This window comes from Sphingomonas sp. PL-96 (assembly GCF_020707215.1).
Lineage (GTDB): Bacteria > Pseudomonadota > Alphaproteobacteria > Sphingomonadales > Sphingomonadaceae > Sphingomonas.
This window is the reverse complement of sequence record NZ_JAJFET010000002.1, coordinates 320,257-422,910: the sequence shown is the minus strand read 5'-3', so window position 1 is coordinate 422,910 and position 102,654 is coordinate 320,257. Positions and strand designations below refer to the sequence as shown.

The 102,654-nt window shown below is 68.3% G+C and carries 93 protein-coding genes, 2 tRNA genes and 1 pseudogene; 48 read left to right on the top strand and 48 right to left on the bottom strand.

Features of this window, described 5'->3' with window-relative positions; all coding sequences use genetic code 11:
• Window positions 1-480: 480 nt before the first annotated feature.
• Window positions 481-1,737, top strand: coding sequence for a 3-phosphoshikimate 1-carboxyvinyltransferase (gene aroA, locus LK533_RS07505; protein WP_229362155.1), 1,257 nt, complete (start codon window positions 481-483; stop codon window positions 1,735-1,737).
• Here aroA and LK533_RS07500 read toward each other — a convergent pair.
• Genes LK533_RS07500 through LK533_RS07490 form a run of 3 tightly spaced genes read right to left on the bottom strand, consistent with a single transcriptional unit; the run spans window position 1,692 to window position 4,905 of the window.
• Entirely contained in the window at window positions 1,692-2,567 is an 876-nt protein-coding gene (locus LK533_RS07500) for an HpcH/HpaI aldolase/citrate lyase family protein (RefSeq protein ID WP_229362154.1), read from the bottom strand. The genes aroA and LK533_RS07500 overlap by 46 nt on opposite strands.
• Window positions 2,564-3,016 (bottom strand): MaoC family dehydratase, encoded by a 453-nt coding sequence (locus tag LK533_RS07495; RefSeq protein ID WP_229362153.1) that lies wholly within the window; start codon window positions 3,014-3,016, stop codon window positions 2,564-2,566. Before LK533_RS07495 ends, LK533_RS07500 begins: the two co-directional genes overlap by 4 nt.
• Window positions 3,016-4,905, bottom strand: a complete 1,890-nt coding sequence (locus LK533_RS07490; RefSeq protein ID WP_229362152.1) for an acetyl/propionyl/methylcrotonyl-CoA carboxylase subunit alpha — start codon at window positions 4,903-4,905, stop codon at window positions 3,016-3,018. The genes LK533_RS07495 and LK533_RS07490 overlap by 1 nt, the downstream gene beginning before the upstream one ends.
• A gap of 71 nt (window positions 4,906-4,976) precedes the next feature.
• Here LK533_RS07490 and LK533_RS07485 point away from each other — a divergent pair, with 71 nt between their 5' ends.
• Complete coding sequence (locus LK533_RS07485) at window positions 4,977-5,306, top strand: GIY-YIG nuclease family protein (protein WP_229362173.1); 330 nt, start codon at window positions 4,977-4,979, stop codon at window positions 5,304-5,306.
• Window positions 5,307-5,338: 32 nt separating this feature from the next.
• Here LK533_RS07485 and LK533_RS07480 read toward each other — a convergent pair whose 3' ends face one another.
• Together LK533_RS07480 and LK533_RS07475 are read right to left on the bottom strand one after the other, a co-directional pair.
• Window positions 5,339-6,940 (bottom strand): carboxyl transferase domain-containing protein, encoded by a 1,602-nt coding sequence (locus LK533_RS07480; RefSeq protein WP_229362151.1) that lies wholly within the window; start codon window positions 6,938-6,940, stop codon window positions 5,339-5,341.
• A gap of 28 nt (window positions 6,941-6,968) precedes the next feature.
• A complete protein-coding gene (locus LK533_RS07475; RefSeq protein WP_324255269.1) occupies window positions 6,969-8,102 on the bottom strand; it encodes an isovaleryl-CoA dehydrogenase in 1,134 nt (377 codons plus the stop codon).
• Between the two features lie 158 nt (window positions 8,103-8,260).
• Here LK533_RS07475 and LK533_RS07470 point away from each other — a divergent pair, with 158 nt between their 5' ends.
• On the top strand, window positions 8,261-9,238 hold the full coding sequence (locus LK533_RS07470; protein WP_229362149.1) for a rhodanese-related sulfurtransferase: 978 nt from the start codon (window positions 8,261-8,263) through the stop codon (window positions 9,236-9,238).
• 49 nt (window positions 9,239-9,287) lie between these two features.
• On the opposite strand, the gene LK533_RS07465 is transcribed toward LK533_RS07470, so the two are convergent.
• The 7 genes from LK533_RS07465 to LK533_RS07435 all read right to left on the bottom strand — a co-directional run bounded on the left by LK533_RS07465 (window position 9,288) and on the right by LK533_RS07435 (window position 16,095).
• On the bottom strand, window positions 9,288-9,974 hold the full coding sequence (locus LK533_RS07465; RefSeq protein ID WP_229362148.1) for an HPP family protein: 687 nt from the start codon (window positions 9,972-9,974) through the stop codon (window positions 9,288-9,290).
• 101 nt (window positions 9,975-10,075) lie between these two features.
• On the bottom strand, window positions 10,076-10,960 hold the full coding sequence (mmsB, locus tag LK533_RS07460) for a 3-hydroxyisobutyrate dehydrogenase (protein WP_229362147.1): 885 nt from the start codon (window positions 10,958-10,960) through the stop codon (window positions 10,076-10,078).
• Between the two features lie 181 nt (window positions 10,961-11,141).
• On the bottom strand, window positions 11,142-11,918 hold the full coding sequence (locus tag LK533_RS07455; RefSeq protein WP_229362146.1) for an enoyl-CoA hydratase: 777 nt from the start codon (window positions 11,916-11,918) through the stop codon (window positions 11,142-11,144).
• Window positions 11,919-11,929: 11 nt separating this feature from the next.
• On the bottom strand, window positions 11,930-12,973 hold the full coding sequence (locus tag LK533_RS07450) for an enoyl-CoA hydratase/isomerase family protein (RefSeq protein WP_229362145.1): 1,044 nt from the start codon (window positions 12,971-12,973) through the stop codon (window positions 11,930-11,932).
• Window positions 12,970-14,112, bottom strand: a complete 1,143-nt coding sequence (locus LK533_RS07445; RefSeq protein WP_229362144.1) for an acyl-CoA dehydrogenase family protein — start codon at window positions 14,110-14,112, stop codon at window positions 12,970-12,972. Before LK533_RS07445 ends, LK533_RS07450 begins: the two co-directional genes overlap by 4 nt.
• 2 nt (window positions 14,113-14,114) lie before the next feature.
• Window positions 14,115-14,555, bottom strand: a complete 441-nt coding sequence (locus tag LK533_RS07440) for a hypothetical protein (RefSeq protein ID WP_229362143.1) — start codon at window positions 14,553-14,555, stop codon at window positions 14,115-14,117.
• Between the two features lie 4 nt (window positions 14,556-14,559).
• Window positions 14,560-16,095, bottom strand: coding sequence for a CoA-acylating methylmalonate-semialdehyde dehydrogenase (locus LK533_RS07435; protein ID WP_229362142.1), 1,536 nt, complete (start codon window positions 16,093-16,095; stop codon window positions 14,560-14,562).
• Between the two features lie 149 nt (window positions 16,096-16,244).
• Here LK533_RS07435 and LK533_RS07430 point away from each other — a divergent pair, with 149 nt between their 5' ends.
• On the top strand, window positions 16,245-16,652 hold the full coding sequence (locus LK533_RS07430) for a hypothetical protein (protein ID WP_229362141.1): 408 nt from the start codon (window positions 16,245-16,247) through the stop codon (window positions 16,650-16,652).
• 51 nt (window positions 16,653-16,703) lie between these two features.
• On the opposite strand, the gene LK533_RS07425 is transcribed toward LK533_RS07430, so the two are convergent.
• The 3 genes from LK533_RS07425 to LK533_RS07415 form a co-directional block, all read right to left on the bottom strand.
• A complete protein-coding gene (locus LK533_RS07425; protein ID WP_229362140.1) occupies window positions 16,704-18,149 on the bottom strand; it encodes a glucoamylase family protein in 1,446 nt (481 codons plus the stop codon).
• A gap of 74 nt (window positions 18,150-18,223) precedes the next feature.
• A complete protein-coding gene (locus tag LK533_RS07420; protein ID WP_229362139.1) occupies window positions 18,224-21,298 on the bottom strand; it encodes a TonB-dependent receptor in 3,075 nt (1,024 codons plus the stop codon).
• On the bottom strand, window positions 21,295-22,338 hold the full coding sequence (locus LK533_RS07415) for a LacI family DNA-binding transcriptional regulator (RefSeq protein WP_229362138.1): 1,044 nt from the start codon (window positions 22,336-22,338) through the stop codon (window positions 21,295-21,297). Before LK533_RS07415 ends, LK533_RS07420 begins: the two co-directional genes overlap by 4 nt.
• A gap of 181 nt (window positions 22,339-22,519) precedes the next feature.
• Here LK533_RS07415 and LK533_RS07410 point away from each other — a divergent pair, with 181 nt between their 5' ends.
• A complete protein-coding gene (locus tag LK533_RS07410; protein ID WP_229362137.1) occupies window positions 22,520-24,817 on the top strand; it encodes a glycoside hydrolase family 3 N-terminal domain-containing protein in 2,298 nt (765 codons plus the stop codon).
• A gap of 45 nt (window positions 24,818-24,862) precedes the next feature.
• Here the strand turns inward: LK533_RS07410 and LK533_RS07405 are convergent, their stop codons facing one another.
• Window positions 24,863-26,239, bottom strand: coding sequence for an MFS transporter (locus tag LK533_RS07405; protein ID WP_229362136.1), 1,377 nt, complete (start codon window positions 26,237-26,239; stop codon window positions 24,863-24,865).
• Between the two features lie 101 nt (window positions 26,240-26,340).
• Here LK533_RS07405 and LK533_RS07400 point away from each other — a divergent pair, with 101 nt between their 5' ends.
• On the top strand, window positions 26,341-26,661 hold the full coding sequence (locus tag LK533_RS07400) for a hypothetical protein (protein ID WP_229362135.1): 321 nt from the start codon (window positions 26,341-26,343) through the stop codon (window positions 26,659-26,661).
• A gap of 233 nt (window positions 26,662-26,894) precedes the next feature.
• Here the strand turns inward: LK533_RS07400 and LK533_RS07395 are convergent, their stop codons facing one another.
• The 3 genes from LK533_RS07395 to LK533_RS07385 are packed head-to-tail and all read right to left on the bottom strand — an operon-like array spanning window position 26,895 to window position 29,465.
• A complete protein-coding gene (locus LK533_RS07395) occupies window positions 26,895-27,668 on the bottom strand; it encodes an SDR family NAD(P)-dependent oxidoreductase (RefSeq protein ID WP_229362134.1) in 774 nt (257 codons plus the stop codon).
• A 27-nt stretch (window positions 27,669-27,695) separates the two neighbouring features.
• Window positions 27,696-28,880, bottom strand: coding sequence for a zinc-dependent alcohol dehydrogenase (locus LK533_RS07390; RefSeq protein WP_229362133.1), 1,185 nt, complete (start codon window positions 28,878-28,880; stop codon window positions 27,696-27,698).
• A gap of 27 nt (window positions 28,881-28,907) precedes the next feature.
• Window positions 28,908-29,465 (bottom strand): SRPBCC family protein, encoded by a 558-nt coding sequence (locus LK533_RS07385; RefSeq protein ID WP_229362132.1) that lies wholly within the window; start codon window positions 29,463-29,465, stop codon window positions 28,908-28,910.
• Window positions 29,466-29,616: 151 nt separating this feature from the next.
• Here LK533_RS07385 and cysS point away from each other — a divergent pair, with 151 nt between their 5' ends.
• From cysS to LK533_RS07365, 4 genes are all read left to right on the top strand, one after another.
• Complete coding sequence (gene cysS / locus LK533_RS07380; protein ID WP_229362131.1) at window positions 29,617-31,074, top strand: cysteine--tRNA ligase; 1,458 nt, start codon at window positions 29,617-29,619, stop codon at window positions 31,072-31,074.
• 121 nt (window positions 31,075-31,195) lie between these two features.
• On the top strand, window positions 31,196-32,059 hold the full coding sequence (locus LK533_RS07375) for a hypothetical protein (RefSeq protein ID WP_229362130.1): 864 nt from the start codon (window positions 31,196-31,198) through the stop codon (window positions 32,057-32,059).
• 307 nt (window positions 32,060-32,366) lie between these two features.
• The gene (locus LK533_RS07370) at window positions 32,367-33,740 is read left to right on the top strand and encodes a class II 3-deoxy-7-phosphoheptulonate synthase (RefSeq protein WP_229362172.1); all 1,374 of its coding nucleotides are present in this window, start codon (window positions 32,367-32,369) and stop codon (window positions 33,738-33,740) included.
• A gap of 149 nt (window positions 33,741-33,889) precedes the next feature.
• Window positions 33,890-34,381, top strand: coding sequence for a hypothetical protein (locus tag LK533_RS07365; RefSeq protein ID WP_229362129.1), 492 nt, complete (start codon window positions 33,890-33,892; stop codon window positions 34,379-34,381).
• A gap of 11 nt (window positions 34,382-34,392) precedes the next feature.
• Here LK533_RS07365 and LK533_RS07360 read toward each other — a convergent pair whose 3' ends face one another.
• Together LK533_RS07360 and mutL are read right to left on the bottom strand one after the other, a co-directional pair.
• On the bottom strand, window positions 34,393-35,136 hold the full coding sequence (locus LK533_RS07360) for a dienelactone hydrolase family protein (protein WP_229362128.1): 744 nt from the start codon (window positions 35,134-35,136) through the stop codon (window positions 34,393-34,395).
• A gap of 84 nt (window positions 35,137-35,220) precedes the next feature.
• Window positions 35,221-37,014 (bottom strand): DNA mismatch repair endonuclease MutL, encoded by a 1,794-nt coding sequence (mutL, locus tag LK533_RS07355; protein WP_229362127.1) that lies wholly within the window; start codon window positions 37,012-37,014, stop codon window positions 35,221-35,223.
• Between the two features lie 140 nt (window positions 37,015-37,154).
• Here mutL and LK533_RS07350 point away from each other — a divergent pair, with 140 nt between their 5' ends.
• The 9 genes from LK533_RS07350 to LK533_RS07310 all read left to right on the top strand — a co-directional run bounded on the left by LK533_RS07350 (window position 37,155) and on the right by LK533_RS07310 (window position 46,724).
• Window positions 37,155-38,198, top strand: a complete 1,044-nt coding sequence (locus LK533_RS07350; RefSeq protein ID WP_229362126.1) for a rod shape-determining protein — start codon at window positions 37,155-37,157, stop codon at window positions 38,196-38,198.
• Window positions 38,199-38,215: 17 nt separating this feature from the next.
• On the top strand, window positions 38,216-39,127 hold the full coding sequence (gene mreC, locus LK533_RS07345; RefSeq protein WP_229362125.1) for a rod shape-determining protein MreC: 912 nt from the start codon (window positions 38,216-38,218) through the stop codon (window positions 39,125-39,127).
• Complete coding sequence (mreD, locus tag LK533_RS07340) at window positions 39,124-39,636, top strand: rod shape-determining protein MreD (RefSeq protein ID WP_229362124.1); 513 nt, start codon at window positions 39,124-39,126, stop codon at window positions 39,634-39,636. The genes mreC and mreD overlap by 4 nt, the downstream gene beginning before the upstream one ends.
• The gene (gene mrdA, locus LK533_RS07335; RefSeq protein WP_229362123.1) at window positions 39,633-41,684 is read left to right on the top strand and encodes a penicillin-binding protein 2; all 2,052 of its coding nucleotides are present in this window, start codon (window positions 39,633-39,635) and stop codon (window positions 41,682-41,684) included. The genes mreD and mrdA overlap by 4 nt, the downstream gene beginning before the upstream one ends.
• 10 nt (window positions 41,685-41,694) lie before the next feature.
• A complete protein-coding gene (gene rodA / locus LK533_RS07330) occupies window positions 41,695-42,828 on the top strand; it encodes a rod shape-determining protein RodA (RefSeq protein WP_229362122.1) in 1,134 nt (377 codons plus the stop codon).
• 108 nt (window positions 42,829-42,936) lie between these two features.
• Window positions 42,937-43,012, top strand: a tRNA-Lys gene (locus LK533_RS07325).
• Between the two features lie 265 nt (window positions 43,013-43,277).
• Window positions 43,278-44,279 carry a ferritin-like domain-containing protein gene (locus tag LK533_RS07320; protein ID WP_229362121.1) on the top strand — a complete coding sequence of 334 codons (1,002 nt, stop codon included), beginning with the start codon at window positions 43,278-43,280 and terminating at the stop codon, window positions 44,277-44,279.
• A 25-nt stretch (window positions 44,280-44,304) separates the two neighbouring features.
• Entirely contained in the window at window positions 44,305-45,330 is a 1,026-nt protein-coding gene (locus LK533_RS07315) for a ferritin-like domain-containing protein (RefSeq protein ID WP_229362120.1), read from the top strand.
• 41 nt (window positions 45,331-45,371) lie between these two features.
• Window positions 45,372-46,724 carry an Nramp family divalent metal transporter gene (locus tag LK533_RS07310; RefSeq protein ID WP_229362119.1) on the top strand — a complete coding sequence of 451 codons (1,353 nt, stop codon included), beginning with the start codon at window positions 45,372-45,374 and terminating at the stop codon, window positions 46,722-46,724.
• Window positions 46,725-46,731: 7 nt separating this feature from the next.
• On the opposite strand, the gene LK533_RS07305 is transcribed toward LK533_RS07310, so the two are convergent.
• Window positions 46,732-47,184, bottom strand: coding sequence for a DUF1465 family protein (locus tag LK533_RS07305; protein ID WP_229362118.1), 453 nt, complete (start codon window positions 47,182-47,184; stop codon window positions 46,732-46,734).
• A 75-nt stretch (window positions 47,185-47,259) separates the two neighbouring features.
• Complete coding sequence (locus LK533_RS07300; protein ID WP_229362117.1) at window positions 47,260-47,457, bottom strand: YdcH family protein; 198 nt, start codon at window positions 47,455-47,457, stop codon at window positions 47,260-47,262.
• A gap of 150 nt (window positions 47,458-47,607) precedes the next feature.
• Here LK533_RS07300 and LK533_RS07295 point away from each other — a divergent pair, with 150 nt between their 5' ends.
• Entirely contained in the window at window positions 47,608-47,763 is a 156-nt protein-coding gene (locus tag LK533_RS07295) for a YdcH family protein (RefSeq protein ID WP_229362116.1), read from the top strand.
• Window positions 47,764-47,862: 99 nt separating this feature from the next.
• On the opposite strand, the gene LK533_RS07290 is transcribed toward LK533_RS07295, so the two are convergent.
• The 4 genes from LK533_RS07290 to LK533_RS07275 all read right to left on the bottom strand — a co-directional run bounded on the left by LK533_RS07290 (window position 47,863) and on the right by LK533_RS07275 (window position 50,645).
• Window positions 47,863-48,183: a PilZ domain-containing protein gene (locus LK533_RS07290; protein WP_229362115.1), complete on the bottom strand. Its 321-nt coding sequence runs from the start codon at window positions 48,181-48,183 to the stop codon at window positions 47,863-47,865.
• Between the two features lie 109 nt (window positions 48,184-48,292).
• Window positions 48,293-48,760, bottom strand: a complete 468-nt coding sequence (gene dksA / locus LK533_RS07285; protein ID WP_229362114.1) for an RNA polymerase-binding protein DksA — start codon at window positions 48,758-48,760, stop codon at window positions 48,293-48,295.
• A 659-nt stretch (window positions 48,761-49,419) separates the two neighbouring features.
• Window positions 49,420-49,926 carry a hypothetical protein gene (locus tag LK533_RS07280; protein ID WP_229362113.1) on the bottom strand — a complete coding sequence of 169 codons (507 nt, stop codon included), beginning with the start codon at window positions 49,924-49,926 and terminating at the stop codon, window positions 49,420-49,422.
• 209 nt (window positions 49,927-50,135) lie between these two features.
• Window positions 50,136-50,645, bottom strand: a complete 510-nt coding sequence (locus tag LK533_RS07275; RefSeq protein WP_229362112.1) for a host attachment family protein — start codon at window positions 50,643-50,645, stop codon at window positions 50,136-50,138.
• 111 nt (window positions 50,646-50,756) lie between these two features.
• Between LK533_RS07275 and serS the strand changes: the two genes are divergently transcribed.
• From serS to rimO, 5 genes are all read left to right on the top strand, one after another.
• Complete coding sequence (serS, locus tag LK533_RS07270; protein ID WP_229362111.1) at window positions 50,757-52,037, top strand: serine--tRNA ligase; 1,281 nt, start codon at window positions 50,757-50,759, stop codon at window positions 52,035-52,037.
• 40 nt (window positions 52,038-52,077) lie between these two features.
• Window positions 52,078-53,151 (top strand): peptidoglycan DD-metalloendopeptidase family protein, encoded by a 1,074-nt coding sequence (locus LK533_RS07265; protein WP_229362110.1) that lies wholly within the window; start codon window positions 52,078-52,080, stop codon window positions 53,149-53,151.
• Window positions 53,148-54,194, top strand: coding sequence for a potassium channel family protein (locus tag LK533_RS07260; protein WP_229362109.1), 1,047 nt, complete (start codon window positions 53,148-53,150; stop codon window positions 54,192-54,194). Before LK533_RS07265 ends, LK533_RS07260 begins: the two co-directional genes overlap by 4 nt.
• The gene (locus LK533_RS07255; protein WP_229362108.1) at window positions 54,194-54,550 is read left to right on the top strand and encodes a DMT family protein; all 357 of its coding nucleotides are present in this window, start codon (window positions 54,194-54,196) and stop codon (window positions 54,548-54,550) included. Before LK533_RS07260 ends, LK533_RS07255 begins: the two co-directional genes overlap by 1 nt.
• A gap of 63 nt (window positions 54,551-54,613) precedes the next feature.
• Entirely contained in the window at window positions 54,614-55,963 is a 1,350-nt protein-coding gene (gene rimO, locus LK533_RS07250; protein ID WP_229362107.1) for a 30S ribosomal protein S12 methylthiotransferase RimO, read from the top strand.
• Between the two features lie 763 nt (window positions 55,964-56,726).
• On the opposite strand, the gene LK533_RS07245 is transcribed toward rimO, so the two are convergent.
• From LK533_RS07245 to LK533_RS07235, 3 genes are read right to left on the bottom strand one after another with little or no spacing between them, the layout of a single operon-like run.
• Complete coding sequence (locus LK533_RS07245) at window positions 56,727-57,104, bottom strand: c-type cytochrome (RefSeq protein ID WP_229362106.1); 378 nt, start codon at window positions 57,102-57,104, stop codon at window positions 56,727-56,729.
• On the bottom strand, window positions 57,101-57,451 hold the full coding sequence (locus LK533_RS07240) for a hypothetical protein (RefSeq protein WP_229362105.1): 351 nt from the start codon (window positions 57,449-57,451) through the stop codon (window positions 57,101-57,103). Before LK533_RS07240 ends, LK533_RS07245 begins: the two co-directional genes overlap by 4 nt.
• Window positions 57,448-58,920: a GMC oxidoreductase gene (locus tag LK533_RS07235; RefSeq protein WP_229362104.1), complete on the bottom strand. Its 1,473-nt coding sequence runs from the start codon at window positions 58,918-58,920 to the stop codon at window positions 57,448-57,450. The genes LK533_RS07240 and LK533_RS07235 overlap by 4 nt, the downstream gene beginning before the upstream one ends.
• Before the next feature lie 267 nt (window positions 58,921-59,187).
• On the opposite strand from LK533_RS07235, the gene LK533_RS07230 reads away from it, so the two are divergent.
• The 3 genes from LK533_RS07230 to LK533_RS07220 all read left to right on the top strand — a co-directional run bounded on the left by LK533_RS07230 (window position 59,188) and on the right by LK533_RS07220 (window position 63,358).
• A complete protein-coding gene (locus LK533_RS07230) occupies window positions 59,188-60,582 on the top strand; it encodes a leucyl aminopeptidase family protein (protein ID WP_229362103.1) in 1,395 nt (464 codons plus the stop codon).
• Window positions 60,583-60,662: 80 nt separating this feature from the next.
• Window positions 60,663-61,694 carry a choice-of-anchor A family protein gene (locus LK533_RS07225; protein ID WP_229362102.1) on the top strand — a complete coding sequence of 344 codons (1,032 nt, stop codon included), beginning with the start codon at window positions 60,663-60,665 and terminating at the stop codon, window positions 61,692-61,694.
• Window positions 61,695-61,834: 140 nt separating this feature from the next.
• The gene (locus tag LK533_RS07220; RefSeq protein WP_229362101.1) at window positions 61,835-63,358 is read left to right on the top strand and encodes an aminotransferase class I/II-fold pyridoxal phosphate-dependent enzyme; all 1,524 of its coding nucleotides are present in this window, start codon (window positions 61,835-61,837) and stop codon (window positions 63,356-63,358) included.
• Window positions 63,359-63,403: 45 nt separating this feature from the next.
• On the opposite strand, the gene tpiA is transcribed toward LK533_RS07220, so the two are convergent.
• A complete protein-coding gene (gene tpiA, locus LK533_RS07215) occupies window positions 63,404-64,150 on the bottom strand; it encodes a triose-phosphate isomerase (RefSeq protein WP_229362100.1) in 747 nt (248 codons plus the stop codon).
• A 123-nt stretch (window positions 64,151-64,273) separates the two neighbouring features.
• On the opposite strand from tpiA, the gene LK533_RS07210 reads away from it, so the two are divergent.
• Both LK533_RS07210 and LK533_RS07205 read left to right on the top strand, forming a co-directional pair.
• Complete coding sequence (locus LK533_RS07210; protein ID WP_229362099.1) at window positions 64,274-66,220, top strand: peptidylprolyl isomerase; 1,947 nt, start codon at window positions 64,274-64,276, stop codon at window positions 66,218-66,220.
• Between the two features lie 5 nt (window positions 66,221-66,225).
• Window positions 66,226-67,740 (top strand): anthranilate synthase component I family protein, encoded by a 1,515-nt coding sequence (locus LK533_RS07205; RefSeq protein WP_229362098.1) that lies wholly within the window; start codon window positions 66,226-66,228, stop codon window positions 67,738-67,740.
• Window positions 67,741-67,961: 221 nt separating this feature from the next.
• Here the strand turns inward: LK533_RS07205 and LK533_RS07200 are convergent, their stop codons facing one another.
• Complete coding sequence (locus LK533_RS07200; protein ID WP_229362097.1) at window positions 67,962-68,375, bottom strand: hypothetical protein; 414 nt, start codon at window positions 68,373-68,375, stop codon at window positions 67,962-67,964.
• Window positions 68,376-68,464: 89 nt separating this feature from the next.
• On the opposite strand from LK533_RS07200, the gene LK533_RS07195 reads away from it, so the two are divergent.
• From LK533_RS07195 to lexA, 6 genes are read left to right on the top strand one after another with little or no spacing between them, the layout of a single operon-like run.
• The gene (locus LK533_RS07195; protein ID WP_229362096.1) at window positions 68,465-69,052 is read left to right on the top strand and encodes an anthranilate synthase component II; all 588 of its coding nucleotides are present in this window, start codon (window positions 68,465-68,467) and stop codon (window positions 69,050-69,052) included.
• The gene (trpD, locus tag LK533_RS07190) at window positions 69,049-70,044 is read left to right on the top strand and encodes an anthranilate phosphoribosyltransferase (protein ID WP_229362095.1); all 996 of its coding nucleotides are present in this window, start codon (window positions 69,049-69,051) and stop codon (window positions 70,042-70,044) included. The genes LK533_RS07195 and trpD overlap by 4 nt, the downstream gene beginning before the upstream one ends.
• A complete protein-coding gene (gene trpC, locus LK533_RS07185; protein WP_229362094.1) occupies window positions 70,041-70,820 on the top strand; it encodes an indole-3-glycerol phosphate synthase TrpC in 780 nt (259 codons plus the stop codon). The genes trpD and trpC overlap by 4 nt, the downstream gene beginning before the upstream one ends.
• Window positions 70,817-71,284 (top strand): cyclic pyranopterin monophosphate synthase MoaC, encoded by a 468-nt coding sequence (moaC, locus tag LK533_RS07180; protein WP_229362093.1) that lies wholly within the window; start codon window positions 70,817-70,819, stop codon window positions 71,282-71,284. The genes trpC and moaC overlap by 4 nt, the downstream gene beginning before the upstream one ends.
• Window positions 71,281-72,459 (top strand): molybdopterin molybdotransferase MoeA, encoded by a 1,179-nt coding sequence (locus tag LK533_RS07175; protein ID WP_229362092.1) that lies wholly within the window; start codon window positions 71,281-71,283, stop codon window positions 72,457-72,459. Before moaC ends, LK533_RS07175 begins: the two co-directional genes overlap by 4 nt.
• Window positions 72,460-72,513: 54 nt before the next feature.
• Entirely contained in the window at window positions 72,514-73,191 is a 678-nt protein-coding gene (gene lexA, locus LK533_RS07170) for a transcriptional repressor LexA (RefSeq protein ID WP_229362091.1), read from the top strand.
• A 226-nt stretch (window positions 73,192-73,417) separates the two neighbouring features.
• On the opposite strand, the gene LK533_RS07165 is transcribed toward lexA, so the two are convergent.
• The gene (locus tag LK533_RS07165; protein WP_229362090.1) at window positions 73,418-75,562 is read right to left on the bottom strand and encodes a ComEC/Rec2 family competence protein; all 2,145 of its coding nucleotides are present in this window, start codon (window positions 75,560-75,562) and stop codon (window positions 73,418-73,420) included.
• A gap of 103 nt (window positions 75,563-75,665) precedes the next feature.
• On the opposite strand from LK533_RS07165, the gene gltX reads away from it, so the two are divergent.
• The 4 genes from gltX (at window position 75,666) to LK533_RS07145 (ending at window position 80,012) form a co-directional block, all read left to right on the top strand.
• Window positions 75,666-77,111, top strand: coding sequence for a glutamate--tRNA ligase (gene gltX / locus LK533_RS07160; protein WP_229362089.1), 1,446 nt, complete (start codon window positions 75,666-75,668; stop codon window positions 77,109-77,111).
• An 18-nt stretch (window positions 77,112-77,129) separates the two neighbouring features.
• The gene (locus LK533_RS07155; RefSeq protein WP_229362088.1) at window positions 77,130-78,413 is read left to right on the top strand and encodes a citrate synthase; all 1,284 of its coding nucleotides are present in this window, start codon (window positions 77,130-77,132) and stop codon (window positions 78,411-78,413) included.
• Window positions 78,413-78,616 (top strand): hypothetical protein, encoded by a 204-nt coding sequence (locus tag LK533_RS07150; RefSeq protein ID WP_229362087.1) that lies wholly within the window; start codon window positions 78,413-78,415, stop codon window positions 78,614-78,616. The genes LK533_RS07155 and LK533_RS07150 overlap by 1 nt, the downstream gene beginning before the upstream one ends.
• Window positions 78,617-78,755: 139 nt before the next feature.
• The gene (locus LK533_RS07145; protein WP_229362086.1) at window positions 78,756-80,012 is read left to right on the top strand and encodes a PQQ-dependent sugar dehydrogenase; all 1,257 of its coding nucleotides are present in this window, start codon (window positions 78,756-78,758) and stop codon (window positions 80,010-80,012) included.
• Window positions 80,013-80,096: 84 nt separating this feature from the next.
• Here LK533_RS07145 and LK533_RS07140 read toward each other — a convergent pair whose 3' ends face one another.
• The 3 genes from LK533_RS07140 to LK533_RS07130 are packed head-to-tail and all read right to left on the bottom strand — an operon-like array spanning window position 80,097 to window position 83,702.
• The gene (locus tag LK533_RS07140) at window positions 80,097-81,455 is read right to left on the bottom strand and encodes a PAS domain-containing sensor histidine kinase (RefSeq protein ID WP_229362085.1); all 1,359 of its coding nucleotides are present in this window, start codon (window positions 81,453-81,455) and stop codon (window positions 80,097-80,099) included.
• Window positions 81,452-82,492 carry a DUF2336 domain-containing protein gene (locus tag LK533_RS07135; RefSeq protein ID WP_229362084.1) on the bottom strand — a complete coding sequence of 347 codons (1,041 nt, stop codon included), beginning with the start codon at window positions 82,490-82,492 and terminating at the stop codon, window positions 81,452-81,454. Before LK533_RS07135 ends, LK533_RS07140 begins: the two co-directional genes overlap by 4 nt.
• Window positions 82,493-82,526: 34 nt before the next feature.
• Window positions 82,527-83,702 carry a hypothetical protein gene (locus LK533_RS07130; protein WP_229362083.1) on the bottom strand — a complete coding sequence of 392 codons (1,176 nt, stop codon included), beginning with the start codon at window positions 83,700-83,702 and terminating at the stop codon, window positions 82,527-82,529.
• 134 nt (window positions 83,703-83,836) lie between these two features.
• Between LK533_RS07130 and tyrS the strand changes: the two genes are divergently transcribed.
• Together tyrS and LK533_RS07120 are read left to right on the top strand one after the other, a co-directional pair.
• Window positions 83,837-85,066, top strand: a complete 1,230-nt coding sequence (gene tyrS, locus LK533_RS07125) for a tyrosine--tRNA ligase (protein WP_229362082.1) — start codon at window positions 83,837-83,839, stop codon at window positions 85,064-85,066.
• An 87-nt stretch (window positions 85,067-85,153) separates the two neighbouring features.
• On the top strand, window positions 85,154-85,540 hold the full coding sequence (locus tag LK533_RS07120) for a PilZ domain-containing protein (protein WP_229362081.1): 387 nt from the start codon (window positions 85,154-85,156) through the stop codon (window positions 85,538-85,540).
• Here the strand turns inward: LK533_RS07120 and recG are convergent.
• Entirely contained in the window at window positions 85,492-87,552 is a 2,061-nt protein-coding gene (gene recG / locus LK533_RS07115) for an ATP-dependent DNA helicase RecG (protein WP_229362080.1), read from the bottom strand. The two genes, LK533_RS07120 and recG, sit on opposite strands and share 49 nt — an antisense overlap.
• A 106-nt stretch (window positions 87,553-87,658) precedes the next feature.
• On the opposite strand from recG, the gene LK533_RS07110 reads away from it, so the two are divergent.
• A complete protein-coding gene (locus LK533_RS07110) occupies window positions 87,659-87,925 on the top strand; it encodes a succinate dehydrogenase assembly factor 2 (RefSeq protein WP_229362079.1) in 267 nt (88 codons plus the stop codon).
• 52 nt (window positions 87,926-87,977) lie between these two features.
• Window positions 87,978-91,436, top strand: a complete 3,459-nt coding sequence (gene mfd / locus LK533_RS07105; protein WP_229362078.1) for a transcription-repair coupling factor — start codon at window positions 87,978-87,980, stop codon at window positions 91,434-91,436.
• Window positions 91,437-91,459: 23 nt separating this feature from the next.
• Here the strand turns inward: mfd and LK533_RS07100 are convergent, their stop codons facing one another.
• Window positions 91,460-92,239, bottom strand: a complete 780-nt coding sequence (locus LK533_RS07100) for a class I SAM-dependent methyltransferase (RefSeq protein WP_229362077.1) — start codon at window positions 92,237-92,239, stop codon at window positions 91,460-91,462.
• 79 nt (window positions 92,240-92,318) lie between these two features.
• Between LK533_RS07100 and LK533_RS07095 the strand changes: the two genes are divergently transcribed.
• A complete protein-coding gene (locus tag LK533_RS07095; RefSeq protein ID WP_229362076.1) occupies window positions 92,319-93,089 on the top strand; it encodes a helix-turn-helix transcriptional regulator in 771 nt (256 codons plus the stop codon).
• Window positions 93,090-93,311: 222 nt separating this feature from the next.
• Window positions 93,312-93,614, top strand: a pseudogene (locus tag LK533_RS07090) (TRCF domain-containing protein); the annotation flags it as partial.
• Between the two features lie 36 nt (window positions 93,615-93,650).
• Here LK533_RS07090 and chrA read toward each other — a convergent pair.
• From chrA to LK533_RS07050, 8 genes are all read right to left on the bottom strand, one after another.
• Window positions 93,651-94,844, bottom strand: a complete 1,194-nt coding sequence (chrA, locus tag LK533_RS07085) for a chromate efflux transporter (RefSeq protein ID WP_267495229.1) — start codon at window positions 94,842-94,844, stop codon at window positions 93,651-93,653.
• 169 nt (window positions 94,845-95,013) lie between these two features.
• Entirely contained in the window at window positions 95,014-95,505 is a 492-nt protein-coding gene (locus LK533_RS07080; RefSeq protein ID WP_229362073.1) for a DUF2141 domain-containing protein, read from the bottom strand.
• Between the two features lie 113 nt (window positions 95,506-95,618).
• On the bottom strand, window positions 95,619-96,884 hold the full coding sequence (gene clpX, locus LK533_RS07075; protein ID WP_125960446.1) for an ATP-dependent Clp protease ATP-binding subunit ClpX: 1,266 nt from the start codon (window positions 96,882-96,884) through the stop codon (window positions 95,619-95,621).
• A gap of 144 nt (window positions 96,885-97,028) precedes the next feature.
• Window positions 97,029-97,655 (bottom strand): ATP-dependent Clp protease proteolytic subunit, encoded by a 627-nt coding sequence (locus tag LK533_RS07070; RefSeq protein ID WP_229362072.1) that lies wholly within the window; start codon window positions 97,653-97,655, stop codon window positions 97,029-97,031.
• An 89-nt stretch (window positions 97,656-97,744) separates the two neighbouring features.
• Window positions 97,745-98,662, bottom strand: coding sequence for a glycosyltransferase family 2 protein (locus LK533_RS07065; protein WP_229362071.1), 918 nt, complete (start codon window positions 98,660-98,662; stop codon window positions 97,745-97,747).
• A gap of 173 nt (window positions 98,663-98,835) precedes the next feature.
• Window positions 98,836-99,249: a hypothetical protein gene (locus LK533_RS07060; protein WP_229362070.1), complete on the bottom strand. Its 414-nt coding sequence runs from the start codon at window positions 99,247-99,249 to the stop codon at window positions 98,836-98,838.
• 115 nt (window positions 99,250-99,364) lie between these two features.
• Entirely contained in the window at window positions 99,365-101,038 is a 1,674-nt protein-coding gene (tig, locus tag LK533_RS07055; RefSeq protein WP_229362069.1) for a trigger factor, read from the bottom strand.
• Between the two features lie 69 nt (window positions 101,039-101,107).
• A tRNA-Leu gene (locus tag LK533_RS07050) sits at window positions 101,108-101,192 on the bottom strand.
• A gap of 113 nt (window positions 101,193-101,305) precedes the next feature.
• Between LK533_RS07050 and LK533_RS07045 the strand changes: the two genes are divergently transcribed.
• Complete coding sequence (locus LK533_RS07045) at window positions 101,306-101,536, top strand: hypothetical protein (RefSeq protein ID WP_229362068.1); 231 nt, start codon at window positions 101,306-101,308, stop codon at window positions 101,534-101,536.
• Window positions 101,537-101,548: 12 nt separating this feature from the next.
• Window positions 101,549-101,767, top strand: coding sequence for a hypothetical protein (locus tag LK533_RS07040; RefSeq protein ID WP_229362067.1), 219 nt, complete (start codon window positions 101,549-101,551; stop codon window positions 101,765-101,767).
• 23 nt (window positions 101,768-101,790) lie between these two features.
• Here LK533_RS07040 and LK533_RS07035 read toward each other — a convergent pair whose 3' ends face one another.
• Complete coding sequence (locus LK533_RS07035; protein WP_229362066.1) at window positions 101,791-102,522, bottom strand: peptidylprolyl isomerase; 732 nt, start codon at window positions 102,520-102,522, stop codon at window positions 101,791-101,793.
• Window positions 102,523-102,535: 13 nt separating this feature from the next.
• Window positions 102,536-102,654, bottom strand: a 119-nt coding sequence (locus LK533_RS18040; RefSeq protein ID WP_420705833.1) for a hypothetical protein, incomplete at its 5' end; no start/stop codon positions are given.

Genomic DNA, 102,654 nt, shown 5'->3' with positions numbered 1-102,654 from the left:
ATAGGACATATGAACTGGCTTAAGCTTTAACCGAATACCCGACGCCTTGAAAACGCCAGAACCCGGAGCCGCCGCCCACATGTCCCTTCATCTAAACCAACAATGTCAAAGAACAAAACGCCGGCGCTCCAGCAAACCCCTCTTTCAAGAGGCGCTCAGCACCACGTTTTTTGCGACCTCAGCAAGCGCTCCAGTTCGGTGCGCCGCTGCGGTGAAAAGGCCTCTAGACCCACTCCCCACACCCGTCAAACCCATTTTTCACAAATCTGACAGAAAAGCTCAAAAGTCTCGCATTTCTGCGGTTTTTCTGGTGTGTCGCCCCTGTCCCGCATACCCCTGATCCATGGAAACACCGCTCCAGGCGCCGAATCAGCCAGGCGAATCGCTGCCGCATAGGGGCCTGGGGGCTATCTCCCCTTGCCTATCCGCCTCTCCCGCGTGATTTGCCCGGGATATCCCTGACGTACCCGAAGGCGAACCATGACCGAGCCCGCTTCCGCACTGACGATCGTTCCACCCGCAGCGCCGCTGGTCGGCCGCGTGGTGCTGCCGGGCTCCAAGTCGATCACCAATCGGATGCTGCTGATCGCGGCACTCGCGCGCGGCACCAGCCGGCTTACCGGTGCGCTCAAGAGCGACGACACCATCCATATGGCGGCCGCCCTGCGCCAGCTGGGCGTGACGGTGGAGGAGCCGGACGCCACCAGCTTCGTGGTCACGGCATCGGGAACGCTGCATCCCTCCGCCGAGCCGCTGTTCCTGGGCAATGCCGGGACGGCGATGCGCTTCCTGACTGCAGCGGCCGCGACGATCCGCGGGACGACGGTGCTCGACGGCGACGCACACATGCGCAAGCGCCCGATCGCTCCCTTGGTGGCAGCACTCAAGACCATGGGCGTCGCCGCCGAGGCGCCGACAGGGTGTCCGCCGGTGCGCATCGTTGGCACTGGGATTGCAGGCGGACGCGTGGTGGTCGATGCCGGTCTCTCCAGCCAATATGTCTCTGCGCTGCTGATTGCGGCCGCCTGCGCGAATGAGGCCGTGGAGATTGCGCTGGCGGGCGGCAACATCGGCGCGCGCGGCTATATCGATCTGACCCTGACCGCGATGGCGACTTTCGGCAGCACGGTTGCCCCGACGGGGGACAGCGGATGGCGGGTCGCCCCGACCGGCTACCGTGCGGCGGACGCGATGGTCGAGCCCGACGCCTCGGCGGCCACCTATCTCTGGGCTGCCGAGGTTCTTACGGGCGGCGCCATCGACATCGGTCTTTCGCCGGAACGCTTCAGTCAGCCCGACGCCAAGGCCCAGGCGCTGATCGCCGCCTTCCCCAACATGCCGGCAGTGATCGACGGGGCGCAGATGCAGGACGCGATCCCGACGCTGGCCGTGCTCGCGGCGTTCAACAATCAGCCGGTGCGCTTCACGGGCATTGCGAACCTGCGCGTGAAGGAGTGCGACCGCACGCGCGCGCTGTGCACCGAACTCAACCGTATCCGCAGCGGCCTGGCCGAGGAACAGGGTGACGACCTGCTGGTGCATGGGGATCCGGCGCTTGCCGGGCAGACGCTCGCGACCTCGATCGAGACCTATTCCGATCACCGGATCGCGATGGCATTTGCGCTTGCCGGACTGAAGATCAGCGGCATCCGCATCCTCGATCCGGGCTGCGTCGCGAAAACCTATCCGGGCTATTGGGATGCGCTGCGATCCCTGGGGGTCGCGCTGCTGGCCTGAGGCTCCGCGCGCGCGAGCAGGTGCTGCGCCTGTTTCAGGTGCGGGGCGTCGAGCATCCGCCCCTCGTGGCGGAGCACGCCGGTACCGGGCGAGGCAGCGAAGGCAGCGACCACGCCCTGCGCATGCGCCACCTGCTCCGGTGTCGGCGTGAAGGCAGCGTTGATGACCGGCACCTGCGCCGGGTGGAGCGCGAGCATGCCGGTAAAACCGTCGCGTGCCGCCCGCGCCGCATACCGCGCCAGCCCGTCGCCATCCGCGAGCGCGGGATAAACGGTGTCGATCGCCGCCACTCCAGCCGCATGCGCGCCAAACAGCGTCAGCGAGCGCAGCATCTCATAAGGCGGCGTGTAGCGGCCATCCTCTTCGCGCGAGGTCGCAGCGCCGATCGCGGCGGGGAGATCCTCGGCGCCCCAGCTGATCCCCAGCAACCGGTCGGCTACCTCCGCATAGCTGCCGAGCGCAAACACCGCCGCGGGCGTTTCGGTGGCAATCGGCAGGATCGGCGGGCCGCGCTCCTCCAGTCGTTCGATCAACTGACGGATGCTCGCCGCTCCCTCCGCCTTGGGCAGCACGATACCGTCCGCCGACCGCGCCGCCGCGAGATCGGCGTCGAGCCGCCCGGCATCGAGCGGGTTGATGCGCACCAGCCGAAGCACCGCGCCGCCGGGCTGCGCCAGGAACGTCGCCACGTTGCCAGCGGCGGCATCCTTCGCCTCCGGACGCACCGAATCCTCCAGGTCTAGGATGATTGCATCGGCACCACTTGCGGCTGCCTTGGCGAAGCGGTCCGGCCGGTCGCCGGGCACGAACAGCAACGAGCGCAGCCTCATGCGGCACCCCGCCGCAGCAGCGCGGTGCGCAGGCAATCGCAGACCAGCTCGTCACGCTGGTTGAAGAGCTGATGGCGGAAGGTGACGATGCCCGCGTCTGGGCGCGAGCGGCTGTCGCGCAGCCCGACCACCTCAGTCTCCGCGCGCAGCGTGTCACCCAGGAACACCGGCTTGGGATGCACGAGCTTGTCATAGCCAAGGTTCGCGACCAGCGTGCCGAGCGTCGTATCGCCCACCGACAGCCCGACCATCAGCGCGAAGGTGAAGGTGCCGTTGACCAGGATCTGCCCGAACTCCGACGCGCGCGCCGCCTCCGCATCCAGGTGCAGCGGCTGCGGGTTGTGGGTCATGGTCGAGAACAGCAGATTGTCGGTTTCGGTCACGGTGCGGCGGATGTCGTGCGCGATGCGGTCGCCCACCTGCCACTGGTCGTAGGTGCGCCCCGCCATCAGCCTTCCCTCTCCACCCGCACCAGCAGCGTGCCTTCTCGCACCTGCGCACCGGCGCTCGCCCGCAGTTCGGCCACTACGCCGTCAAACGGCGCGACCAGTCCGTGCTCCATCTTCATCGCCTCCAGCGTCAGCAGCCGTTGGCCCTTCTCGACCCCCTGCCCTTCCACGACGTCGACCGCAGTGACGCGGCCGGGCATCGGCGCCAGCAGGCTGCCGTCGGCAGCGCCGCCGCTCGCTGCACCCTCGGCACGAAAGCGGCGGAACCGTCGCAGCTCGCCCTCGTGCTGCACCACCCGCCCTTCGTCGGTGTCGAAGCCGCCGAACGCCTGCATGATCGGCTCGGCGAGATCGACCGCGTAGCGGCCGCCGCGATCGTCGACCAGCGCGACCTCGCGCCGCGGGGCGGCGTTGAGGCGGAAGCCGCTGCCCCGCTCCCACGGTCCCTCGCCTTCCGGCGCGACCAGATCCTCGGCGGCCCAGCGCGCCATCGCGTCGAGCGGCAGCGTCGGTTCGGTCAGCGCAGTCAGGTGCCGTTCGATGAAGCCGGTGTTGACCGCGCCGGAGCGGAACTCCGAATGGCTGAGACAGCGGGCGGCGAAGCCCAGGTTGGTGCGCACCGGCCAGACTTGCGTCCGTCGGCAGGCGGTGGCGAGCGCCTGCGCGGCGGCCTCGCGGGTATCGCCACGCGCAATCAGCTTGCCCAGCATCGGGTCGTACTGGTCGGAGACGCGGTCGCCCTCCTCGACGCCCATGTCATAGCGCAGGTCTGCCAGGCCAGCCGCCGGGGTCGGCAGTCGCAGCACGTCGAGCTGCCCGGTCGACGGCAGGAATCCAGTTGCCGGATCCTCGGCATAGAACCGAGCCTCGATCGCATGCCCTTGAATAGCCAGCTGGTCCTGGCGCAGCGGCAGCGGCTCGCCACTCGCGACGCGTAGCTGCCATTCGACGAGGTCGACGCCGGTGATCTCCTCGGTCACCGGATGCTCGACCTGCAGCCGCGTGTTCATCTCCATGAACCAGATGCGGTCGGCGCGCAGGCCTTCCGATCCGTCGGCGATGAACTCGATGGTGCCGGCGCCCACATAATCGACCGCCGTGGCCGCGCGCGCCGCAGCGGCGCAGATCGCCTCGCGCGTGTCGACGTTCATGCCGGGGGCGGGCGCTTCCTCGATCACCTTCTGGTGCCGCCGCTGAAGCGAGCAGTCGCGCTCGAACAGGTGGACGACGTTGCCGTGGCGATCGCCGAACACCTGCACCTCGATGTGGCGGGGCGAGAGGATGTATTTCTCCAGCAGCACCCGGTCATCGCCGAACGACGAGGCGGCTTCGCGCTGACAGGATTGCAGCAGATCGGCGAATTGCGCGGGATCGTCGACGCGGCGCATCCCCTTGCCCCCCCCGCCGGCCACCGCCTTGATGAGCACCGGATAGCCAATCGCCTGCGCTTCCGCCGCCAGACGTTCGAGGCCCTGGTCATCGCCCAGATAGCCCGGCGTCACCGGCACCCCGGCGTCGATCATCCGCTGCTTGGCGGCGTCCTTGAGCCCCATCGCGCGGATGCTCGCCGCGTCCGGGCCGACCCACACCAGCCCGGCCGCGGTCACCGCCTCGGCGAAGTCGGCGTTCTCGGAAAGGAATCCATAGCCCGGATGGATCGCCTCCGCTCCGCTTGCGCGCGCGGCGGCCAGGATGCGTTCGCCGACAAGATAGCTCTCGCGCGCCGCCGCCGGGCCGATCGCCTCCGCCGCGTCCGCCAGCCGCACGTGCCGCGCGTTTGCATCGGCCTCGGAATAGACGGCGACGGTCCGGATGCCCAGCCGCCGCGCCGTACCGATAATCCGACACGCGATCTCGCCCCGGTTGGCGATGAGGAGGGAGGCGATCATGCCTTCCCCCCGTCATGCTGAACTTGTTTCAGCATCCATTCCCCCCCACGCGCCATGCTATGATGTTGGCGATGCCTAAGCAGCCCTGCGTCTACATCCTTGCCAGCCAGCCACTGGGCACGCTGTACATCGGCGTAACCAGCGATCTGGTGCGGCGCCTCCATGAGCATCGCAGCGGAAGCCATGCGGGGTTCACCTCCGCCTACGCCGTCCACCGTTTCGTGCGATACGAGCAGTTTGCGGACATGTTGGCCGCCATCGCGCGTGATAAGCAGCTGAAGCGGTGGCATCGTGCTTGGAAGATCAACCTGATCGAGTCCCAGAACCCGGACTGGCATGACCTGACCTCTGGCGTCGGCCTGCCGCCGATGGCTCCGCGGCCGCGGCGAAGTGGGCCCTGAAACGAGTTCAGGGCGACGGGCGAAAAATATGCTCACATCCGGAACACGCCGAAGCGCGGCGTCTCCGGAAGCGGCGCTTCCAGCGTCGCCGCCAGCGCGAGGCCGAGCACATCGCGCGTCTGCACGGGATCGATGATGCCGTCGTCCCACAGCCGGGCGGTGGCATGCCAGGGGTTGCCTTCGTCTTCGTACTTCTGCCGAACCGGCGCCTTGAACGCCTCCGCCTCCTCCGGCGACCAGCGATCGGCGTCCCGATGGACGGTGGCGAGCACGCTTGCCGCCTGCTCGCCCCCCATCACGCTGATCCGACTGTTAGGCCAGCTGAAGAGAAACCGTGGACTATAGGCGCGCCCGCACATGCCGTAGTTGCCAGCCCCGAAGCTCCCGCCGATCAACACCGTGATCTTGGGCACCGAGGCCGTGGCGACCGCCGTCACCAGCTTTGCGCCGTGCTTGGCAATCCCCTCGGCCTCGTACTTGCCGCCGACCATGAAGCCAGAGATGTTCTGGAGGAACAGCAAGGGCACGCGACGCTGGCAGGCAAGCTCGATGAAGTGCGCGCCCTTCACCGCGCTCTCGCTGAACAGCACGCCGTTGTTGGCCAGGATCGCGACCGGCAGGCCCCAGATATGCGCAAAGCCGCACACCAGCGAGCTGCCGTACAGCGCCTTGAACTCGTGGAACTCCGAGCCGTCGACCAGCCGGGCGATCACCTCGTGCACGTCATAGGGCGCGCGCACGTCCTGCGGCACGATGCCGTAGAGCTCCTGCGGGTCGTGCCTGGGCGGGCGCGGCGGCTGGCGGTTCACGCTCGCCTGTGCAGGGGGCGGCAGCGTCGCAACGATGTCCCGTACGATCGTCAGTGCGTGTTCGTCGTTCTCGGCAACATGATCGACCACGCCGGAGGTGCGGCCATGCGTTTCCGCCCCGCCCAGTTCCTCGGCGGTGATTTCCTCGCCGGTCGCCGCCTTCACCAGCGGCGGGCCGGCAAGGAAGATCGTACCCTGGTTACGCACGATCACGCTCTCGTCGGACATGGCCGGCACATAGGCGCCGCCAGCGGTGCAGCTGCCCATCACGCAGGCGATCTGTGGAATCCCGAGCGCCGACATATTGGCCTGGTTGAAGAAGATCCGGCCGAAGTGGTCGCGGTCCGGGAACACCTCGGCCTGGTGCGGCAGGTTCGCGCCGCCGCTGTCGACGAGGTAGATGCACGGCAGCCGGTTGGCCTCGGCGATCTCCTGCGCGCGCAGGTGCTTCTTGACGGTGAGCGGGTAATAGGTCCCGCCCTTCACCGTCGCGTCGTTGCACACGATCATCACCTGGCGACCGGACACGGGGCCGATGCCCGCGATCACGCCCGCACCCGGCACCTCGTCGTCGTAGAACCCATTGGCGGCGAGTTGGCCGATTTCCAGGAACGGCGAGCCGGGGTCGAGCAGCCGCTCGACGCGCTCGCGCGGCAGCAGCTTGCCGCGGGCGGTGTGGCGCTCGCGAGACCGCTCGCTACCGCCGCGGGCCGCGGTTGCGACATCGGCGCGCAGCCGCTTGGCCAACGCGCGGTTGTGCGCGGCATTGGCTTTGAACGTCTCGCTGTCGGGCGCGACGTTGGTGGACAGGATGGGGGCGGTCATGACAGCTCCTCCCCGCTCGCGGGGAGGATCACTGTGCCACCGGGGGATTGTGACCGATCAGTTCCCGCCCGATCAGCATCCGCCGGATCTCGTTGGTCCCAGCTCCGATATCCAGCAGCTTGGCATCCCGCAGGAACCGCTCGACCGGCCAATCCTTGGTATAGCCCGCACCGCCAAGTGCCTGGATCGCCTCGAGCGCGACCTTTACCGCATTCTCGCTCGCCAGCAGGATCGCGCCCGCGGCGTCGAACCGCGTGGTGCGTCCCGCGTCGCAGCTCCGCGCCACGGCATAGACATAGGCTCGCGCCGAATTGAGCGCGACATACATGTCGGCGACCTTGGCCTGCATCAGCTGGAACTCGCCGATCGGCCGGCCAAACTGGCGCCGCTCGCGCACGAAGGGGATCACCACGTCCAGACACGACTGCATGATGCCCAGCTGAATGCCCGCCAGCACCGCGCGTTCATAGTCGAGGCCCGACATCAACACCCCGATGCCACCGTTGAGCGGCCCCATCACCTGCTCTTCGCCCACGAAGCAGTCGTTGAAGACCAGCTCGGCGGTCGGGCTGCCGCGCATGCCCATCTTGTCGATCTTCTGCCCGATGGCGAAGCCGGCCATGTCCTTTTCGATCAGGAAGGCGGTGATGCCGCGGCTCCCCTCACCCGTCTTGGCATAGACGACCAGCGTGTCGGCATAGGCCGCGTTGGTGATCCAGAACTTGGTGCCGTTCAGTCGGTAGCCGCCGTCGACGGCTTCCGCGCGCAGCTTCATCGACACCACGTCAGAGCCGGCACCCGCCTCCGACATGGCAAGGCTACCGACATGCTCGCCCGAGATCAGCTTGGGGAGGTACTTCGCCTTCTGCTCGGCGCTGCCCCAACGGCGGATCTGATTGATGCAAAGGTTGGAGTGGGCGCCATAGCTCAGCCCCACGGAGGCGGAGGCGCGGCTCACTTCCTCAACCGCGACGACATGCTCGAGATAGCCGAGCCCCAGACCCCCGAATTCTTCCTCGACCGTGATGCCGTGCAGGCCCAGCGCGCCCATTTCGGGCCAGAGATCGCACGGGAACCAGTCCTCGGCGTCGACCCGCGCGGCCAAGGGCGCGATGCGGTCGGCGGCGAAGCGGCGCGTGGTCTCACGGATCGCCTCGGCCATCTCGCCGAGCGCGAAGTCGAAATCCGGGGTCAAATGGCCTCTCCATCTGTTCTGTTTTGCCGCAAGTGTAGCACGGGTTTCCACGAACGAAAGTTGCGCGTGCGTGAAACAGCCGAAAAGCGGCGCGGCGCTGCTGGCGAGCGGCCGCCCGATCCTCTATGTGCGCCGTATCCCCCAATTCCCGAGAACTGCCTGTGTCCGACCCGTTGCCGATCCGCGTCGTCGCGCTGTACCGCTTTACCGCCTTTCCGGACCCCGCCGCCCTGCGCGGGCCGCTGGCGCAGGTCTGCTGCGGGTTGGGCGTCAAAGGCACGCTGCTGCTCGCTCCCGAGGGCATCAACGGCACAATCGCGGGCACGGACGCCGCCATCGACGGCGCGCTTGCCGCCATCCGGGCGCTGCCGGGCTGTGCCGCGCTGGAGCACAAGGAGTCGCGCGCGGCTACCATGCCCTTCCACCGCATGAAGGTGCGGCTGAAGCAGGAAATCGTGACGATGGGAGAGCCGCACGTCGATCCGGTCGGCCAGGTCGGCACCTATGTCGCGCCGGCGGACTGGAACGCCCTGATCGCCGATCCGGACGTGGTGCTGATCGACACCCGCAACGCCTATGAGGTGGCGGTCGGCACCTTCGAAGGCGCGGTGGACCCGCAGACCGACAGCTTCCGCGACTTCCCGCGCTGGTTCCGCGCGCATCGCGACACGCTGCTGGCAGGCAAGCCCAAGGTGGCGATGTTCTGCACCGGCGGCATCCGCTGCGAAAAGGCGACGGCGCTGCTCCGCGCAGAGGGCGTGGACGACGTTTATCACCTTCAGGGCGGCATCCTGAAATATCTGGAGACCGTGCCGGAGGCGAACAGCCGCTGGAACGGCGAATGCTTCGTCTTCGACCAGCGGGTCGCGGTCGGCCACGGCTTGGCCCCAGGCAGCCATGCGCTCTGCCACGCCTGCCGCATGCCGGTCAGCGTCGCCGACCAGGCCTCCCCGTTCTACGAGGAAGGCGTCAGCTGCCCCGCCTGCTACCACCAGCGCAGCGACGCGGACCGCGCCCGCTACGCTGAACGCCACCGCCAGGAAAAACTCGCCGAGGCGCGCGGCGAGGAGCATGTCGGCGCCAAGATCGCGGATCGAGACTAACTGCTCGCATTTCGTGCTCCCGCGCAGGAGCACGATCATTGGAGTACGATCACCCGCCTCGTGCGCGCCGTGCGTTCGCGTGATGCTCTACCCGCTGGAACAGCAGGTCGAGGTCCTCCTTGCTGACGTCGAACGTCTCGCCCAGATCCTCCAGCGCGCGATCCAGGTCCTCGGGGTGCGGTACGCTTTCCTGTGGCAGCGCCGCGCGCGGCGCGACCGGCACCGGACGGTGCGGATAGGAGTGGCCGGAGAAGCGGTGGAACAGGATGCCCGCCAGCATCAGCAGCACCGCATTTACGCCGACGGGCACAAAGGCGAAGCCATAACCCGCCGACAGCACCGCCGGGCCACCCACCACGGCTGTCAGCGCCGCGGCACCGCCGGGCGGATGCAGGCAGCGCAGCAGCGACATTGCCAGGATCGCGCCGCCGACCGCGATGCCTGCCGCCAGATGCGGTACCGGCACGAACTTCGCCGCCGTAACCCCCACGACCGCCGAGACAAAGTTGCCACCTACTACTGACCAGGGCTGTGCCAGCGGGCTCGCCGGCACCGCGAATACCAGCACCGCGGCTGCGCCCATCGGTGCCACCAGCAGCGGCAGCGACGAGAGATCGCCCAAGGCCCAGAAGCTGATCGCACTGGTCAGCGCGATCCCGAGCACGCCGCCGAGGCAGGCAAGCAGGCGATCCGACAGGTTCGCACCGGCGAGAATGGGAGCAAAGAGACGGCGCATCGGTCCACCCTGTTGAGAGAGCGGCCCCTGTGCCGCCGCGCCTGCGAAGCCAAGCCAGAAAAGCGCGCCGCCCCCCAAGCAGCACTTGCGCGGCGAAGGGTTCAGCCCCGCTTGGCGAGCATCCGGATGATACCGGAAAAGTCGGTGCTGGCACCGCCATCGGCGACGAAGCTGGCGTAGAGCTCCGCCGCCCGCGCGCCCATCGGCGTATCGACGCTCGCAGCGCTGGCGGCATCCAGCGCCAGCCGCAGGTCCTTCAGCATCAGCGCCGCGGCAAACCCGCCCTGAAAGTCGTGATCGGCCGGCGTCTCCGGCCCCACGCCCGGCACTGGGCAATAGGTCGTCATCGACCAGCTCTGGCCCGAACTGGCCGAGCTGATGTCGTAGAAGGTCTGTGGGTCGAGCCCCAGCTGCTCGGCGAGCAGGAACGCCTCGCAGGTCGCGATCATCGTCGCGCCGAGCAGCATGTTGTTGCACGCCTTGGCAGCCTGTCCCGCGCCGGCCGCGCCCGCATGGATCACGGCCTTGCCCATGAGGCTCAACAGCGGCTCGGCTGCGGCAAAGGCCACGTCGCTGCCGCCGACCATGAAGGTGAGCGTGCCTGCCGCAGCGCCGGCGATGCCGCCCGACACCGGCGCGTCGACGGCAAGCAGGCCCTTGCCGGTTGCCGCCTCCGCTAGCCGGCGTGCCGTCGCCACATCGATGGTCGAGCTGTCGATCAGCACCGCCCCAGGCGCGGCGACGCCGAACACGCCCTCCTCATAAACCTGCGCGACATGATGTCCGGCCGGCAGCATGGTGACCACTGCCTCGGCACCCTCTGCGGCTGCGCGGGCGCTGCCCGCGGCCAGGCACCCCGATTTGCGCGCCCTCTCCAGCGCCGCGTCCGACAGGTCGAACGCGCGCACGTCGTGCCCGGCCTTCGCCAGGTTCGCCGCCATGCCCCCGCCCATGTTGCCAAGGCCGATGAAGCCGATCCGTGCCATGCCCTATCCTCTCCCGCCCGACTTGACCGCCGGACCTGTTCAAATCCTTGTGCTCCTGCGGAGGCAGGAGCCCAGGGTATCGTGCACCGCGAGCCGTTGCTCTGCTTGGCCCTGGATCCCTGCCTGCGCAGGGATACGGCTTCATATCCGAGGGCGGTTGCACCTCATGCAGATGCCGTTCCTACCGCCCGGTCCAGTTCCCGGGTCGCTTTTCGACGAACGCGGCCATGCCTTCCTTCTGGTCGGCGGTCGCGAACAGCGCGTGGAACAGCCGGCGCTCGAACTGGATGCCCTGGGCCAGCCCCGTCTCGAAGGCGGCGTTGACCATCTCCTTGTTCGCCTTGACCGCAAGCGGCGCCATGCTCGCGATAGTGGCGGCGGTCTTCATCGCCTCCTCGACCAGATCGGCGGCCGGCACGATCCGGCAGACGAGCCCTGCGCGCTCCGCCTCTTCGGCATCCATCATCCGTCCGGTCAGGCACATCTCCATCGCCTTGGCCTTGCCGACCGCGCGGGCCAGCCGCTGCGATCCGCCCATTCCCGGCGACACGCCCAGCTTGATCTCGGGCTGACCGAACCTGGCGGTGTCGGCGGCCAGGATGAAGTCGCACATCATCGCCAGCTCGCACCCGCCGCCCAGGGCATAACCGGCAACCGCCGCGATCACCGGCTTGCGGGTGGCGGTGACCCGGTCATAGTCGGCGAGATGGTTGGTGCCGTACATGTCGGCAAAGCCCATCTCGGCCATTTCCTTGATGTCGGCGCCGGCCGCGAACGCCTTTTCGCTGCCGGTGATCACCGCGCAGCCCTGCGTCGCGTCACGGTCGAATTCGCCGAGTGCCGCCACCAGGTCGGCGAGCACCTGTGCGTTCAGCGCGTTCAGCGCCTTGGGCCGGTTGAGCGTGATCAGCGTCACTGCCTCGCGCTGTTCGACCAGGATCGTTTCATACTCTGCCATGCGGATCTCCTTCAGCCCTGGGGGCTCCATTCGCTTCCCGCGTCCAGCGGCGCGAAGATGCGGTCGATCATGTGGTCGGTCACGCCTTCGGGCGTGTCGGGCTGCCAGCGCGGCGCATTGTCCTTGTCGACCAGCACCGCGCGCACGCCCTCGGCAAAGTCGGGGCGCTGCACCATGTGCGCCGCCACCGCATATTCCTGCCGCATCTCGTCCTCGAACGTAGGCATGGTCGCGCCGTCGAGCAGCAGCTTCAACGCGACCTTCATCGACAGGGGCGATCGGCTGCGCAGAACCGCGAGCTGCTCGGCCGCCCAGTCGCCGCCGTCCGCCTCCAGCGCCGCCAAAATCTCCTCCAACCGATCGGACGCGAACAGCCGGTCGACCGCCTCGCGCTGCTCCAGGATTGCGGCAGGCGGCGGGGTCTGCGCGAGCGCATCGAGGATCGCGGTCGCCTCCTGCGGCGCTCCCATCAGCCGCGCCTTGGCGGCACCCAGCTGGTCGGACGGCAGATAATGCGTCGCCAGCCCCAGCGCGCAGCACGCCGCACCGTCGATCCGCGCGCCGGTAAGCGCCAGATACTGGCCGATCCGCCCCGGCAGCCGCGACAGATACCAGCCTCCGCCCACGTCCGGGAACAGGCCGATCGCGGTCTCCGGCATCGCAAACAGGGTGTTTTCGGTGGCGATGCGTAAATCCGCCGGCTGCGAGATGCCGACGCCGCCGCCCATCACCACCCCGTCCATGAACGCGACGACAGGCTTGGCATAGGTGAACAGCCGGTGGTTGAGGCGGTATTCGGTCGCAAAGAAGGCGCGCGCCTCGGCGCCGTCGCCCTGCCCGCTCTCGGCGGCGCGGCGGACGTCGCCACCCGCGCAAAAGCCCCGGCCCTCGGCATGGTCGATCAGCACGATCTCCACTGCCGGATCCTCGCGCCATGCCTCCAGCGCGTCGAGCATCGTTCGACACATCGCCTCGTCCAGCGCGTGCAGCGCCTTGGGTCGCGCCAGCCGGATGCGCCCCGCCTTGCCTTCGATCTCGATCCGAACCGCGGTCATTCGCGCACCAATTCCCGTCCCACGATCATCCGCATCACCTGATTGGTCCCCTCCAGGATCGAATGCACCCGCAGGTCGCGCCAGAAACGCTCGATCGGATAGTCCATCAGATAGCCGTACCCGCCATGCAGCTGCAGCGCACGGTCCACCACCGACGATCCCGTGTCCGTGGCGAAGCGTTTGGCCATCGCGGCGAAGCGCGTCTTGTCGGGCGCATCGGCCGTCACCTTGGCGGCGGCGGTGTAGAGCAGCATGCGCGCCGCCTGCAGCTCCGTCTCCATGTCGGCGAGCGTGAACTGGGTGTTCTGAAAGTCGGCGATGGCGCGCCCGAACTGCTTGCGATCGCGGGTGTAGCGAACCGCCTCGTCCAGGCAGCGCTGCGCCCCGCCCAGCGAGCAGGCGCCGATGTTGAGCCGGCCGCCGTCCAGCCCCATCATCGCGATGCGGAAGCCTTCGCCGTCGGAGCCAACCAGGTTCTCGGCCGGTACCCGCACGCCGTCCAGGTTCACCTGCGCAGTCGGCTGCGAGTGCCAGCCGAGCTTGCGCTCCTGCGCGCCGAACGACACGCCGGCCATATCCTTCTCCACCACGAAGCAGGAGATGCCCTTGGGCCCCTCCTCGCCCGTGCGCGCCATCACAAGGTAGACGTCGTTCTCGCCCGCGCCGGAGATGAACTGCTTGGTGCCGGTCAGCACATAATCGCCGCCGTCGCGCACCGCGCGGGTGCGCAGCGCCGCCGCGTCGGAACCCGATGACGGCTCGGTCAGACAATAGCTTGCCATCCGCTCCATCGTGACAAAGTCGGGCAGGTACTTCGCCTTCAGCTCTGCCGATCCGAAGCGGTCGAGCATCCACGATGCCATGTTATGGATCGAGATGAATGCGCTGGTGGACGGGCAGCCATAGGCCATCGCCTCCATGATCAGTGCAGACTCGAGCCGGCCGAGATTGATGCCCCCGGACTCCTCCGACACATAGATCGCCGCAAAGCCCAGGCCCGCCGCCTCCTTGATCACCTCACGAGGGAAGATGTGCTTTTCGTCCCACTCGCCCGCATGCGGGGTAATGCGGTCGGCGGTGAAGCGGCGCGCCAGCTCCTGGATCTCGCGCTGCTCTTCGGTCAGGTCGAACTGATCCACGGTCACTCCATCACTGCAGAGGGGGAGGCATTCGGGCGAGGCGCAACCCACAAGAGCGCAGCCGTACCGAACACCGAAATGAGCCAGAGGTAATAGCCGGCTCCGAACGCCTCGATCGGGATCGCACCGTTGTCGCCGTACATGTCCCGCCAGAACAGGGCATCGACCCCGAGCAGCGTCAGCATCGCGGCGACGCCGCGACGCATCGAATGCTGCCGCCCTGCCTGAGAGGCCGGACGCACAAGGATCCATAGCCAGGCCGGCACGATGATCAGGTTCGCGAACCATCCGAATTTGCCGACGGTGAAGCCCAAAACGCCTAGGATCAGGATCGACCAGCCGGGGAAATGCTTCGCCGGATCGGGCCCCGCGATCACCGGCAGCCACAGCGATACCGCCCAGAGCGCCAGCAGCACGACCGCAGCGAATCGGAAGCGCCCCATCCCCTCACCCCATCGTCGGGATGACGAACGCGTCCTGCACCCGGCTGGGCCCGCCGTCCTCGCTGCCGGTCGGAAGCGCAGATCCGTCGGGCCAGCGCTGGGTGACGGTCTTCACCTTGGTCCAGAAGCGTACGCCTTCCATCCCGTGCTGGTTGGCATCGCCGAAGCCCGAGCGCTTCCACCCGCCAAAGCTGTGATAGGCCACCGGCACCGGGATCGGCACGTTGATGCCGACCATGCCCACGTTGACGCGCGCGGCAAACTCGCGCGCGGCGTGGCCGTTGCGGGTGAAGATCGCGACGCCGTTGCCGTACTGATGCTCCGAGGGCAGCCTGAGCGCAGTCTCGAAGTCCGGCGCGCGGACGATCTGGAGCACGGGCCCGAAGATCTCCTCGCGATAGCTCGTCATGGCGGGCGTCACATGGTCGAACAGCGACGGGCCGATGAAGAAGCCCTGCTCATGCCCCTGAAGCGCAAAGCCGCGCCCGTCGACGACCAGCTCGGCGCCCTCATCCACACCGCGCTGGATCCAGCCCTCGATGCGCGCGCGGTGCTCGGCGGTCACCACCGGCCCGTAATGCGCCTCCGCATCGGTCGAGACGCCGACCCGCAACGCCTCAATCGCGGGCACCAGCTTCTCCCGCAACGCCTCGGCGGTGCGCTCGCCCACCGGCACTACCACCGGCAGCGCCATGCAGCGCTCGCCCGCCGATCCGAACGCCGCGCCGGCGAGGTCGGCGACCACCTGGTCCAGGTCGGCGTCGGGCAGCACGACGCCGTGGTTCTTGGCGCCGCCCATTGCTTGGACGCGCTTCCCCGCCTCGGTCCCGCGGCGGTAGACATAGTGCGCGATGTCGGAGCTGCCGACGAAGCTCACGCCGGCGATCGCCGGATGGTCGAGGATTGCGTCGACCATCTCCTTGTCGCCGTGGACGACCTGCAGGATGCCCTCCGGCGCACCCGCCTCCAGCATCAGCTCGGCCAGCCGCACCGGCACGCTGGGGTCACGCTCGCTGGGCTTTAAGAGGAAGGCGTTGCCGCAGGCGATGGCGATGCCGAACATCCACATCGGGATCATCGCCGGGAAGTTGAACGGGGTGATGCCCGCCCCGATGCCGATCGGCTGGCGCATCGAATAGACGTCGATCCCGGGGCCGGCGCCCAGGCTGTATTCGCCCTTCAGCGCGTGCGGGATGCCGCAGGCGAACTCCACGACCTCCAGCCCGCGCTGGATGTCGCCCCGCGAGTCCGCCAGCACCTTGCCATGTTCGGAGGAGAGCAGCCGTGCCAGGCTGTCCATTTCGGCCTCGACCAGTTCCTTGAACCGGAACATCACGCGGGCGCGGCGCTGGGGGTTGGTCGCAGCCCAGCCGGGCTGCGCCGCCTGTGCAGCGGCCACGGCGCGATCGAGATCGGCGCGCGTGCCCAGCCGCACTTCCGCCTGCACCTGACCGCTGTTGGGATCGAACACGCGGCCGGTACGGCCGCTGCCTGAAGCCTCGTCGCCGGCACGCGCGACGACATGGTCGATGAAACGCATCGCTCTCTCCTCGGCGGGTGCGGCGTCTGCTGGCCGTCTACCCGTAATATTGTTTCAACTACCGCGGATAGTTGTCGGGGACAATCTTGCTCATCGATCGTTCAGCCCGCGTGTGCGATGTGCGTCCCATCAACGAAAGGTCCCATGCGATGCGTTTCCGTTTCGCTCTTCTCGCCGCCGCGCTGGTGGTCGGCGGTACTGCTTCTGCCGCGCCTCAGGACAACAGCCGCTACGAGGCGAAGCTCGCCAAGGCGCTCGAAGGTCGCACTGCGGGCAAGCCCGTGAAGTGCATCAACCTGCGCGACATCCGCTCGACCGAGATCATCGATCGCACCGCGGTCGTGTACCGGATGTACAATGGCACCGTGTACGTGAACCGGCCGTCGGGTGCCTCGACGCTCGACAACGACGACATCCTCGTCACAAAGACGTTTACCTCCCAGCTGTGCAGCATCGACATCGTCCAGCTGGTCAGCCGGACGAGCCGCTTTCCCAGCGGCTCCCTGGGGCTGAGTGAATTCACCCCCTACAGCAAGGTCGACACGGCGAAGAAGTAAGCGGCGGCGGCCGGTGCGGCGGGTCTTCCCGCACACCGGCCGCCACGTCCCTCAGGCCAGCCACCCGCCGGTGAAACCCGCCCGCTGAAGCCCCCGCCGCAGGTGCGGGTTCTTCTGCATCGTCTTCCAGATCAGGCCCGAGCGCCAGTTCTCGATCATGCAGACGATCGGCCCCTGGTCGATGCCAAGGTGATCGATGTCGACCCAGCCAATCCCCGGCACCACCTTGCCATGCTTGAGCGGCGCGTCGGCCGCGGTCAGCGTGGGATTGAACGAGTCAAGAAAGCCGTATTTGCCGTAAATGGCGGAGCCGTAGCGGGCGTGCATCGCCTCCACCGCAGGCACCACGATCTCAGGCGCGAAGGCGATCGAGCCGAGCGCCGCAGTCGGCGCCAGCGTGCCATCGTCACGATCGCCAGGGCCGCGGGCCGAATAGCTGAAGAACTCCCGCTCGCGCCCGTCCAGCCGCAGCTTGAAATCGCCGGGACCGTCGCAGGCGGTCAGCCCCCACACGTCCGCGCTATAGCCGGCCCAGCCCCCGGGGTTGTGCGCCGCATACGTTCGCTGCGCATAGGTCGCGCGACGGCTGTTCTCGAAATAGTCAAGGTCCTTGCTGGCGATATAGGGGTCGCGGATGCCGCGGAAATCGACCCAGACCTGGCTGTACTGGTGCCCGAACAGCGGCGCGAAGTGGAGATAGGGATCGCCGCCATATTGGTTCGTCCAGCTCGGCTCGAACCGCTGAGCCCAGGCGCTCCACGCTTCCGGCGGCAGCGGATGCGTCGGCGACCCCAGTGCCAGCAGATAGAGCAGCATGCCTTCATTGTAGATGTTCCAGTCGTGCGGGATGAAGCCGCTTTCCGGGTGCCAGCCCATCGACAGGAACGGCGGACGCGGCGTGATCCAGGTCCACTCCACCGCGGCATAGATCTGGTCGACCAGCGCACGGATGCGCGCTTCCTCAGGATGGTCGCCGTCGAACCAGCTCTGCGCGAACAACATGCCGCCCAGCAGCAGCGCGGTGTCAACCGTCGACAGCTCGCAGCGGGCAAAGCGCAGCCCCTTGGTCACGCCCAGAAAGTGGTAGAAAAAGCCCTTGTAGCCGCTGAACCCGGTCGCGTCCGGCCCCTGCGGCGCATTGGCAAAGAATTCAAGCGTGGCGAGCGTCCGCGTACGCGCCGCGTCCCGCGTGACCCAGCCGTGTACGACGCCGATCGGATAGGCGGTGAGCGCAAAGCCAACCGCCGCGATCGAGGCGAAGGAAGGCGTCGGCCAGCGATCCGGCGCGAGCCCCGTCTCGGGATCGGTGGTTTCCCAAAAATAGCGGAAGGTGCGCTGCTGGATATCGGCGATCAGGGCCGGCAGCGCCAGCCCGTCGTTCGCGGGCGCCGCGGCGCCGCTCCCGGCAGTCAGCAGGCGTCCCGGTTGCGCACAGCCGGCCAACAGGCTTGCCACCCCACCCGCACCGGCCAGAAGAAGATTGCGCCGGTTGAGCATGGAAACACCTTTCGAGATCGAAGATAAAAAAATGGCGGGCGCTGCCGAAGCACCGCCCGCCAGGACAGGGGGAGTTAGAAGGAGAAGCCCGCCGAGAGCTTCACCGTCCGCGGCGGGTTCCCGCCGATGCTGTAGGTCGACCGTTCGCGATAGATGCTGGGCGAACCCGCATCCCGCGTCGCGTCGTCCGGGCTGTTATTGAAGTCGACATAGTTGCGGTCGTTCATCGCGTTGATGATGTCGAGCCGGAAGCGGACGCGTGCCTGATCGTACAGGAAGTTGAGCGGCACGTACTTGGTGATCGCCAGATCGAGCTGACGACGGCCCCAGCGATCGCCCAGGCCGAACGCTTCCGCACCGACGACCGCTCGCTCATACGGGTCGGACCGGTCTACGATCGTGCGCAGATAGGTCGGCGACTCGATCTGGAACTTGGCCGAGATCGACATGTCGATCGGCAGGTCCACGCTGCCCGCCACCACGAAGCGATGCCGCGGCACGGCGCCGGAGCGCACGAACGGGTAATCGGACGCACTCGGGAAATCGAGCAGGAAGTAGGCGGCTTGGTCCCCGTTCGGGCGGTTATCCTCCGCCTCCGTATAGGTGTAGGTCGCGTCCAAGCTCCACGGCGACGACGCCGAGTAGGACTTGGTCAGCTTGAAATATGCCGAGTCCGCCTTGGTCTCGAGCCCATTGTCACCGATGATGATCGCCCCATAGCCCGCCGGCGAGAAGTTGCCGGGTCCCTGCGGCGCACCGGTGGTCGGCGACGGCGCAAAGAACGAGCCGTCAGGGCGGCGGTTACCCATCAGGTAGACGAAACCGTCCTTGCTGACGATGCGGGTATAGCCGACTTCCAGCTCAACCGGGTTGAAGCGCCCGCGCAGGCCCAGGCTGAACTGGTCCGAATAGGGAACCTTCAGGTCGTTGTTGATGAAGCGGAATTCGCGTCCGCCCGCAGTGCCGGCCGCTGCCAGCTGCTGGCGGCCTTCCTCCGTCAGATAGACCGGATCCCAGGGGATGCAGACCGGGTTGGTCGGCAGGCAGGGGTTCTGCGTGTCCGCGTTCTGGAACAGGAAGGTGCGGCGCTGGAACCGCCCGGTTGCGAGCTCCTGCTGCAGGAAGTCGAACTGGTTGCGGTCATAGGACCGGCCGTAGCCGCCGAAGACCGAGAAGCGGCCCGCATCGTCGAAGCGATAGGTGAAGCCCAGCCGCGGTTGCCACGCGCCCTTGAACGCCTTCCGGTTGTTGCCGTTCGAGATATAGTCGTTGATGTCGTAATCGGCATTGATGAGGTTCGGATAGTTCTCCGGCGAGATCGCCGCCAGATCCTCGTCCGGCGTGACATAGTTGAGGAACGCCGGCGTCCGCTCGTAATCCCAGCGCAGGCCCAGGTTCAGCGTCAGCCGGTCGGTGACGTCCCAGTCGTCCTGGAGGTACAGGCCGAGCTGCCAGTTCTTGGAACGGATGCGCGGGTCACCCAGGTCGCCGACGGCACCGAACTGCAGCTGATACGGGATTTCATCGTTGAACCCGTCCGCGGTCGGCAGGTTGAGGTCATAGCTATACAGCGGGTTGAGCAGGTTCTGCTCCAGCGTATTGAGCTTGACCCACTTGCTCTTCACGCCGGCCTTGATCGTATGGCCTTCGAAGCCGGTCCAGGTGAAGTCATTCTGAACCGTCCAGCCGGTCTGACCCTTGTCCTGGAAGTTCAGACCGCCGCCGATGCGGAACAGATCATAGGTGTTGATGGAACTTCCGTTCACGTCCGAACGGCGGAACTGCTGGCCAATGCCATCGGTCGCCGGCCGGGGCGACCAGCTCACATCCTCATAGCCGACGCGGAAGTCGTTGATCCAGTTGTCGGTTGTGTGCTGCCAGCGCGCTGTGCCGCGGATTTCCTCCACGCTGTTCAGCGTCGCGGTGGAATAGGCGGCGATACCGTTGCTGATCTGGTATCCGGATTCGTCGCGATACTTGCCGGTGAACTCGATCAGGTCGCCATCGGTCGGCGTAATATCGATTTTTCCGAAATACAGGTCCTGCTTGAAGTTGGAGCTGTAGGAACCGAACAGATCGCGATACTGCGCCGGCAGGCTGTCCACGGCGATACCGTTGCCGGGCAGGATGTCGACCGGCGTATCGCGCCGCTTGCCTTCGTACGTCACGAAGAAGTGCGCCACGTCCTTGACGATCGGACCGCCCAGCGCGACGCCGAACTGCTTGTCGGTGGTCTCGACCTTGGGGATCTTGTTCGGATAGATTTCAGTCGGACGACGATCGCGCAGGCTCTGGTCGGTATAGTCGAAGAAGCCTTCGCCGTGGAACTCGTTGGTGCCCGACTTGGTGTTCGCGGTGATTGCGACCGACCCGACCTGGTCGAACTCCGCCTTGTAGTTCGACGAAATCACCTGATACTCGCCGATCGCGAGCTGCGGGAACGGGTTGCCCGGCGACGAGTCCTGGCCGGTCAGGCCGCCGCGCAGGACATAGTCCTTCTGGCTGACACCGTCGATGAACACGTTGACCGAGTTGCTGCCCTGCGCGCCGCCCTGGATGCGCGACGACCCGTCGGCGCTCTCGATGAAGCGCACGCCCGGCGCCAGATCGGCAAAGGCGAGGAAGTTGCGATTGACCTGCGGCAGCTGCTCGATGAGCCGGGTCGTGATGTTGATGCCGACCTGGCCGCCCGCCAGCGAGCGGATGCGGCTGCCGGTGACGATGACGTCGCCTTCCGGCGCGCCCTGGCTGCCGTCGGCAATGTCACCGGCCGGTGCCTGGCCGTCTGCAGGCGCGCCCGCCGAGACTTCGGTCAGGTCGATATCGAGTCCGGCCGTCTGGCCGACGTTCAGCGTGAAGTTGTCGGAGTTGCGCGTGCCGTTCTGGAGCTTGATCTCAAGCCGATAGGTGCCGGCGCGCAGCGACGCGAAATTATAGCTGCCGTCCGGGCCAGCCGCCACGGTGCGGCGGATGCCGGTGGCGACTTCCACGGCGGTCACTTCCACGACCGGATTGTCGGCGGACGCCGTGATGGTGCCGCGAAGCGACGCCTGTCCGACCTGCGCCGAAGCCGGCGTGATCGCAACCGCGCCGGCCGCCAGCATCGTCGCGCCCGCGAGCGCAAGCCGCAAAGCCTTGGTCCTGCTCATGATGTTTGCCCTTGTTCCCTGCTTACCGGTTGTTTTGTGTTGGTGGCCGCTCCGGTGGTCTCGCGCACGATGAGCTCGGGCGTACGCGGCTCGACCGCTTGGTCGACCCCTCCTGCGATCAGTGCTGCGAGCCGGACGACCGCACGCGCGCCGATTCCGGCGATGCCGACGCGCATGGTGGTGAGGGCCGGCGAGATCAGCCGCGCGAGCGGCACATCGTCGAAGCCGGCGATTGCGATGCGCCCGGGCACGTCCACCCCGGCGCGGCGAAAGCGCATCATCGCGCCGATCGCCATCATGTCATTGGCTGCAAACAGCGCGTCCGCAGCGTTCGAGCCGCCGAGTTCGGAAAGCAGCACCTCAGCCGCGGCCGTTCCGGCCTCCTCGAAGAAGTCGCCCGCCAGCACGCGCGGCGCCAGCCCGTGGCGCGCCATCGCCGCACGATAGCCCGCGACGCGCGCCTGCGCCTCCGTGTTTCCCGAAGGCCCGGCCAGATGGACGATGCGCCGGCGGCCGATCGCCACCAGATGTTCGACCATCGCCTCGGCACCCGCAGCGTTGTCGACCCGCAGTTCGGCGCGCCGTTGCGTATTCTCGCGACAGTTGATCAGCACCGCCGGCAGGCTTGCCGGCAGGTGGCCGAACATCTCCTGGGGGTCCAGGTCCGGCGCCATGATAATGACCCCATCGACCCGCCCGCGCATGGTGCGCAGCGTCTCGACCGCACGAGCCGGATTGGCATGGGCGTTTGAGAGCAGCAGTTGCAGCCCGCGCGCCGACGCCTCGCTGTCGATGCCGCGCGCGGTTTCTGAGAAGAACTCGCCATGCAGGTCCGGCAGCATCACGCCGATCGCGTTGGTGCGGGCCAGGCTCAGGTTGCGGGCGCCGGCATGAGGCACATAGCCAAGCGCCGTGGCGGCCGCCTGCACCCGCTCGCGAACGGCGGCGCGCACATTGCTGTGTCCGTTGAGGACGCGCGACACGGAGGCGACGGATACGTCTGCCTCACGAGCCACATCCCGGATGGTGGCGTGCACCATTGCGCCCTCGACTTCCTTCCCAAACCTCGCGGCCGGATCCCGGCCCTGCCAGCGGCTTTCTGTTGCGCCGCTGATCACTCTGTGTGTAACCGGTTACATCAGTTCGACACCCACGGCAAGAAGGCGATACAAGCCAGGCCGGAACCGCGGCGACGCGACACGTTTGGAGAGGATTTCTGTGATGGACGACCTGCGCATTTCCCGGCGCGCGATGGTGATGGGCGCAGCGACGCTCGCCGCCTGGCGGGCCAGTCCTGCCCATGCCCTGCTGCGCACGGTTGCCGCCGAAAGCCAGGGCCTGCCCGCATCGGTCGAGGCGCTGGTGGCCAAGATGACCGTCGAGGAAAAGGCGGGCCAGCTGACCCTGATGGCCGCCGCCTGGGCCGGGGGTGCCGCCACCGCGCTCAATCCTGCCGGGGACAACGGCACCTTCGATGCGCAGCTCGCCGAGACACGCGCCGGGCGCCTGGGCGGCGTCTTCAACGGCAATGGCGCCGAGATGGCGCGCCAGATGCAGCGTGTGGCGGTGCGGGAATCGCGCCTCAGGATCCCGCTGCTGTTCGCAGCCGACGTCATCCACGGCTTTCGCACGGTCTTCCCGGTTCCGCTCGCCGAAGCCGCCAGCTTCGAGCCCGAGCTGGTGGAAAAGACCGCGCGCGTTGCGGCGATCGAAGCGGCGGCCGCCGGCATCGACTGGACCTTTGCGCCGATGGTCGATGTCGCACGCGACGCCCGCTGGGGCCGCGGCGTGGAAGGATCAGGCGAGGACGTGCGGCTGGGTCGCGACATGGCCGCGGCGCGCGTCCGCGGCTTCCAGGGCAAGTCGCTCTGGGCCAATGACTCGGTCATGTCCTGCGCCAAGCATTTCGCCGCCTATGGCGCGGCGGAAGCCGGCCTCGACTATGGCGCGGTCGACGTGTCGGAGCACACGCTGCGCGAGATCTATTTCCCGCCGTTCCAGGCTGCGTTCGGCGCCGGATCGGGAACGACGATGGCCTCGTTCAACGAACTCTCAGGCGTGCCTGCGACCGCCAATCCCTGGCTGCTCGACGATGTGCTCCGCAAGGAATGGGGCTTCGACGGGCTGGTGGTCTCCGACTACACCGGCGACTATGAGCTGATCGACCATGGCTTCGCCGCGGACGCGCGCGAGGCGACCAAGCTCGCCTTCCTGGCCGGCGTCGACATGAGCATGCAGAGCGGCTTCTACATCCAGCACCTGCCCGGCCTGGTCGCCGCGGGCGAAGTGCCGATGGCACGGCTGGACGAGGCGGTACGCCGGGTCCTTGCACTCAAGGTGCGGCTGGGCCTGTTCGACGATCCCTTCCGCCGCATCGACCCGCGCCGCGAAAAGGCGCGCGTGCGCACCAAGGCGAACCTGGCGGTCGCGCGCGAGGCCGGGCGCCGCTCGATCGTGCTGCTCAAGAACGAAGGCGACCTGCTGCCCCTCCCCCGCTCGGGCAAGCGGATCGCGCTGATCGGGCCGTTTGCGCAAGGGCAGCACGACCTCGTGGGTCCGTGGAACGTCTATGGCACCGACGCCGATGCGGTGGACCTGCTGACCGGCGTGCGCCAGGCGATGGCCGATCCCTCTCTGGTTACGGCCACCGCCGGTTCGGGCATCGACGCGCCGCTGGCGGGCGGCATCGATGCAGCGGTCGCTGTGGCCCGCGCGGCCGACATCGTCGTCCTCGCGATCGGCGAGAGCCAGAACATGTCGGGCGAGGCGCAGTCCCGTAACTTGATCGTGATGCCGCCGGCGCAGCAGGCGCTGGCCGAGGCGGTCGCCAAGACGGGCAAGCCGGTCGTCGTACTGCTCAAGAACGGTCGCGCGCTGGCGCTGGAGGGGGCGGTGCTGAACGCGCCCGCGATCCTGGTCACCTGGTTCCTCGGCTCCGAAAGCGGCCCCGCGACCGCCGACATCCTGTTCGGCCTGGAGGGGCCGTCCGCGCGCCTGCCGGTCAGCTTCCCGCAGGTGCCGGGCCAGGTGCCCTATTATTACGCGCACAAGCGCAGCGGGCGGCCGAATCCGGAAGGCCCGCTCCAGCCGTACAAGACGCATTATCGCGAAGCGTCGAATCAGGCGCGGTTCCCCTTCGGGCACGGCCTCACCTATGGTCGGATCGAATATTCCGGGCTCGACCTGGGCGGCGGCAGCCTTGCCTGGGACGGCACGCTGACGGTGCGGGCGACGATCACCAACCGCGGCACGCGCGCGGCCGAAGAGGTGGTCCAGCTCTACATCAACGACCAGACCGCCAGCCTCACCCGCCCCGTTCGCGAGTTGAAGGGCTATCGCAAGATCAAGCTTGCGCCTGGCCAGTCGCAGCAGGTGCAGTTCACCCTCACCCGCGCCGACCTCCAGTTCCTGGGCCGCGACAACCGCCCGACCGTGGAGACCGGGCTGTTCCGCCTCTGGGTAGCCCCCTCCGCCGAAGCCGAAGGCGTGTCGGGAAGCTTCACGCTGAGCAGGGGCTAGGCGCCGCCACCACCGTGTTCCTGCGAGGGTGGGAGCACGGTACCTTCAATCCCCTTTGGGGCGCGCTGCCAGGTCTGCAACGATCGCCGCATGCGCGCCCCGCCGCAGCGGGTTGGCCCACATCACCAGCGCCGACAGTGCGAAGCACAGCGCCGGCATCAGCAGCATCACCCAGCGGATGCCCGCCACCGTCTCCGGCGTCTGCACGGCATCGGGTTGGTAGCCAGCCAGCTGGTAGACGACGCCCATCAAGCCCGCGGCGATGCCGAAGGCGAACTTCTGCACCAGCGCGGATACGCCAAAGCCGAGCGCCTCCACCCGCACGCCGACGCGATGCTCGCCATATTCTACCGTGTCGGGCAGCATCGCCCAGAACACCAGGTTGAACCCGACCAGCGCCGCCTGCATCACCACCAGGAAGAGTTGCGTCGTCGAGACATTGGCCCTGCCCATGCCGGCAAATACCGCAATCGTCGCAATGCCAAGCAGCGCCGAGGCGAACCACAGCGCCCGCATGCCCGTGCGCGTGCCGATCGCCATCCAAAGCGGCACGAACACCGCGCCGGCAAAGCCCATCATCGCCAGCGCCGCCGGGCCGCCCGCCGCATCGCCCACGACATAGTGGAAGTAGTAGAGCACCGACCGGGTGAGCGCGGTCGCCGCCATGCCGACCCCGGCCATCGCCAGGTTGAGCGTCACAAAGGCGCGGTTGCGCACCAGCACCCGCATGGCGGCCAGAACGGGGATCCCGGCTTGCCCCTGGCCGCGCGCCGCGGGCGACCCGCGACCCACCACCAGCAGCAATGCGGCGCCTACGACCCCGAACAGCAGCGCTGCCGCCAGATAACTTCCCGTCGCCGCGAGGCCCCCCGGTGCCAGTACGGCAATCCTTTCCGTACCCAATGCCACGACCAGCGCCGCCGCCGTGCCGAACAACATGCGCAGGCCAGAGATCTGCGCCCGCTGACTGCTGTCGCCCGTGATCCGCGCCGTCATCGCCGAATAGGGAATGTTCACGAACGCATAGAGCGCGCGGAACAACAGGTGCAGCGCCAGCACCGCGGCCGCCAGCGCGGCACCTTCCAACGGCGGCGCCACGTAGAGCAGCACGAAACCAAGGCCCAGGGGCACCGCCCCCGCGGTCAGGAACCAGCGATAGTCCCGCCGCGACCGCTCCGCGTGGATGCCGACGAGCAGGTCGGCGATCCCGTCCCAGATCGACCCGACCAGCAGCACCAGCCCCGCGACCGCGGGCGAGAGCCGCAGCGCGTCGGTGTAGAAGAACAGCAGAAAGAAGCTCAGGCTCTGCCAATAGAGGTTGCAGGCGAAATCGCCCGAAGCGAACAGCGTGATCCGCCCCAGCGAGGGCTTGGACGGGAGCGCAGGAACGGGATCAGAGGCGGGCGCTTCAGGAAACTGCATCCTCGCCATCACGCGCCTGCCTCCACGCGCTTGTCAACCGCGCGGCCCCGCCGGAACGCAGCGGCGCGGCAGCGCGTTCGATCGGCCAAAAGGAGAGTCTCATGACCCATGTCGCTGCCACTTCCCCCATCGAGCGCATCGCCCGCGTGCTGGTGGCCCACGCCCTCAGCCCCAATGGCCGGGGCGATGCGGAGCCGGACGAAGTCGTCAGCGCAGAAGTCAACGACCGTCTGCCCGACGAACTCCCCCGCGCCGCCGCGATCCTGCGCGCGCTGCGCGAACCAAGCGCGGAGATGGTCGCCGCCGGCAACGCGCTCGGCAGCTCCGACGTCGCCGAGATCTGGGACACGATGGTCCGCGCCGCCCTGGGCGAAAAGCCGCGGGTCGTACCGGCGCCTGCGCCGATTCCGCTAGCGGACTGATGCAAACAGGGGGAGCGACGCTCCCCCATTTTCTCTCTCGAAGCACCCGCAACTGCGTCGAACAGTCAGCCGCCGGGAGACTGCCGCACCGCTGCCCTCGTGGTCCCGCGAGCCAGGATCAAGAGCCAAGCCGAGCAACAGCGGTTTGCGCCCAGACCGCCGGGCCCTACCTGCGCAAGACCTTGGGAAGCACCTTCCGGGCTCCTGCGCAGGCAGGAGCCCGGGGCGACCACTTACTCCCCGTCGGGCTTCGCCATATTCTCGTGCATCCGCGCAAGCAGCGTGTCGGGCACGATGTGGCTGACCGCCGCCTGGATCTTGTTCTTGGTGCCCGCGACGACATGCGCCGAGCCTTCCTGCATGGCGTCCCAGCCGGTGCGCGCCACCATCGCGGCGTCGTCCTTTTCCTGGGTGCCGACCGGCGTGTCCATCATCCCTGCGCGCTTGAAGAACTCGGTCTCGGTCGGGCCCGGCATAAGCACCGTGATCGACACGCCCGTGTCCTTCAGCTCGTTGCGCAACGCGTAGGAGAAGCTGTCGAGATAGGCCTTGGTGCCGTTGTACACCGCCTGATAGCTGCCCGGGATCAGGCCTGCGATCGACCCGGTGATCAGCACCTGCCCTGCGTCACGCGCCTTCATCCGTTGCAGCATCTTCTGCAGCAGATAGGTCGTGCCGACGACATTGGTGTCGATGACGCGCCGCCATGCGGTGACGTCCTGTTCCAGGAACGCATGGCCCAAGCCGAGCCCGGCGTTCGCGACGAGCACGTCTACGTCACGCTCCCCGATCGCGGCAAGCAGCTGGTCGTTGCCTTCGATGGTGGAAAGGTCGGCCTGCACCGCCTGTACCGAGATCCCGTCGCCGCCGAATGCGCCTGCGACCGTGTTGATCTGCGCTTCGTCGGAGACGACGATCAGGTCGAAGCCCTCTCCCGCCGCAATCTTTGCGATTTCATACCCGATGCCGCTCGACGCACCGGTGATCACTGCAAGCTTTTCTGGCATGGTTCGCATCCTCTCCAACGACGGGCGTCAGGCCTTTGCCCAGTCCGGCTTCAGCACCACCTTGGTGCATTCGTTCTGCTCGTTCTTGAACTTGGCATAGCCCTTGGGAGCGTCCTCCAGGCTCATGCGGTCCGAAATCAGGAAGGTCGTGTCGATCTTCTCCTCCAGGATCGCCTGGAGCAATGCCGGCAGGTAGCGCTGGACGTGTGTCTGGCCCGTCTTGAGCGTCAGTCCCTTCTCCATGACCGCGCCGAACGGGAACTTGTCGACAAAGCCGCCATAGACGCCCGGCACCGACACGCGCCCGCCCTTGCGGCACGCCATGATCGCCTGGCGCAGCGCATGCGGACGATCGGTGCCGAGGAACGTCGACGCCTTGATCTGGTCGACGACATTGTCGAGGTAGAGGCCGTGGCTCTCCAGCCCCACGGCATCCATCACCGCATCCGGGCCGATGCCGCCCGTCATGGTCATCAGCGCATCATAGACGTTGGTCTCTTCGAAGTTGATGACCTCCGCGCCCATCTGCTTGGCGAGTTCCAGCCGGTGCGGGAAATGGTCGATCGCGATCACCCGATGCGCGCCCATCACGAACGCCGACTGGATGCCGAACAGCCCGACCGGGCCGCAGCCCCAGACGGCGACCGTATCGCCCGGCTCGATGTCGCAATTCTCCGCTGCCATCCAGCCGGTCGGCAGGATGTCCGACAGGAACAGCACCTTGTCGTCCTCGATCCCGTCCGGGATGACGATCGGTCCCACGTCCGAGAAGGGCACGCGGACATATTCCGCCTGGCCGCCCGGATAGCCGCCTGTCATGTGGCTGTAGCCGAACAGCCCGGCAGGAGCTGCGCCCCACAAATTGGGGGCGATGTCCTGGTTGTCGGCCGGATTGGAGTTGTCGCAGGCCGAGTACTGCTGCTTGCCGCAGAAATAGCATTCGCCGCATGCGATCACGAAGGGAACGACGACGCGCTGGCCCTTCTTGAGCGTCGACTTGGGACCCGTCTCGACCACCTCGCCCATGAACTCATGGCCCAGGATGTCGCCCGCCTTCATGGTGGGAATATAGCCGTCGTAGAGGTGCAGGTCCGACCCGCAGATCGCCGTCGAGGTGATCTTCAGGATCGCATCGCGCGGGTTGAGGATCTCGGGATCGGGGACCGAATCCACGCGGACGTCGTGCTTGCCGTGCCAGGTAAGTGCGCGCATCGGGTGTTTCCTTCGGGAAGAGGGGGATCAGGCTTTCGGGGCGGGGTTCGGCGGCGAGCTGGTGGCGATCTCGCCGGTCTCCAGCAGTTGCTTGAACCGCCGAAGGTCGCGGCGTGCCTGGATCCTCGGTTCCTTCTGGGTAAGTTTGGCGACGACCTTGCCAACCAGCCCGGCCGGCGGTTCATAGGCGATCGCCGCCGTCACCACCGTGCCGCGCCCGGGGTTGGCGTCGGTAAACGCCACCCAGCCGCTGTTCTCGACATCGGCGCCCTCGGCCGATTTCCACGCGATGCGCTCGCCCTCGACATCCTCGGTGACGATCGCGTCCCATTCATAGATGCCGTTCGGCCCCTTCACCTTCCAGTGCGAGCGGGTGCGGTCGAGCACCTGGATAGACTCGACATTCTCCAGCACCCCGGCGAGCTTCGAGAAGTCCCGCCAATAGGCGTAGAGTTCCTGACGCGGCTTGTTGATCGTGACAGCCACGCCGTACACGGAAGACTCGCCTCCCGGCGTGTCCGCCCGCCGAACGGCTGCGTCCTTGGCCAGGATGTCGGGCGCGTCGTCCCTCGCCTCATCGCTCATCGCATCGCTCCTCGGCTATTTCTTTGGTGCGGCGTCCCTGCGCCGTCTGCCCATGCCAACCACCGGCCGCTCCAGGCGTTCCGTAGAAGCCGTCCAGACTGCGCCGGGTCGGACGTTGTGAGCGGCACACGCCCACGCTATGCGGCGGGCCATGTCGACCGCACCGCTCACGCTGTACAATTCGCTGACCCGCTCGCTGGAGCCTTTCGCGCCCGCCGATCCGGCGCGGGGCGCGCGCGTCTATTCCTGCGGCCCGACGGTCTACAACTATGCGCACATCGGCAACCTGCGCGCCTATGTGTTCACCGATACGCTCGGGCGCGTGCTGCGCTGGAAGGGGTATCCCCTCACCCATGTCATCAACATCACCGACGTCGGCCATCTGACGTCGGACGCGGACGCCGGCGACGACAAGATGGAGGCGGCGGCGCGTGCCCAGGCGCAGAGCATCTGGGACATCGCCGCGCACTACACTGCCGCGTTCAAGCAGAACCTGGCGGACCTCAACATCGCGGATCCCACGCGCTGGTCGGTGGCCACCGACCACATCGCCGAAATGATCGCCTTTGCCGAAAAGATCGCGCCCGATCATTGCTACGAACTCGACAGCGGCCTCTATTTCGACAGCCGCAGCGTGCCCAACTATGGCCGGCTCGCGGGTGGCCAGGACGACGCCGGCGAGGGGCGCATCGATCCGGTCGCCGGCAAGCGCCACCCGCAGGACTTCGCAATCTGGCGCAAGTCGCCGCCGGGCGAGCAGCGCCAGATGGAATGGGACTCCCCCTGGGGCAAGGGGGCGCCGGGCTGGCATCTCGAGTGCTCGGTGATGAGCCTGAAGTATCTCGGTCCCGAGCCGTTCGACATCCACACCGGCGGCATCGATCATCGCGAGATCCACCATCCCAACGAGATCGCGCAGAACCAGGCGTTCTGCGGCTGCACCGACGCCGACCCCGACTTCACCGGCGCGCGCTTCTGGATGCACAACAACTTCCTGGTCGAGCGATCGGGCAAGATGTCCAAGTCGAAGGGCGGCTTCACCACGCTGCAGACGCTGATCGATGCGGGCGTCCACCCGCTGGCTTACCGCCTGATGTGCCTGTCGGCGCACTATCGCAGCGAGCTGGAATTCTCGGGCGAGAACCTGCTGGCGGCACTCACCCGCTTGAAGCGGCTGGTGATGACGGTGTCGGCGCTCAAGGCGCGTGCCGGCGATGCCGAGGGCAGCACGGACAAGGCCGAACCCTATCTCGCGCGCCTGGACGAGGCGGTTGCGGATGACCTTGCCACCCCGCGCGCGCTGCCGGTGCTGGACGAACTGCTCGCCGACAAGAAGCTGGCGCCGGCCGACCGGCTTGCCGCGCTCGCCCAGTTCGACGCCGTGCTCGGGCTCGACCTGCTGCACCTGGATCGCGCCGCGCTGCGGGTTCGCCCGGCGAGCGCGACGCTCACCGCCGAACTGGTCGAGGCGCGGCTGGCCGAGCGCAAGCAGGCCCGCGCCGACAAGGACTTCCCGCGCTCGGACGCGATCCGCGATGAGCTCGCAGCCTCCGGAATTGAAGTCATGGATGGCGACCCGCTCGGCTGGGACTGGAAGCCGGCGCTGTAGGCGTTCCGGCTGCAGCATGGTTCCGCACACGAAACGGAACCTCGCAGTGCACCAGATCATTCTTGCCGCCGTCCCGGTGCTGGCGCCAGCCGGCACCCGTGGCTGCATGAAAGGACGATGCATGGCACTTGGCTTTTCCTCCCGACGCACGCGTAGCTTCGCCTCCGTCGGTGCGCTTGCCGCACTGATGGCGCTGAGCGCCTGCAACAGCGCGAACGACTCCACCGCAGACAATGCCGAGGCGGCGTGGAACGACACCGCAGCGGACGCGAATGCCGCGGATGCGGCGGTCGTCGACGAAGCGGCGGCCGAAGAGGTCGAGGTGGTGGAGGTCCCCGCCGCCACCAGCAGCACCTCGTCGAGCGATGCGGCCGTCGTGACCGCGGCCGCCGGCATCGCCAGCGCGATCGCAGCCGACAGCGGCATCACGCGCGTCCGGCACGGGGATGGCTGGGCATGGATGCGCGACGGCAAGATCGTCCGCACGGCGTCGCGCGACGGCAAGCAGGTCGCCTATTTCCGGAATGGCGAGGACGCGCCCTTCTTCGTCCAGCAGGACGATCGCGGCTACACCTATCAGGGTGGGAAGGTCCGCAGCGTCGTCGACCGCAGCGGCACGTCGCAGAAACCGGACGCAACCCGCAGCCGGGAGGCGGAGCAGGCGGCAAAGACTGCACGCAGCCGCCACGATGCAGCCGTCAAGGCGGCCGAACGCACCCCCAGCGGTTCCGCGAGCCAGACCCGCGATGAACCAGGCGAGCGCACCACGCGTCCGACCAGCGATCGGACGAACCAGGACACGCGCGAGGCACAGCGCGGCAGCGGGTCCGACGACACGCCACGCGCCAGCGCGACGCCGACGCGGACTCAGCAGGCACCGAACCAGCGTATGGACCGTACGCCGGCGACCCGTCCGTCGGCCACGCCGGCGCAAGACGGCGATGGCGAGCGGCGTGACGATGCGCGCGAGGACGGACGCCGCTGATCGGGAAAAACACTGCCGGGCGCACGCGCGTCCGGCAGTACCCACAAAGCAGTTGCCCACCATTACCCTGTTCGGGTAAAGCCGGCGCATGACGACGCTAGCCGGTGCCAAGATCCGACGTTTCCGCGAAGAACGCGCGCTCACCCGCGCGGGCTTTGGTGCGTGGTACGACACGCCGGGTAGCACCGTCCAAGGCTGGGAAGAAGACGGCAAGCGCGCCAACGCCAAGGTGGTCAACCAGATCGCCGCGAACGGCATTGCGCATCATGCCGACTGGTTCATCCCGGCTCCCTCGCTGGAGAATGCAATGGCCGCGAACTGGGCGCCCGACAGCTGGAAACGGGCCGAGGCCCGCCAGCTCCCCGACTATCCCGACGCCGGCGCGCTTGACGCCGCCACCAATCAGCTCGCGAGCTTTCCGCCGCTGGTGTTCGCGGGCGAGGCACGCAACCTGACGGCGGAACTGGCCGAGGTTGCCGCCGGCCGCGCCTTCCTGCTCCAGGGCGGCGACTGTGCGGAAAGCTTTGCCGAGCACAGCGCCAACAACATCCGCGACACGTTTCGCGTGCTGCTGCAGATGGCGGTGGTGCTGACCTTTGCGTCCAAGCTGCCGACGGTGAAGCTCGGCCGCATGGCGGGCCAGTTCGCCAAGCCGCGGTCCACGCCGATGGAGGCACAGGGCGGCGTCGAACTGCCGAGCTATCGCGGCGACATCGTCAACGACATCGCCTTCACGCCCGAAGCGCGGATTCCCGATCCGCAGCGGATGATCCGCGGCTATTCGCAGTCGGCGGCGACGCTCAACCTGCTGCGTGCCTTTGCCACGGGCGGTTACGCGAACCTGCACCAGGTCCATCGCTGGACTCACGACTTCATGGGCAGCGGTCCACTGGCGCAGAAATACGCCGACATCGCCGACCGCATCAGCGAAGCGCTGGACTTCATGTCGGCGTGCGGCATCGACGCCGACAGCGTGCCGCAGTTGAAGGCGACGAGCTTCTACACCAGCCACGAGGCGCTGCTGCTGCCGTACGAGCAGGCGCTGACCCGCCAGGACTCGCTGACCGGCGACTGGTACGACACCTCTGCCCACTTCCTGTGGATCGGCGACCGCACGCGGTTCGAAGGCTCGGCGCATGTCGAGTACCTCCGCGGCATCCGCAACCCGATCGGCATGAAGTGCGGGCCGAGCCTGGAGCCCGACGCGCTGCTGCGCCTGCTCGACGTGCTCAACCCGGGGCGGGTCCCCGGGCGCATGACGCTGATCACCCGCTACGGTCACGACAAGATCGAGAAGCACCTGCCGACGCTGGTCCGCGCCGTTCAGCGCGAGGGGCATCCGGTGGTGTGGAGCTGCGACCCGATGCACGGCAACGTCATCAAGGCGGCGAACGGCTATAAGACTCGCCCGTTCGACCGCATCCTTGCCGAAGTGCGCGGCTTCTTTGCCGTGCATCGCGCAGAGGGCAGCTTCGCCGGCGGCATCCATGCGGAGATGACCGGCCAGAACGTCACCGAATGCACCGGCGGTGCGGTGGCGGTGACCGAACAGGCGCTTGCCGATCGCTACCACACCTATTGCGACCCGCGCCTGAACGCCGGGCAAAGCCTGGAACTCGCGTTCCTGCTGGCGGAAATGCTCAACGCGGAGATGGCGGAACGGCGGCGCGCGGCTGCCTGACGCGCAGCTTCGCCAGCCGGGGAGTCCGCCCGGCAATTGCTACCGATTGTTAGGGAAGTCTCGCTAGGAACGGGATCGGCAAACGGCGAATCCGGCGCACAGGGGGTGCGCCAAAGAGTGGCTGCTCGCCGACAAGGGGGGCGCCAGCCGTGGGGATGTTGCTTGTAGTCGCGCTTCTGCTCGCGATCCCCACCTATGGCCTGTCCTTCCTTCCCTTGGCCGGCGCTTTCCTGCTGCGCGCATGGATGCAGGGCTCCAGGCCCGAACTCCAGCCGGCGCAAAATGCCCTACCGGCGTTTCCGCTGGCGCAGACGGTTCCCCATCGCGCCGCCGCGCAGCATCGCAGCACCTCCCGCCCGCGGCCCGCCCTTCCCGCCTGGGCGAAGGACCCGGTAGCCGTCGAGCGGTTCCGGACAGACCTGCTCGACGCGCTTCCGAACCGTGGCGTCCCCCGGCCGTATGTCGCCGCGATCTTGTCGGCGGACGAGACGATCGCGCTAGCCCTGGCCGCCGCACGTACTGCCGAGGAGAGCGGCCGGGACTTCTACCGCCAGTGTTTCGCCACCGCCGACTTCATCGTCCGCCGCTGGAATGCCCTCGCGCCGGCGGAACAGCGCGCGTTCCAGGACCGGTATCGCTGACCGCGGGCCGATCAGGCCAGCGCGCGCCCGAAAAAGCCGAACAGCAGCGCCATTGTCTGGAGGAACAGCGCAGGATCATAGCGCGGCCCTTCGTCGCGCAGGAACGCATGCTGCGCATTCACCTCATGCCATTCATAGGTCGCGCCGACCGCCTCGAGCCGCTGGCGGATCGCCTCGCGCCCGGCAAAGGGGACATGCGGATCCTGTCGGCCCCACAGGAACAGCGCCTCGGCCTTCAACTCGGCCATGCGCGCCAGGCTGTCGTCCGAACGCCCCTCGCCCAGGGTGCCGGAATGAATATCCGTTGGATAGAAGCATGCCGCCGCTGACACGCGCGGATCAAGCGCGGCGCGATAGGCCAGGTGCCCACCCAGGCACACGCCGAGCGTGGCAAGCTTCCCGTTGCACGCGGGATTGCCGAGCAGCGCGGTCAGCCCCGCCTCCGCATCGGCATCATAGCCGGCGACCGGTTTGGTGAACTTCAGCGCATTGCCCCGGTCGGTGCCCGCCGCGTCATAGGCCAGCACCGTGCCCGCCGGCTCATATTCATGATAGACCTCCGGCACCGCCACGACATAGCCGTTGCCGGCGACCATCGCCGCCAGCCGTCGGATCGGTGCGGTGACCTGATAGATCTCGGAGAATAGCAGCACCCCCGGGAAGCGCCCCTCGACCGCTGGGCGGAACAGATGCATCCGCATCATGCCCCGGCCGGGCACCTCGACATCCTGGGTCTCGTCGCTGCGCAAGATCATTCACTACATCCCTTCTGTCCACCCCGCTCGGGGTCCCGCCGCCATAGCGCCGGAGCGGCTTTCCGAACCAGGCGTTCCAGAGCGCTACTTCCGCCCGAACAGCTTCTCCACGTCCGTCATCGACAGCTTCACCCAGGTTGGCCGGCCGTGATTGCACTGGCCGGAGTGCGGCGTGACCTCCATTTCGCGGAGCAGCGCGTTCATCTCCGCGACCGAGAGCACGCGTCCGGCTCGGACCGAGCCGTGGCAGGCCATGGTGGCGGCGACATGGTCGATCCGTTCCTTCAGGCTGAACGCCGTGTCGTGCGCCGCCAGTTCGTCCGCCAGGTCTGTGACCAGCCCGGCGATGTCACTCTTGCCGAGCATTGCCGGGGTCGCGCGCACCAGCATCGCGCGCGGGCCGAAGCGCTCCAGTTCCAGCCCGAACTCGGCGAGTTCGGCGCTGCGCTCCTCCAGCCGATCACACGCCGGCTCATCGAGTTCGACCACCTCGGGCAGCAGCAGCGCCTGGGCGGCGACACCGCCCTGCGCCAGCGCGCGGCGCATGCGCTCCAGCACCAGCCGCTCGTGCGCGGCATGCTGGTCGACCAGCACCAGCCCGTCCTCCGCTTCGGCCACAATATAGGTCTTGGCCACCTGCCCGCGCGCGACCCCCAGCGGATGTGCGGTGGTGGCCGGCACCGGCGCCTCCGCGACCTCGGCCCGGGCCTGGAGCGGAGGCGGCGTAAAGAAGCTCGTGCGCGGTTCGTGGAAGCTCGGCACCGGCGCATAGGGCGCCGCCCCCTGCCCTGCTGCCGCAGCGGCAGCGAAGAGCGCGCCCTCCGACATGGCGGGTGCCATCGGCTCCTGTTGCCACGCCGCCAGCGCATCGGCCTGCGGGCGCTGGACCACCCGATGCCCGGCGGCATCGAGCGAGCGGCGCAACCCGCCCACGATCAGCCCGCGCGCCAGCGCCGGGTCGCGGAAGCGCACCTCGGTCTTGGCAGGGTGGACGTTGACGTCGATCTGGTCGGCCGGCACTTCCAGGAACAGCGCCACCACCGCATGGCGATCGCGCGCCAGCATCTCGCCATAGGCGCCGCGCACCGCGCCCGCGAGCAGCCGGTCCTTTACCGGCCGGCCGTTCACGAACAGATATTGATGGTCGGCGATCCCGCGGTTGAAGGTCGGCAGCCCGGCAACCCCGCCCAGCCGCATGCCCTCCCGTACATAATCGATCGCGACGCTGTTCTCGGCAAGCGCGCGGTCGACCAGCCCGGCCACCCGCTCCGGCTGAGTCTCGCCGCCCTGCACCGACAGCGCGCGCCTGCCGTCATGCTCCAGTGAGAAGGCGATGTCCGGCCGGGCCATCGCCAGCCGCCGCACCGCATCGAGGCAGGCGCCGAACTCGGCGCGCGGCGTGCGCAGGAACTTGCGGCGCGCCGGCACGCGCGCGAACAGCCCCTCGACCCGGACGCGCGTGCCCGGCGGCACGGCGGCCGGCCCCTCCGCCTCGACCCGGCCATTGTCGACCGCCCGCATCCAGCCCACGCTGCCGCGCGGCCGGCTTTCCATCGTCAGGCGCGCCACGCTCGCGATGGAAGGCAGCGCCTCGCCCCGGAAGCCCAACGTCTCGACTGCCTCGATGCGTTCGTCGGGCAGCTTGGAGGTCGCGTGCCGCTCCAGCGCCAGTGCCATGTCGCTGGGCGCCATGCCGCAGCCATCGTCGGTCACTTCGATCAGGTCAATGCCACCGCTCGCGATCCTGACGGCAATGCGGGTGGCACCTGCGTCGATGGCGTTTTCGACCAGTTCCTTCAACGCACTGGCGGGGCGTTCCACCACTTCACCGGCGGCGATGCGGTTGACGAGATGCTCGGGCAAGCGTCGTATTGACATGGGTGCCGCTCTAGCCCAAGCGGCGCCATCCCGCGACCCGCATCCGCCACGTAAATCGGCCGGAGAAATCCAGTCGGTGGGGTCCGGAACAGGTGCGAACTGCCGCGACGGGGGCGACGCGGCGATAGACGGAACAACTGATGGCGCTCTTCTCCCGCTTCTTCAAATTCATGTCGCACGACATGGCGATCGATCTCGGCACCGCGAATACGGTGGTCTATCTGCGCGGTCGCGGCATCGTCCTGAACGAACCGTCGGTGGTGGCGGTGGAAACGCTCAACGGCGTCAAGAAGGTGAAGGCGGTCGGCGACGACGCCAAGCTGATGATGGGCAAGACGCCCGGCTCGATCGAGGCGATCCGCCCGCTGCGCGACGGCGTCATCGCCGACATCGACGTAGCCGAACAGATGATCAAGCACTTCATCGAGAAGGTGCACGGCAAGCGCCGCTTCGTGCGCTGGCCCCAGATCGTGATCTGCGTCCCCTCGGGATCGACCTCGGTCGAGCGCCGTGCGATCCGCGACGCCGCTTCCAATGCCGGCGCCAGCCAGGTGTTCCTGATCGAGGAGCCGATGGCGGCCGCGATCGGCGCCGACATGCCGGTGACCGAGCCGATCGGCTCGATGGTCGTCGACATCGGCGGCGGCACCACCGAAGTCGCCGTGCTCTCGCTGCGCGGCCTCGCCTATTCGACCTCCGTCCGCGTCGGCGGCGACAAGATGGACGAAGCGATCGTCAGCTACGTCCGCCGCAACCACAACCTGCTGATCGGCGAAGCAACGGCCGAGCGCATCAAGCAGGAAGTCGGCACGGCCAAGCCGCCGGCGGACGGCATCGGCAAGGTGATCCACATCAAGGGTCGCGACCTCGTCAACGGCGTGCCCAAGGAAATCCAGATCAACCAGGGCCAGATCGCCGAGGCGCTGGCCGAGCCGGTCAACACGATCGTCGAGGGCGTCCGCATCGCGCTGGAGAACACCGCGCCTGAGCTCGCCGCCGACATCGTCGACCAGGGCATCGTTCTCACCGGCGGCGGCGCGCTGCTGCACGGGCTGGACGAGGTCCTGCGCGACGAAACCGGCCTGCCGGTGTCGGTCGCGGAGGATCCGCTGACCTGCGTCGCGCTGGGCACGGGCCGCGCGCTTGAGGACGATATCTACCGGGGCGTTCTGCTCGCCGTCTGATTAAGGGGTTGCCGGCGATGGCGCCGCAACGCGACCGGCGTCCCGGCTTTTCCCGCCGGGCGCAATATGGCGTATTCCTGGGCTATGTCGCGGCAGCGGCAGGGGCGCTGATCGCGGCTGCCCTGCTGCTGCTGTCGACGTTCAACCCGCCGGCCTTCGCTGCCATGCGTGGCGTGTTGCGCGAGGGTACGGCACCGGTGTCGCTGGGCCTGCGCAACGTGCGCGACTTCCTCGCCAGCGGCCCGGCCGCGGTCGCCGAGCATTTCCGGGTCAAGCACGAAAACCGCCTGCTGCGGGCCCAGGTCCAGCGGGATGCCGCGCTGGTCCAGCGCGCGCGCATGCTGGTGCGGGAGAACGGCCGCCTGCGCCGTCTCCTCCAGGTGCAGGAACTGCCGACGCAGACGGTCGCCGCCGCCCGGCTGGTGAGTTCCAGCGCGTCCAGCACGCGGCGCTACGCGGTGCTTGCCGCCGGCTATGGTCAGGGCGTGCGCTCCGGCCAGCCCGTACGCGGCCCCGAGGGGCTGCTCGGCCGCATTGTGGAAACCAGCGCCAACACTGCACGCGTGGTGCTGCTCACCGATCCGGACAGCGTCATCCCGGTTCGGCGCACGCGCGACGGGCTGCCCGCCATCGCCAGCGGACGCGGCGATGGACTGGTGGACGTGCGGTCGGCCAATGTCGCGAATGCGCCATTCCTTGCCGGCGACATCTTTGTGACGTCGGGCATCGGCGGCATCTATCCTCCCAACATTCCGGTAGCACGCGTGTTGCAGAACGCGCGCGACACCGCGCCGGCACGCGCGTTCGCGCGGCCCGATCGCGCCGACTTCGCACTGGTGCTGCAGACCTTCCTGCCGCCGCCCCCGCCGCCGGCTGCGGTGCCGACCCCGGCTCCGACCGCTTCTGCGCCGACGACCGCGCCGCAATGAGTGCACTGGTCCCCATCGAGCTGGCAGCGCCGGAGCCGCCCTACCGGCACTGGCGGCCGGCCGTCGCCATGGTGCTGATCGGATCGCTGATCACCATCCTGCCCGTGATCGCGGTCGTTCCGTTTCTTCCCCCGTTCGGGCTGATCGCGCTGCTTGGCTGGCGGCTGTTCCGGTCCAACGCGCTGCCTGCCTGGGCCGCAGCGCCGCTGGGCCTGTTCGATGACCTGGTGAGCGGCCAGCCGCTCGGCAGCGCGATGCTGCTGTGGTCGCTGTGCCTGCTGGCGCTCGACGTGCTCGACACGCGTCTGGTGCAACGCGACTTCTGGCAGGACTGGCTGATCGCGACCGGCGCGATCGCGCTGTGCCTGGCGCTGGGTCGGGTCTTTGCCGGCGCGCTGTCGGCGCACGTCGACGCGCCGCTGCTGGTGCAGGTCGCCGTATCCGGCCTCGCCTTCCCTGCCGTGACCCGGCTCTGCGCCTGGCAGTACCGCCGGAGCGCCAGCCGGTGAGCCGCCCTTCGCGGATCGTGACCGAGGCGACCCAAGCCTTCACCTTTTCCCGCCGCGCCTTTGCGCTGGGTGCCATTCAGGGGGGCGTCGGCTTGCTGCTTGCAGGCCGCATGACCTGGCTCGCGGTTGCCGAGAACGAGCATTACGAGCTGATGGCCGAGAGCAACCGCGTCAACATGACGCTGGTGCCGCCGCGCCGGGGCTGGATCGTCGATCGCCATGGCGCGCCCATCGCCAACAACCGCACCGACTTTCGCGTCGATGTCGTGCCCGGCCGGCTCCAGGATGCGCCGCGCGTCCTGGGCGTGCTGCGCGACCTGCTCGCCATCCCCGACGAGGACATGGAGCGGATCGAGACCGACCTGAAGCGCAGCCGCGGGCTGCAACCGGTGCAGATCGCCGAGAACATCCCCTGGGAGCGCTATGCCGCGCTCAGCGTACGCCTGCCGGACCTTCCCGGTGTGGTGCCCGCCCGCGGCTTTTCCCGCAACTATCCGCTCGGTGCCGCCGTCGCGCACCTGACCGGCTATGTGGGCGCCGCCTCGGCCGAGCAGTATCAGGAAACCAAGAACCGCCTGCTCATCACACCGGGTTTCAAGCTCGGCAAGGATGGCCTTGAAAAGACTTTGGAAGTTCGGCTCCGCGGCGTCCCCGGCGAAAAGCGCGTCGAGGTAACGGCGCGCGGGCAGCCGGTGCGCGAGCTTGCGACCCGGCCCGACCAGCCCGGCCAGACGGTGCGCCTGACCATCGACGCCGGGCTTCAGGAATATACCGCGCGGCGCCTGGGCACGAACTCGGGCGCGGCGGTGGTGATCGACTGCCTCACCGGCGACATCCTCGCGATGGTCTCCATGCCGGCCTATGATCCCAACAGCTTCTCCGACGGCATCGGCCGGCTGGAATGGAAGATGCTGTCGGAAAACGACCACATCCCCTTGATGAACAAGGTGCTGCAGGGCCTGTATCCGCCGGGCTCCACGGTAAAGCCCATGAACGCGCTGGCACTGCTGCAGGCGGGCGTGCACCCGCAGGAGACGGTGTTCTGTTCGGGCGCGATGCGAGTGGGCACCGGCGTGTTCCACTGCCACAAGCGGCGCGGCCATGGGCCCCTGAACATGCGCGGCGCTGTTGCGCAGAGTTGCGACATCTACTTCTACGAAATGGCGCGCCGGTTCGGCTACGACACCTTCGCGCCGGTCGCGCGCTCGCTGGGGCTGGGGCAGAGCTTCGACCTGCCCTTCGCCTCCCAGCGCTACGGCACCGTCCCCGACTCCGCTTGGAAGCTCAAGAAGCGCGGCAAGCCGTGGACGGTGGCGGATTCGCTCAACGCATCGATCGGGCAAGGCGATGTGCTCGCCAACCCACTGCAGCTGGCGGTGATGGCGTCCAGGCTCGCCTCGGGCCGTGCGCTTCAGCCGCGGCTGATCCTCAACGGCCCTGCCCCCGAAGCGCCGCTGCTCTCCGCAACGCCCGAGCAGATGGCGATCGTCCGGGACTCGATGTTCGCGGTGGTCAACGGTGGCGGCACCGGCGGTGCGGCGCGGATGCAGGTGCCGGGCATCACCATCGCGGGCAAAACGGGCAGCGCCCAGGTCCGCCGCATCACGATGGCGGAGCGGCGCTCGGGCGTGCTCAACAACGGCCAGCTGCCGTTCAAGCTGCGCGACCATGCGTTGTTCATCTGCTTCTCGTCCGCGGATAACCCCCGCTATGCGGCCGGCATCGTGCTCGAGCACAACGCCCACCTCATCCGCAATCTCGACACGCCGATCATCGGCCGCGACATCCTGACCTATCTCTACGATCGCGAGCGGGCGATGAAGACGCTTGCCGAGTTCGAGCCAACCTGGGGCGGCGATATCGCCACCCGGATGCGGGCCGAATCGGCCGCGTTCCAGGCGGCGAACGCCGCGGCCCAGGTCGCGCCTGCGCCTGCAACGGTCGATACGCCGGACGCCGTCGGCAACGCCGTGGACGCGGCGATCGCCAATGCCGCGACACCCGAAGGGGATGTGGCGCAGTCCAACACCAGTCGAAGTCCCGAGTAAGGCCGCCCGGATGAAGCGCATCAAGAACTCCGGCACCGGCCTCGGCTTCGTTCCCTCGGCGCTTGCCCAACTGCCCTGGCGCATGCTGGTGCCGGTGCTGGCGATTGCCGGCTTCGGCGTGGTTGTCTTGTTTTCGGCGGCCGGCGGCAGCCTTCAACCCTGGGCCTTGCGCCAGGCGGTCGTCTTTTCCGTCTTCCTCGGCGCCGCGCTGGTGGTCTCGCGCGTGCCCTTGTCCGTGTGGAAGCGCGGCGCGCTTCCCGCCTATGGCGTGATCGTCGTCATGCTGTTCCTGGTCGAAATGCTGGGTGCGGTACGCGGCGGCAGCCAGCGGTGGCTCGACATCGGCATCATCCGGCTGCAGCCGTCCGAGTTGATGAAGCCGGTGATCGTGCTCGCGCTTGCCCGCTTCTACGACATGCTGCCCCCGTCCGAGATCCGCCGGTTCGGCGCGATCTGGCCGGCGGCGTGCCTGGTGGGGCTTCCTGCCGCGCTGGTGATGCTCCAGCCGGACCTCGGCACCGCGCTGATGATCACGGCCGGCGGGCTGACCGTCATGTTCCTGGCCGGGCTTCCGCTGCGGCTGTTCATCGGCGGGGCGCTGGCCGTCGTGATGATCGTCCCGCTCGCCTTCAACTTCCTGCTGCACGACTATCAGCGCAACCGCGTGCTGATCTTCCTCGACCCCGAAAGCGACCCGCTGGGCGCCGGCTATCACATCAGCCAGTCCAAGATCGCGATCGGGTCGGGCGGCATCTTCGGCAAAGGCTTTCTGCAGGGAACGCAGAGCCACCTCGACTATCTGCCCGAGGGTCACACCGATTTCGTCTTCGCGACCATGGCGGAGGAATGGGGCCTGGTCGGCGGCGTGCTGGTGATCCTCGCCTTCCTGCTGGTGGTCCGCTGGGGCGTGAATGTCGGCGTGCGCGCGAACACCCGCTTCGCCCGCCTGGCCGCCGCAGGACTCGCCACGACGATCTTTTTCTACGTGGCCATCAACCTGATGATGGTCATGGGCCTGGCGCCCGTAGTCGGCATCCCCCTGCCCCTGGTCAGCTATGGCGGCTCGGCGCAGATGACGGTGCTGCTGACGCTCGGCATCCTGATGTCGATCGACCGCAGCAACCGCGACCAGCAGCGCTGGTGATAAAAAATCGCCGGCCCTGCATTTTTGGGGTTGGCAGCTCTGGAGGCCGCTGCTAGTTGGCCGCCTCCAACGCGGAGGGCCTGGCCCACCGCCCTCGCCAAAGGCGACGGACGCATAGCTCAGTTGGTAGAGCAGCTGACTCTTAATCAGCGGGTCCTTGGTTCGAGCCCAAGTGCGTCCACCACCTTCCGCGATCGATGATCCTGATCATCCCTGACGAGCCAGGTGCATCCGCACGGCCTGCGCAGCCATTCTCCCGCGCTGCCTGCGCATCCCCCGCCTGCCCCTTCGACATACCGAAAGATGGTTGGTAATCGCCGCGTTCGCCGGTAACAGCATCGGCTCGGACACGGACGACCCGCCTGCCAGGCGGGGCAGCACCGTGCCGTCGGGAGCTGAGCGCGGCGAGCCGCGAAGCAGCGGACCGGCGTGTTCATTGGGAGGCGTTGATGAGCGACGACACGGGGCTGGACGGACTTCTGGAAGCACAGGAGCGGCGACGCGCCGAGCGCCGCGACTTCCTGCGGTATGCGGGCGGGTTCACCGTTGCAGCGGCGGGTGCGGCGCTGGTCGGCGCCTGCGGCGGCGGTGACGATGACGGCGGCACTGCGACGCCCACGCCCACGCCCACGCCGACGACTTCCGCCAGCAGCGGCGTCAGCGATGCCGACCTGCTCAACTTCCTGCTCCACATCGAGTATCTCCAGGCGCAATTCTATGCGCTGGCGACCACGGGCACCGGCTTGGCGGCGGACCTGATTACGGGCACCGGCACGGCAGGCGCGGTTTCCGGCGGGGCCAAGGTGACCTTCACCGATGCCGTGGTCGGTCAGATGGCGGCCGAGATCGCGCAGGACCAGTTGGCCCATGTGCAGTTCATGCGCGGGGCGCTGGGCACCGCTGCCGTCGCGCAGCCGGCGATCGACCTGAGCGTCAGCGCCACCAGCGCCTTTTCGACGATCGCGCGTGCGGCCGGAATCATCGGCACCGGCGAAAGCTTCAACCCGTACGCCAATGATGCGAACTTCCTGCTCGCGGCCTTCCTGCTGGAGGACCTGGGCGTCAGCGCCTATCGCGGCACCGCGACGCTTCTGAGCAGCAGCACGCTCCTCCAGGTCGTCAGCGGCCTGATGTCGGTAGAAGGCTATCATGCCGCGATGATCCGCACGACGCTCTACACCAAGGGTGCGGCGGACCCGACGCTGATCACGCGCGCAGACGGTTTGTCGAACGCGCGTGACAGCTATGACGGCAGTGCCGATCTCGACCAGGGTATCAGCGATGTCGGCGATGCCAGCAACATCGTGCCGGCCAACGCCGACGGGCTCGTGCTGGGCCGCTCGCCCCAACAGACGCTCAACGTCCTGTTCACGAACGCAGCGGCAGCGGACAAGGGCGGCTTCTTCCCGAGCGGGGTGAACGGCTCGATCAAGACCAGCATCGCCAACTGACGCACCGACAGCCAGGAAGCTCATCATGGATCAGCAGGACTCTCTCCAGCAGGTGCTCGAAGCCGCCGACAAGCGTCGGGCGGAGCGCCGCGAATTCTTCCGCTACGCCAGCGGCTTCGGCATCGCCGCGGCCGGTGCAGCGGTGTTGTCGGCATGCGGCAGCGACGACGATGACGACGACAGCGGCACCGTGACGGTGACCGCGACCGCCACGCCGACGCCGACCCCGACGCCGACCCCCTCTGCCACCATCACGGTGACCGAGGCGGACATCCTCAACTTCGCGCTCAACCTCGAATATCTCGAGGCGCAATTCTATTCCTTCGCGGCCAACGGTACGGGATTGGCCGCAGGGCTGCTGTCGGGCACCGGCACCGCTGGCGCGGCAACCGGCGGCCGGCAGGTCACGTTCACCGACCCGCTCGTTGCGCGCTACGCGCGCGAGATTGCGGCGGACGAGCAGGGCCATGTCGCCTTCCTGCGCCGGACGCTCGGCACGGCCGCGATCGCCCAGCCGGCGATCGACCTGAGCCCGGCAGCCACCGGCGCTTTTGCCGCCGCGGCAGTGGCTGCCGGCTTGATCGAAACGGGCCAGCCCTTCGATCCCTACGCCAGCGACGAGAACTTCCTGCTCGCCGCCTTCCTGTTCGAGGATGTCGGCGTCTCCGCATACAAGGGCGCGATCGGCTATCTCGCGACGACCAGCTACATCGACGCGACTGCCGGCATCCAGGCGGCGGAGGCCTATCACGCGGGCCTGATCCGCACTGTGTTGTACCGCAAGGGTGTCGACACGCCGAGCCTTGTCGAGGCGAGCGAGAAGATCTCGACCGCCCGCGACACGCTGGATGGCAGCGGCGATATCGACCAGGGCGTCAAGATGGTGAACGGCGCGTCGAACATCGTGCCGTCGGACGGAACCGGCATCGCCTTTGCTCGTAGCCCGTATCAGGTGCTCAACATCGCGTACCTGACCAACGCGGCTGCGACCAAGGGCGGCTTCTTCCCCAATGGCGTCAACGGCGTGGTCAACTCGAGCGTCGCCACCTGACCTCGCCTTCCAGTGGGCAGGCGTCAAGAAAAGAGGACTGCATGACCCCACCTCCGGCGAGTTCGTCAACCATCGCTGGAGGTGTTGCTCCGTCGCACCGGCCGAGCCTGGCCGGTGCGAACCGCAGTATCCGCGTTCCCACCGGCACCGCCGGTTTCTGGCGCAAGCTCGGCGCCTTTGCCGGCCCCGGCTATCTGGTCGCGGTCGGCTATATGGATCCCGGCAACTGGGCGACCGACCTCGCGGGTGGATCTGCGTTCGGCTACACCCTGCTGTCGGTCATCCTGATCTCCAACCTCATGGCGATGGTGCTGCAGGCACTCTCGGCCAAGCTCGGCATCGTGACCGAGCTCGATCTCGCCCAGGCGTGTCGGGAGGCCTATTCGCCGCCCGTCCGCTGGATGCTGTGGGTGTTGTGCGAGCTTGCGATCATCGCGTGCGACCTGGCGGAGGTGATCGGCACCGCCATCGCGCTCCAGCTGCTGTTCGGTATTCCGCTGACGCTAGGCGTCTGCCTGACCGCGGTCGACGTGATGCTGATCCTGCTTCTCCAGCGCTATGGCTTTCGCAAGTTGGAGGCGTTCATCGTCGCCCTGCTGCTCATCATCGCGGGCTGCTTCACGGTCGAGCTGTTCCTGGCCCAGCCCAGTCTCGCCGGCATCGCCACAGGCCTCATCCCGCGCCCGGAAATTCTCACCAACCCCGCGATGCTCTATGTGGCGATCGGCATCCTGGGTGCGACCGTCATGCCCCACAACCTCTACCTCCACTCCTCCATCGTACAGACCCGGCGCTTCGACCGTTCGCCGGAAGGGCGGCGCGAAGCGGTGAAGCTCGCGACCATCGACAGCTCGGTTGCGCTGATGCTGGCGCTGTTCATCAACGGCGCGATCCTGGTGCTGGCGGCCGCCACCTTTCACACCGCCGGTCGCACCGACGTGGCCGAGATCCAGGACGCCTATGCGCTGCTGACGCCGATGCTCGGCGCGGGCGTTGCCAGCATCCTGTTCGGCGTGGCGCTGCTCGCCTCCGGGCAGAACTCGACGCTGACCGGCACGCTTGCCGGGCAGATCGTGATGGAGGGCTTTCTGGACCTGCGCATGCCGGTCTGGTTGCGGCGGATGGTCACGCGGCTGATCGCCATCGGTCCGGCCGCCGCTGCGGCAACCTGGTATGGCGCGAGCGGCACTGCGCAGCTGCTGCTCGCCAGCCAGGTGGTGCTCAGCCTGCAGCTGCCGTTCGCCGTCTATCCGCTTGTGCAGATCACCAGCGATCGTCGGCGCATGGGCAGCTTCGCCAATGGCCCGATCCTGAAGGTCGCTGCGTGGAGCATTTGTGCCGCGGTGATCGTCCTGAACTGCGTGCTGCTGGGTCAGGTGTCAGGGCTGCTCTAGCCGCCGCTCAGAAGCGCGCCGATAGCCTGTCGAGCATCAACCGGGCCGGGCTGCTCGATGCGGCCGCAGCCTGCGCATCGTCGAGCCGCTGAACGCGGCGGTAGAGGTCGATGCTCGCCTCGACGAGCACGCGCGCCGCATCGGGCAGCTCCACGAGCACAGCGTCCGCCGTGTCCTGCGCCGGGCCGAGGCTAGCAGCTGGCTGCGTGCGACCCTCCAGCTCCCCCGCCTCCCGCGCGCGCTGGGTCAGCAGCCAGGCGATGACGTGCATCAATCGGGTGGTGAGCTTCAGCGACTCGCAGGAAAAGGCGACGCGCGCCACCGGATCAAGGCAGCTGCGCTCGTGCTTGCCGGCTGCGTCGAAATAAGCCCTCGCCTCGTCCGCCAGCAACATCGCCTCGACGTGCAGTGGCGCCACCAGGCGGTGGTGGAGCGCAGGAGGCGGGGCGAAACGGTCCATGGACCACGGCATGCCACAAGCACCCACGTCACGAAACCGGGCAGATCCTGTGGCCGTCCCGGTCTGGAACCGTCCTCAGGCGATGATGTCGGGGATCAACTGATCCTCCAGCAGCGCGATCTCGTCGCGCAGGCGCAGCTTGCGGCGTTTCAGCCGCGCGATCTGCATCTGATCGGGTCTGGCCTGAGCCGACAGGGCGGCAATGGCATCGTCCAGGTCGCGGTGCTCGACCCGCAGTTGCTCCAGCTGGCTCATGATCTCGGGATCCTGCATGCGCGGACCATTGCCTGTGCGGCCGGACGGTGCAACGCTCCGTCTGCACTTTCCGCACGGCGCATCGAAAGCGTCGGCAAGTGCCGGAGACAAGTGACGCGCCAAGTGTTCTAACTACCCCTCCCCCACCAACAGCAAAGGATTGCATCCATGCAGACCGCCCATCTTGCCGCTCTTGAGGCCAAGCACGCACTGCTCGATAGCCAGATCCTCGCCGAGTCGCGGCGCCCCTCCCCGGATCAGGAAACGCTGGCGACGCTCAAGAAGCGCAAGCTGCAGCTCAAGCAAGAGATCACGGCCCAGTGATCCCCGCGGCGCGGGTCGATCCGGCCCGCGCCCTACTCCGCCCACGCAGAAGCCGCTGCGTCTTGAACCAGAACCCCAGTCGGCGAAGCCCGGGAGCGTTCAGAGCGGGCGCTTGAGCGGCTTCTCCTCGCCAGGCGCGCGCACCGTCACCGGCTTGCGTACCGCCTTGGGATCGATTTCCTCGTCGAAGGCGATGCCGACGCGGCCCTCGGCAGACCATGCCACCGTGCCGCGGACCAGGCCGAGGCTGCGCAATTCGATCTCGACTTCGGCACCGACCGGCAGCACCGGCCCGTGCTCCGCCATCAGCCCGCCGGCCGACAGGTTGCGGATCCGCACCGGCACCGGGGCCCCCCGCCCGACGCGCCGCAAGGTGGCGGTGAGCAGCAGGCTGTCGCGGTCCTGCGACCGTTTGCGCAAGCTATCGGGGGAAGAAATCTCGCTGATCCTATCTACTCCGAACACGGGGCTTCGGCAGACCTCAACCAGCAAGTCCTTACGCAAGGGTTAACCCCGCGCCGGGATGTCGCTACTCCTCGCGCGAAACCTTTTCCTGGCGCTCGTGCCGCTCCTGTGCCTCGACGGTCATGGTCGCGATCGGGCGGGCCTCCAGCCGGCCAAGCGAGATCGGTTCGCCGGTTACTTCGCAATAGCCATATTCGCCGTCCTCGATCCGGCGCAGTGCGGCGTCAATCTTGGCGATGAGCTTGCGCTGGCGGTCGCGAGTGCGCAGTTCGATCGACCAGTCGGTCTCGCTCGAAGCGCGATCGGTAAGGTCCGCCTCCCGCAGCGAATCCACCTGCAGCTGGGAAAGGGTACCCTGGGCCTCGCGGTGAATCGCATCCTTCCACGCGAGCAGTTTCTGTCGGAAATAGGCCTGCTGTCGCAGGTTCATGAACGGCTCGTCCGCACTCGGACGATAGCCGTCTGCCAACTGATCATTCGCGGCCGCGGGCGGTGTGTCAGACTGCCCGGTCAAATCGAATACACTTGCCATCCCCACTCTCCACCCCGGTCTCCCACCCGAACGTACTGGCGGGGACCGCCTGTTGCTGCCGCGCCTATACTGGCAAGGGTACGTCATCACAAGCGCCACAAGCACTGTAAAACCCGGGATTTCCCTATCTGAAGGCGGGGATATTCTGTTGCAGCGGTGCCGAGAACTTGGCCGCGCACTGAACCGCGGCCATCGCAGACCTATCCGGGTTCCGTACCAGAACGGAACAGGGCTCCCTCCATCACCGGCAAAGGGATGTTCCTGCGGGTCCTGATGGTTATAGAAGCGTTAACGGAGTCACGCTCGTCACGGTGCGCTGGCCCGGCTGCGTGTGAGCGTGCGGCGGTCGTCATCCGGGGACCGCGACTCCTGCCAATAATATAGAAGAGTGGCATCATGTCAGTTCGGTTGGCCTTGGCGAAACTTTGCGCATGCGCCGTCGGCGGCGCTCTGGTGGGCGGAGGCGCCGTGCACGTGGCCGAGAACCCACAAAGCTACGGGATCACCAAACGCTTCGTTGAAAAGAAGCGAGTCGCGTACAGTGGCGTTCCCCGCCCCAGCAAGCGGCTGCTCCGCAACCCGGCGGTAGTGACCGAGGCCTGCCCGCCACCGGTCGTGACCGTTGCCGGTGCACCCGAGCCCGTGGCGCCCGCGCCGGCCTATGTCGGGTCGAGCGGCGACGCTCCGCTGGTGTCGGGCGGCGGCAGCGGCGGTCCGGTCGTGGTCGGCGGCACGAGCGGCGGCGGATTTGGCGGCAGCGGCGGCGGTTTCTTCGGCGGCGGCGGCTTCTTCGGGGGCAGCGGCGGCGGGTCGAGCGGCATCGTTATTTCCTCGACCACCAGTTCCAGTTCGAGCGGGGGCTCGACCTCCACCGGTGGATCCTCCACGTCCACCGGTGGATCCTCTACGGGCGGATCTTCCACCTCGACCGGCGGCTCGTCGACGTCCACAGGCGGGTCCTCCACCTCGACGGGCGGGTCCTCGACTTCGACGGGCGGATCCTCGACCTCGACCGGCGGATCTTCGACTTCGACCTCTACTGGCGGCTCCTCCAGCTCCACCAGCACGGGTGGCTCGTCGACGTCGACCTCCACCGGAGGGTCGTCGACCTCGACATCCTCCTCCACGTCGAGCTCGTCGTCCACCTCCAGCAGTTCGGGCGGCACCTATCCTCCGGGACCGCCCGCGCCGGTGCCGGCACCGCCGATGCTGCTGCTGTTCGGGGGCGCCGCCGCAGCGCTGTTGGCCCGCCGGCGCTTCGCCCGCAAACCAAAGGGCTGACGCCCCGGGGCACAGGCTTCGCTCCGGCAACGCTCAGCAAAAAGGGCCGCGCGATCGCCTCGCGCGGCCCTTTTGTCGTGTTCGCTACCGCGCGTCAGGCGTTCAGCAGCAGCTGCTCGATCTGATCGACCGGATGCCCGGTCAGGTCCTTGTCCAACTCGCCGATCAGCCGGCTGCTCACTTCCTTGTGATAATGTTTGCGCAGCTCACCCAGGGTGCGGGGCGGTGCGACCACGATCAGCGACTCGAACTTGTTGCCCAGCGCATGCTTGCGCAGCATCTCCGCGGTCTCGGCAGCGAAGCGGTCTTCCTCCAGCTGGTGGAAGTCGGTCTCCTCAAAGGAGCCGCGCGACGGCGCGAACTGGGCGCCACCGCCCTGGGCGTGCATCGATCCGCCCTGCGCCACCGCGGGCGCATTGGCGCCGGTCTGGGTGGACGAAGCGCCGCCGGCAGCATCCCGCTTCTGGTCGCTGTCCTTGGGGTTCGGGTGGATTTCCTTGGCCTCTACCTGCAGGTTCGGCTGCGCCGCGTCGCCCTCGTTGCGCAGGAACAGCATCTTGCGGCCGTCGGCCACCAGCACGAAAGCGTCGTGGGGGATCTGCATGGAAGGGTCTCCTCTTGTTCCAGTTCCCAACCCAACGCACCGGTGACCCCCCGGTTTCGCGGCCGAGCTTGCGGGTTGCACGGTGCAGGCGCGCAAGCCATAGCCGCCTCCATGCACGACATCCGTTTGATCCGCGACGATCCCGCAGCCTTCGACGCAGCGCTCGCCCGCCGAGGCCTGCCTGCGGCCTCGGCCGAGCTGCTGGCCCTGGACGAGCGTCGCCGCGCCCTGGTGACCGAGTTGCAGCAGGGCCAGGCGCGCCGCAACGAAGCGTCCAAGGCGATCGGCGCGGCCAAGGCCAAGCGCGACGAGGAAACCGCCGCCGCACTGATGGCGGAAGTGGCGCTGCTCAAGGAGCGGATGCCCGCGCTGGAGGCGGAGGAGCGCACCGTAGGGGAAGACCTCACCGGCCGGCTCGCCATCATCCCGAACCTGCCGCTCGCCGACGTGCCGGAGGGCGCGGACGAGGACGACAATGCGCTGGTCCACGAACGCGGCACCCGCCCCAGCTTCGACTTCGCAGTGCGCGAGCATGACGCGATCGGCCCGGCGATCGGTCTGGACTTCGAAACCGGTGCCGAGCTTTCCGGCGCGCGCTTCACCCTGATCCGCGGCGGCGCTGCGCGCCTTCACCGCGCGCTCGGCCAATTCATGCTCGACACGCTGTCAGAGGTGCATGGCTTCGAACAGGTAGTGCCGCCGCTTCTGGTCCGCGACGAGGCGATGTTCGGTACCGGACAATTGCCCAAATTCGCCGAGGACCTGTTCCGCACCACCGACGGCCGCTGGCTGATCCCGACCGCCGAAGTCAGCCTGACCAACATCGTCTCGGGCAAGATCCTGTCCGAGACCGAGCTGCCGCTGCGCTTCACCGCACTGACAGCCTGCTTCCGCTCGGAAGCAGGCGCGGCCGGTCGCGACACCCGCGGCTTCATCCGCCAGCACCAGTTCGAAAAGGCGGAGATGGTCTCCATCACCACGCCCGAACAGTCCGAAGCCGAGCATGAGCGCATGACGGCCGCGGCCGAAGACATCCTGACCCGCCTGGGCCTGGCGTTCCGCCGCATGAAGCTGTGCACCGGCGACATGGGCTTCTCGGCGGCGCGCACCTACGATCTGGAGGTCTGGCTGCCGGGGCAGGACCGCTACCGCGAGATTTCCAGCTGCTCGACCTGTACCGATTTTCAAGGTCGCCGCATGAACGCGCGCTTCCGTCCCGAGGGTGAAAAGGCGACCCGCTTCGTCCACACGCTTAATGGCTCGGGGCTTGCGGTCGGCCGCACGCTGGTGGCGGTGCTGGAGAACTACCAACGCGCGGACGGCAGCGTCGGCGTGCCGGACGCGCTGCAGCCCTATCTCGGCGGGTTGGAGACGCTCGCGCCGACGCGCTGACACGCTAAGGGGGGGGACGCAGATCGTGAGGGGGAGAAGCATGATCGGCCAGCGCGCGTGTTGCCGCACCCTGTCGTTGGTGGCGCTGGGCCTGCTCGCCGGCTGCATTCCCGGCGGCGGGCAGCAGCGCGTTCCCTCGCATGAGGTAGCCGGTCCCCCGGACGATCGCGGCGCGGAGCCCCAGTCGGAAGGGGTGACGGCACCCCCGACCGCCCCGCCCGCCTGGGAGGTCAACCGCGTCGTCGCGGACGCCCGCACCGTGGCGCAGGCCACCCATGTCGTGGCACGCGGCGACACGCTGCGGGCGATCGCCAACCGGACCGGCGCTGGATCAGAGGCGATCGCGCGTGCCAACGGCCTCGCCCCGCCCTTCACCATCTATCCGGGGCAGAAGCTCAGCATCCCCGGCGGTCGCTATCACCTGGTGCGGGAGGGGCAGACCGGCATCGCCATCGCTCGCGCCTATGCCATTCCCTGGTCGCAGATCGTGAGCGCAAACGGCCTGGAAGAGCCGTTCATCCTGCGCACCGGCCAGCGCATCCTGATCCCCGGCGGGGCCGCTACAGCGAGCATGAGCGTGGCCGAACGTGCCGCCGCCTTCCGCCTCGACATCGACGACATCCTGACCGGCGGCGAGCCGGCGATCGAGCCGGAGGACAAGCCCGCCCGCGCCACCGCGTCGCCCTCACGCGTGCTGCCGCCCGGCGCTGCGGTCGCGGCGCCGGCGCGCCTCACCAGCCGCTTCCAGTGGCCGGTCACCGGCAGCCTCGTGAAACGCTTCGGCGCCGGCGAAAGCGGTGAGCGCAACAACGGCATCAACATCGCGGTGCCGACCGGGACCCCCGTCCTCGCTGCGGCCGACGGCGTGGTTGCCTATGCCGGTACTGGCGTCCCTGGCCTTGGCGGGGTGGTGATCCTCAAGCACGGCGATCGCTACACCACCGTCTATGGCAATGCGAAGGAGCTGCTGGTCCAGCGCGGCCAGGCGGTCAAGCGCGGCCAGCAGGTCGCAAGCTCCGGAGAGACCGGCTACGCCGATCGCCCGCAGCTGCACTTCGAAATTCGTGAGGGCCGCGCGCCCGTCGACCCGCTGACCAAGCTGCCCCGCCGATGAGGCGCCGCCGCGACGCCACCGCCCGCACGCTGCGCCGGGCGTCGCAGACACCGGTCTGGGCGCAGATCGCGTGGCGCGTGCTCGCCGTACTCGCGCTGCTGGGCCTGGCGGTCAGCGTCCACTGGTTCGACCGCACGGGCCTGCGCGACAATTATGATGGCGCGGTCAGCTTCCTCGACGTCATCTACTTCACCATGATCTCGATCACCACCACCGGCTATGGCGACATCGCCCCGGTGTCGGAGCGCGCGCGGTTGTTCGACGCGCTGGTGGTGACGCCGATCCGCGTGTTCGTGGTGTTGCTGTTCATCGGCACCACCTATCAATTCGTGCTGCGACGCACCTGGGACCGATGGCTGATGGCACGTATTCAAAAGAACCTGGCAGGTCATGTGATCGTTGCCGGTTTCGGCAAGACCGGATCGGAGGCGGTGGCCGAGCTGATCGCCCGCGGCGAGAAGCCGGAGCGGATCGTCGTGGTCGATTGCGACAAGGGCAATGTGGAGCTGGCCGAGGCGTTGGGCTGCACGGTGCTGCAAGGCGACGCCACCCGCGACACGGTGTTGCAGGACGTGCGGGTTGCGAATGCGCGCACGATGATCGTCGCCGCCGGCCGCGACGACACGTCTATCCTGATCACCCTCACCGCGCGCCACCTTGCGCCCGCGCTGCCAATCAGCGTCATCGTCAAGGCGGAGGACAATGAGTTTCCGGCGCGTGCGGCCGGGGCCACTTCCGTCATCAATCCCGTCAGCTTCGCCGGGTTGCTGCTCGCGGGCTCGTGCCGGGGCACGCACATGGCCGAATATATGATCGACCTCGCCTCGATCGCCGGCCCGGTCGCCCTGTCCGAACGCCCGGTGCAGGCGAGCGAGATCGGCGGGCCGCTGTCGGCGATCACCACCGGGCTTGGGGTGCGCGTCTATCGCGGGGATCGCTTCTTCAGCTTCGCCGCTCCCGAGGCCCGACGCCTGGAGGCGGGGGACCTGATCGTCGAGATCGTCGCCAACGCCGCCAGCCACGCCAAGCCGACGCTGTCGTAATGCCGGAGGCGGCGACCCGGCTGCTGCCGATCCTGCTGCTAGTCTGCTCGAACCTGTTCATGACGTTCGCCTGGTACGGGCATCTGAAGGTGCGCAGCGCGCCGATGCTGCTCATCATCCTGGGCAGCTGGGGCATCGCCTTTTTCGAATATTGCCTGGCCGTGCCCGCCAACCGCATCGGCGCGCAGGTCTATTCGGCCGCGCAGCTGAAGGCGATGCAGGAGGTGATCACGCTGGCGATCTTCTGCGCCTTCTCCGTGCTCTATCTGGGCCAGAAGATCACGGTGAATCACCTGATCGGCTTTGCGTTGATCGCGCTCGGCGCCTGGTTCGTGTTCCGCGCGCCCACCGCCTAAGCGCGCCCAAGCCCCTCCTGCCTCTATCTTTTTCGCGAGGAATCACTATGTGGCCCGGCGATCATGGCAACCAGACTCCCCGAAGCCCCGAAAGTGGGAATGGTCTCGCTCGGCTGTCCGAAGAACCTCGTCGACAGCGAACGGATCCTCACCAAGCTGCGTAGCGACGGCTACGGCCTGTCGCCGGACTATGCCGGCGCGGACGTCGTGCTCGTCAACACCTGCGGCTTCCTCGACTCCGCCAAGGAAGAGAGCCTGGAGGCGATTGGCGAGGCCATTGCCGAGAACGGTCGCGTCATCGTCACCGGCTGCATGGGCGACGAGGCCGCGGCCATCCGCGCCCGCTTCCCCAACGTCCTCGCGATCACCGGCGCCCACCAGTATGAGTCGGTGGTCGAGGCCGTGCACGAGGCGGCGCCGCCGATCCCCTCGCCCTTCGTCGATCTGGTGCCGGAAGCCGGGCTGAAGCTCACGCCGCGCCACTACAGCTATCTGAAGATCTCCGAAGGCTGCAATCACCGCTGCTCCTTCTGCATCATCCCGGCGATCCGCGGCGACCTCGCCTCGCGCCGGCCCGACGCGATCCTGCGCGAGGCGGAGAAGCTGGTCGCCGCCGGCACCCGCGAGCTGCTGGTCATCAGCCAGGATACCTCCGCCTACGGCATCGACATCCGCGACCAGCCGCGCATGTGGAAGGGCGCCGAAGTGCGCCCGCACATGACCGACCTTGCCCGCGAACTCGGCAAGCTCGGCACGCCCGACCAGCCGGTCTGGGTGCGGCTGCACTATGTCTATCCCTACCCGCATGTCGACCACGTCATCCCGCTGATGGCGCAGGGGCTGATCGTCCCCTACCTCGACATCCCGTTCCAGCACGCCAGCCCCAAGGTACTGCGTTCGATGAAGCGCCCGGCCAACGACGCCAAGGTGCTCGAGCGGCTGCGCGGCTGGCGTTCGGTCTGCCCGGACATCGCGATCCGCTCGTCCTTCGTCGTCGGCTTCCCCGGCGAGACGGAGGAGGATTTCCAGTATCTTCTCGACTGGCTGGACGAGGCCCAGCTCGACCGCGTCGGCGCGTTCCGGTTCGAGCCGGTCGAGGGCGCCGCTGCCAACACGCTTCCGGACCCGGTGCCGGAGGAAGTGAAGGAAGAGCGCTACACCCGCTTGATGGAGAAGACCGCGGCAATCTCGGCGGCCAAGCTCCAGGCAAAGGTCGGCCGCACCATTCCGGTCATCATCGACGAGGTCGATCCGGAGGGCGGCGCCACCGGCCGCTCGCAGGCCGATGCGCCGGGGATCGACGGCGAAGTGTTCCTGCGCGACTCCGGCCATCTGGCACAGGGCGACATCGTCCCCGTGCTGGTCGAGGATGCGGACGAGCACGACCTCTACGGCGTACCGGTCGCTCGCTGATCGGCGGCTGGCCGCGGCTGCGCCTGGCAGGAGAGGTCCGGCACCCGCTGAACCGAGGCACCGTGGCGAGGGCGAACCCTGCGCATAAGGCGCCTCGCATCGTCCCGTATCCCTGCGCGAGCGGAATCCGGGGCCAAGCAGAACAACGGTTTGCAGCGTAGGATGTGCCTGTGCTCCCGCCTTCGCGGGAGCACAGCAGGGACTCTCCCAAAGGTTCCGCGAGGCTAGAGGCCCACCTGGGATGATGGTGGACCTGAAGCCCTTCACCTCCCTTTCAAGTCCTTGTCGTACTGACCGCCTGCAGAACAGCGCAGACATTCCCTCCTGCAGCCGAACGGTGTTTGCCTTCGAAAAAGCGGCGGGCAGAGGCATCCTGCCTCATCGCCTTGCTCCAGCCGTGCTCCCGCGGCGGCGGGGCCCAGAGTACCGGGCGCAGACGGGCGTTGCTCTGCTGAACCCGCATCCGCGCCTGCGTCAGATCCCGGCGGGAAGACGCCAAACGCGTTCCGCGTGGGGTCGGCGACAGTTGAGATTCATTACCGCTCCCCTCCAGCCTCTGACGCCGCGTGTCTGGTTGCTCCCAGTCGTCACGTGACAAACGGCGGCATGGCTTCGCAAGCGCCTGCCGCAGGCGCGTGACCAAGGTTCAAGGCTCCGCGAGGCGCTGTTCTGCTTGGTCCTGGATTCCTGCCTCCGCAGGGATACGGCAGCGTTCATCAGATCTGGTGCGTACGTGAATGTCCCCCTCGCCTGCACCGCGACCTTACTCTTCCGGCAGGCTGAGCACGTAGCGCGCCACTTCCGCCGCCTGCTTGCGGTTCTCCAGCCCGGCAAAGACCATGCGGGTGCCCGGCACGGTGCCGTTCGGGTTAAGCAGGAACGCGGTCAGCCGGGGCTCATTCCAACGCCCACCCAGCTGCTGCATCGTCGGGGAGTAGCGATAGCCGGGCAAGCTCCCGGCCCGTCGATCGGCAAGCCCGGCGAGGCTGGGCCCCAGCGCGTTGGCCCCCGATGCAGTCCGATGACAGGTCAGGCAGGCCGCGAAGGCCGCTGGCTGCGGGAGTGCCGCCCGTGGTTCTCCGCCGCCACATCCTGCGAGCGGCACCAACAGCAGGACGCTCAGCACGGGTCCGCGCTTCATGCGGCGAGCCCGTGATACGCCGCGGCAAAGGCCAGCACCTCGCTCGGCGCGAGCAGCCAGCCATCCAGCTGTCGCATTCGGCCGCTGGCGAAGTCCGCGCGCGCCAGCGTCGCCCGCCGTTCCCCTTCCGGTCGGTCCAGCACCCGCCACTCGGCCGCGACGGCGTCCCGCGAGAGCGCAGGGTCGCATCCCACGCAGGCGCGGCCGAGCGCCGCCATTGCTGTGTCGCGATAGCGTTGCTCCGGCGACCCGCACAAGCTGCGGCGTACCGGCGGCACCGCCAAAACGGCACCCCCGACGAGCAGCGCGCCGGCTCCGACGGCAAAGCCGCGGCGTGAAAGCTTCATGCGAAATGCTCCTGCTTGATGTGGTCGGCCAGGCGCAGGGCGAGCGCCGTCAGCATCATCGTCGGCGACCCACTTCCCGCAGTCGGGAACACCGAGCTGCCGGCGACATAGACGTTGCCGACGCCGTGCACCCGGCAGTTTCGGTCGACCACGCCCTGACGCGGGTCCGCGCTCATCCGGGTGGTGCCGGTGTGGTGATAGCCGATGTCGAGTTCCGGAAACGTCGGCCAGGATGCCTTGGGATCGTAGCTCAACCGCAGGCGACCGAGACCACGACGCCCCGCCTCCTGGCCGAACAGCAGCAGGCTGCGGTGGAGCGAGCGCTTGCCCTCCTCCGCCAGCGTCCAATGCAGGTTGAGGATCGGCATCCCCACCGCATCGCGTCGATCGGTAAGGGTCACGCGGCTATCGGCGACCGGCCGTGGTTCCAGCCGGGCGGCGACGCGGTAGAGGGTCGGTTCTGCCCGGCAATAGCCGCGGTCGACCGCCCAGCCGGCGGTATCGACCGGATGGCCGATGGCGGTCGAAAGGTCCTCCGCCCGGATGCTGCCGGCGCTCCCTTGCGCAAGGCTGTCCTGAATGCCCTTGGCGGCGGCACCGCCGGCAGTGAGCGGGTCATAAACCGGCGTCACCCGCAGAAAGACATCATCGATGCCCTCGCGACGCAGGGCCGCGTCGGTGAGCAGGAAATGGCTGACCGTGTGAGTACCGTCCGGATAGTCCTGGAACGCCATCAGCCGGTCCATCGCCACCGCCGGATTGCGCGCAAAATCCTGATAGATCACGACGTGGTCGGTGAAATACCGCCCCACCTGATCATGCCCGTTGCCAAGCCCGGTAGCGAACGGACGCCGGGAGGCGAGCAGCACGCGCGCATTCTCGACCCCGCCGGCCGCCAGCACGAACAGCCGGGCTCGCACGCTGGTCTCGGTGCCCGCCAGCGTGCGCACCGTCGCCTCCTCGATGCGCGTGCCCTCCGCCGATCCTACCAACTCGGTCACATTGGCGTGGTGGAGGAAGCGGATGTTGGGTGCCTTGGTGACCGGCGGCGCGTAGCGGGCAAAGGTGCGGTTGCCCGTTTGCGGGTTGATCGGCGCCACAAAGGTAAGCCGGGTCTCGAACAGCTCCGGATCAAGCGGCCAGCCTTTGGTCCCGAGGCGATGACGCCAGCGCTCCGGCGACCAGTCGACCAGATCGTCGCGAAACAGCACGCGCTTCGATGCCTCGGGCAGATAACCGGCGACGTCGGCCAGGCCGATCGGCCAGCCGGTGTTCGCGATGCCGGGCCTGGGTGCGAAATCCCGATCGAGGAATCGATAGCAGTGGCCGGACCAATGGTTGGTGGTGCCGCCGATGTAGCGTAGTCGCGACGCCTGCAGCGGATAGTCGAGCCCGGTCACGGTGGCGTTGGCATTCAGCTGCTCCACCTCGCGCTCGATCCCCTCGCCCCCGCTTTCCAGCAGCAGCACGCGGACCTCTGTGCCGGCGAAGGATCGGGCCAGGGTCAGGCCGGCGGCCCCCGCACCAATGATGCAGAGGTCCGCCTCCAGCGGTGTGTTCCCGAGCCTTCGTGCGTCCTCGAACAGGCCAGCCTCCCCTTGCTCCGCCGACCCGCTGCCGACGTCCCCGCCTGCCTATCCGTGCGCTCAAAGCGTGAACAGACCAGCACGCCCGGCGTCGAATCCGGAACGGAGCAAGACCTTTCGCTCACCCGTAGCGGCGCCTAGATCACCTCCATGTCCGATCTTTCTACCCTGCTTCAGCCCGATCGCGGCCAGGCCGCCCGCACCCTCCACCTGGTCGATGCCGCGGGTTTTGACAGCTGGCTCGCCCAGCAGCCGCCCCGCCACCGCGCCGCGATCGCCGCGCACAAGTTGAGGGCGACGCCGTTTGCGCACGCGATTCTGCCCGGCGAAGGTGCCGAGGACTGGTCGGCGGTCGGCATCGTTGCGGACGCGGACACACTCTCCCCCTGGTGCCTGTCCAAGCTGGCGGAGGTGCTGCCCGCCGGCAGCTACCGCCTGGCGAGCGGCGAGCCGGGTGCTGCGGCATTCGGCTGGCTCGTCGCCCAGCACCGCTTCACCCGCTACCGTCAGGACCATGCGGCCGAGGGCCCCCGCGTCCTCCTGACCGGCGACCCTGCGCGGATCGACGACCTCGTGCGCCAGGCCGCGGCGACGCTGCTGGTCCGCGACCTCGTCGACACCGGCGCCAGCGACTTGGGCCCGGCCGAACTGGAGGCGCAGGCAGGCCGCCTCGCCAGTGGCCATGGCGCGACGCTGGCGGTGACCAGGGGGGCGGAGCTGGAACGCGGCTACCCCATGATCCACACGGTCGGAAAGGCCGCGGGGACGGGGCGCGAGCCGCGGCTGATCGAGTTGGAGTGGGGCAACCCCGCCCACCCGCGGGTCGCCATTGTCGGCAAGGGCGTGTGCTTCGATACGGGCGGGCTCAACATCAAGCCCGGCAGCGGCATGGCGCTGATGAAGAAGGACATGGGCGGGGCAGCGCATGCGCTCGCGCTGGCGACGCTCGTCATGGAATCGCGACTGCCCGTGCGGCTGCACCTGCTGTTGCCCGCGGTCGAGAATGCCATTGCTGGCAACGCCTTTCGTCCCGGCGATGTGCTGCGCACGCGCAAGGGGGTCACGGTCGAGAACACCAACACCGATGCCGAAGGGCGGCTGATCCTGGGCGACGCGCTCACCCGCGCCGCCGAGTTGCAGCCGGAGCTGATGATCGACTTTGCGACGCTGACCGGTGCCGCTCGAGTTGCACTTGGACCCGACCTGCCCGCCACCTTCGCCAATGACGAGGCTCTGGCCGCCGACCTCCTCGCCTGTGGCACGGCCGAGGGCGACCCGCTGTGGCGGCTGCCGCTGTGGGACGGCTATGACGACATGCTCAAGTCGAGCGTCGCCGACATGGTCAATGCGCCGGAGGGTGGCTTTGCCGGGGCGATCACCGCGGCCTTGTTCCTGCGCCGCTTCGTGCCGGCCGAGATCGCCTGGGCGCACCTCGACACCTTTGCCTGGCGGCCGTCGCCCAAGCCCGGCCGTCCCAAAGGCGGCGACGCCTATGGCCTTCGCGCTGCCTGGGCGCTGCTGCGCAAGCGGTACCCCGTGCGGTGAGCCGGAACCGCCACATTATGGGACAGGGTTAACGAATTCTTTCCGTGTGAGCCGGGGTTCGAGCGGTTAAGCCTCGCTTCATGAAGAAGCCCTTGCTTGCGTCCGCTGTGTCGGCCCTGGTCCTCGCCCTTCCCGCCATGGCCTCGCCGGTCGTGGGCGTGGACGCGCTCAAGGAATGGAACCTCATCGTGCTGGGGGACCTCACCTCCAGTTCCGAGGTGGAGGGCCGGACATTTGTGGGCGGCAACCTCGACGGCAATTCGTCCAACTACCAGATCAAGACTCCCCCGGCGTCTTCCTATGACACGCCGGGCCTGACGGTGGTGGGCGACGTGCTCGGCGGGGCCAAGAACCTCAACAACGCGTCGGGCGCGGTGGTCGGCGGCAACGTCACCAGCGGGTTCAATCTGAACGGCGCTGCCCAGACGGTGCAGGTCGGCGGCACGATCGCCAACACCAACGTCAACCAGAACACGGTCAATGCAGGGCTGGCCTCCACGCCCGGCTTCACCGAGGCGCTGCAGCAGCAGAAAAGCCTGTTGTCGAGCGGCATGACCGACCTGTCGCAAGGCATGACCAAGCTGGCATCGAACAGCACCGTCACCGTTTCGGGCAACCGCGCGACGTTCAACGCGACGCCCGATGCCTCAGGCGTGGCGGTGTTCAACCTCACCAGCGAGGACCTCAACCGCATTGGCGAGATCCAGTTCAACCTGAATGGTGCCGACACCGCGATCGTCAACGTCAGCGGCACCAACATCGTGCTGAACGACAATTTCCTGGGCGGCACCCAGGGACTGGGCGAGCATGTGATCTGGAACTTCGCGGACGCGACGAGCCTTTCGCTCTCCACCGCCTGGGGCGGATCGGTGCTGGCACCGGGCGCGGCCGCCACGACCGGCAACTACATTCAGGGCTCGGCCGTGTTCGGCAGCCTGGTGCAGAACGGCGAGTTCCATCTGGGCACCTACACCGGCGGCTACACGCCCAGCACCCCGACGGACCCGAGCGGCCCCAAGCCCGTGCCGGAGCCCGGCACCTGGGCACTGATGCTCGCGGGGCTGGGCCTCGTGGCGCTGCTGCTGCGCCGGCGGCGGGGTGTCGCCGCCTGAGGCGGAGTGGCGGCGGACCGGGCGGCTTCCCGTGCCGCCGCGCGATCGTCGCAACCTATGTTTGCCTTTGAAAAAACACGGGAAACTTTCGAGAACCCGCCCGGTTGAAGCCGCTTCCCAACCGGAGTGGTTGCATGAAGATGGTGGACAGAGTTGTCGGCGAGCGTTCGGAGTTGCCCGACGGGCCCGACACTCAGGACAGGGCACCGATCCTAGAAGCGCTGCAGACCTTTATGCGCGCAAGCCCGATCTCGTTCGAGATGCCCGGGCATCACGCCGGTCGCGGCGCACCCCGCGCCATCACAAGGCTGGTCGGCTCGAAGGCCTTCAAGGCCGACTGCACGCCACTAAAGGGACTGGACGACCGCGGGGAGCGCAAGCGGATCAGCCATCGTGCCGAGGCGCTGGCGGCGGAACTCTGGGGGGCGGACAGCTGCTTTTTCTCGACCGCCGGATCGACGCTGTCGAACCAGGTGGCCGTGCGCGCCGCGGCCAATCCGGGCGACACGGTGCTGGTGTCCCGCAACAGTCACAAGTCCCTGATCGGTGCGCTCCTCCTGGCGAACGTGAAGCCCGTGTTTCTGGAACCGCGCTACGACGATCAATGGGACATCGACCATGGGCAGCCGCTGACGGAACTGTCCGCAAAGCTCGAAGCGCATCCCGGGACCAAGGCCGTCTTCATCGTCAGCCCTACCTATTTCGGCGTCGTGCCGGATGTCGCTGGAATGGCGGCCCTGTGCCACAAGCGCGGCATCCCCCTTGTGGTGGACGAAGCCTGGGGCCCGCACTTTGCCTTTCACCCCGACATGCCGATCCCGTCGATCCGCCTCGGCGCCGACATCTCGGTGATGAGCATCCACAAGACGATGGCGGGCTTGGAGCAGGCCTCGGTCATGCTCCGCAAGAGCGACCTCATCCCCGAGGACCGGTTCAACCTCGCCTACGACCTCCACCTCACCACCAGCCCGTCCTCGCTGATCCTGGCGAGCATCGATGCGACCCGGCGCCAGTTTGCGCAGGAAGGCCAGAAGCTGGTGCAGAAAACGCTCGACCTGGCACGGCACGCGAGAGAGAAGCTGGCCGCGATCGACGGCATCGAAGTCATGGGAACCGACGTCCTCGACGGCGATGCCGCGCACGCGCTCGACGAGACAAAGGTGCTGATCGACATCTCCGGACTTGGCGTAAACGGCTATGAGGCGGAGGACTGGCTGATCCGCAACAAGAAGATGACGGTCGGCTTGTCGGACGAGCGGCGCATGTTGCTGATCTTTACAGTCGGTACCGACAAGCGCTCCACGCAGAAGATGCTCGCCGCGTTCGAGGACCTGGCCAACTGGGCGCGAAACGGAGCGGACGACAAGAAGGGGTATGACGGCCGCCTGCCCCACCTGAGCGAGCTCAAGTCCGAACTCGTGATGACGCCGTCGGAGGCGTTCTTCGCCCAGACCGAACGCATCAGGCTGACCGAGGCGGAAGGGCGTATCGCTGCCGAGATGGTGTCCCCCTATCCGCCCGGCATCCCGCGGATCTTTTCCGGCGAGCGCATCTCCGGCCCCCAGCTAAAATATGTGCAGGAGTCCATGAAGCTGGGGGTCTTCCCCTACGATCCCAGCGACCAGGATCTCCACACGATTCGCGTCGTGCGCGAGACGGGGTAAGCTTGCGATCCTCCCGGGGTGCCAAGCGCGCCCGGAGGGAGCCCGTTAAGCCGCCGCCGCCGCCTCGATGATCGGCACGAACTTCTCCGCCGTCAGGCTGGCGCCGCCGACCAGCGCGCCGTCGACATTCTCCACCGCCAGGATCGCGGCGGCGTTCGCGCCGGTGACCGATCCGCCATAGAGGATGCGGATGCGCTCGGCGGCGTCGCCCACCATCATGCCGAGTTTGGCGCGGGCAATGGCGTGGATGCTGGCGATCTCTTCCGGCGTCGGCGTGCGGCCGGTGCCGATCGCCCAGCGCGGTTCATAGGACAGGGTGAACCAGTCACCGTCGGCATCCTCTGGCACCGACTTTTCGATCTGCGCCTGCACGACCCGCTCGGCACGGCCGGCGTTGCGCTCGGCCTCGGTCTCGCCGACGCACAGGATTACCTCCAACCCCTTGCGCCGGGCAGCCGCGGCCTTGGCCCAGGCATCGTGGCTGGTTTCGTTCTGGTCGGACCGGCGCTCCGAATGGCCGACGATCACCGTCTGCGCCCCCACCTCGACCAGCATCGCGGCCGAGACGCACCCTGTGTGCGCGCCATGCTCGTTCTCATGCACGTCCTGGGCACCGATGCGCACGTTTCCGGCATGTTCGACCGCAGCGGCGATCAGCGTCGCGGGCACGCACAGCGCGACGTCCACGTTCGGATGGTTCGCTGCGGCTGCCTCTATTGCGGCGATCTCCTTCAACTGGGCGCGCATCCCATGCATCTTCCAGTTGCCCGCCACCAGCTTGCGTCGCGTCACGCCCTGTCTCCTTTGTCCACACCAGGCGATACCAACCCCTACGCCCGGCACAAGCTTGAAGCCGCGAGGCGTGCGCCCTAAAGCGACCCGTTCTTCTTTTCCGACAGGATCGGTGGCTTCTCGATGCTCGCAAACGTCCGGCGTCTTCTCAACTCGACCATCGGCAAGGTCGTCGCGCTCGCCTTTCTGGTGGTGATCGCGCTGGCCTTTGCCGCAGGCGACATCAGCGGCCTGCGGTCGGGCGGCGCGTCGAGCGACGTGGTCGCCAAGGTCGGCGGCACCGCGGTGCACGATGCCGAGCTCACCAAGCAGGTACAGCAGCAGCTGGAGGCGACCCGCCAGCGCAACCCCAACGTCGACATCGCCCAGCTGGTCGCCGCGGGCGGCGTGGAGAACGTCCTCCAGCAGCTGGTCACCTCGATAGCGCTGGAGCAGTACGCCCAGAAAGCCGGCATGGCGGTGAACTCCAAGCTGGTCGACGGCCAGATCGCGAGCATCCCCGCGTTCCAGGGCTTCACCGGCAAGTTCGACCAGGCGACGTTCGAGCGCGCGATCGCCCAGCGGGGCATGACGCCAGCGGGTCTGCGCGAGGCGATCGGCCGCGACATGCTGTCCAACTGGCTGATCAGCCCGACGATCGGTGCCAGCCAGCTGCCCGAGCAGATCGCGGTGCCCTATGCCTCGCTGCTGCTGGAAAAGCGCGCGGGCCAGATCGCGCTGATCCCGACTGCCGCGGTGCCACAGGGCAACCCGCCCACCGACGCCGAGCTGACCGCCTTCTACACCCGGAACCGCGCCCGCTACACGGTGCCGGAACGCCGGGTGATCCGCTATGCGCTGGTGAGCGCAAACAGCGTTGCCGCGTCGGCAGCACCGACCGACGCGGAGATCGCCCAGGCCTATCGCGCCGCCGGCAGCCGCTTTGCTGCGAGCCAGCGCCGCACCGTGCGCCAGGTGGTGCTCGCCGACCAGAACGCCGCCAACCAGCTCGCCGCCAGGGTGAAGGGCGGCACCGCCATCGACGCGGCCGCCCGCGCGGCCGGGCTGGAGGCATCGAACTTCAGCGACCAGAACAAGGCCGGGCTGGTTGCACAGACCAACCAGGCGATCGCCGACGCGGCCTTTGCCGCAGGCGAAGGCGCGGTGATCGGCCCGGTGCGCTCGCCGCTCGGCTGGCATGTGCTGCGCGTCGAAAAGGTCACGCAGATCCCGGGCAAGACGCTGGAACAGGCCCGCCCGGAGCTCGTCGCCGAGCTCAGCCGCAGCAAGGCGGCAAGCGCGCTCAATGCGGCCCAGGAGCGCATCGACGGCGCGATCAACGACGGCGCGACCTTTGCCGAGGTCGTGAGCGAGGCGAAGCTCGCCGCGCAGAGCACCGCGGCCGTTACCAAGGCGGGCACCAGCCCCGACCAGCCGAACACCCCGGCCGATCCGGCGCTGGCGCGCGTGGTCGAGGCGGGCTTTGCCGCCGAACAGGGCGACGCCCCGCAGATCGTGCAGACCGAGGAAGACGGCAGCTTCGCCGTCGTCGGCGTCGACCGGGTGATGCCGGCCGCCCCCCGCCCGCTCGCGCAGGTCCGCGAGGACGTCCAGAAGGCGTTCCTGGCCGAGCGCGGCCAGCAGGCGGCGCGCAAGGCAGCGGCGGCGATCCTGGCCAAGGTGAACGGCGGCACGCCGCTCGCGCAGGCGGTTTCCGCCTCCGGGCTCAAGGTCCCGGCGCCGACGCCGCTCGCCGCCACGCGCGCGCAGCTTGCCGCCCAGCAGGGTCAGGTGCCCCCGCCGGTCGAGCTGATGTTCGCGATGGCGCCGAAGAAGGCACGACTGATCGCCGCGCCCAACAATGGCGGCTGGTTCGTGGTCTATCTCGACAGCATCACGCCGGGCGACGCCAGCGGCGACAAGCGGGCGGTCTCCTCCGCGCGCGCCGGGCTCAGCCAGATAGTCGGCCAGGAATATGCCGAGCAGTTTGCCGAGGCGGTTCGCCGCAGCGTCGGCGTGACCAAGAACGACGCGGCCGTCGCCCGCGTCCGCACGACGCTGGCGCCCCAGGGCAGCGCAGCGGCGAACTGACGGCTGTGAACGAGGACGCGATCCAGGGGCGTACGACCGCGCACGCCGCCCTCGCCGCCGGCACGCCCGCGCTGCTGTGGCAGCGGCTGGTGGCGGATACCGAAACCCCGATCGCCGCTGCGCTCAAGCTCATCGAGCCGGGCCGCGGCGACTTTCTGCTGGAATCCGTCGAGGGCGGATCCGTGCGCGGACGCCACAGCCTGATCGGCCTTGCCCCCGACCTGGTGTTCCGCGCGACCGGGGCAGACGCGGCGATCAACCGCAGCTGGCTGTCCGACCGCGACGCCTTCGAGCCGTGCGCCGAACCGACGCTGCAGGCGCTGCGCGACCTGGTCGCATCGTGCCGGATGGACGTGCCGGAGGCGCTGCCACGCGCGCTCGCCTGCCTGGTCGGCTATTTCGGCTATGAGACCATCGGTCTGGTCGAGAAGCTCGACCGCCCGCCGGCCAACCCGCTCGACCTGCCGGACATGGTGTTCGTGCGGCCGACGCTGCTGCTGGTGTTCGACCGCCTTTCGGACGCGCTGTTCCTGGTCGCACCGGTGTGGCCCGGCACCGGCGAAGCGGACGCCGCGATCGCAACCGCATCCGCGCGGATCGAGGATGTGGCCGCCCGGCTTGCCCGCACGCCGCTGCCCGAACCCGCGCGCCAGGCACCAGAGGAAATCGCCCTCACCCCCGTGCTGGCACCCGGCCGCTATGCCGAGATGGTCGCGAGCGCGAAGGACTATATCCGCGCGGGCGACATCTTTCAGGTGGTGCTGGCGCAGCGCTTCACCGCGCCGTTCCCGCTGCCGCCGTTCGAGCTTTATCGCGCGCTGCGCCGCATCAACCCCTCACCGTTCCTCTACCACCTCGACCTGCCCGGCTTTGCGCTGACGGGATCGAGCCCGGAGATCCTGGTGCGGGTCCGCGACGGCGAGGTAACGATCCGCCCGATCGCCGGCACGCGGCCACGGGGTGCCACTGCCGTTCAGGATGCGGAAAACCGCGCCAGCCTGCTCGCCGATCCCAAGGAACGGGCCGAGCATCTGATGCTGCTCGACCTCGGCCGCAACGACGTCGGCCGGGTGGCCGAGGCCGGCAGCGTGCGGGTGACCGACAGCTATGGCATCGAGTTCTACAGCCATGTCATGCACATCGTATCGAACGTCGTCGGCCAGCTGTCGCCCGAGCACGACGCGCTCGACGCGCTGTTCGCCGGCTTCCCAGCGGGCACGGTGAGCGGCGCGCCCAAGGTCCGCGCCTGCCAGGTGATCGCCGAGCTGGAGCAGGAGACCCGCGGCGCTTATGCCGGCGGCGTCGGCTATTTCTCGCCCGACGGGTCGATGGACTCGTGCATCGTGCTGCGCACGGCAGTGGTCAAGGACGGCACCATGCACGTCCAGGCCGGGGCCGGCATCGTCGCGGACAGCGACGCGGCGTACGAACAGCGCGAGTGCGAAGCCAAGGCCAGCGCATTGCTCGCCGCAGCTCGCGAGGCGATCGCCCAGGCCGGCGCACCGCGGTTCGGACAGTAGGCCTGGCCGACGAGCGGCCGATCAGGGTCGAACTAGGTCGCGCTGATCGCATCTCTGAGCAGGCGAGGCCTCTGTGACGGCGGGACGATGGCCCCGCAACCTTCCGTATCCCTGCGCAGGCAGGGATCCAGGGCCAAGCAGAGCCACGGCGGGTAGCGTCCGGCACCCTGGGCTCCTGCCTTCGCAGGAGCGCACGACCGTCAAGCGGCGCCGCCGCTCCCTCAGTCCTCCTTGCGGGGGAACTGCTGCGCTTCCTGCTGCGCCTTGCGATCCAGATACCATTGACGGAGCAGCTGCTGGTTGCAGCCGGTCTGGCCGCCGGTGCCCACCGCCGAGCAGCTGTTGGGCAGGCCGACGCTGTTGGCATCCATCATCGTCTGGGCGCGGCTCGCCCAGCTTTGCGCGGCAGCTTCCTGCGACGGCGGGTCGCGCAGCTCCTTGGGGATACGGAAGCGCTCGCTCTCGTCGCGACGGGCGCAGACCACGACTTCCCCCTCCCCCTGGGCCTTGGGACAGGGTTCGTCGCCATAGACGGTGACGCTGCGTGTGCGCTGCGGTGGAGCGTTGGTCTTTGCGCCCTCCTGCGCCAGGACCGGAGATGCAGCCAACGCCGCCACGAGAATCCAACGCACCATTCCAAGCTCCTGAACGCAAACACACGCCCGACCAACGATCGGATCGCGCACAGCGTTGCGCCAGACTGCGGCGGCGCTATGGCAAGAGCATGATCCTTGTCATCGACAATTACGACAGCTTCACCTGGAACCTGGTCCATTATCTGATGGAGCTGGGCGCCCCGGTGCAGGTCGTACGCAACGACGCGCTCACCGCTGCAGACGCGCTGGCGAGCAATGCCGCAGGCTTCCTGATCTCGCCGGGCCCGTGCACGCCCAATGAGGCGGGCGTCTCGCTCGACCTGGTCGCCGCCTGTGCGGAGGCGCGCCGTCCGCTGCTGGGCGTGTGCCTGGGCCATCAGGCGATCGGCCAGCATTTCGGCGGCAAGGTGGTGCGCGGCGGGCTGATGCACGGCAAGACTTGCCCGGTCGAACATGACGGAACCGGGCTGTTCCAAGGACTGCCCAGCCCCTTTACCGCGACCCGCTATCACTCACTGATCGTAACGGACGTGCCGGAATCGCTGGTGGTCAACTGCACCGCCGGGGACGCCAGCGTCATGGGCGTGCGGCACGCGGAGCTGCCGATCCACGGCGTACAGTTCCACCCGGAAAGCATCGCGACCGAACATGGCCACGACATGCTGGCAAACTGGCTGACGATGACCGGCATCGCCCCGAAGCAGCGCGCCGCATGACCACCACCGTTCTGCTGCCGTCCACCGAGTCTCCGCTCTCGCACGAGAGCGCGGCCGAGGCGTTCGAGGCCATCCTCGACGGCAAGGCGTCCGAAGAGGCGATCATCGCGTTCCTGGTCGGGCTCACCACCCGCGGCGAGACCAGCATCGAGATCGCCGAGGCGGCGCGCGCGATGCGCCACCGCATGGTCCCGATCGACGCGCCGGCGGGCGCGATCGACGTTTGCGGCACCGGCGGCGACGGGCATCATACGCTCAACGTCTCGACTGCGGTCAGCCTGGTGGTCGCCGCCACCGGCGTGCCCGTCGCCAAGCACGGCAACCGCGCCGCCTCCAGCAAGGCTGGGGCGGCGGACACGCTGGAGGCGCTCGGCCTCGACATGGCGCGTGCTGGGGCGATGGCCGAGCAGACGCTGGCCGACATCGGCATCGCCTTTCTGTTCGCGGGCAACCACCATCCTGCGATCCGGCGCATCCACCCGATCCGCCAGAAGATCGGCCGGCGCACGATCTTCAACCTGATGGGGCCGCTCGCCAACCCGGCGCACGTCGAGCGCCAGCTGATCGGCATCGCCCGGCCCGACTATGCGCCGATCTATGCCGAGGCGCTCGAAAGCCTGGGCGCGACCGCCGCCGCGGTAATCTCGGGCGAGGAGGATCTGGACGAGATCTCGATCGCCGGGCCCACGCGCGTCGTGCGGATCGGATCGGTCGCGCTGCCGGACCGGATCACGCCGGCGGACGCCGGGCTGCCTTCGAGTCCCCTGGAGACGCTGCGCGGCGGCGACCCGGCCTATAATGCGCTTGCCCTCCGCCGGCTGCTGGCAGGCGAGGAAAGCGCCTATCGCGACGCGGTGCTGCTGAACGCCGCCGCCGCGCTCGTGATCGCCGACAAGGTGACGGACCTCGCCGATGGCGCGGTGCTCGCCGCCAACACGATCGATTCCGGCGCCGCCCGACGCCTTCTGGATGCATGGATCGCCTATTCATGAGCACGATGCTGTCAAAGATTCTTGAAACCAAGCGCGTCGAGGTTGCCGCCCGTAAGGACCTGGCCGGCGTGCAGGAGCTCGACCGGCGCGCGGCTCAGCAGACGCCGCCGCGTGGCTTCCGCGCCGCGCTGGACGCCAGGACCGGTCCCGCACTGATCGCCGAGATCAAGAAGGCGAGCCCCTCCAAGGGATTGATCCGCACCGACTTCGACCCGCCGGCGCATGCGCGCGCCTATCAGGCCGGGGGCGCGGCGTGCCTGTCGGTGCTGACCGACGAGGAATATTTCCAGGGCTCCGACGCCTATCTGGTCGCAGCGCGCGCTGCCTGCGACCTGCCGGTGCTGCGCAAGGACTTCACCATCGATCCGTGGCAGGCGGCGGAAGCACGGGCGCTGGGCGCCGACGCGATCCTGCTGATCGTCGCCGCGCTGGAAGATCGGCAGATGGCGGAGATCGAGGCGGCGGCACTTGAGCGCGGGCTCGACGTGCTGGTCGAGGTCCACGACTTTCCCGAGCTGGAACGCGCGCTCAAGCTCAAGACCCGGCTGATCGGCGTCAACAACCGCGATCTGCGCGACTTTTCGGTCAATTTCGAGCGCACCTATGAGCTGGTTGCGCACGCGCCCGCCGACTGCACCTTTGTGGCCGAAAGCGGAATCACCGGCCGCGCCGACCTGGACGCGATGGCCGAGCACGGCATCCACTGTTTCCTGGTTGGCGAGGCGCTGATGCGCCAGGACGACGTCGAGGCCGCGACTCGCGCGCTGGTCGGATGAGCGGCCTTACCCATCTGGATGCCGAGGGCCATGCCCGCATGGTTGACGTCGGCGATAAGGCGGTGACCTCACGCCAGGCGACCGCCACCGGCCGCATCACCATGTCGGCGGAGGCGCTGGCAGCGATCCGCGACGGGCTGGTGAAGAAGGGCGACGTGCTCGCCGTCGCCCGCGTCGCGGGAATCATGGCGGCCAAGCGGACCAGCGACCTTATCCCGCTGTGCCATCCCCTGCCCCTCACCCGAGTCGCGCTCGATCTGGCGATCGAGGCGGATGGCATCGCCGCCACCGCGACCTGCGCTACCGACGGCAAGACCGGGGTCGAGATGGAGGCGCTGACTGCCGTCTCGGTGGCGTTACTCACCGTCTATGACATGGCCAAGGCGCTCGACCGCGGCATGGAGATCGGCGGCGTGCGCCTGCTTGCCAAGTCCGGCGGCAAGTCGGGAGACTGGCGGGCGTGAGCCTGCTGCCGCTCGACGAGGCGCAGGCGCGCGTGTTCGCGCTGGCAACGCCGGTGCCGGTGGAGACGGTGCCGATCGTCGAGGCGATCGGCCGCTGGGCCGCTGGTGACCTGGCGGCGCTGCGCACCCAGCCCGATCGCGCACTGTCGTCGATGGACGGCTATGCGATCCGCTTCGCCGACCTGCCCGGCCCCTGGGAAGTGATCGGCGAATCCGCCGCTGGCCGGCCGTTCGCCGGCTCGCTGCGTACGGGCCAGGCGACGCGGATCTTCACTGGCGCGGCGCTGCCCGACGGCGCCGACACCGTGCTGGTGCAGGAAGAGGCGAGCCGCGACGGGGCACGCCTGCTGCTCACCGGCGAAGGGCCGCCGCGGCTGGGAAGCAGCGTGCGCGCAGCGGGGCTGGATTTCATGGCGGGCGATCCGCTCGTGGCTCAAGGCGCCGCGATCACCCCGGCGGTCGCCGCGCTGCTGGCAGTCGGCGGCCACGGTGGGATTCCTGTACGGCGCCGGGTGCGCGTGGCGATCGCGGCCACGGGCGACGAACTCGTGCCCGCCGGCTCCCCGCCCGAGGCCGGACTGCCCGAGTCCAACGGCGTGATGCTCGCCGGACTGCTTGCGCGCCTGCCGGTCGAGCGCATCGACCTGGGGATCCTGCCCGACGATCGCGGCGTGCTCGCCGCCGCCTTTGCGGCGGTTGATGCCGATGTGCTGGTGACGACGGGCGGCGCCTCGGTCGGCGACCACGACCTCGTGCGCCCGGCGCTGGAAACCGCTGGAGCCACGATCGACTTCTGGCGGATCGCGATGCGCCCGGGCAAGCCGATGATGGCTGGCCGGCTGCGGGATGCAGTCGTGCTCGGCCTGCCCGGCAACCCGGTCTCGGCGTTCGTCACCGCGACGCTGTTCCTGCTGCCGCTGGTGCGCAAGCTCGCGGGCGCGGCCGATCCGCTCGCGCGGCGGCGCGTGGTGCCGCTGGGCGCCCCGCTTGCCGCCAACGACCGCCGGGCCGACCATCTGCGCGCCGAGCTGCGCGACGGCATCGCCTTTCCCGCCCCCGCGCAGGACAGCTCGATGCTGCGCACGCTCGCCCATGCCGACTGCCTGATCGTGCGGCCACCGCACGCGCCGGCGGCGAACGTCGGCGACTCGGTAGAAATCCTCGATATCGGTTGACAAGGCCTGTCAACGTTTCCTAAAGGTTCCGCGTCTGTTCCGACGGAGGACCGCATGCTCACGCGCAAGCAGCACGAGCTGATCTGCTTCATCGACGACCGGTTGAAGGAAACCGGCGTATCGCCCTCGTTTGAGGAGATGAAGGACGCGCTCGACCTCAAGTCGAAGTCCGGCGTCCACCGCCTCATCAGTGCGCTGGAGGAACGCCAGTTCATCCGCCGCCTTCCCAACCGTGCCCGCGCGCTTGAAGTGCTGCGCATGCCCGATCGGCCCGAGACGGCAAAGAAGCCGGCGCCTGCCAAGACGGCGGCACCGCGCAGCGCGCCCGCGGCGCCACCTGCTCCGGCGAACGACGTGATCGAGATCCCGCTGCACGGCCGCATCGCCGCCGGCGTGCCCATCGAGGCGATGGAGGGGCAGCAGATGCTGCCGGTCCCCGCCGCGCTGCTCGGCTCGGGCGAACATTATGCACTGGAAGTCGCGGGCGATTCGATGGTGGAGGCCGGCATCCTCGACGGCGACTATGCCCTGGTTCGCCGCACCGACGCCGCGCGCGACGGCGAGATCGTGGTGGCGTTGATCGACGAGAATGAGGCGACGCTGAAGTATTTCCGCCGCGAAGGCGCGATGGTCCGCCTCGACCCGGCGAACCGCAGCTACGACCCACAGCGCTATCGCCCCGATCAGGTGCGGGTGCAGGGCAAGCTCGCCGGGCTGCTGCGGCGGTATTGAGGCTTCGCGTTCCGGGGTTCGACGCGACCGAGCGGAACCCCGGAGGCGGAAGGCTGTCGTAAGTTCGGGCCTGTCAGGCGGCCGGTCCGCACCCAAGCGCCTTAATCCATGAGGTTACGCAGCAGCATCTCCATGCACTGCAGTATCTCTGTGAAGGCACCGAATCAGGGCAACGGCGACCGACGCGGCGTGCACTGACCGCGCGCCGCTGACCCACCCCGACCGGTCAGAACCCGTCGCTCGAACCACCCCAGCGCCTCTCCCGCTTGCCACGCCCCCGCTGCTCCGGCCACCGGCGCGCCACGGGTTGCGTCACGGGCGGCGTGATCCACGGATGCCGGTCCCCCGACCCCCGCACGCGCCGCGCCTCCGGTGGATCGAAGCGGACCGCCAGACCGCCGGTCTGCGCCAGCATCGGCCGATCGAGCCGCAGCCAGCGCGGCGTGCAGCCGCGCGGCAGGCGGCGTTCGCTCACCACTACATCGGCGTCGCGGCACAGCGCGATCAGTTCGCCGGCCTGCACCAGATACCCGCTCCGCGTCGCGAGGATCCGCCAGGTCCGCGTCGCGCCGGCCACATCGACCACGCAAACGTCGGTGGTGCAGCGGGCATTGGGCTGGTCGGCGAGCGGCGGCAGCTCGCCCTCCACGCCGCCGCCCTCCCCAAGCGTGCCGCGGACATACTCGCCCGCACGGTCGCGCAGGATTGCCATGCCGCCATCTGCGGTGCGCACCGCAAGGTGGCGACCGTCGCCCGTAACCAGCAGGTCGGGCGCCGGGGTGATGAGCGCCCACAGCGCTCCGGCGGCCAATGGCGCTAGCCCGATCAGCCGCGCACGGGTGCGCCACAGCGCGAGCCACAGGCCGCCCGCGACCATCAGTGCAAAGGCGCCGTCCGGCATCGACGGAAGCGCCGCGACCGACCCTGGCACCGCCGCCGTCGTCCTCGCGATCCACAGCAGCAGCGCCAGCGCGCGCTCGACCACCCACCACGCGGGCGCGCCCAGGCCGATCGCATCCAGCAACAGCGCCACGGCCTCTGCCGGCATGACCACAAAGGTGGTGAGCGGGATCGCCACCAGGTTGGCGAGCGCGCCATAGAGCCCGGCCTTGTGGAAGTGGAACAGACCGATCGGCATCAGCACCGCCTCCACCGCAACGCCGGTCAGCAGCAGCGAGCCGAGGTTGCGCAGCAGGCGGCGCGCAACCCCCTCGTCGCGCGCCTGGAACCAGCGGGACACGCGGGGGTGCTCATGCAGCGCGACGATCGCGGTCACCGCCGCGAAGCTCAGCTGGAAGCTCGGCCCGGCCAGCGACTCAGGAAGCACCAGCAGCACGACAAACGCCCCGGTCGCAACAAGCCGCAGCGTGATCGCCTCCCGCCCCATTGCAAGCGCTGCCAGCACCAGCAGCGCGGCCACGCAGGAACGGATGGTCGGCACTTCCGCCCCCGACAGCCAGGTATAGCCGATCGCCGCAAGCGCTGCGCCGGACGCAGCCACCAGCGGCAGGCGGACCCGCAGGGCGAGCGCGGGCACCAACGCGAGCAGGCGCAGCAGCAGCAACATGGTCGCGCCTACCACTGCGGTCACGTGCAGGCCGCTGATCGACAGGAGGTGAGCAAGGCCGGCGCGGCGCATCGCCTCGTCCTCCACCTCCCCGATCGCGCCGCGATCGCCGGTCACGAACGCCGCCGCGACGCCACCTGCGCTGCCTGCTACCTGGCGCTGGATGTGCTCGGTCAGGCGGTTGCGCAAGCCGCCCCCGGCTGGGGCCGCGGGCGTCACCACCGAAACGGGGGTAAAGGCGCGGCCGGTCGCGCCGATGCCGTCGAACCAGGCGACGCGCGTGAAGTCATAGGCGCCCGGCACCGCCGGGTCGGGCGGCGGCACCAGCCGCGCGCGCAGCCGCAGGACCGCACCCGGCGCGACTCCGGGTGGAAGCACCGCCGCCTCCAGATTGACCCGCACGACCGGCGGCAGCGTCGGCATTGCGACCGGCGCTAGCCGCAGCCGCACCAGATCGCGCGCCGGCAGGGGCTCGACTCGCAGCACGCGGGCGGTGAAGGCGAACACCCCTGGCCGCGCCAGCACCGGTGCCGCCACGCGTTCCGCCCGCCACCACACCAGCGCGCAGCCGAGCGCCGCGAGCACCCCTGCCGCGACAACAACCCGCCCCAGCCTCCCACCCAGGGGCAACACCAGCCCCAGCATTGCCAAACCGGCCGCGGCCAGCAGGAACGCGGTCCACGCCCTGGCATCCGGCAGCACGAACCAGGCCGCGATCCCGAGCCCCAGCGCGACGGGCATCCACAAGGGCAGCTGGTCGCGCTCCGCCTCCAACCACCGCTCGATCGCGCCGGGAACATCCATCGGCCAGCCGGTTTGAAGCCCCGGAGGGGCCGTGCTAGGGGCGGGCGCGGCTGACGTGGCCATGATTGTTCGAGCTTGGGAGCAGGCGCGGTTGGGCGCAAGTATGGATACCGGAACCTCGCCTAAAGGCGCTGTCGTCACGCGTTTTGCGCCCTCGCCTACGGGGTTCCTGCACATCGGCGGCGCACGCACCGCGCTGTTCAACTGGCTGTTCGCCCGCCATCACGGTGGCAAGTTCCTGCTGCGCATCGAGGACACGGATCGCGCCCGTTCGACCGAGCCGGCGATCGAGGCGATCCTGGACGGCATGCGCTGGCTGGGCCTGGACTGGGACGGCGACGCCGTGTTCCAGTTCGCCCGCGCCGATCGCCATGCCGCGGTCGCAAACCAGCTGCTCGCCGCCGGCCATGCCTATAAATGCTATGCCACGGCCGAGGAGCTGGCGGCAGCGCGCGAGCGACAGCGCGCCGAGGGCAAGCCGATCCGCTACGATGGCCGCTGGCGCGACTGCGACCCCGCAACCGCTCCGCAAGGCGCGCCGTTCGTCGTGCGGCTGAAGGCGCCGAAGGACGGCGCAGTCACGATTTCGGACCGGGTGCAGGGCGATGTCACGGTCGCTAATGCCGAACTCGACGACTTCGTGCTGCTGCGCTCGGACGGCACGCCGACCTATATGCTGGCGGTCGTGGTCGACGACCACGACATGGGCGTCACCCACGTCATCCGCGGCGACGATCACCTCAACAACGCGTTCCGCCAGCTGGCGCTGATCCGGGCGATGGATGCGGTCGAGGGCGGCTGGCCCGACCCGGTCTATGCGCACGTCCCGCTGATCCACGGTGCGGATGGCGCCAAGCTGTCCAAGCGTCACGGCGCCCTGGGCGTCGATGCCTATCGCGACCACCTCGGCATCCTGCCGGAAGCGCTCAACAACTACCTGCTGCGTCTGGGCTGGGGCCATGGCGACGAGGAGATCATCACCCGCGATCGCGCGGTAGAGGTGTTCGACCTGGCCGGCGTCGGTCGCTCGCCGGCGCGCTTTGATCTGAAGAAGCTCGCCCACGTCAACGGCCACTATATTCGCGAGGCGGACGACGTCCGACTCGCGGAGCTGGTTGCGGCACGTCTGCCTCACGCGCCGGATGCCGCAGGACTCGATCTGCTGCGCCGCGCCATGCCGGCGCTGAAGCCGCGCGCGGCCGACCTCAGCGAGCTCGCCGACAACACCGCCTTCCTGTTCGCCACCCGCCCGCTGCCGATCGAGGAGTCTGCGGCACCGCTGCTCGCCGGCGATGCGCCTGCGCTGCTTTCGCAGCTGCACACAGCGCTTGACGCATGCGAGCGGTGGGATACGGAGACGTTAGAACATGCGGTACGCAGCGTGGCGGACACGGCAGGCGTGAAGCTGGGCGCAGTCGCGCAGCCGCTTCGCGCAGCCCTGACCGGCCGCCGGACCTCTCCGGGCATCTTCGACGTTCTCGAACTGCTCGGTCGCGAGGAAAGCCTCGGCCGCATCGCCGACCAGATGGCCGTTTCGGCCAACCACTGAACGAAAGGACGACACCCGATGAGCGAAACCGCCAAGTTGCAGGTAGCGGGCAAGGACGGTGACTATCCGGTGCTCTCGGGCACGGTCGGACCCGACGTCATCGACATCCGCAAGCTGTATGCGCAGACCGGCGCCTTCACCTATGATCCGGGCTTCACCTCGACCGCGAGCTGCGAGTCGGCGCTGACCTACATCGACGGCGACCAGGGCGTGCTGCTCCACCGCGGCTACCCGATCGACCAGCTCGCCGAACAGTCGAGCTTCATGGAAGTCAGCTATCTGATGCTGAACGGCGAGCTGCCGAGCAAGGATGCGCTCGACCAGTTCACCATCACCATCACGCGCCACACCATGGTGCATGAGCAGCTGGCGAACTTCTATCGCGGCTTCCGTCGGGACGCCCACCCGATGGCGATCCTGTGCGGCGTGGTCGGTGCGCTTTCGGCATTCTACCACGACTCGACCGACATCACCGATCCGGTGCAGCGCCAGATCGCCAGCCACCGCCTGATCGCCAAGATGCCGACGATCGCGGCGATGGCGTACAAGTATTCGGTGGGCCAGCCGTTCCTCTACCCGGACAACAAGCTGTCCTACACGGGCAACTTCCTGCGCATGACGTTCGGCGTCCCGGCCGAGGAATATGAGGTCGATCCGATCATCGAATCGGCGATGGACAAGATCTTCATCCTCCACGCCGACCATGAGCAGAACGCGTCGACCTCGACCGTGCGTCTCGCCGGTTCGTCGGGCGCCAACCCGTTCGCGTGCGTCGCGGCCGGCATCGCCTGCCTGTGGGGCCCGGCGCATGGCGGCGCCAACGAAGCGGCCCTCAACATGCTGCGCGAGATCGGCACCCCGGACCGCATCCCCGAGTATATCGCGCGTGCGAAGAACAAGGACGATCCGTTCCGCCTGATGGGCTTCGGCCACCGCGTGTACAAGAACTTCGACCCGCGCGCGAAGGTGTTGTCGAAGGCCGCGACCGAGGTGCTCGACAAGCTGGGCATCAACGATCCGGTGCTGGATACGGCCCGTGAGCTCGAGCAGATCGCGCTCAAGGATCCCTATTTCATCGACAAGAAGCTCTACCCGAACGTGGACTTCTATTCGGGCGTGATCCTGTCGGCGATCGGCTTCCCGACCGAGATGTTCACCGTGCTGTTCGCTCTGGCCCGCACCGTCGGCTGGGTCGCGCAGTGGAACGAGATGATCTCGGATCCCGCGCAGAAGATCGGCCGCCCGCGTCAGCTCTACACCGGCCCGACGCAGCGCGATTACGTCGCGATCGGCCAGCGCTGATGCATATCGCCCGACGATTGCTGATGATCGCCGGTGCGGTCGCGGCGATCGTCGGGCTGTTCTGGATCGGCCAGGGGATGGGTATCATCCGCTGGCCGACCTCCAGCTTCATGATCGACCAGTATGATTGGGTGGTGACCGGAAGCGTCACCGCGGTCGCGGGACTGGTCGCGATCCTCGTCGCACGGCGGATGCGCGGCTGAACAGCGGTGCGGTGAACGCCCTGTGACGCTCGCCTGCTAAAGCGCAGGTATTTCTCGCCCCGAGCGCGGTACTCTCCGCGACATGAGCGGGGATCGGAAGACGCGGGTGTTTGTTCAGGCCTTTCACGGAAGGCCGATCATGACCGCTGCACGGATGCTGCTACTGCTTGCCTGCACCTCGGCAGGCGTACACGCCCAGGAGACGGAGCCCGGCACCGGCCGGAACCCTGCGCTGCCGCCGCTCCATGCAACACGAACCGCCTGGCTGACGCCGGACATAGTCCCCTTCGCGGCTGGAACCGGCCCAGTCGCGCCTGCCGGGTTCCGGGTCACGCGCTTTGCCGAGGCGTTCAAGACGGTGCGCAACATCCTTCCCCTGTCGAACGGGGATGTGCTCGTCGCCCAGGCTGGGGCGGATCCGCGGGGAGGCGCGGTCGCAGGCAGAGGTGGTGACGCGGTCTACCTGCTCCGGGACCAGGATGGCGACGGCGTCGCGGAGCTTCGCTCGCAGCTCATCGGCGGCCTGCGCGCACCCTATGGCATGGCGCTGGTCGGCGGGCGGCTCTTTGTTGCGGAGAATGATCGGCTGATCTCCGTGCCCTTCACACCCGGCATGACCCGCATGGCCGAAGGAACGTCCCCCAAGGTTCACGCCCGGCTGCCCACGGTGAAGGGGGAACTGCATCCGACCAGGAACCTGTTGGCATCTCCGGATGGCAAGCACCTATACATCGGCATCGGCGCCGCATCGGATGCAGGCCAACGCGGCATGGCGATCGAGAGGCACCGCGCCAATATCCTGGATCTGGATCTGCGCAGTGGCCGCTTGACCGTGTTCGCTGCGGGGCTGCGCAATCCGGTGGGCATGGACTTCGCTCCAGGCACCGGCGCGCTATGGACGGTGGTGAACGAGCGCAATGGCCTGGGCGACGACCTCGTCCCCGATTACCTGACCAGCGTTCGGCAGGGGCAGCATTTCGGATGGCCGTTCGCCTATTTCGGCGAACATCAGGACGCGCGCTACGTTTCCAAGCCGCCCATCCCTCTTACGCGCGTGGCCAAGCCGGATTTCGCATTGGGAGGGCATGTCGCAGCTCTGGGCCTGGCGTTCGTGCGCGACGACCGGCTCTCCGGCCGGTACAGGGGTGGCGCGTTTGTCGCGCGCCACGGATCGGTCGAGCGTTCGCAATTCTCCGGTTATGACGTCGTCTTCGTGCCGTTCCGCAACGGCCAGGCAGTCGGCCCCATGGAGCCCTTCCTCACCGGCTTTCGCGGAGAGGGAAAGACCGTCTACGGCCGCCCCCGCTCGCTGAGCATTGCATCCGACGGCAGCCTGCTGGTTGCGGATGACGGCGCGGACGCCATCTGGCGGGTGGCGCGGGATACCGGATCCTGACGTAGTAGCCTGGGTCGGGACGGACCAGATCAACGCTGTGTCCAGAGCACGTCAGCGGCCCAGGCTCCGCAGGAAAGCCGCCCCTTATCCCTCCAGCGGCAGGGTCAGCACGAAGCGGGCGCCCTGCCCCACTGCGCTATCCACCACGATGTCCCCGCCCATCGCGCGCGCCAGCCGGCGGGCGATGTAGAGGCCCAAACCACTGCCGCCCTGCTCTGTCGGGTCGACGCGCTCGAACTTCTCGAAGATGCGGGCCTGATCCTCGGGGGCGATGCCCTTGCCCTGGTCGGCGACGATTGCGCAGGCGATCTGGCCTTCGCGCTCCAGCCGCACCCAGACGGTGGCGCCCGGCGGCGAGTAACGCACGGCATTGCCGATCAGGTTGACCAGGATCTGGAGCGCGCGCCGGAACTCGCCGCGAGCGGGCAGCGTCTCCTGCGCGCCCGGCCGGTCGATCGTCACCCCTGCGCGCTCGGCACGCACCGCGAGCAGCCCGGCCGCGCGGCGCGTGACGTCGGCCAGATCGAGCGCCTCGACCGCAATGGCGAAGTCGGGGTTCTCGACCGCCTGCACATCCTCCAGGTCGTTGACCAGGCCCATCAGGTGGCGGCCGGCGCTGGCGATGTCGCCGGCATAATCCGCATAGTCCTGCGGCAGCTCGCCATCGGCCTGCGCGCTGATGCTGTCGGCATGGGCGACAATGCGGTCGAGCGGATGGCGCAGCGCGTCGCGCAGCCGGCGCCCGAACGCGTCGGGAAGGCCTTGCGGTTCCGCCGGCAATGCGGGCACGTCCGGCTCGGCGGCATGGGCGGCACCGGCGAAGCCCGCGAAGCGCCCGCCCGCGTCGGTACGCGGCACGCCCGACAGCAGGACCGTGCGCCCCGCGCCACGCAGCGTGGCATATTGCCCCTCAAACGGCTGGTGGGACGCCATCGCGCCCAGCATCGGGAAGCCGCCCTCGCCGTCGTCCTTCAGCTGGAACAGCCAGGTGAGCGGGCGCCCGAGCACATCGGCGGCATCAAAGCCGAAGCGGCTGCCGGCGGCCGGCGACACATAGGTGAGGTGCAGGCCGCTGTCGGCTTCCCACCGCCAGTCGGCGTCCAGCGCGAACAGTTCGGCCGTGCCGGCATCGTCCCCGTCGTCCTCGCCCGGCATCCGCCACGCCCCAACCGTCAGGCGCAGTGCGTCGCCCTCCGGCTCAACCTGCACCCACAGCGTCAGGTCGTCCTCACCGTCCGCGACCGTGATCTTGCGAGCGACGTCGATCTGCAGCCGGCGACAGATGCGCACCAGTTCGGCCATCGCCGGGACGGCGAGCGGCGCGCCCGGCTCCCCACCGGCGCGGGCGTTGAGGCCAGCCAGGCGTGGTTCGGCATGGCGGAGGCGGCCATCGGCGTCGAGCATTGCCGAGGCGGGCGGCTGGTGACGATCGAACCCGCTCATGCGCCCGGACCCTCCAGCGCGAGCAGCGCGGCGCGATACCCCGCCGGCAGCGCCATCGCGGCGACCGCCTGCCACGCCACCTGCAAGGGCACGGCCGCCACCGCGTCGAGCAGGTCGGCGAACGCGTCCAGATCGCGGATCGGATCCGCCTCACACAGCGCAAAGCCGATCCGCGCCAGCGTCTCTCGGGGCAGGTCGAGCGCGCGCAGCAGCATGCACAAGGGCGCGGGATCGCGCTCCAGCATCAGATCGCGGACCGCGCGGCCACCGAGCCCGCCGGCATCGGCGATGAGCGCCACCACCAGCTCGAGCCGACGATCGGACAGTGCGTGCTCGATCAGCTCGGGCAGCGTTGCGGCATCTCGGCGCAGCGCCCGGGCGAGGCGCGCGGCCGGCGGCGCGTCCTGGTCCTGGCCACGCAGTTCCTCGACGGCGGAGATCAGCGCGCGGTCGAGCACGCCGACTTCCTCCGGATCGGTCGTGCCACTGCGCAGCGCCGCGGCGATAGGCCACCAGAGCTGCGGCACCGCCGCAGCTTCGCCCGCGCTGCCGTGAACCAGCACCAGCTTGGCAGCTTCCGCGACGACCGGGTCGTCCGCATGGGCGAGCCGCGCGAGCAGGCTCGGCTGGTCGGGGTGAAAGGGCGCACGCACCGGCAGCGCGGCTCCCAGCAATCCCAGCCGGGTGTCGGCCAGCAGTTCGGCAAGCAGTCCTTCGTCCCAGAGCGTCGGCACGGCCACCAGCCGTTCCCACACTGGATCGGCCGCACGCCGGATCCGGGCCGCGAGCGCAGGCTCCGCGGCGGCTTCCAGCCGGGTGGCGACCTGCTCGGCCAGGCGATCGGCGGCGGTGCGGACGAGCCGCTCCAGCCGGTCGGAGAGCGCCGCGCGCGTGCGGTCGTCGAGCTGTTCCTGCGGCGGCGCGAACAATGCGGCCAGCGGCGGCACCGCCCGCACCTGCGCCCGCATGCCGCGCGCAGCGGCATGAGCCAGCAGCGCGGCGGGAAAGGTTTCAATCTGGGTGGAACGGACGGCCATCACCCTCGCCTAGCGTGGGGTCGTTAAGACGGGCCTAACCCTTGTGCCGACTTGCTTCAACCGCAGCGGCGAGGCTTAGGACCGCGTGCAATGTCGCCAGCGCGAGGCCAAGCGTCGTCAGTCCGGCGAGCGCAAAGGGCGTGAGCAGCAGCACCTGCGATGCCGCGCTCGCAAACCAGGGGCGCGGGCGCACCGGCACACGCTCGGCAATGGCGTTGCTCGTCACCCCGAACAGGGCCAGCACGAACGGCGTGGCATGGCCGGCGACCAGCGTGGCGATGGCGCCGAGCAGCAGCGCGGAAAGCACCGCCAGCAGCACGATGCCCTGCTCCTGCTGCGCCGCCCGCGCATTGTCGCCGCGCAGCCAGCTGAGCAGCGAACCCGCCGACAGCAGCACCACCGCGAGCAGCGCCAGCAGCATGCCCGGCGCCGGATGTCCCATACCGAGCGTCAGCAGCGCCACCAGCCCGGTCGCCCCGCCCGCCACCGCCGTCGCCCATGCCGGCACGTCGCGCCGCACCAGCTGGGGCAGGATGAAGCGTGTGATCGGCGTGAAGAACCAGCGGTCGGCCCAGCCGGTGCGCTGGTTGGCAAGCGCTGCCAGCACATCGTTGCTGCGCCCGGCCAGCACGCCCGCGTCGCGCTCCACGCCATGGCCGGAACGGCGCGCAGAGGTCGGCAGCGGCACGTGGCGCGCGCCTGCCTCCACCGCGATCCGCAGCACCGTGGACTGAAAGTCATACTCGCGCGGCAACGCGGCCACCTCGGCCAGCCGCTGTGCCGAGATGGTGGCGACCCCCGCCCAGCATTGCCCGCGGTCGAGCCGCTCGACGGCGCCGCTCGCCTCCGCCTCGGGCGTCACCAGGATCGCGTCGGGCGCCTCGCCGGCCATGGCGTGCAGCATCGTGTCGGTTGTGACCAACCCGTCGGCGATCACCACCACGGTGGCCAGCGGATGGATCTTGGCAGACGCTTCCTCGGCCGAACGCACGATGTCGACGGTCACCTCGCGCTTGGCGATGCGGCTGACCGCGCCCAGCAGTGCCGGCGTCACGCGTCCCACCGCCACCACCAGCTGCCCCACGCCGGCTGCGGCAAGCAGCCGCGCCTGGTATTCGATCAGCGTCATGCCCCCGAAGGGCAACGTCGCGGCGAGCGTGCCGGCGCGCCCTTCGGCGTCCTCGGTCGCGAAAATAAGCCCTGCAAGCATGGGAAGCGGGTTAGGCGGGCGCAGCGGCGCTGCCAAGGGGCGCACGGGGCGCGCAGGTTCGGAAATCGCATGTTCTCGACTTCGCGGGCGCCGAGCGGCTAGGGAGACCGCGCAAACAGCAGAATGATCGAGCGATGACCCAGTACAACTCCGACCTCCTCCGCCTGCTCGACGGGCGCGGCTACATCCACCAGGTGACCGACGCGGCGGCGCTCGACGCGCTCGCGGCCAGCCAAGTGGTGCCGGGGTATATCGGGTTCGATCCGACGGCCTCGTCGCTCCACGTCGGCCATCTCGTGTCGATCATGATGCTGCGCCAGCTCCAGCGCGCCGGCCACAAGCCCATCGTGCTGATGGGCGGCGGCACCGGCAAGATCGGCGACCCCAGCTTCAAGGACGAAGCGCGCAAGCTGATGACGCAGGAAACGATCCAGGCGAACATCGCCTCGATCAAGCGCGTGTTCGAACGCTTCCTGACCTTCGGCGACGGGCCGAGCGACGCCATCATGCTCGACAATGCCGAATGGCTCGACAAGCTCGAGTACATCCCGTTCCTGCGCGACATCGGCCAGCATTTCTCGGTCAACCGGATGCTGAGCTTCGATTCGGTGAAGATGCGCCTGGACCGCGAACAGTCGCTGAGCTTCCTCGAATTCAACTACATGATCCTCCAGGCGTACGACTTCCTGGAGCTTTCGCGCCGCTCGGGCTGCCGCCTGCAGATGGGCGGATCGGACCAGTGGGGCAACATCGTCAACGGCGTCGACCTCTCGCGCCGGGTCGATGGCACGACGGTGTTCGGCCTCACCACGCCGCTGCTCACCAACGCCGATGGCACCAAGATGGGCAAGACTGTCGGCGGCGCGGTGTGGCTGAACGAGGATCTGCTGTCGCACTTCGACTATTGGCAGTTCTGGCGGAACACCGACGACCGCGACGTCGGCAGCCGCCTGCGCCTGTTCACCGACCTGCCGCTGGACGAGATCGCCCGGCTGGAGGCGCTGGAAGGCGCTGAGATCAACGAGGCGAAGAAGATCCTGGCCGACGCGGCTACCGCACTCTGCCGTGGCGAGGAAGCGGCGGTCCAGGCAGCGGAAACGGCGCGCCGCACCTTTGAAGAAGGTGCCGCGGGTGACGCGCTTCCCACGCACCAGCTGGCGGAAGGCAGCATCACCGCGGTCGACGCGCTGGTGGCGCTCGGCCTCGCTGCCTCCAAGGGCGAGGCACGCCGCCTGATCAAGGGCGGCGGCGCCCGCGTCGACGGCGAAAAGATCACCGACGACGCGATGCAGATCACGGTCTCGGCACCGGTTCGTCTTTCCTCGGGCAAGAAGCACCACGGGATTTTGCTGCCCGCAGGCTGATCAACCTAGACAAGCCAACCCAGATCAAAGGGTAGGTTCTTTCGCGCCCCCGGAATTGCTGCTATCCATTTGCGGCAAGGGGGCGCCATGGACGAGAAGTTCAGGCAGACGACGGCGGGAACGGTCGAGCCGTCGCACGTGCGCGACGAAGTGCAGTTCGAAGCGCGCGGCTTCGGCCCGGCTGCTGAGGCGCTGCAGCTGCGCGTGCTCAACCTTTCCTCACACGGGCTTTCCGCCACTACCGATCTCGAAGTTGCGACCGGCGACCGGCTGCGCGTCATTCTGCCGGTGGTGGGCGTGATGGCTGCCGAGGTCCGCTGGGCCAAGGGCACGCGCTTCGGCTGCATGTTCGACATGCCGATCGACCGCGCGAGCTACTACGAACTGCTCGCCGCAGTGCTGGAGCCGCTGCCACCGTTCGATCCTCAGCCCGAGCGCAGCAGCCCGACCGCAGCGTCCCGTTCGAACAAGTAGAGCGCCAGCCGCGCCGCCTCGCCGCGCGGCCCGTGCAGCCCGCCGTCGCGATCGACCAGCAGGCGCGCATCGCCATTGGCGGCCGGCATCAACTCGCCCAGCATCTCCGGCGTGGCGAGGCGGAACTGCATCTCGCCTGACTGGCGGGTGCCCAATATCTCGCCCGCGCCGCGCAGCCGCAGGTCTTCCTCGGCGATGCGGAAGCCATCGTTGCTCTCGCGCATCAGCGCCAGGCGCGCGCGGGATGTCTCGCTGAGCGCACTGCCGCGCAGCAGCAGGCAGCGCGACATCCCCCCGCCCCGCCCCACGCGTCCACGCAGCTGGTGGAGCTGCGCGAGGCCAAAGCGGTCCGCCGCCTCGATCACGATCAGCGTGGCATTGGGCACGTCGACGCCGACTTCGATCACCGTGGTCGCGACCAGCACGCCGGTGCGCGCCGCCTGGAAATCGGCCATGGCGGCGTCTTTCTCGGGTGCCTTCATGCGTCCGTGAACCAGCCCCACCTTCTCGCCAAAGCGGTTGCGCAATTCCTCCGCGCGGGCCTCTGCGGCGGCGAGATCGCTCTTCTCGCTCTCCTCGACCAGCGGGCACACCCAATAGGCCTGGCCGCCGTTCGACAGGTGCCGGGCGAGCGCGTCCACTACCTCGTCCAGCCGATCCTCCGACACGACGCGCGTCTCGATCGGCTCGCGCCCTGGCGGCATCTCGTCCAGGCGGCTGACGTTCATCTCGCCATATTGCGCGAGCGTCAGGGTGCGCGGGATCGGAGTCGCGGTCATCACCAGCAGGTGCGGCGGGCGCTGCGCCTTGGCCTGCAGCATCATCCGCTGGGCGACGCCGAAGCGGTGCTGCTCGTCCACCACCACCAGCCCCAGGTCGCGATAGCCGACGCCCTCCTGGAAGATCGCGTGCGTGCCGACCAGGATGTCGATCGAGCCATCGGCAAGGCCCATCAGCGTGGCCTCCCGCGCGCGCCCCTTGTCGCGGCCGGTCAGCACCGCGACGTTCACACCGATGGGTGCGAGCAGCCGGGTCAGCGTCTCGCCATGCTGTCGCGCCAGGATTTCGGTCGGCGCGAGCAGCGCCCCCTGCGCCCCCGCCTCCACCGCGATCAGCAGCGCCATGATCGCCACCAGCGTCTTGCCGGAGCCGACGTCACCCTGCAGCAACCGCAGCATCGGCTGCACCTGCGCCAGGTCGCCTTCGATCTCCGCGATGGTGCGCGCCTGCGCGCCGGTCGGCGCATAGGGCAGCTTCAGCCGAGCGCGCACGCTGCCGTCGCCGGTCAGCGGCCGGCCGCGCTTGGCGCGCGCTTCGCCCCGCACCAGCAGCAGCGCGAGCTGGTTGGCGAACACCTCGTCATAGGCGAGCCGCGCCCGCGCCTTGGCATCGGCCGGGTCGGCATGGATGCGCACCAGCGCCTCGCGCCAGCCGGGCCAATTCTTCGTGGAAATCAGGCTCAGCTCGATCCACTCGGGAAGCTCGGGCGCCCGCTCGATCGCCTGCTCGACCAGCCCCGCGACCCGGCGGGAGGTAAGCCCCTCCGACAGCGGATACACCGCCTCGCGCTCCGGCAGGCCGCTCGCTTCCTCCAGCGGCAGCACCTGGTCCGGGTGAACGATCTGGAGCGATTGGCCATAGGTCTCGAGTTTGCCCGACACTCGCCGCGGCTCGCCCAGCGGCAGCAGCTTCTTCACCCAGCCGGCGTTGCCGCCGAAATAGACGAGGCTGACGATATTGCCCGCCGCGTCCTGCGCCTGCACTCGCGTCGGCCCCCTGCCCGCACTCAGCCGGTAATCGACCGGCGTCAGCGTGATCGCGATGATCCGCCCCGCGTCGGCGGCATCGAGGGTGTCGCGCGGCAGCCGGTCGACCCAGCCGCTCGGCAGGTGGAAGGCGACGTCGACGACGCGCGACAGGCCCAGCCGGTCGAGCGGCTTGGCCATGGCGGCGCCGACTCCCTTCAGAGCGGTGACCTCGGCGAACAGCGGATTGAGAAGTTGGGGACGCATGACTATCTGCTGCCCCTACCGCGTTTCGGCCCGTGTCGGGAAGCGGCGTCGCACTGACACGCCGACGGTCGTTCGCGTCCGCCGGCTCCTTGCCGTTGGAGATTCCATGGACCGCGAAATCCGTCTCAAGCGCCTGCGCTTCCGCGCATGGCACCGCGGCACCAAGGAAGCCGACCTGATGATCGGCGGCTTCTTCGACGCGCATGGCGAAAGCTGGAGCGATGCCGAGATCGAGTGGTTCGAGACCTTCCTGGAGGAGCAGGACGTCGACATCATGGCCTGGGCGATGGGAATCCAGCCGGTGCCGCCGCAGTTCGAGGGGACGGTGATGGCCGCGCTCAAGACCCTGAACTACGTGCCGATCGCCCGCTAAGGGCGATTTCGCCTTCCCACGTCCCAGACCGAACGGAACGCCCGCGCCCGACATGCCCGATCTCCAGACCATTCTGTCCGCCAGCCGCCCGCTCACGCTTTCGGGCGTGCCGGCGGGGTTCCTGCCCAGCCTGCTCGCCGATCTGGCACGGGGAAGCACCGGCGGGGTGGTCTATGTGGCCCCGGACGAGGCGGCGATGCGGGCGGTGGCCGCCACCGCGCCGTTCTTCGCGCCCGAGCTGGAAGTGCTGAGCTTCCCGGCCTGGGACTGCCTCCCCTACGACCGCGCCTCCCCGACGCTGCGCGCCATGTCCGAGCGGCTGGCGACGCTCCACGCGCTCCAGAGCCCCGGCAAGGCGCCGCGCCTGCTGGTGACGACGGTCAACGCCGTTACCCAGCGGGTGCTGACCCCGTTCCGCATCCGCCAGCTGGTCGCGCGGCTGGCGCCGGGCGAGCGCATCTCGCTCGATCGCCTGGCGGAGCTGCTCCAGGGCAATGGCTATGTCCGGGTCGAGACGGTCCATGACGCCGGCGAGTTCGCGGTACGCGGTGGGCTCGTCGACCTCTTTCCCTCGGGCTCCGAACAGGGGCTGCGGCTCGACTTCTTCGGCGACGAGATCGAAAGCGTCCGCACCTTCGACCCCGCCGACCAGCGCACCAGCGGCCGCATCGACGGCTTTACGCTGCTCCCCGCCTCCGAGGCGCTGCTCGACGAGGAGAGCGTCAAGCGCTTCCGCGCGCGCTATCGAGAGACGTTCGGCGCCACCGCGACCGGCGACCCGCTCTACCAGGCGATCTCCGACGGCCGCCGCCTGTCCGGCATGGAGCATTGGCTGCCGCTGTTCGAAGAGCGGCTGGAAACGCTGTTCGAGCACCTGCCCGCCGACGCGGTGATCGTGCGCGACGCGGGGACGCCGGGCGCCGCCGAGGCACGGTTCGAGGGCATCACCGACTATCACGCCAACCGCGCCCGCGCACAGTCGGCGGATCCCGGCAGCTACCGCCCGCTGCTCCCCAACCAGCTTTACCTCAACAATGAGGAATGGACGCGCCGGCTCGACGAGGCCGCCGCGCATCAGGTCACGCCCTTCCATGAGCCGGAGAGCGCGACCGTGCTCGACTTCGGCGTCGACGGCCCCCGGGACTTCGCGCCCGAGCGCACGGCCGGCAGCAACGTGTATGAGGCGGTGGTCGCCCACCTCGCCAAGCTCAAGCGCGAGGGGCGCAAGGCGATCCTCGCGAGCTATTCGCCGGGCGCGCGCGAGCGGCTGACCGGGCTGCTCGCGGACCATGGCCTGAAGGGTGCGGTCGCCGCCGACGGTTGGCAGGAGGCGCTGGGTGCTGCCGAGCGCGGGCCGACGCTCATCGTCCTGCCGCTCGACCATGGCTTCACCGCCCCCAACGTAGCGGTGCTAACCGAGCAGGACATGCTCGGCGACCGACTGGTCCGGCGGGCGAAGCGGCGCAAGAACACCGACGCGTTCCTCCAGGAGCTGGCGACGCTCTCGCCCGGCGACCTCGTGGTGCATACCGAGCATGGCATCGGCCGCTACGAGGGGCTGACCCAGATCCCGGTCTCGCGCGCACCGCACGACTGCGTGGCGCTGAGCTACTCGGGCGGCGACAAGCTCTACGTGCCGGTAGAGAACCTCGAAGTCCTCTCCCGCTACGGATCGGGCGAGGAAGGCGCGACGCTCGACAAGCTGGGCGGCGAGGCGTGGCAGCGGCGCAAGAGCCGCATGAAGGAGCGCATCCAGGCGATTGCGGGCGAGCTGATCGCCACCGCCGCCAAGCGTGCGCTGCGCCCGGCCGAAGTCGCCGAGCCCGACCACAGCGGCTATCCCGCCTTCGTCGATCGCTTCCCCTATCAGGAGACCGAGGACCAGGACCGCGCGATCGGCGACGTGCTGGACGATCTCGCCGCCGGCACGCCGATGGACCGGCTGGTCGTGGGCGACGTCGGCTTCGGCAAGACCGAGGTCGCGCTGCGGGCTGCGTTCGTCGCGGCGATGGCCGGCATGCAGGTCGCGGTGGTCTGCCCCACCACACTGCTCGCGCGCCAGCACCACATGAACTTCACCCAGCGGTTTGAAGGCTTCCCGATCAACGTCGGTCGCCTCTCCCGCCTGGTGCCCGCGGCCGAGGCCAAGCGGGTCAAAGAAGGCCTGGCGGACGGCACCATCGACGTGATCGTCGGCACCCATGCGGTGCTCTCGAAGACCATCGACTTCAAGCGCCTCGGCCTCGTCATCGTCGACGAGGAGCAGCGCTTCGGCGTCACCCACAAGGAGCGGCTGAAGGCGCTGAAGGCAGACGTCCACATGCTGACGCTGACCGCCACGCCGATCCCGCGCACGCTTCAGATGGCGATGTCGGGCCTTCGCGAGCTGTCGGTGATCCAGACCCCGCCGGTCGATCGCCTGGCGGTGCGCACCTATGTCATGCCCTGGGATCCGGTGGTCATCCGCGAGGCGCTGCTGCGCGAGCATTATCGCGGCGGCCAGGCCTATTTCGTGACCCCGCGCATCGCCGACCTTCCCGACATCGAGAAGTTCCTGGCGCAGGACGTGCCGGAAATCCGCTACGTCGTCGCGCACGGCCAGATGAGCCCGAGCGAGGTCGAGGAGCGCATGTCCGCCTTCTACGACAAGCGCTACGACGTGCTGGTCTCGACCACCATCGTCGAGAGCGGTCTGGACATTCCGTCCGCCAACACGCTGGTCATCAACCGCGCGGACAAGTTCGGCTTGGCCCAGCTCTACCAGCTGCGCGGGCGCGTCGGCCGCGCCAAGACGCGCGCGTACGCCTATATGAACACCGCGCCGGAGCGGCAGATGACCGAGGCCGCGACCAAGCGGCTGAAGGTACTGTCGGACCTTGAGTCGCTGGGCGCCGGCTTCCAGCTTGCCAGCCACGACCTCGACATCCGCGGCGCCGGCAATTTGCTGGGCGACGAGCAGTCGGGCCACATCAAGGAAGTCGGCTACGAACTCTACCAGTCGATGCTGGAGGAGGCGATCCTGGACGCCAAGGCGGGCGGCCTGCGCGAGGACAAGCCCAAGGAGTTCTCGCCTTCGATCACCGTCGATGCACCGATCCTGATCCCGGAAGACTATGTCCCCGACCTGGATCTGCGCATGGGCCTCTATCGCCGCCTCAACGACGTGGACGACCGCGCCGGCATCGACGCGTTCGCAGCCGAGCTGATCGACCGCTTCGGCAAGCTGCCCGAGGCGACCGAGAACCTGCTCAAGCTCATCGAGACCAAGCTCAACGCCAAGCGTGCCTGCATCGCCAAGATCGACGTCGGCGCGCGCGGCGCGATCGTGACGTTCCACGAGGACAACTTCCCGAACGTCCCCAACCTCCTCGCCTATGTCGACCGGCTGGGCGGCGCGGCGAAGCTGCGCCCCGACATGAAGCTCGCCATCTCCCGCGCCTGGCCGGACCCGCGCAGCCGCCTCCACGGCGCGCTGCAGCTCTCGCGAGGGCTGGCGAAGGCGGCGGGGTAGCCCCGCCCCCCACCCGGGGACATTCAGAGTTCGCGGGCACGGCAGGCCGTCGCCTCGATCTGCAACGCATCGATCGAGAACGACCCGTCGGCCTCGATGGCGAAATAGGCGGCGGTCTGCGCAGAGGCGAGCTGTTGCAGCGAGCGGATCGCGGCCCGATGCGCTTCGGGGGTCCGCATGCGCTCCACCCAGGACGCATATTCCATCCGCACCCGGCGTTTCTCGCTCCGCCGCACGCGAAAGCCGGCATTGGCGAGCGCGGCGGTCCATTCCGCCTCGGTGTAGTTCCGCACGTGCGACGGATCGCGCAGCAGCTCGACCGCCTGGAGATGCGTGTCGAAGACCGGATAGCCGGGCGAAATCACGTCGATGAAGATCGCCCAGGCACCGGGCTTCAGCACCCGGCGCGCCTCTCGCAGGCCGGCGCCCCATTGCTGCCAGTGGTGCGCGGAATAGCGGCACGCGAGCAGGTCGATCGAGGCGGTCTCGAACGGCAAGCGTTCGGCCGAGGCGGCGCAGGTCTCGACGTTCGACAGGCCCCGCGCGCGGGCAGTCTCGCTCACGACCTCCAGCATGGCTGCGGAAAGGTCGACGGCCGCAACGGAGCCAGCGTGTGCGGCGAGCCGATAGGCGACGTGCCCGCCGCCTGTGCCGAGGTCCAGCGCGCGGCCGGGCCGCTCGCGCGCGGCGATGGCCTCTAATGCGTCCAGGTCCCGCCCTTCGGCATGGACGATGCTGGCGACATAGGCGCTTGCCTGGCTACCGAACTGCGCTTTGACGACGGCATCGTGGGAACGGGTCATGGCACTTCCTCCTGACCGCGATTGAGCCGAGCCATCAGCCTGTTACAAGATGTGCAGTTATCCTGGTATAGCGGCACCCATGCACGATGACGACCGACGCAAGCTGCTGGGGCAGTTCATCCGATCGCACCGTGAGCGGATGCCGCCGGACGTGGCAGCGCCGCGCCGGCGGACGCCGGGCCTGCGCCGGGAGGAACTGGCGACGCGAGCCGGCATAGGCGTCACCTGGTGCGCATGGATCGAGCAGGGGCGCGACGTCAGCGTGTCGCCGCAGGCGCTTGCACGCCTGGCGAGGGCGCTCGCCCTCACCGCCGCCGAGCGGGCCTATCTGTTCGAACTGGCCGGACGGCGCGATCCTGCCGCGCCCGCTGCAACGGCGACCTCCGCTGCACCGGAAGCCGTGTCGGCACTCGTCATGGCACTACCCTTCCCCGCCTACGGCCTGGACCGGCTGTGGAACGCGAGCTGCTGGAACCCTGCGGCCGAGCGCCTGTTCGCCGGCTGGCTCGGCCAGGAGGGGGACCGCAACCTGCTCCGCTATACGTTCCTGTCCGCTCCGGCGCGCGCGCTGCTGCCGGACTGGGAAGATCGAGCGCGGCGCCTTCTGGCCGAGTTCCGCGCCGATTGCGCCAGGATGCTGAACGACCCCGCGCTGGAGAGCCTAACCGGCCAGTTGCGCAGCCAGTCCGAACTCTTTGCGCAGGAGTGGGAGGCGCAGAGCGTCTCCAGCCGGGAAGGCGGCACAAGGACCTTCGCCCATCCGGAAGATGGCCTGATCCGATTTTCCCAACATACGTTCAGCGTGGCGGAGCGGCCGGACCACAAGCTGGTGACGCTCGTTCCCTGCTGAAGCCGGCCGCTTCGGGCGCTCGGGACTAGTCGATCGGCCCAATGCTCAGGCCGCGGCGGTAACTCATCGTCACCGCAACGCGGTTTTCGCCCGCGTGGACGGGAATCGAAACCTTTGCGAAGTCCCGCTCCAGCTTCGTCAGCGACAGCTTGGGGTGGCGGGTGAAGCCGCCGCTGTCGTTCCAGTCGGACTTGCCGTGCCGTTGGCGTTGTGGCGGACCGCGACCGCTTCGGCAAGCTGCCCGAGGCGACCGAGAACCTGCTCAAGCTCATCGAGACCAAGCTCAACGCCAAGCGCGCCTGCATCGCCAAGATCGACGTCGGCGCGCGCGGCGCGATCGTGACGTTCCACGAGGACAATTTCCCGAACGTCCCCAACCTCCTCGCCTATGTCGACCGGCTGGGCGGCGCGGCGAAGCTGCGTCCGGACATGAAGCTCGCCATCTCCCGCGCCTGGCCGGACCCGCGCAGCCGCCTCCACGGCGCGCTGCAGCTGTCGCGAGGCCTGGCGAAGGCGGCGGGGTGAGCCGTAAGCCCGCCGCCTTGCCCCTCAAGCAGTGTCTCAGGAGAGCGCGAGCCAGCCGGCTGCGCCGCCGGCGACGACAAGGGCAGCAGGAGTCCATGACCGCTTCAGCCGCCAACTGACCAGAGCGGCGAGCACAAAGATCCCCGCCACCGGCAGCAGCCGCGGCGCCCGGTCCAGCGTGCTGGCGCCAAGCTCCAGGAACGTCGCCGCGATGATGCCGACCACCATCGCCGCGACACCGTCCAGCACGCGGTGGAACGTCGGGTTGTCGACCAGCGCCTCCAGTCGCTCGAAGAAGATGAGGGAGAAGGCAAAGGCCGGCAGGAACATGCCCGCGGTGATCGCAAGCGCCCCCGCCAGGCCACCGGCAAGATAGCCTGCGAAGGTCGCGAAGATCACAAGCGGGGCGGGCAGCAGCCCCGCGAGCGCTACCCCGTCCAGGAACGCTCCGTCCGACAACCAGCCGCGCCCGGCCGTGTCGCCGCGGACGTAAGGGATGGCGGTATAGGCGCCGCCAAAGGTCAGCAATCCGCCCTTCAATCCCGCGACGAACAGGGCAGCGATACTGGCGGAAGCAGTTGCGCTATTCACGGAGGCGACCTCGACTGCTCCGCCAGTCCGGATGGTAACCCAGGCCGCGAACGCCACCAGAGCCACCAACCCCCAGATCGCGGCCGAGTTGCGCAGGCAGGCGTATGCAGCGCCGGCCGCCAGCAGCAGCACCCAGAAGGGCACGCCGACCAGCGTCCCGATCAGCCCCAGTACGGCCAGTCCGACAAGTGCGCGGTCCACCAGTACATGGGTTCCGATCCGGTGCACGGCGCGCAGGATGATTGCCAGCACCGCCGCCTGCACGCCGAGCAGCATGCCCGCGAGTTGCCCGTTGCCCGCGATGAAAGCGGCATAGCCCCAGGCGCACAGCAGCATCAGCACGAGGCCCGGCAGCATGAACCCGAGCCCCGCCAACAGGCCTCCGAGGCGCCCGCGCGCCACCATGCCCATGTGCACGCACAGCTCATGGGCTTCCGGCCCCGGCAGCACCTGCAACACCGCCAGCAATCGGTTGAAGCGACTGCTGGTGATCCAGCCCTCTTCCTCTACCAGCGCCTGCCGGATCATTGCGATCTGCGCGACGGGACCGCCAAAGGCGAGCAGACCGAAACGCAAGAACTTCGCAAACAGTTGGGGAAGACCAATGACGGTCGGGCGTGAGGCTGTGGTGTGCACCATATCGGCTCCTGGTCGCTGGGCGCGACTCCGGGAGCGGACTTGGACGACAACCGTCTGAACGGGCGCCCGCAGAAAAAGCCCGTGCTCAATTTATGCATGATCTGGCCCGCAACACAATGCCCGGCACTCCCGGTGCGATCGCGCTGCGGACAATCTCGCGCGGGAGGCTTTACCGAATTGGCCCGACGCTCAGCCCGCGGCGGTAGTTCATCGTCACCGTTGCGCGGTTCTCGCCAGCGTGGACGGGAATCGCGACCTTTGCGAAGTCCGGCTCCAGCTTCGTCAGCGACAGCTTGGGGTCGCGGGTGAAGCCGCCGCCGTCGTTCCAGTCGGACTTGCCGTTGCCGTTGGCGTCGTGGCGGACCGCGACGGCATAGTTGCCCGCGCTCGGTACCGCGATGCAGACGGTGGCGCCGTCGCGCGCCGGCACTTCGACGCGGCCGAGCCAGCGACCCTTCTTCAGGAAGCCGGCGCCGTCGTACAGCTGGACGCGGACCTTGCCGGTGCTGTTCTTGAGCCCGCGCAGCGTCACCATCAGCCGGGTCTGCGTGGCGGCGGTGCAGGCACCGGGGTCGCCGGGCTCTGCGGCCGCGGGGCCGGCGGCGAGCAGCACGGGGGCGAGGGCAGCGCCGAGCAGGGTCGCGGTCTTGGTGTTCATCATTCGAAGTCTCCGTTCTTGCGGCCGCGGCGCCCCCGACATCCGCAGCCCCTCAAAGCAGAACGGGCGCCGTTGCGGGCGCCCGTTCGTGTTCATTGGCCAGGGCGCGCCGCCGATCAGGCGGCGTCCCCCGCCTTCTGCTTCTCCGCATAGACGCGAACCGGTTCCTTTCGGCCCTCGATCACGTCCTTGTCGACCACAACCTCGTCGACCCCGTCCATTCCGGGCAGGTCGAACATGGTGTCGAGCAGGATGCCCTCCAGGATCGAGCGCAGGCCACGGGCACCGGTCTTGCGATCGATCGCCTTCTTCGACACCGCGACCAGCGCGTCGTCGTTGAAGCCCAGGCGTACGCCCTCCATGTCGAACAGCTTCTGGTACTGCTTGACCAGCGCGTTCTTCGGCTCGGTCAGGATCTTGACCAGCGCATCGATGTCCAGGTCCTCGAGCGTCGCGATGACCGGCAGGCGGCCGACGAACTCGGGGATCAGGCCGAACTTGAGCAGATCCTCAGGCTCGGTCTGGCGCAGCACCTCGCCGGTGCGACGCTCCTCGGGAGCGGCCACATAGGCGCCGAAGCCGATCGACTTGCCCTGCAGGCGGTCGCCGATGATCTTCTCCAGGCCAGAGAACGCGCCGCCGCAGATGAACAGGATGTTGGTCGTGTCCACCTGCAGGAATTCCTGCTGCGGATGCTTGCGGCCACCCTGCGGCGGAACCGACGCGGTGGTCCCTTCCATCAGCTTGAGCAGCGCCTGCTGCACGCCCTCACCCGACACGTCGCGCGTGATCGACGGGTTCTCTGCCTTGCGGCTGATCTTGTCGATCTCGTCGATGTAGACGATGCCGCGCTGCGCCCGCTCGACGTTGTAGTCGGATGCCTGGAGCAGCTTGAGGATGATGTTCTCCACATCCTCACCGACATAGCCGGCCTCGGTAAGCGTGGTCGCATCCGCCATGGTGAACGGCACGTCCAGGATGCGCGCCAGCGTCTGGGCGAGCAGCGTCTTGCCGCAGCCGGTCGGGCCGACGAGCAGGATGTTGCTCTTCGCCAGTTCGACGTCGGCGCCCTTCTGGCCGTGGTTCAGGCGCTTGTAGTGGTTGTGGACGGCCACCGACAGCACGCGCTTGGCCTGCTTCTGCCCGATGACATAGTCGTCCAGGACATCGCAGATCTCCTGCGGGGTCGGGACGCCACCGTCCTTCTTCGACACCAGGGCAGACTTGGTCTCCTCCCGGATGATGTCGTTGCACAGCTCCACGCACTCATCGCAGATGAACACGGTGGGGCCGGCGATGAGCTTGCGCACCTCATGCTGGCTCTTGCCGCAGAAGGAGCAATAGAGCGTGCTCTTGGAGTCACCGCCGCTGAGCTTGGTCATTCACTTCTCTCCCGCGCACCTAGGCGCGTTACACCGCCCGACAGTCTACACTCGGGCACCCGTCCGGCAATCCATAAAACACGTGAGTTATCAGGACGTTGCCCGCGCCGCCGGATTCAGGCGCGGGCATGTTCCAGCCGCGGATCAGGCCGCAGGCGCTTCCTCGGCCGGGGCCGGACGCTTGTCGAACACCTGGTCAACCAGGCCGAACGCCTTGGCTTCGTCCGCTTCCAGGAACGTGTCACGGTCCATCGCCCGCTCGATCTCCTCCAGCGGCTTGCCCGTGTACTTGGCGTAGAGGTCGTTCATCCGGCGACGGATGCGCAGGATTTCCTTGGCCTGGATCTCGATGTCCGAGGCCATGCCCTGGGCGCCGCCCGACGGCTGGTGGACCATGATGCGCGCGTTGGTGAGCGCAACGCGCATCCCGGGCTCACCGCTGGCGAGCAGGAAGCTGCCCATCGAGGCTGCCTGGCCGATGCACACCGTGCCGACGCGCGGACGGATATACTGCATGGTGTCGTGGATCGCCATGCCGGCGGTCACCACGCCACCCGGCGAGTTGATGTACATCCAGATGTCCTTCTTCGGGTTCTCGGACTCGAGGAAGAGCAACTGGGCGGTGATGAGCGACGCCATGTGATCCTCGACGCCACCGGTCACGAACACGATCCGCTCACGCAGCAGGCGCGAATAGATGTCGAAGCTGCGCTCGCCGCGGCTCGACTGTTCGATGACGATGGGGACGAGGGCGTCGTGGATGTCCTGCATTGGGTTCCCGCTTGATAAGGTTCGAAATACAACATCGGCGCTCGGATCGTCCGGCGCAAGGGCCGCAAGCTGCGATCCGCGGCGGGACGTCAGTTGCCGGGGGCCGGATGCGCCAGATAGGCCAGCCGCCGCACCTCGACCCGCCCGCGCACCACCGTGTCGAGGATCAGCCCCGAGAATCCGCACAGCGATGCAAGGATCATCAGGCCCGTCACCAGGATCGCGGTCGGGAAGCGCGGCACGAGACCGGTCTGTAGATAGGTAACCACCAGCGGCACCGCCAGCAGCAGCGCAACGGCCGCGAGGATCAGGCCCAACGCGCCAAAGAACCACAACGGCCGCTCGAAGCGATAGAGCGTCGCGATGGTGCGCGCGATCCGCCAGCCGTCGCGATAGGTGCTGAGCTTGGAATGCGACCCTTCCGGTCGCGCGAAATAGCAGGTCTCGACCTCGGCGACCGGCATCTTGAGCTCGAGCGCGTGGACGCTGATCTCGGTTTCGATCTCGAACCCGCCCGAAAGCGACGGGAAGCTCTTCACGAAGCGGCGCGAGAAGACGCGGTAGCCGGAAAAGATGTCGGTGAAGCTGCGCCCGAACAGCCGGGCGAGAATGCCGGTCATGGCGCGGTTGCCGAACCGGTGCCCGCGACGATAGGCGGCCTGGTGCTGCTCGACGCGCGAGCCGACGATCATGTCGAGCTGCTCGCCGACCAGCTGCGCGACCATCGCCGGCGCGACGCTGGCGTCATAGGTCGCGTCGCCGTCCGCCATCACGTAGACGTCGGCTTCGATGTCGGCGAACATGCGGCGCACAACGGCGCCCTTGCCCTGGATGCGTTCGGAGCGAACCACCGCCCCCGCCTCGCGCGCGACCGCGACGGTGCGATCCTGGCTGTTGTTGTCGTAGACGTAGATCGTCGCATCCGGCAGCGCCTCGCGGAACCCCGCCACCGTCTGCGCAATCGCAGCCTCTTCATTGTAGCAGGGCAAGAGGACGGCGATCTTCATGCAGCTTCCGGTAGCGTCTGGACTGCGCCTGCGCCTAGCCTATCCCCGAGACACCTCGCCAGCACAAAAGGCGTGCGCGCAGGTTAGCCGGACCGCACGGCCAGATGGCTCGCCACCTGCTGGAACCGGACATCCGTCCGCGAGACCACGAAGTGACCGCATGTGATCCCTTGCTACTCTGCCTCGTCCTCATAGTCGGCAAGGGCAGCGAGTATGGCGGCATTGGCCGCGTACCGCGCTCGCAACGCCTTCAGTTCGGCGTCCGTGCCCGTGCAGGTACGCGCCAGCGCCTCGCTGAGAAAAGCGGCACGTTCGGCGTCATAAGGGTCCTCGCCACGGAAATGGTCGCATTCGTCCCGTCGCTCGCGGAAGGCCACCACATCCGCGGGCAGCTTCGCTCCCGTCGTCTGTTCGGCAGCGCCGTCAGTCTGCTCGGATTGCGCCGGGTCGGCGATCGGCTCAGGATCGACTGCGGCCGCCTTTTCCGCTGACGCGATCCGGTTAGCCGGTCCCGCCTCCCTACGCTCGTGGGCACTGCCACAGCTTGCGAGCCCGAGTGCCATTGCAAGTCCGGTGATACGCAGCATCTGCTTTTCCTGTGAAAGGTGGGCGGGAACACGATACCGCTTGTCGAGCCGACAAAGAAAAGGGCCGCAGGTCTCGCGACCTGCAGCCCTCGTCCTTTTCGGCTGAAGCGCCTGCTTAGGCGGCGTCGTCGGCCTTCTTCTTGGCGGCCTTCTTCTTCGGGGCGGCCTCGCCGGCCTCGTCCGCAGCGCCTTCTTCCTTGGCAGCCTTCTTGGTCGCGGCCTTCTTCTTCGGCGCGGCCAGAGCGGCTTCCGCGTCGGCGGAGGCCGGCTCGATGTCGGCCGCTTCGACAGCCTTTGCCGACTTGCGCTTCGCCTTTACCGGCTCGGCAGCCGATTCCTCGACCGTCTCGGCATGGTCGTGTGCATGGTCATGGCCGTGATCGTGGTCATGCCCGTGATCATGGCCATGGTCGTGGTCGTGATCATGGTTGTGGACGTGGGTACCGCTGGCGAACCCGTCCTCGCTCTCGATCGCGGCTTCCAGCTCTTCGCGGGTCACTTCGCGGTCGGTGATCTCGGCCTTGTCGAACAGGAAGTCGACGACCTTGTCCTCATACAGCGGCGCGCGCAGCTGGGCAGCCGCCATCGGCTCCTGCTGGACGTACTGGATAAAGCGCTCGCGGTCCTGCGGCGAATACTGCTGTGCTGCCTGCAGGATCAGGCGCTGCATTTCCTGCTGGCTGACTTCGACGCCGTTGGCCTGGCCGATTTCCGACAGGAGCAGGCCCAGGCGGACGCGGCGCACCGCAATCGCGCGATAGTCCTCACGCTCCTTCTCCAGCTCGGCCATCGCGGCCTCCTGGTCGGCCTCGTGAGTCGCCTCGTGCTGGAGCTGCGCCCAGATCTGGTTGAACTCGGCCTCGACCATCGAGGGCGGAACCTCGAAGTCGTGGTCGGCGGCGAGCTGGTCGAGCAGCTTGCGCTTCATGTGAGTGCGGGTCAGGCCGTTCAGTTCCTGGCCGGCCTGGTCCTTCAGGATGCCGCGCAGCTGCTCCAGGCTTTCCAGGCCCAGCGACTTGGCGAACTCGTCGTCGGGGACGGTCTCGCCGGCCGGCACGCGGACGTCGGTGACCTTGAGGTCGAAGGTCGCCGGCTTGCCCTTGAGGGTATCGACGCCATAGTCCTCGGGGAAGGTGACCTCGATGGTCTTCTCGTCGCCCTTCTTCACGCCGACCAGCTGGTCCTCGAAGCCCGGAATCAGGCGGCCCGAGCCGATCTCGATCGACATGCCCTCGCCGGTGCCGCCTTCAAAGGCGACGCCGTCGACCTTGCCGGCGAAGTCCATGACCACCAGGTCGCCGGTCGCGGCTTCATGGCCTTCCGGTGCGTCTTCGTGGCGCTTGTTCTGGCCGGCGATCTGCTGGATGCGCTCGTCGATCGCCGATTCGTCGGCCGGAACGGTCAGGCGCTCGAGCTTCAGGCCCTCGATGGCGGGTGCCGGCACGTCGGGCAGCACTTCCAGCTCGACCTTCACCTCGGCGTCCTGGCCGAGCTCGAAGCCGTCGTTCAGCGACACCTGCGGCTGGAGCGCGGGACGCAGCTTCTGCTCGGCAAGGAGGGTCTGCACGCCTTCCTGGATCGAGGTGTTGAGCGCTTCCTGGGTGAGCGCCGGGCCGTGCATCTTGCGGACGAGGTTCGCGGGCACCTTGCCGGGGCGGAAGCCGGGCATGCGGATCTGCGGGGATACGCGCTTCACCTCGGCATCGACCTTGGCGTCGATTTCGGCCGCGGTGATGGTGAGCGTGTAGGCCCGCTTCAAACCCTCGTTCAACGTCTCGACAGTCTGCATTCTCGACAGCTTTCGTCCAATAGGATCGGGATCACGGTGTCCTACAAGCTTCGCATACGAGAGCGAAGCTGGTGCGGGCGAAGGGAGTCGAACCCCCACATCTTTCGATACTGGAACCTAAATCCAGCGCGTCTACCAGTTCCGCCACGCCCGCGAGCGGACACCGCCGGCACGGCGGCGTCTATAGCAGTCGTGGAGACGGGAGCAAGCGTCGTGGCAACCAGGCGTGCTGCCGGTGCGTTTGATGCGTGTCCAAGGAGAGACTCCATGCCCGTAGAGCCCCCCATCCCCGCCGCCCCACCGGAGGCCCCGACCCCGGCTGAGCCCGGCGTCCCCGACGCACCGCAGCCGGAGGCCCCGCCGCAGCCGAGCGAACCGGGGCGTCCCGACGCGCCGCCGCCGGAGATCAGCCCGCCCGGCCCGGACATTGATTATCCCAACCCCGGCACCGACCCGGCGATCACGCCGGCCCCAGGCCAGCCGATCATGCACGCCTAAAGGAGAGTTTACATGAGCGACCGTGAACGCAGCCCCCATCCCGACAGCGATCCCGCAGCCGACAACGACACCCGCAGCGACATCGAGCAGGCCGTGCAGGCCCGCGCCGACGATGTCGAGCGGCTCGGCTCAAAGGTCGGGACCACCTCGCCCCTCGACCCGCCGGGCGAGTTCGCCGGCACGGCCGGCACCGGCGGCGTGGTCAAGAACCAGGACCTGACGCAGCAATAAGCCGCCTCCCGCGCTCCCCGGCGTCAGCCGGCGGAGCGCACCTGGGGCGCGACATCGCATACCGACAGGTCCGCGCCACGCGCTTGCCGCGCCGCGGCGACCAGGTCGGCAAACGCCCTTCCCCGTACATCCATCACCTGCAGCTTCGGACGCTCTGCTACGGGCAAGTCCGACGCAAGCCGCGCGCGGACGATCCGTGCCGGATCGGGCGCAATCTCACCCTCCTTGAGCCCGCGCAGCACGTCCAGCCCGGCGACCACCCGCCCGATCAACGTATAGTCGTGATCGAGCCGGCGACCGGCAGTGCGCATCACGAACAGCTCGCTATTGGCGGTTCCGATTGCTGCCTGCCGCCCCATGCCGGCCATGCCCGCGCAATAGGCCGCCCAGCCGCGCCGGCTGCCGTCGGGCCGCACCTGCGACACAAAGGGGGTGCTGCCGATCCACCCTTCCGCAACGTCGCTTGCGCTGCGAACCACCGTGGCTCCGGTGGACGGCAGTTCAAAAAAGAACTCAGGCGCCAGGTCGGGAAGCTCCGTGCCGCCACCGTCGCGGTTGTTCGGATTGCCTGTCTGGATCAGCTCAGGGATCACGCGATGAACGAGCAGTCCATCATAGGTGCCCCGTTTCGCGAGCATGCGCACGCGCTCCACCGCCTTGGGCGCGATCGCTGGCGCCAGCTCGATCACGAGCCGGCCGCGATCCAGGTCGAGCACCAGCAACTCGGCCGGGTTTGGCGTCCGCCACTCCGCCACCGAGTCGCGCGGATCACCCGAGCGTCTTCTTCAGCAGCTCGTTCACCACCGCCGGGTTGGCTTTGCCGGCCATCGCCTTCATCGTCTGGCCGACAAAGAAGCCGAACAGCTTGTCCTTGCCGCCGCGATAGT

Coding starts and splice junctions, on each gene's coding strand:
- aroA (WP_229362155.1), top strand. CDS start 481: ATGACCGAGCCCGCTTCCGCACTGACGATCGTTCCACCCGCAGCGCCG.
- LK533_RS07500 (WP_229362154.1), bottom strand. CDS start 2,567: ATGAGGCTGCGCTCGTTGCTGTTCGTGCCCGGCGACCGGCCGGACCGC.
- LK533_RS07495 (WP_229362153.1), bottom strand. CDS start 3,016: ATGGCGGGGCGCACCTACGACCAGTGGCAGGTGGGCGACCGCATCGCG.
- LK533_RS07490 (WP_229362152.1), bottom strand. CDS start 4,905: ATGATCGCCTCCCTCCTCATCGCCAACCGGGGCGAGATCGCGTGTCGG.
- LK533_RS07485 (WP_229362173.1), top strand. CDS start 4,977: ATGCCTAAGCAGCCCTGCGTCTACATCCTTGCCAGCCAGCCACTGGGC.
- LK533_RS07480 (WP_229362151.1), bottom strand. CDS start 6,940: ATGACCGCCCCCATCCTGTCCACCAACGTCGCGCCCGACAGCGAGACG.
- LK533_RS07475 (WP_324255269.1), bottom strand. CDS start 8,102: ATGGCCGAGGCGATCCGTGAGACCACGCGCCGCTTCGCCGCCGACCGC.
- LK533_RS07470 (WP_229362149.1), top strand. CDS start 8,261: ATGTGCGCCGTATCCCCCAATTCCCGAGAACTGCCTGTGTCCGACCCG.
- LK533_RS07465 (WP_229362148.1), bottom strand. CDS start 9,974: ATGCGCCGTCTCTTTGCTCCCATTCTCGCCGGTGCGAACCTGTCGGAT.
- mmsB (WP_229362147.1), bottom strand. CDS start 10,960: ATGGCACGGATCGGCTTCATCGGCCTTGGCAACATGGGCGGGGGCATG.
- LK533_RS07455 (WP_229362146.1), bottom strand. CDS start 11,918: ATGGCAGAGTATGAAACGATCCTGGTCGAACAGCGCGAGGCAGTGACG.
- LK533_RS07450 (WP_229362145.1), bottom strand. CDS start 12,973: ATGACCGCGGTTCGGATCGAGATCGAAGGCAAGGCGGGGCGCATCCGG.
- LK533_RS07440 (WP_229362143.1), bottom strand. CDS start 14,555: ATGGGGCGCTTCCGATTCGCTGCGGTCGTGCTGCTGGCGCTCTGGGCG.
- LK533_RS07435 (WP_229362142.1), bottom strand. CDS start 16,095: ATGCGTTTCATCGACCATGTCGTCGCGCGTGCCGGCGACGAGGCTTCA.
- LK533_RS07430 (WP_229362141.1), top strand. CDS start 16,245: ATGCGTTTCCGTTTCGCTCTTCTCGCCGCCGCGCTGGTGGTCGGCGGT.
- LK533_RS07425 (WP_229362140.1), bottom strand. CDS start 18,149: ATGCTCAACCGGCGCAATCTTCTTCTGGCCGGTGCGGGTGGGGTGGCA.
- LK533_RS07420 (WP_229362139.1), bottom strand. CDS start 21,298: ATGAGCAGGACCAAGGCTTTGCGGCTTGCGCTCGCGGGCGCGACGATG.
- LK533_RS07415 (WP_229362138.1), bottom strand. CDS start 22,338: ATGGTGCACGCCACCATCCGGGATGTGGCTCGTGAGGCAGACGTATCC.
- LK533_RS07410 (WP_229362137.1), top strand. CDS start 22,520: ATGGACGACCTGCGCATTTCCCGGCGCGCGATGGTGATGGGCGCAGCG.
- LK533_RS07405 (WP_229362136.1), bottom strand. CDS start 26,239: ATGCAGTTTCCTGAAGCGCCCGCCTCTGATCCCGTTCCTGCGCTCCCG.
- LK533_RS07400 (WP_229362135.1), top strand. CDS start 26,341: ATGACCCATGTCGCTGCCACTTCCCCCATCGAGCGCATCGCCCGCGTG.
- LK533_RS07395 (WP_229362134.1), bottom strand. CDS start 27,668: ATGCCAGAAAAGCTTGCAGTGATCACCGGTGCGTCGAGCGGCATCGGG.
- LK533_RS07390 (WP_229362133.1), bottom strand. CDS start 28,880: ATGCGCGCACTTACCTGGCACGGCAAGCACGACGTCCGCGTGGATTCG.
- LK533_RS07385 (WP_229362132.1), bottom strand. CDS start 29,465: ATGAGCGATGAGGCGAGGGACGACGCGCCCGACATCCTGGCCAAGGAC.
- cysS (WP_229362131.1), top strand. CDS start 29,617: ATGTCGACCGCACCGCTCACGCTGTACAATTCGCTGACCCGCTCGCTG.
- LK533_RS07375 (WP_229362130.1), top strand. CDS start 31,196: ATGGCACTTGGCTTTTCCTCCCGACGCACGCGTAGCTTCGCCTCCGTC.
- LK533_RS07370 (WP_229362172.1), top strand. CDS start 32,367: ATGGCCGCGAACTGGGCGCCCGACAGCTGGAAACGGGCCGAGGCCCGC.
- LK533_RS07360 (WP_229362128.1), bottom strand. CDS start 35,136: ATGATCTTGCGCAGCGACGAGACCCAGGATGTCGAGGTGCCCGGCCGG.
- mutL (WP_229362127.1), bottom strand. CDS start 37,014: ATGTCAATACGACGCTTGCCCGAGCATCTCGTCAACCGCATCGCCGCC.
- LK533_RS07350 (WP_229362126.1), top strand. CDS start 37,155: ATGGCGCTCTTCTCCCGCTTCTTCAAATTCATGTCGCACGACATGGCG.
- mreC (WP_229362125.1), top strand. CDS start 38,216: ATGGCGCCGCAACGCGACCGGCGTCCCGGCTTTTCCCGCCGGGCGCAA.
- mreD (WP_229362124.1), top strand. CDS start 39,124: ATGAGTGCACTGGTCCCCATCGAGCTGGCAGCGCCGGAGCCGCCCTAC.
- rodA (WP_229362122.1), top strand. CDS start 41,695: ATGAAGCGCATCAAGAACTCCGGCACCGGCCTCGGCTTCGTTCCCTCG.
- LK533_RS07320 (WP_229362121.1), top strand. CDS start 43,278: ATGAGCGACGACACGGGGCTGGACGGACTTCTGGAAGCACAGGAGCGG.
- LK533_RS07315 (WP_229362120.1), top strand. CDS start 44,305: ATGGATCAGCAGGACTCTCTCCAGCAGGTGCTCGAAGCCGCCGACAAG.
- LK533_RS07310 (WP_229362119.1), top strand. CDS start 45,372: ATGACCCCACCTCCGGCGAGTTCGTCAACCATCGCTGGAGGTGTTGCT.
- LK533_RS07305 (WP_229362118.1), bottom strand. CDS start 47,184: ATGGACCGTTTCGCCCCGCCTCCTGCGCTCCACCACCGCCTGGTGGCG.
- LK533_RS07300 (WP_229362117.1), bottom strand. CDS start 47,457: ATGCAGGATCCCGAGATCATGAGCCAGCTGGAGCAACTGCGGGTCGAG.
- LK533_RS07295 (WP_229362116.1), top strand. CDS start 47,608: ATGCAGACCGCCCATCTTGCCGCTCTTGAGGCCAAGCACGCACTGCTC.
- dksA (WP_229362114.1), bottom strand. CDS start 48,760: ATGGCAAGTGTATTCGATTTGACCGGGCAGTCTGACACACCGCCCGCG.
- LK533_RS07275 (WP_229362112.1), bottom strand. CDS start 50,645: ATGCAGATCCCCCACGACGCTTTCGTGCTGGTGGCCGACGGCCGCAAG.
- serS (WP_229362111.1), top strand. CDS start 50,757: ATGCACGACATCCGTTTGATCCGCGACGATCCCGCAGCCTTCGACGCA.
- LK533_RS07265 (WP_229362110.1), top strand. CDS start 52,078: ATGATCGGCCAGCGCGCGTGTTGCCGCACCCTGTCGTTGGTGGCGCTG.
- LK533_RS07260 (WP_229362109.1), top strand. CDS start 53,148: ATGAGGCGCCGCCGCGACGCCACCGCCCGCACGCTGCGCCGGGCGTCG.
- LK533_RS07255 (WP_229362108.1), top strand. CDS start 54,194: ATGCCGGAGGCGGCGACCCGGCTGCTGCCGATCCTGCTGCTAGTCTGC.
- rimO (WP_229362107.1), top strand. CDS start 54,614: ATGGCAACCAGACTCCCCGAAGCCCCGAAAGTGGGAATGGTCTCGCTC.
- LK533_RS07245 (WP_229362106.1), bottom strand. CDS start 57,104: ATGAAGCGCGGACCCGTGCTGAGCGTCCTGCTGTTGGTGCCGCTCGCA.
- LK533_RS07240 (WP_229362105.1), bottom strand. CDS start 57,451: ATGAAGCTTTCACGCCGCGGCTTTGCCGTCGGAGCCGGCGCGCTGCTC.
- LK533_RS07230 (WP_229362103.1), top strand. CDS start 59,188: ATGTCCGATCTTTCTACCCTGCTTCAGCCCGATCGCGGCCAGGCCGCC.
- LK533_RS07225 (WP_229362102.1), top strand. CDS start 60,663: ATGAAGAAGCCCTTGCTTGCGTCCGCTGTGTCGGCCCTGGTCCTCGCC.
- LK533_RS07220 (WP_229362101.1), top strand. CDS start 61,835: ATGGTGGACAGAGTTGTCGGCGAGCGTTCGGAGTTGCCCGACGGGCCC.
- LK533_RS07210 (WP_229362099.1), top strand. CDS start 64,274: ATGCTCGCAAACGTCCGGCGTCTTCTCAACTCGACCATCGGCAAGGTC.
- LK533_RS07200 (WP_229362097.1), bottom strand. CDS start 68,375: ATGGTGCGTTGGATTCTCGTGGCGGCGTTGGCTGCATCTCCGGTCCTG.
- LK533_RS07195 (WP_229362096.1), top strand. CDS start 68,465: ATGATCCTTGTCATCGACAATTACGACAGCTTCACCTGGAACCTGGTC.
- trpD (WP_229362095.1), top strand. CDS start 69,049: ATGACCACCACCGTTCTGCTGCCGTCCACCGAGTCTCCGCTCTCGCAC.
- trpC (WP_229362094.1), top strand. CDS start 70,041: ATGAGCACGATGCTGTCAAAGATTCTTGAAACCAAGCGCGTCGAGGTT.
- moaC (WP_229362093.1), top strand. CDS start 70,817: ATGAGCGGCCTTACCCATCTGGATGCCGAGGGCCATGCCCGCATGGTT.
- lexA (WP_229362091.1), top strand. CDS start 72,514: ATGCTCACGCGCAAGCAGCACGAGCTGATCTGCTTCATCGACGACCGG.
- LK533_RS07165 (WP_229362090.1), bottom strand. CDS start 75,562: ATGGATGTTCCCGGCGCGATCGAGCGGTGGTTGGAGGCGGAGCGCGAC.
- gltX (WP_229362089.1), top strand. CDS start 75,666: ATGGATACCGGAACCTCGCCTAAAGGCGCTGTCGTCACGCGTTTTGCG.
- LK533_RS07155 (WP_229362088.1), top strand. CDS start 77,130: ATGAGCGAAACCGCCAAGTTGCAGGTAGCGGGCAAGGACGGTGACTAT.
- LK533_RS07150 (WP_229362087.1), top strand. CDS start 78,413: ATGCATATCGCCCGACGATTGCTGATGATCGCCGGTGCGGTCGCGGCG.
- LK533_RS07145 (WP_229362086.1), top strand. CDS start 78,756: ATGACCGCTGCACGGATGCTGCTACTGCTTGCCTGCACCTCGGCAGGC.
- LK533_RS07140 (WP_229362085.1), bottom strand. CDS start 81,455: ATGAGCGGGTTCGATCGTCACCAGCCGCCCGCCTCGGCAATGCTCGAC.
- LK533_RS07135 (WP_229362084.1), bottom strand. CDS start 82,492: ATGGCCGTCCGTTCCACCCAGATTGAAACCTTTCCCGCCGCGCTGCTG.
- LK533_RS07130 (WP_229362083.1), bottom strand. CDS start 83,702: ATGCTTGCAGGGCTTATTTTCGCGACCGAGGACGCCGAAGGGCGCGCC.
- tyrS (WP_229362082.1), top strand. CDS start 83,837: ATGACCCAGTACAACTCCGACCTCCTCCGCCTGCTCGACGGGCGCGGC.
- LK533_RS07120 (WP_229362081.1), top strand. CDS start 85,154: ATGGACGAGAAGTTCAGGCAGACGACGGCGGGAACGGTCGAGCCGTCG.
- recG (WP_229362080.1), bottom strand. CDS start 87,552: ATGCGTCCCCAACTTCTCAATCCGCTGTTCGCCGAGGTCACCGCTCTG.
- LK533_RS07110 (WP_229362079.1), top strand. CDS start 87,659: ATGGACCGCGAAATCCGTCTCAAGCGCCTGCGCTTCCGCGCATGGCAC.
- mfd (WP_229362078.1), top strand. CDS start 87,978: ATGCCCGATCTCCAGACCATTCTGTCCGCCAGCCGCCCGCTCACGCTT.
- LK533_RS07100 (WP_229362077.1), bottom strand. CDS start 92,239: ATGACCCGTTCCCACGATGCCGTCGTCAAAGCGCAGTTCGGTAGCCAG.
- LK533_RS07095 (WP_229362076.1), top strand. CDS start 92,319: ATGCACGATGACGACCGACGCAAGCTGCTGGGGCAGTTCATCCGATCG.
- chrA (WP_267495229.1), bottom strand. CDS start 94,844: ATGGTGCACACCACAGCCTCACGCCCGACCGTCATTGGTCTTCCCCAA.
- LK533_RS07080 (WP_229362073.1), bottom strand. CDS start 95,505: ATGATGAACACCAAGACCGCGACCCTGCTCGGCGCTGCCCTCGCCCCC.
- clpX (WP_125960446.1), bottom strand. CDS start 96,884: ATGACCAAGCTCAGCGGCGGTGACTCCAAGAGCACGCTCTATTGCTCC.
- LK533_RS07070 (WP_229362072.1), bottom strand. CDS start 97,655: ATGCAGGACATCCACGACGCCCTCGTCCCCATCGTCATCGAACAGTCG.
- LK533_RS07065 (WP_229362071.1), bottom strand. CDS start 98,662: ATGAAGATCGCCGTCCTCTTGCCCTGCTACAATGAAGAGGCTGCGATT.
- LK533_RS07060 (WP_229362070.1), bottom strand. CDS start 99,249: ATGCTGCGTATCACCGGACTTGCAATGGCACTCGGGCTCGCAAGCTGT.
- tig (WP_229362069.1), bottom strand. CDS start 101,038: ATGCAGACTGTCGAGACGTTGAACGAGGGTTTGAAGCGGGCCTACACG.
- LK533_RS07045 (WP_229362068.1), top strand. CDS start 101,306: ATGCCCGTAGAGCCCCCCATCCCCGCCGCCCCACCGGAGGCCCCGACC.
- LK533_RS07040 (WP_229362067.1), top strand. CDS start 101,549: ATGAGCGACCGTGAACGCAGCCCCCATCCCGACAGCGATCCCGCAGCC.